A 113,204-nucleotide genomic window follows, 5' to 3' on the forward strand; every position below is an offset into this window, starting at 1 on the left:
CTTCCACCGACTTCTCGGTCGAGTGGATGAGGCTTTCGGCCTGGTTTTTGGCTTCGATCAGCTCGCGGCGTTCCTTGTCCGCCTCGGCGTTCTCTTCCGCGTCCTTGACCATCTTTTCGATGTCATCATCCGACAGACCGCCCGAAGCTTGGATCGTGATCTTCTGCTCTTTACCCGTGCCTTTGTCCGAAGCGCCAACCGACACGATGCCGTTGGCGTCGATGTCAAAGGTCACTTCGATTTGCGGCATGCCGCGCGGTGCGGGCGGGATATCTTCGAGGTTGAACTGGCCGAGGATCTTGTTGTCGGCCGCCATTTCACGCTCACCCTGGAACACGCGGATGGTTACGGCGTTCTGGTTGTCTTCGGCGGTCGAGAAGATCTGGCTCTTCTTCGTCGGGATGGTGGTGTTGCGGTCGATCAGACGGGTGAACACGCCACCCAGGGTTTCGATGCCCAGCGACAGCGGGGTCACGTCCAGCAGAACCACGTCTTTGACGTCGCCCTGCAGAACACCGGCCTGAATGGCGGCGCCCATGGCAACAACCTCATCAGGGTTCACACCCTTGTGCGGCTCTTTACCGAAGAACTTGGTGACCTCTTCGATCACCTTCGGCATCCGGGTCATACCACCGACCAGAACAACCTCGTCCACGTCACCAGCCGACAGACCTGCGTCTTTCAGAGCGGCCTGGCACGGCTTGATCGACGCCTTGATCAGATCGCCAACCAGTTGTTCAAGCTTGGCGCGGGTCAGTTTGATGACCATGTGCAGCGGCGTTCCCGAGGACGGGTCCATCGAGATGAACGGCTGGTTGATTTCGGTCTGGTTGGCCGAGGACAGCTCGATCTTGGCTTTTTCAGCAGCTTCTTTCAGACGCTGCAGGGCCATCTTGTCTTTGGTCAGATCAACGTTGTGCTCTTTCTTGAACTCGCCCGCCAGGTAGTTGACGATGCGCATGTCAAAGTCTTCACCACCCAAGAAAGTGTCACCGTTGGTCGATTTCACTTCGAACAGACCATCGTCGATTTCCAGGATGGTAACGTCGAAGGTACCGCCACCAAGGTCATAGACCGCGATGGTTTGGGTTTCTTCCTTGTCCAGACCATAGGCCAGAGCAGCCGCGGTTGGTTCGTTGATGATACGCAGCACTTCGAGACCGGCGATCTTGCCTGCATCTTTGGTGGCCTGACGCTGAGCGTCATTAAAATACGCGGGAACGGTGATGACGGCCTGCGTGACCTCTTCGCCCAGATAGCTCTCGGCGGTTTCTTTCATCTTGCCCAGCGTGAAGGCCGAGATTTGCGACGGTGAATATTTCTCGCCCTTGGCTTCAACCCATGCGTCACCGTTGCCACCGTTCACCACGTTGAACGGCAGGTTCTTCTTGTCCTTTGCCAGATGCTCGTCGTCGAACCGACGGCCGATCAGGCGCTTGACGCCGAAGACGGTGTTGTCAGGGTTGGTGACCGCCTGGCGTTTCGCCGGCTGACCGACCAGACGCTCTTCATCAGTGAAGGCGACGATCGAGGGCGTGGTCCGCGCCCCTTCTGCGTTTTCGATAACCCGGGGTTGCGAACCATCCATGATGGCAACGCAGCTGTTTGTGGTACCCAGGTCGATCCCAATAACTTTACTCATGTTCGATCCCTTTTCTCTTCAAGGCGATTACCCGAGGCTTGAACCCGTAACGGCATCCCGGCCTCGATCCGTTTGCGCGAATGGCCCTACACCATCGCGCGTCCCGGCGTATATAAGGTCGCGTGAACGGGCCTGCAAGCACTGTGAATTGCAGGTTTTCTGGATTCTTGGACCTTTTTTGAAAAGGTTTCGCTAACGAATGGGGAACGACGGGTGGCACGGCTTTTGATACGGGGGTTCGAGGTATGGAAATCCCATCTGGATTCCAAGGCCCAAACTGCACTGATCGATGATTTGCGCCCGATCCTAAAGTCGGTCCCGTTGTTCAATCCGACCACTGCGTCCGGCAAAAAAATGTCGGTACGTATGACATCGGCAGGGTCCTGTGGCTGGATTTCTGACACATCTGGCTATCGCTATGAATCCAATCATCCGGACGGTCGCCCTTGGCCCGCCATACCGGATTCGATTCTGTCGATCTGGCGCGACACTACGAAACTCGACCGTCTGCCTGACAGCTGCCTGATAAATTACTACAGCGAGGGCTCAAAGATGGGGCTTCATCAAGACAAGGACGAGTCCGATTTCTCGTGGCCGGTTGTTTCAGTGTCATTGGGTGACGACGCGCTGTTTCGAATGGGCAATCCCATCCGAGGTGGCAAAACTGAATCCACATGGCTGAGTTCAGGCGATGTTGTTGTGATGGGTGGCGAAGCCCGGCTCAACTATCACGGCGTCGACCGCATCCGGTTCAAATCCTCGCGCTTGCTGCCAAAAGGCGGTCGGATCAACTTGACGCTGCGGGTTGTGACTTGAACTCAAATGTCGACCAATTCAGCACGGCAATGCGCGATAAAAGCCGCGCAAGTGCTGCTGACTGCGGAGCCCGGCGGCCCAAGCACCCCCATCGTGATCGGAGTCACGTCGCCCACGAGTGGAATGAACTTCAATCGACGCCCATCCGGCGCCAAGTCATTCAGCGGTCGGAAATTGGCAATTGAATAGCCGTAACCGTTGGCAACAAGGCTGCGCATCACCGCCATGTCCCGGGTTCTCTCACTTATCACCGGACGCAAGCCGTTCTGTGTAAAGAACGACATAAAATACTCCGAACTGATCGGCAGATCGAGCAGCACCATTGGATAATCCGCCAGCTCTGGGATCGTAAGCACCTCATAATCTGCAAGCGGGTGATCGGGTGCCACAAATACATAGGGCGGCAGGTCTTTGATCGCCTGAAACTCCAGATCCCGAGGCACGTTCATGTCATACGTTAATGCCAGATCAATCTCGGCGCGGCGGAGGGCGGCAAAAATCTCGACCTGGGTCATCTCAAACTGCGCGGTCTGTACGTCCTGATACTGCGCCTCAAAACTGCGGCGTAACCCAGACACGACAATCTGAGCAAAGGAAACCAGGCAGCCAAGCCTCAAAGGCCCCTGGACAGTCGTCGAAGCGGCACCTGCCAAACGCGTAATTTCGGTCGCTTCATCCAGCACCTTGAGTGCCTGCAGTGAAAGATTGCGCCCCACCTCGGTGAACTTCAGACCATGCGCTCTTTGCCGTACAAACAACTGCACCCCAAGTTCGGTTTCCAGCTGAGTGATCGCAGTGGAAATCGAAGGAGAAGACACGTTGAGTCGTTTGCTGGCAGCAGCAATGCTTCCACACTCTCCGGCGGCGACGAAGTACTCCAGCTGGCGCAAGGTGAATCGGGTGGGCATTTTTTGGCCTTCAATAGACCTTCACATCGTGAAGCATGCGCGCTGCGTCGTCCAGATTACTTTCCTTGTCTTCAATCGTCGCCTGGGACGCCGTAGGAGGGTGCTTCGCGTGGGTCCAAAGCGCGTTGGATGTAGGCGTCGAGTTGCGGTTTGTAGATGTCCCAGGCCGTCGCAATGTTCTCGATGGGGCAGTCCTCGGTCCAGTCACAGCGCAGATCCGCGACCGGCCAGCTGACCTGGTCCACGATCTTCATCCCCGCCGAATGGATCGGACCTGCCTCGCCGCCCGCAGCCAGGCCTGCGCGCATGGCTGCAATCAACCTGTCGCCCAGATGACCCGTGGTGCCTTCGAACCCGTCGACGATGGCCTGGCAGATGCCGTCATTGGCCAAAAGGTTGCCGCCCGAAGCCACGTCGCGCCCCCGCGCCTGCGTCCAGATGCCCAGAGAATTCGGCCCCGAATGGATTGCCGTGTTGCCCGCCTTGTCGACGGCAAGCACCTGGCGGTATTCGATGAACCGGCCCTGCTGCTGAACGCTCGCGATGGCCTCGGCCGCAGTAGCGCCGCCCTCCATCAGGTCCAAGGCCAATGGGCCAAGCGCCGGGTCAGTCACATTCTGTGAGGCAACTGCTCCGACCCCGGCGCGCGCAAACGCACAGCGTGCCGCAACCGCCGGAGACGAAGACGAGATTGCAATGCCAAACATGCCCGCATCCGCGCAGCGCGCCACCAGAGAAAAGGTCATGAATATCTCCTATCAAGGGAAGTCTTGGGCCGGACCCCGACAAAGGGGAGAGGAGCGCGACGCCCGGCCCAAGTGATCGGCCGTGCCGATCAATCGGGAATCACTGCAGTTCCGTCGATCTCGACCAGCCAATCAGGGCGCGCCAGGGCCTGCACCACCAGACCCGTGGACACCGGGTGCACGCCTTTGATGTATTCGCCCATGGTCCGGTACACCGCCTCGCGGTGGCGCACGTCGGTGATGTAGACGACGACCTTGACCAGATGGCTCATGTCGCCGCCGCACTCTTCAATCAGTTGGCGGATATTCTGCATCACCTTGTGGGTCTGCTCGACAGGGTCATGGCTGTCGATGTTGACCGCATCGTCCAGGTTCTGCGGGCACTGACCCCGCAGATAAACGGTCTTGCCGCCCTGGATGACAACGGCCTGACACAGGTCGTTGTCCAGGTTCTGCTCGGGGTACGTGTCCGACGTGTTGAACTTGCGGATGCGCGTGTGAGACATCTGTTTTCCTTGTTAGGCGACGCATTGCGCGCGATCTTGTTTGGCTAACCACAATTGAAAATCGCGGATTGTGCCTTCGTAATTATCTTCGGCCAATGGTCCAGCCAACGCATGAGCTGAGTTTAGGGCAATCTGCATCCGCTCAAGCTTTTCGCGGTCTTCGCGATTCACGTTTTCCCAAAGAGCGATGCGGTTGGTGATGGTTTCTTCGTCCAGATCATCCCCATAGGCCGACATCGTCCACTTCACCCGGATCTGACCCGCATTGAGGGGAAAGATACTGATCGACACAAGTAAGCTTGCGGCCTGACTGGCCACTTGGGTCGGGAAAATCGAGAACAGTGTTGAGCGCAGGCGTTCATCCTCGGACAGGCCAGGCGCACCATATCCGCGAGACGGGACATCCTTGGGATAATTGGCTGCGTAAGAGGTGAATCCATCCCCCCTAGCAGCTTGCGCGCCAAACCAGTAGGCGTATAGCCGTGAAGGGTTTCGGGGTGAACGACCGATAGGTGGTACCCCTCCATGAAATTTTCAACGAGACACTTCCAGTTGGTATTCCAGACCTCTTCAGCGACGTGCACCAAACGGAAACTTTCGCTGTCATATGGGTCTAGCAATGCATCAAGTTCGGGGTACTCAAAAGGCGCCGCATCAGCGTCCAGATTGACGTAAACAAAGCCATTCCAGACATGAACATTGTGCCGGTGCAAACCACATTTCTTGGCATCGAATCCCGCGTTCTTCATCCGCGCGGCGCGCATCAGAGCACCATCCAGATCGTAAGCCCAGGCATGATAAGAACAGACGAAGCGCTTGGTTTGTCCGCGCCCTTCGGCCAAGGGCATGCCGCGATGACGGCAGACGTTGGCCAGCACTGCGACCTCGTTGTTGGATTGACGCACTACTATCAGCGGTTCGTTGAGCAATTGGGTGGCAAAGTAATCGCCGGGTTCCGGCACTTCGTCCACTCGGCCCAGGCAATGCCAGCCACGACGCAAGACTGTCGCGGCCTCATGTTGAAATTGTGCAGGATCACTATAAAAGGCGCCAGGCATACACATTGGGCGGTCTGCTGGCAGGGCCGCAAGTTCCTGCAACTGTTTGCTTAGTTCGCTGTACATCTTCAGGCCCCCTCCTTGGCATCTGAATTTGCGATCTTTGGTTCAAAACTTGGATCGACTCGGCTCATCAGGTATTGCGCAAAGTCGAAATTCGGACGCTCCAGATGCGACAGATGACCGGGTTCGGCACCATCCGCACACAAACCGCGATAAACCTTTTCGGTGCAGCCGCGATCCTCGACATTCACCTCGTCCAAAAGCGTCTTCAATTCGATCAGGTTCTGCTGTGCTTCTGCATCATCGGCATAGTCGTCCGACATGCCGCCGCCAAATCGGATCTGAACTTGTGACGGTCCTTTTGGATGCAGGCTCAGGTACCAGAAGTATCCCGGTGTGAGAGTGATCAGCAGACTAGGATAGATCGCAAGCAGAAAAGTCGTGCGTCGCTCATCCCCCTTAAGACGGTCGTTGCTGGGATGCGCCATGGCGATGCGCAGCGTCTCATCCTTTAGAATGGTATGATAGTTGAACGCGCGGCGACCCGGCGGGCAAATCATCTCATCCAACCGCGACAACCCACCGATGGTGCCCGCGTGACAAACCGGCAGATGGTAGCTTTCCATGAAGTTCTCGGCCAACACCTTCCAATTGGTGTCCCACAGATGCTCTTCAAAAAAGGTCTCGGTGTAGTTGGTCATGTCATAGCCTTTGACCAACTCCTCAACTTCGCTGAGCTGCTCGGCCACCGGCTGCGCATCAGGGTTCAGAGTGACAAAAACCCAACCCAGCCATTCCTGACAGGCGATGTTTGGCAATGAATAATCGTCCTTGCAGAACGCCTTGTTCCCATTCATCGCGGGCGCACCGCGTAGCGAACCATCCAGGTTGTAAGTCCAAGCGTGATAGGGACAGACGATCGACTTGGTTTTGCCGCGCCCGTGCAGAAGTGTCGACATCCGATGACGGCAGACATTGGAATAGGCGCGCAGTTCGCCATCCTTGTCCCGCAATACGATGATGGGCTGATCGGCAAGTTCACAGGTGACGTAGTCCCCAACCTCGGCTAGCGAGCTGGCGCGTCCAACGCAGAACCAGTCTTTCTTAAAGATGTGCTCCATCTCTTCGGCCAGGAATTCGTCAGTATAGTAGACCGATGGGGGCATGGCCCGGGCTTGATCAAAAGGCGCTGACACATTCTTTCGCAACGCGTCGACGGGGTTTTCGATTGGGTCAAAGACAGTCATCTCAATTCTCCTCTCGTGGCGCGTCATTCGGCGGCAGCTGCGGGGGCGGTTTCAGGGGAATAATCGCGATAGTTTTTCTGGATGGCTATCTGATCTGCGACATAGGCGGCGTCGTGCCAGACACCCCAAATGAACGTCGATCCGCGCCGCGACTGCCACGGAAGGCCAAGAAAATAGATGCCTGGCTCTGAAGAGACGCCACGCTGATGAACGGGTGCACCTGTGTCGTCAAAAGCGTCAACCTTCATCCAGCTGAAATCCTGGCGAAAACCTGTGGCCCAGATGATCGTAGTGATTCCCGCGGCCTCCAGGTCCAGTGTACGAAGCGGATTGGAAAGGCATTCAGGGTCGGGCAGCATGATACGAGCCTCAGGTTCTAGCGGCAGATCCAGGCCCATCTTTTCGGCATAGGCATCAGCCTGATCCAACATGTCGATGTAGTTGGCATCGCCTGCTGCAATGTTGTCCTGCAGATCCGCATCGATCAGCAACTTGCCGTCAGCAAACCCGCTCGCGCGTCCAAGCAATGTCATGCCATCATGCGCCAACCGGCGGAAGTCGACCGTCTTGCCACCCTGCGCGCCGCTCACGGATATGGTGACATGCTCGGTACCCGGCTCTTTGGCGGGAATGTCCCACAGCCCCAAAACGCCCAGCCACCAGCAATAGTCGCGATCGCGGTATGCCCGTGGAGGGCGGTCGTGGGGACCAACACACAGATAGGTTTTGCGCCCTGCGCGCTGCAATTCATCCGCGATCTGACCGCCAGAAGACCCCGCCCCCACAACCAGAACCGCGCCTTCGGGCAAATCGTTTGGGTTGCGATAATTCGAGGAGTGCATCTGCGTTAGGCCTGCGCCTTCCGGCACCAGTGGGGGGATTACCGCGTGCTGGAAAGCACCAGTTGCCGCGATGACCGAATTTGCCTCGATCTCTCCGTCCGAGGTTTCAACGATAAATCCCGCGCGCCCCTCGTTACGCTTCATCGAGATGACCTCCACCCCGGTCCGAATTGGAGCCTCAATCATTTTCGCATACGTGTTTAAGTAGTCTGCGACCTCTTCCTTCGGGGGAAAGGCTTCTGGACCGGAGGTGGTAAAGTGGAGATTCGGGAACCGGTCGTGCCAAGCCGGCCCGTTGGCAACCAGCGAATCCCATCTGCGCGAACGCCATGCTTCTGCTACACGGTGTTTTTCCAGTACCAAATGCGAGATGGAGTTACGCTTTAAGTGCTCACTCATCGCGATCCCGGCCTGCCCGGCGCCCACAACGAGGGTATCGACATACTCTACCATTTGTCCGTGCCTTTCTTGGTGTGACAAGCGATCCCTGCCACGCCGAGAGAGGTCGAAAAAGAAGAGTCTCTCTTGGTTCCAATTAGAGAAACCTTAACTGCCTTAATTGCACTGGGTCGGCTCCCGGGGCCAGAAGCGAATTTCTTATGGAAATACAATGTTCTGACACCACGGCTCTCTGGTTCAAGAATTCAAAAGAAGAACACCCGCAACCACCAAAACTTGGTGTCAACTGTTTGGCATGTGTCAGTTAATCCGACAGCAAACTGCAACAACCCGAAAAGAGCGTGCTGTCCGTGCGAAGGAAATCTATGTCCAAACCAAACACTCTGTCAGACATTCCATCCGAGCAAATTTGATTCCGTATAGCCGCAACACCGTTCGAACCAAAGTCAATCATGTGACGGTCCAATCGCCCTCTTCCGCGAAAAATTCTCCGGCCGGGAAAACTTCTGGCTGGATGTCTTGCCCTGAAAACTCGGCGTGGGCACCTTCGCTGATCTTCAATGTCCAGAAAGGTTCAGTTCCAAAACATGTCATTTCTCGAGTAAACGCATAGTTGGAATCGAGGTCTTGCGGCGTCAGAAACTTCATTGAAACCCAACCCGCAGTTTCACCCACGTTTACTTGCCCCCATCTGCCGTCTGGGGACATCACAACTACTTCGACATCGTGCGCATTTGGCGAAAGAGTTGATACAATTGACGCCTCAGAGTTCGCCTCCGATCGCACGTTCAGGACATCGTCAGCCGCAACTCCTGAAACTTGAAACAAGGCGGGGAATGTATCCGCCAAACCCACTGTCGGAATGAACGCAAACAGAAAAGCGATCAACCGTATCATCGCTTCGCGTACCAGCTGCTCGAAACATGTCGACGCGTATAGAACTCACCCATGAGACCGAGCATGATCAACACAATCCCGACCCACAAAGCATAGTGCCAATCACTATTGTGAGGATTGTAGTTCCTGAAGACAAATCCTCGGCACTGGTCGATGCAATGAAACAAGGGGTTCCAGTCAAACATACTCAGCATGAAAGCAGGTAGCGCATTCCCAACAAACATTTTGCCTGAAGCGATCATGTTCGCGCGCTGCCAGACCGTGCTGAGAATCCCAACCAGGGTCGGAAACCAGGGTTTCATCGAATAGAGCAAAATTCCAACTGCTGCGCCCGTAAACCAAGCCAGCATGAGCATTCCAAATGCGCCACCGGGATCATCAATCACAACAGGCTTGAAAGCAGCATGGTATCCGAACAGGATCACGAACAGTGACAACAGCTGCGTATACAATGACCCTATCGCTGCTGCCAAAATGGCGATGATCGTGTTCATTGGCGCATGTTTCATCATCGGGCTATTGGCGCCGTCAGCACCAACTACGGCACCAACCGTTTTGATGTGAACCATGAACAGGAAAATGCCGGACATCAGGTAGAGCAAAAAGTCGCCCCTTAGACCCGCTGTACGTGTGCCAAGCAAAGCGAAGAAGAGATAGAACGCGAAAACGAACATGAGGACCTGCAACATGTTCTTGCCCAGTGCAACAAACGCGTTGGCATGGCCAGATCGGACATTACGCACCACAGCATGATAAATAATCTCAGCCATGGTGAACGCGCCGCTCAGCATGCTTCTGTGCTGTCTGAATTTATACACTTGTTCGCTTTCCTATGGCGCTGCTCAACAATTTTTCACGGAATTCTTGCCGTTCCGTTACCCGCGAAGCATAAGAACTGCAGGCCCTATTAGCAACAAAACACAAAATCGGAGCATTTTTGTGACTTACGACGAACTTATTCCTGTGATCCGCACACTGGCCCTCGAGGTCGAGCGACAAGATCATGGAAATCTATAACTCGGATGATTTCGATGTGAAGGTAAAATCCGATGACAGCCCGGTGACCGAAGCCGACGAAGCCGCAGATGCTCTTATTTCCGCTGGGTTGCGAGCAGCATTTCCGGATGTGCTGCTGGTGACCGAAGAACAGGCTGCCTCTCATTCAACCAAAGGCGATACGTTTTTGATTGTGGACCCATTGGATGGCACCAAAGAGTTCATTCATCGACGCGGAGACTTTACCGTGAATATTGCCCTTGTCGAAAACGGTGTGCCAACCCGAGGCGTCGTTTATGCGCCAGCCAAAGGCCGCATGTTTTACACTCTGGCAGACGGCCAATCGATCGAAGAAACTGGTGAATTCAACAAGGACGCGGCTGGAAACGTGTCTGCGATCACAGTATCGCAAGCCGACAACGATGCCCTGATGGTCGTTGCATCGAAATCCCATCGTGATCAAGCGACTGACGATTACATCAACAAATACAGTGTCAAAGACAGCAAGAGCGCAGGTTCTTCACTAAAGTTTTGCCTTGTTGCCACCGGAGAAGCCGACATTTACCCCCGAGTAGGTCGCACGATGGAGTGGGACACTGCAGCAGGCCATGCTGTTCTGGCAGGTGCAGGTGGAAAAGTAGTGCGTTTTGATGATCACACCCCTCTGCAGTACGGAAAAGACGGATATGCCAATCCATTCTTTATCGCCTACGCTCCCGGCGTAGAATTGAAAGAAGCCTGATGTCAGTATTGATCGCCATTCCTGCACGCTATGCGTCGACCAGATACCCTGGAAAACCGCTTGTCCCCCTTACTGGCGCCACAGGGGAAAGCCTGACCTTGATTGAACGATCCTGGCGGGCAGCGATGGCAGTCAAAGGCGCAGACCGGGTCGTTGTTGCCACTGACGACGAACGCATCCGACAGGCCGCCGAAGCATTCGGGGCCGACGTCGTTATGACCTCGGAAACATGCGCCAACGGCACGGAAAGATGCGCTGAAACGCATGAGGAATTGGGCGGCGCCTTTGACATCGTTGTCAATTTGCAAGGTGACGCGCCGCTGACGCCGCATTGGTTTGTCGAGGACCTCATAACTGGCCTCAAGAACGCGCCAAATGCTGGGATCGCAACACCTGTCCTGCGGTGCGATGGCGCCGCGTTGAACAGTCTGCTCAATGACCGAAAACATGGTCGCGTTGGCGGAACGACCGCTGTCTTTGCCCGTGACAACAGCGCGTTGTATTTTTCCAAAGAAGTCGTCCCTTTCACTTCGGTCACCTATGAATCCGAAGATCCAACTCCGGTGTTTCATCACGTGGGAGTCTATGCCTATCGCAAGGACGTTCTTGCCGCTTACCCCAAATGGCAAAGTGGACCGCTTGAAACGCTTGAAGGGCTAGAGCAACTTCGCTTCATGGAAAATGGGCACAAAGTCCTTTGTGTCGAGGTCGAAGCACGCGGTCGGCAGTTCTGGGAACTTAACAACCCATCGGACGTCCCTAAACTTGAGGAAATGATGGCCGCAATGGGTCTGGAATAATCCGGACCCAGAACATCGAAAGTACCTGATGTCCACTCCTGTCACCGCAAAGATGCACAAGCTATCCATAGCCGAGGCATATCGCTTGAGGTGGAAGCGGCGCCGGTTGCTCTGGTCATCGTTTCGAAGCCGACATGGCCTGAAAGCGTTGGCTGATCGCACGGCGGGAATTGGCCCCGACGATATTCTTGTGGTCATGACGGTCAGAAACGAGATTTCTCGCCTACCCTATTTCCTGTCCTATTATCGTGATCTCGGCGTTGGGCATTTTCTGGTCATCGACAACTCCAGTACGGATGGAACAGACCAATTCCTTATGGGTCAGCAGGACGTATCCCTATGGCGCACTGAACAAAGCTATCGTGAAGCCAGATTTGGCCTGAATTGGATGACATGGCTACAGAGTAAATACGCGCACAATCATTGGACGCTGATGGTCGATGCCGACGAATTGCTAGTCTATGCACATCACGACAAGCGACCCTTGTCTGAACTGACTTCTTGGCTTGAACAACAAGGTCGGACGACCTTTGGCACCTTGATGCTGGACCTGTATCCAAAGGGGGCATTGGACCAGCAGGACTACCGTCCAGGAACCAACCCGTTGAACGTGACAGATTGGTTTGACCCCGGGCCTTATCGCTCGCAGAGACAACGCCCCCTTGGCAACTTGTGGACCCAGGGTGGTATGCGTGAACGCGTGTTCTTTGCTGACACGCCAAGCCAATCCCCCACGTTGAACAAGATTCCACTGGTCAAGTGGAACCGAAGATATGCCTACGTGAATTCATGTCATTCCATACTGCCACCAAAGTTGAACTTTACCTATGATGGGCCAGGAGATGACCGCCCTTGCGGTGTATTGCTTCACACAAAATTCCTGCCCGAGATTGTTTCCAAATCAGCAATCGAGAAATCCCGGGCTCAGCACTTTCATACGCCGAATAAATTCGATGCTTACTATGACAGTATTTCTTCAGCTCCTGAATTATGGTCTCGAAAGATCGCTGCGCCTAAAGGGTTGGAGGCAACTTGAGCAGCTCGGCCTGATGAACTCTGGCGGCTGGTAGAAAAGTTTCGGTAGCAGAGGCCGTAGATTTTGAGAGACACAATCCGCGATTCCGTCCGTAACTGTTTCTAAATGCATTGATTCATAGAAAGAACTGGTGACATAAGACTACAGTTGGTCCGGTTCCAACAAGAAGTGTTCTTTGCGGCAACCGGGCTATGCTCGCGTCTTTGAATGGAATGGTTGACACGTGAGCCTATGGGATTCTTATCGAATGCGAGTGCGGCGTCGGCGCCGTCTTTTGCGCTGCATGTGGAAGTCCAACGAGCTCAAAACCGTACAGGACAACACCGGTGCTATCCGTTCTGGCGACGTTTTACTGATCAGTACGTTTCGAAACGAAAAGATCCGTCTGCCATATTTTCTTAGATACTACCGAGAATTAGGTGTGAATCATTTCCTGTTCGTGGACAATGACAGTACCGACGGAACACTGGATTACCTAAGCGGCCAGCATGACGTTTCAGTCTGGCACACGCAGTCCAGCTACAAACGCGCAACGTTTGGTGTGGACTGGATGAATTGGCTTGCTCGGTCCTATGCCCACAATCACTGGACCCTCACTGTCGATCCGGACGAGTTCTTTGTATACCCGTTCTGCGACACTCGACCCATCCAGGCTTTGACGGATTGGTTGGACAATTCGCTAATCCGCAGCTTCAGTGCCATGTTGATAGACGTCTATCCAAAGGGCAAACTCACAGATATCCCTTATCAAGAAGGGCAGAACCCACTAGAAATCGCTAATTGGTTCGACAGCGGCAACTACACTATCAAAAAGAACCCTTTGTACGGAAATCTTTGGATACAAGGCGGCCCCCGGGCGCGGATGTTCTTTGCCGACACACCCAAGAAGTCCCCCGCCTTGAACAAGACGCCTTTAGTCAAATGGAACCGACGCTATGCTTATGTCAGCTCCACCCATGCCTTGCTGCCACGAGGGCTGAACCAAGTTTATGACGAGTGGGGCGGTGAAAAGGCCAGCGGTGTTTTGCTGCATACCAAGTTTCTAGATACTTTCACGGCCAAAGCTGAAGAGGAACTAACACGCCGCCAGCACTATGCGGGGTCCGCGGAATACAAGGCCTATGCTGACAAATTGAGCAGCCAACCCGAGCTTTGGTGCAAATGGTCTGAGAAATACATAAACTGGCGCCAACTTGAAATTTTGGGCCTGATGTCAAAAGGAAACTGGGCATGACGGTGGGTGTTGTCATGCTTGTTCATACGGCGCTCGACAGGGCTGAACAGGTGGCTCGCCACTGGACGGCCTCGGGCTGTCCTGTTGTTTTGCACGTGGACAAGAATGTCCCACGCAAGGCCCACAACGCCTTTGTGGCGGCCTGTTCTGACAACCCGCTTATCTTGTTTTCCAAACGGCATAGATGCGAATGGGGTACATGGGGGATTGTTGCAGCCTCTCAATCCGCATCGGAATTGATGTTGAGTGAATTCCCCGATGTTCGGCATGTCTATCTGGCGTCGGGATCTTGCTTGCCCTTGCGACCCGTGCAGGAATTGATCGACTACTTGGCCGCTCGGCCACGTACCGACTTCATTGAAAGCGCAACAACAGCAGATGTTCCCTGGACAGTTGGTGGCCTGGATCACGAACGCTTTACGTTGCGGTTTCCATTCTCGTGGAAAAAACACCGAATCCTGTTTGACCGATACGTCGCGATTCAGCGCGCGTTGAGAGTGAGGCGCAAAATACCATCAGGGCTCGTGCCACATATGGGCAGCCAATGGTGGTGCCTGACCAGACAGACCCTGTCTGCAATTCTCGATGACCCTGAACGCGTGGCCTATGATCGCTATTTCCGGCGTGTCTGGATACCAGACGAAAGTTATTATCAGACCCTTGCACGTATATACTCTTCGAATATCGAGAGCCGCTCTTTGACTCTGTCCAAATTCGATTTTCAGGGTAAGCCACACATCTTCTACGATGACCACCTGCAACTGCTCCGCCGATCCGACTGTTTTGTTGCACGTAAAATCTGGCCTAGGGCAGAGCGTTTGTATCAATCATTTTTGACCGACTCTGCCGGAGCAATGAAGAAGACCGAACCGAACCCTGGTAAAATCGACCGCATCTTTGCCAAGGCCGTTGAGCGCCGTACCAGGGGAAGGGACGGCCTGTATATGCAAAGTCGCTTTCCGCGGCACGGCAATGAAAACGGGCTGACGTCGAACCCTTACTCCATGTTCCAGGGTTTTACAGAACTGTTCGAGAATTTTGAGCCGTGGTTGTCAAAAGCCACCGGCGCACGCGTTCATGGACATTTGTTTGGTCCCGAACGCGCAGAGTTTTCCGGGGGTCAGACCCAGATCAACGGGGCGCTCAGTGATACCGCTGCATTGCGGGACTATGACGCGAACCGGTTTTTGACCAGCCTGATCTGGAATACAAGGGGCGAGCGTCAGTGTTTTCAGTTTGGTCCAGCTGACAACCAGGACATCAACTGGATGGTGGCACGTGATCCAAACGCCCAAATTTCGGTTATCACTGGATCTTGGGCAGTTCCTCTTTTCAAATCAAATCGGAACTTTGCTGATCTCCGAAAGGAAGCGGCCTTGTTGCAGAAGGTCGAAAGTGACCACTTGGAAATCTTGCGTTCAGTATGGACAAAGGCCCGCGTAAGAATTTGGACCATGGCCGAGTTCGTCGAAGCCCCGATGGAGCCAATTCAGACCATCATCGATGAGATCGGGCCGTCAAACCCACGACGCTTGAGCGAAGCGCCGAAAATGGTTGATCTGACTGGCTTTGGTCAGTTTCTTCAAAACCTGAAAAACCAGGGAATGCATCCGTATCTAATGGGTGACTTTCCAGTCGAGCAAGGACCAAACAACATGCCAAAACCCAACCGCAAACCCTATTTGGTACGGTAGAACGGCATGTCATCCAAGTTTGACTATTTCATTGTGTTTGCTGAAATGCGGACCGGGTCCAATTTTCTTGAAACGAACCTCAACGCCCTGTCAGACGTCACATGTTTTGGTGAAGCCTTCAACCCGCACTTCATCGGGTATCCCAATAAAACCGAGATCCTCGAAGTTTCACAGGCTATGCGGGACAGCGACCCAAAATGCCTGATAGACGCCATTCGCGAGGCTTCCGGCTGTTTGGGGGGTTCCGGTTCTTTCATGATCATGATCAGCGTATTCTGGACTTGGCCTTACCTGATCCTCGATGCGCGAAAATCATCCTGACACGAAATCCTCTCGACAGTTATGTATCTTGGAAAATTGCTCAAGAGACCGGTCAGTGGAAACTGACCAACGTCAAAAAACGCAGGGAGGCTCAAGCCAGGTTTGAGCCGGAAGAGTTCTTGCGCCACGTCGAAGCTTTGCAGGACTTTCAAGTTTTTCTTCTTAACAGTCTGCAATCATTGGGCCAGGCGCCTTTCTATGTTGCGTATGAAGACCTTCAGTCCGTCGACGTCATGAACGGCCTCGCGGCATGGTTGGGCGTTCAAGGGCGTTTGGATGGATTGGACAAAAGCCTCAAACGTCAAAACCCAAGCCCCGTCACGTCAAAAGTAAGTAATGTTGAGGAAATGACTGAAGCGCTCGGTGGTCTGGATCGATTCAATCTGACCAGAACACCAAATTTCGAACCCCGGCGGGGACCAGCTGTGCCCAGCTACATTGCCGGTGTCGTGACCCCGCTATTGTATCTGCCAATCCGGGGCGGGCCCGAAGAGGAAGTGCAATCCTGGATGGCCGCATTGGATGGCGTCCCGGTCAGCTCCCTAAATACTGGAATGAACCAAAAGCAGATGCGGCAATGGATGCGCAGCACCAACGGACATCGGCGGTTTACTGTGCTCCGTCATCCTTTGGCGCGCTTGCATCAAGTGTTCTGCCGTCGAATTCTGAATACTGGGCCGGGTTGCTACAGAAAAATTCGCGATACTCTTCGCAGGCAATACAAGTTGCCCATACCGCCAGAAGCCCCCGATGCACGCTATTCGCGGTCCGACCACCGATCCGCGTTTGAGGCCTTCATGGGGTTTGTACGCATGAACTTGGCAGGTCAAACCGCAATCCGCGTGGACGGAGGTTGGTGTACGCAGGCTCAGGCTCTGTCCAGCATGTCGGACTTTGCAGTCCCTGATCACGTTTTTCGCGAAGACGAGATAGCTGAGCTGCTACCGGATTTGGCAAAACGGTATGGACACCAAGACGTAGCAGAACTTGCGATTGCCCCAGCAGACACACCGTACTCGTTGGACGACATCTATGATGCAGAACTTGAGAAAGAAGCTGCCAGCATCTACCAGCGAGATTATGTCATGTTTGGTTTTGGCCCCTGGCGAAATCCCTAACGGTTAAGCACGCAGGGAAATGACCGTCCCGTCGCGCACCATCGAGTAGATTTCTTCGATTTCATCGTTCTTCACGGCAATGCAGCCTGCGGTCCAGTCTTTGGTTTTCCGGGCGCGCTTGAGTTCCTTGAGCAGGTTCGGCTGACCATGAATAAAAATCTCGCCACCTGGTCTGCGACCAAGGGCTTTGGCTTCAGCAACATCATTTGCGTTCGGGTACGAAATACCAATCGACAAGTGGTACCGACTATTTGGATTACGCCGGTCGATCAAATAGGTACCTTCGGGCGTCTTGCCGTCACCTTCGACCTTTTTGTCGCCTGATGGGGCAAACCCCAGATCAACCTTGTATTCCTTCAGGATGTCCTGATGGTGCAGCAGGTACATGCGACGCACACCTTTGTTGACCACGATCGACGTGACCTCGGGCCCGTAATACGAGCGGAATCTGCTGTCCCTGCGGCTGCCGCATGCGGTCAATCCAACCGCCGCCACTGCACCCAGTCCGAAAACTCGACGTTTCATCTGCTCACGTTGCCTCGTTTCTTTGAATTCCGCATACGACAAATTCGATGATTTTCAAAATCACATTTTTGTCCCACTGTTTTCGGTCAATCTTTTCTCGATGGCTTCCAGCCTTGTAATGACCTCATCCCGGTAGGCATCGGTACGCTCATGATCCTCTTCCTGATGTGCATCCTGCATCGAGTTCACAATGAGACCGACCAAAAGGTTCACGACCGCAAATGTCGTGATCATTATGAAAGGAACAAAGAACGCCCAAGCATAAGGATAGACCTCCATCACCGGGCGAACGATGCCCATCGACCAGCTTTCCAGCGTCATGATCTGGAACAGCGTATAGGCCGATAGACCCAAATCACCGAACCACGCTGGGAAGGATTGTGAGAAGAGTTTCGTGGCAATCACAGCGCCGATGTAAAAAATGATGGTCATCAACAAGAACACGCTCGCCATGCCGGGCAGCGCGGTGATGAACCCCTCGACCACACGGCGCAGGCGGGGCGCCACCGAGATTACCCGCAACACGCGCAGGATACGCAATGCCCGCAGAACCGACAGACCCTGGCCACCGGGCACCAGCGCGATGCCGACAATGATGAAATCAAACAGGTTCCATCCGTTGGTAAAGAACCGCCGCCCTTGCGCCACGAGTTTCAGAGCAATTTCGACGATGAAGATGCCCAAACAGAGGGTATCCAGAGTTTTGATCACCCCGCCAAAGTCGGCCATGACATCGGGCGAGGTTTCCAACCCCAACAGCACGGCGTTGATCATGATCACACCCGTGATGAACTGACCAAAGTAAGGATGGTCAATAAAGCTGCTCAAACGCTGCCTGAAATTCATTGCTGTCGGTCTCCGTGAACTTTAGCCGCTGATATGGGACAGGGTGAACGAACCTGCAAGTTCCGCGTGCGAAGACCAACGGAACTGATCTACCACTTGCACCCAGTTCAGTGTGTAACCGGCCGCCACAAGCGCCTTGGCATCACGCGCAAACGTAACCGGGTTACACGAGACATAGGCGATCACGGGAACCTGCGCTTCAGACAGCTCGGCTACCTGCGCTTCGGCTCCTGCTCGGGGCGGGTCCAGAACCACGGCATCCGCCTTGCGCAGCTCATCCGGCATCAGCGGGCGGCGGTACAGATCACGCGCCTCGGTTGTCACGCGCTTCAGGCCTTGCGCCATACGCCAGCCCTGGTCCAGTGCTTGGGTCATCCCCTTTTCGCCCTCGACTGCGTGTACCTCTGCGTCGGCGGCCAATGGCAAGCTGAAGGTGCCGCACCCCGCAAACAGATCGACGATCCTCTTGGACCCACCGACAACCTCTTGCACGGCGCTCAGCAGCGCGGCCTCGCCATCTTGCGTGGCCTGTAAAAAGGCTCCGGGCGGAGGGGCGACCTTTGCCGCGCCGAATTGCTGGTACGGCGGATTGCGCATCACCAGAACTTCGCCGTCCCAGGCCAGTCGCGCCAATCCCTGTTGTTCCGCAGCCTGCGCAAGTGACGCCTCAAGCGGGCCATCCAGCGGTTTGCCACCCTGGACCGAAACATCCAAGCCCGCCGAGGACAGAGTCAGCGTCACCGCCAGCACACCTTTGCGGCTGCCGCCCAAACGCGCCAGAGCCTCAGCCACCGGGATGGCGGCTAGCAGTTCCGGGGCCAGCAAATGGCACTCTGGGATCTCGGTGATCACGTCTGATGCGCGCCCATGGAAGCCCGCGAGCGCCCCTTTTTGGTGCGCCGCACCGCAATCGTTGCCCGACGGCGCGAGTTTGGCGGGGACGTGTGAATCGGCCGCATCTCGGCCTCAATCCCTTGCGCAGCCAATGCAGCGCGGACGACGTCAATCTTCCACCCGGCGACAAATGAGTCCGAGGCATGTTGCAACTGACATCCTCCACAAGCCTTGTAGTGGCGGCACGGAGGTTTCACACGTTCATCAGATGGCGTTTCGATCCGAATGTCAGACAGCTTCTGGCCGTCGACAGTGCCGGTGACAATCTCACCCGGAAGAGTCCGCGGAGCAAAAATCGGGCCATCGGCGATCCCGTCGCCCTGATGGCCAAGCCTGGCTATGGTGTACTGCTGGGTCATGCCGCCTGATAGCGGGGGATTGGCTTTATAGAAAGGGCTTATTCCGCCGCTTCGGTCTGAATGAACCCTCCGGACTGGCGCTGCCAGAACTGAGCATAAAGGCCGCCTTGCGTCAGCAACACCTCATGCGTTCCGCTTTCCACGATCCGGCCCTCGTCCAACACGATGATCCTGTCCATCTCGCTCAACGTCGACAGGCGGTGCGCGATGGCCAGCACGGTCTTGCCCTCCATCACGCGATGCAGCGCGGCTTGGATCGATGCCTCAACCTCGGAATCGAGTGCTGATGTTGCTTCGTCCAACACCAAAATGGGCGCGTCTTTCAGGATAGAACGCGCCAAAGCGATGCGCTGGCGTTGACCGCCCGACAGCTTGACGCCCCGCTCGCCTAGATGAGCGTCATACCCTTTGCGCCCACTGCCATCTTGCAGGCTTAGGATAAATTCATGCGCTTCGGCCTTTTGTGCCGCAGCAACCAGCTCCTCCTCGGATGCATCGGGTCGACCGTACAAGATGTTCTCGCGGGCTGAGCGATTGAACATCGCGGTTTCCTGCGTGACCATGCCGATGTTCTGGCGCAGGCTGTTCTGCGTGACCTTTGCCACATCCTGCCCATCAATCGTGATCTGCCCCGCCTCCCCGTCATAGAGCCGCAACAGCAGCGACACGAGCGTGGATTTTCCCGCGCCCGAGGCCCCAACGATGCCCAGCTTTTCGCCCCCGGCGATCTGCAGGTCGATCCCCTTCACACCGCCCACATCGCGGCCATAGGCAAAGCCCACATCCGAAAATGAGATCTCTCCGCGCGGGACGGTCAGATCCGTGGCGTCCGGTGCATCCTCGACCCGGATCCGTTGGGTCAGGGTTTTCATTCCGTTTTCAATCTCGCCAATGCTGGCATACATCGACATCAGCGTGAAACTGACCCAACCGGTCATCTGCGCGATCCGAATGGCCATGGCCCCGGCGGCCGCTACATCCCCGGTGGTCGCGTTCCCACCTTTCCACAGCAGCAGGGTCGAACCCATCAGAAGCACCGGCAACACGCCTGCCAAGGCCACCAGAAAGAACCGGAACGTGGCCGATAACCGTCCAAATTCCAACGCCCGCTCGCGCAATTCGACCATCGCCTCACGCGCGGCCAGATCTTCTTGTGTAGCATGCGCAAACAGCTTGACCGTCTTGATGTTGGTGATGGCATCCACCACCTGCCCCGACACCATCGCCCGTGCGCCAGCACGTGCCGCCGACCGCTTGCGAATGCGCGGCAGGTACCAGCGGATCAGCGCGAAATAGGCGACCATCCAGACCAGAAACGGCAGCACGACCAGCGGATGGATTGCTCCAAGTAGCGCCAGCGTGCCCAAAAGCGTGGACAGTGCAAAGACCACGGCGTTGACCACATCCGTCACAACAGAAGCCAGAGAGCTCGACGTCTGCATCTGCTTTTGAGCGATACGCCCGGCGAAATCGTCGTCGAAATATGTGACCGACTGCCCCAACGTCCAACGGTTCAACTTTGCCAGAACCAAGGGTGGTATGTTGGGCAGCACCACATAGTTGTTCGCAAAGGACGCAAGCCCCGCCACAAACGGGCGCAACACCATGAAGAACACCACCGCGCTCAGAATCAGACCCAGATTTTTGGCATCAAAAAACCCGTCGGGCCCGCTGGCCGTTGCCTGATCAATCACCTCGCCCAGAATCCAGGCCGTCGCGACCTCTAACGCGCCACCCATCGCCGAAAAGCTGGCAGCAAGGAACAACATCGGCCAAGCGCCGGACAACGCCCAGCGCACAAACGCCCCCAAAGTCTGTGGGGGCGGTGTGTCCGTATCGCGGAACGGCTTGATCAGGTCAGCAACCCTCATTCCGCAGCCTCCGGGTTCATAAAGCCGCCAGATTGCCGGGTCCAGAACTGGGCATAAAGCCCGTTCTGAGCGAGCAATTTAGAATGGCTGCCCTGTTCGACGATCCGACCCTGATCCATCACCAAGATGCGATCCATCTGCGCAATGGTGGACAGACGATGCGCAATCGCGATCACCGTCTTGCCCTGCATCATGCCATAAAGCGTATCCTGAATGGCGGCCTCAACCTCGGAATCCAGGGCCGAAGTCGCCTCGTCCAGCAGCAAGATCGGCGCATCCTTCAGGATTACCCGCGCCAGCGTAATCCGCTGCCGTTGACCACCTGACAGTTTCACACCCCGCTCACCCACATGCGCGTCATAGCTAAGCGCGCCCTTGTGGGTCTTCGAGATCAAGAATGAATTCATGCGCCTCTGCCTGTTTGGCTGCGGCGATGACCTGTGCCTCGGTCGCGTCGGGACGGCCATACAGGATGTTGTCGCGCACCGAACGGTGCAGCAAAGAACTGTCCTGCTGCACCATACCGATATTGGAGCGCAGACTGTCCTGCGTCACGGTGGCGATGTCTTGTCCGTCGATCAGAATGCGGCCATTGTCGGCGTCATAAAACCGCAAGAGCAGTTTGACCAACGTGGATTTACCCGCACCTGAGCGACCGATCAGACCAACTTTTTCGCCTGCACCGATACGCAAATCCAGCGCGTCCAGACCACCGCTCTCGCGCCCGTAGTGGTGCGACAGACCATCCAGCTCAATCATTCCATGGGACAACACCAATGGCTTCGCCTCGGCGGTATCGACCAGGTCAATGGGTTGGGCAATCGTCTCCATCCCTTCGGCGACAACCCCGAGTTCCCGAAAAAACGAAGTCAGCGCCCACATGATCCAGCCGGTCATCGCACTCAACCGCAGTGTCAGGGCCGAGGCCGCAGCGACCACCCCGACCGAGGCCTGCCCCTGCATCCACAATGCCATGGCCCAACCAACGACACCCACAACCAACAAACCATTCAAACTCACCAGAACCACATCCATAATCGTAAAAATCCGCATTTCGACTTGGAACGTCTTGCGGGTCTGTTCAATCGCGTCCTTGGCATAGGCCAGTTCGTGATCGTTGTGGGCAAACATCTTGACCGAGTGAATGTTGGTGTAACTGTCCACCACCCGACCCGTCACGGTCGAGCGCGCATCGGATGCCGCCTGCGACGCGGGGCCGACGCGTTTTACAGTCCAACGCACGAGCAGTGCATAGAACGCAAACCAGATCAGCAGCGGGATCAGCAATCGTATATCCGCCGCCATCAACAGGATCGCAGCCCCGAGCAGGTAGGCCAGAGAGTAAGAGATCGCGTCGAAGACCTGAAACACCACCTCCCCGGCGGCTGGTGGCGTCTGCATGATCCGGTTGGCAATCCGACCTGCAAAATCGTTTTCAAACCAGCCCACGGATTGCCGCAGCACATGTTTGTGCGCCCGCCAACGGATCAGCGTGCCAAAATTTGGCAGGATCGTGTTGTTAAGCAACATCACGTCCAGCACATGCAGGATGGGGCGCAAAAACAGGATGAAAAGCGCCACCAAAATGAGCTCTTCCCCATATGTGGCCCAGACATCTTCGGGCGGATAGCCCAACATGTCGACCAACCGACCCATGTAATAGATCAGCCCCAGTTCAACGCTTACCACAATGATCGATAGAAAGGCGGTCCAGGCAAAAACCTTCATGAAGGGACGGGAATATTCCAACATGAACGGCCACAACCGTGTGGGCGGTTTGTTTACTTCGTCGTAGGCGGTATAGGGGTCAACAAGGTTTTCGAAAAAACGAAACATAACGGATGCTCCACATGAGCGTAATTTTGGACTTGCGAAATTAGGCGTGCCAAGGCATCACCCAAACGGGGGCAAAACCTCAGCCGATGCTGAACCAGATCCCGTAATACATTCGCATTCCTCCGTTAGTTGATGCGGCAAACCTAAACGGAAAGGTTTGCGTTTGTCACCCCGGAAAATAAGGTATCATATTGACGCTACGTCAGCAGCAGCTGTTTTCGTGTCAGAGCAAAGCCGGAAGCGATCCAGGCGCGTTCGAGTTGGGATAGCTTTTCACCCAACTCGCGCCCTTTGAATTTGGGCATCAGATCTTTGGCAGTTACTGGGAAAACGGCCTGCGACCCCTTTTTGCATCACTGCAGACGTCGGACGCAATTGGCATCTCCAGCAAAGCAGATCGCAAGATCATCGCCTTGATGGCCAATTGTTCGCCCAAACGATACCCCAATTCTGCCGCGCCTGCGGTTCCAATCGCTGCCTCGCGCAGCGCCTCGACCGCCTTTAACTGGACTTTGCTCAACCGCAGGGTTGCAACCACATCGGTGCCCCCAAAGATGCCAATCTCAACACGGCATCCACGCTCAAACCCAGTTCACTTTCGAAATGAACAACAGGTGCCAGCGCCTTGTCATCTGCTCCCGGTAAAGCCGCGCCCAGCACTCCGGTTGTTCGCATGGCCGCGACCGAGGGCGCAGGATCTGGGGCACCCAACAGTTTTAATATCTCGGCTCCAACCCGCTCACGCGACAAGCGCTCCAGACCATCCAGATTGGCGGCAATGGCGGCAAGCGCATCTGCGTCAAAACCTGCTAAAGCGTCTCCATACCAGGCGTGGAAGCGGAAGAAGCGAAGAGAGCGTAAGAAATCTTCGCGAATGCGGTGCTCTGCCGTACCTATGAAACGCACGCGACGCGATGTTAGATCCGGCAGCCCGTTCAAGGGGTCAATCACGGTCCCGTCCGGTCGGGCGTAAATGGCGTTCATGGTAAAATCGCGGCGTGCGGCGTCTTCTTCAATGGTGTCAGCAAAGGCCACGACAGCGCGTCGGCCATCGGTTTTCACATCGCGACGAAAAGTTGTGATTTCAAACGGTTCGCCATGCTGAACCAGAGTAACGGTACCATGGTCGATGCCGGTGGGCACCGCTTTGATTCCCGCCGCATGCGCCAGTTCCATAACCTGCTTTGGATGGGCGTCTGTTGAAATGTCGATGTCAGACACCGGGGCACCAAGCAAAGCGTTTCGAACGCAGCCACCCACGAACAATGCCTGAGCCCCGCCATCAGTCAACGCCTTACACACTGTTTGTGTCGCGCGCGATGTCAGCCAATCCTCTGCGATCCGGGTCATGCCGACATCCGTGCAGCCAGCCCACGCAGCATCCGTGCCGTGGCGCCCCAAATATAGTATGGACCGAATGGCACAGTATAATAGTACCGCTGTTGCCCTTGCCACCGACGAGATTCCACCACGTAATTTTCCAGTCGCGCCAAGTGTTCGAGCGGTACTGAAAACACCTCGTCAACTTCGCCCGGCTCAGCGATTACATCAAAGGGATCATCCAAGATTGCAATCACTGGCGTCACAGAAAAGGACGTAACCGTCTCGTGCGACGGCAAGTGTCCCAAAATACGCGGCATGTCTTGTGGAAGTCCGATCTCCTCTTGCGCCTCTCTCAGCGCGGTGGCCGTCACGTCTGCATCGCCTTCATCCTGTTTGCCGCCAGGAAAGGCGATCTGACCGGGATGATGTTTCAATGCTGATGACCGCTTTGTCAGGATGACCCGGGGTTCGGGTTGCGCCAGTGAAATCGGCACCAATACCCCGGCGGGACGGAGTTTTCGACCGCTCGGTAAGACAGTGTCGGGATTGAGGTCAAAGTCACTTGACCCTTCTCCCGACCTGGCCATTGCAGCCCTAAGATTTGTTTCGGCTTCATGCACCGTCTTGCTGTTCCGCCTCGAACCCCAATGTCCTTGGGTCCAGATCATAATGCGCGCCACAGAACTGGCAATCAGCCGTGACGCGGCCATCTTCGGTCGTCATCTTTTCGATGTCTCGTGCCGAATAAATTGACAGGCTTTGGCGCACACGCTCTTCGGAACAGGTACATCCAAAGCGGACCGATTGCGCATCGTATACACGCGGTTGCTCTTCATGAAACAAGCGGATCAGCAGATCCGTTGGCGGCACGCTGGGCCCGATCAGCTCCAAATCCTCGACCGTGTCGAGCAGGATGTTCACCCGGTTCCAGTTGTCTCCGTCTTCGCCATCGACCAGATCAGCGGCCGTGAGAATGTCACCCTCACCGTCTCTATTTGCGGCAAAAGGCGACGCCTTGGGCATGCTTTGCAGCATGATACCCCCCGCACGCCAGTGTTCATCAACACCCGGCTCGGATGATTTACCAAAACTGAGCGCAAATCGTGTTGGCAACTGCTCCGACTGAGCAAAATAGGCCTCGGCGCAGGCGCTGAGCGATCCGTCGGACAACGGGGTGATCCCCTGGTATGGCTGGGTACCGTCACCTTGGTCGATCATGATCGCAAAATAGCCCTCGCCGACCTGATCAAACGGGGTGCCGTCCGTCAAACGCTCGGCGTCAAAGCTGGAATACGCACGAATTTGCGCTGCGCGGCCGCCCTCTTGTGGCGCATAGTAGTCGGTCGCAATCATTCGAACCGCGCCTTTGGACTGCACCTGCAGCGACAGCTTCCAACGAAGGTCGATGGTCTGACCGATCAACGCCGTCAGCAACGCCATTTCCGCCACTAACGCCTCGACCTGTACGGGATAGTCATGCTGTTTCAAGATGCCATCCAATACGCCGTCCAGACGGGCCACGCGTCCGCGCATGTCCGATGCATCAAGTTGAAAGGGCAGAACTGTATCGTCCCACGCGATTTTGGATCCGAGGTTCATGGGGTTTCCTTACACGCCACGGGTTGGCATACCGCGTCCATATAGGTGGACCACGCCGCAATGAAAGGGGTGCATACATGATCCGACGCTTTGGGGAAACCCCGGAACACGGGCGAAGCTACACGCGACGACCCGGTGCATATGTCTTGCTGCCGCGTGGGCGTCAGGTTTTGGTGACTCGGTACGACGACGGGAAAAATCCCGAACTGCAACTGCCCGGCGGTGGAATTGACTTCGGAGAATCGCCCATCACAGCCCTGCACCGCGAGGTTTTTGAAGAAACCGGGTGGTCGATCACCACCCCACGACGCCTGGGCGCCTTTCGTCTGTTCACCTACATGCCCGAATACGAATTGTGGGCCGAAAAAATCTGCACCGTTTTTTGCGCCCGACCCGTACAACGCAAAGGCCCGCCAACTGAAGAATTTCACGAGGCCATTTGGATGGACATCGATGTAGCGGCCCGGGCCTTGGGAAACCCCGGAGACAAACACTTTGCAACGCAACTTGCTCGAGTGCTGTAACCCGATATGCCTTTAGCGAATGGGCAATCGCCCAGCGCCTCTATTGCTTAATTATGGTCCATTGTATTCGAAGAATGTGGCGGACACATCGTCCTCCATACCGTGTTCGTCTGACATGACTTGGGTTAGCCGCCAGAATAGATCGTCCAGAAACTCCTGCCCGCCTTGCTTCGGATCGCATTCTCGGACCAATTGCAACAGACCTTCGGGTTCCAGCATATCACCATTCGACAAACGGCACTCTGTAAAGCCGTCTGAATATAGCAAAAGCCGGTCGCCCGGACTCAGTTGGGTTTCAAACTGTGTATAAGGAATGTCTGGTAGGAGCCCAATGGGCACGCCCCCATCGCCGAGGAACTCAGCTCGACCATCCCGACGAAGTACCAGAGGATGTGGATGGCTAGCCTGAACCATTTTTAGTAACCCGCTACGCAGATCGACGATAGCGTAGACCATTGTAAAATACTCTTCGATCCCGGTGTCAGCAATCAGGCGAGAGTTTAGCGACGCGGCTACCGCTTCAGGTTTACGCAGGGCATAAAAACGATTGAACCGCTTTTCCATCGCCACGTTCTGCTCAAAGTAGTTGCTGGAAAGGTAACTGCCCAAACGCGCTGTCATCATGGCCGAAGTGATGCCGTGACCTGAAACATCGATACTGTAGAATCCAAGGCGATTAACCCCCGGAGAAAACATGCCCACCAAATCTCCCCCGATGTGACCGCAGGGTTTCAACAACAGGCTGACTCGTGAGGATCCGAATTCCCGGGTCAATTCCGGGACCAGCGACTCCTGAATTTTGCGAGCTTGCATCAGGTCCTTGTCGATGGCGTCATGGGCTACCTTAAGTTCGTCCAGTGCCTCCTCGATCATCCGGTTCTTTTGAGACAATTCACGCTGCATCCCCAGAATGCGATCACCAGCTGAAATTCGGGCACGCAATTCGTCCGAACTAACAGGCTTGATCAAGAAATCATCAGCACCCGCATCCAGACCCTGTGCGATCTCGTTCTTTTCACTTTTGGATGTCAAAAGGATAAAATAGGAATAGGCGTCATTGGGAAGTTTTCGAACAGACTTGCAGAACTCCAATCCACTCATTCCAGGCATAACCCAATCGCTGAGTATCAAGTCCGGCGGTGAGGTTTGACAAATCACCAGCGCCGCCTCACCACAGTCTGCCTCGATTACTTCGAAGCCCCACTTTTTAATGAACTCACGAGAATACGGCGCTGCAACCGACTGTCATCGACCACCAAAACCTGCTGAATCGCACCGGATTCCTTTTCGGTTTCCGTTTGCACTTCGCTACCCTGCAACACCGAAATTCCTCACATTCAGTCCCGAAACTGATGACCGGAGCCTAAAGCCGAGCATCTTAACATCGTGTGAAGTCTGGAACTGAAAATCCTCACCCCGTCTTAACGCGGTGTTTACGTCCAAAGAGCTACCAAAGGGTAAAGTGCGGGGCGAAAACGCTCAAAGGATGAAACATGATACAATGGTCACGCGTTAACCAGCTGCGAGATGAGGTTGGTGCCGAGGATTTTCGCGAAGTCGTGGATCTGTTCCTGGAAGAAGTGGAAGAGGTGATTGACCGGCTGCGTGCAAACAGCTCACGCGATGCGCTGGAACAAGACCTGCACTTTTTGAAAGGCAGTGCGCTAAGTTTGGGTTTTGAAAGCTTTTCAACGTTATGCCAGGACGGCGAACGACAGTCAGCGTCAGGTGCCGCCGAAACAGTAAACGTCGACGCAATCATCAACAATTATGAGCAATCTAAGACCGTATTCCTGAACGATCTGCCGCAACATAGTTGATCAGATCACAAACTGCGCCAACGTTTCGTCGTTGGTGATGTCCGTGTAGGTAAAGCCCGCATCAACGAGATGCGCAAACAAACGTACAAAGTTTTCGGGCTTGCTGGTTTCAATCCCGATCAGGACCGAGCCAAAGTTGCGCGCGGATTTTTTCATATATTCGAACCGGGCAATATCGTCGTCAGGTCCCAGAATGCCCAAAAACTCTTTCAGCGCACCGGGGCGCTGCGGCAGACGCAGGATGAAGTACTTTTTCACACCGGAATAGCGCTGCGCGCGTTCCTTGACCTCGGGTAGGCGTTCGAAATCAAAGTTTCCACCCGATGTCAGACACACGACAGTTTTGCCGCGCACAAAGCTCTGGATGTCTTCGACGGCTTCGATCGCCAATGCGCCAGCAGGTTCCAAAACAATGCCTTCGATGTTGAGCATTTCGATAATCGTCGTACAGATTCGATCTTCGGACAGAACATGCACGTCAGACAGATGCACATTGCGCAGCAGCTCAAATGTCTTTTCTCCGATTCGACCCACGGCCGCCCCATCTACAAAGGTATCGACATGATCCAACGTTACTGGGTGCCCTGCCGCCAAAGCCGCGCGCAGACACGCACCTCCTGACGGCTCCACAAACAGGCAGTGGGTGCGATCCCCGAACCAGGTGGACACGCCCGATGACATGCCGCCGCCACCCACTGGCAACACGACATGATCCGGAACCCGGCCCAGCTGTTGTTCAATCTCTACCGCTAGCGAGGCTTGGCCTTCGATCACATCTTCATCGTCAAACGGCGACAGAAAATGCCCACCTTTATCAGCACACCAGGCTTTGGCCGCAGCCAAACAATCGTCAAAATAGTCACCGATCAGATGGATTTCGACCTGATCACCACCAAAGGTCCGGGTCTTGTGGATCTTTTGCTGCGGCGTGGTCACCGGCATGAATATTACACCTTTGACCCCCAGGTGCTTGCACATGAACGCGACGCCCTGCGCATGATTTCCGGCGCTGGCGCAGACAAACAAATCCTGATCCGGTTTCTTGCGCATGGCGTTGAACGCGCCCCGGATCTTGTAGGATCGCACGGGACTCAGATCCTCGCGTTTAAGCCAGATGTCAGCCCCAAAGCGTTCGGACAAATGAACGTTCCGCTGCAACGGGGTGGCGGGAAACACTTGGCGCATCGCCTCTTCGGCGGCGCGGGCACGGGTCATGAAATCAGTCATGTTCGTTCACTGCCGCAAGGTCAATCAGATGGCAAGGAATACATCAGTATTCAGTCGATGGATCGCCCTTCGACATAGACGCCATACATCGTGGTTAGGATACTCACGTTAATCAGCGGCAAAATCAGGATCGACGGGATCAGCACAAGCGCGAAACCGATGACCGGAATGGCCAAAAGCAAGCTGAAAAGCGTCTGAACGAGAATCTGAAAGACAAAGCTAACCACAAGCAGAACAATCAATGTACCAAAGATGCCTTCGGTTTTGCTCCATGCAGCACCTAACGTAATAGGCTGCCCAATTGCCGAGGCCGGCAGCATGATGCTCAGCCGATAGATGCACAGGACAACGGCCAAAAAGTAAAACACCCCAATTGTCACCGAGAGATTCGCACTAGAGTCACCCAGTACAGCGAAGATGACGAAAAGCGGGACAAGGGCGATCAGGGCGACCAAACCCAACATCAAAAGCAGCCCGAAATAGGCCAGGATACGGTCCGCTCGAAATGGTGGCAGCCATCCCTGCGGCGTTTCCTCGAGCAGGACATAGCGATGCCATGACACAACAATCCAAAACGCGATCGCCCAGATGATAGGCAAGGACAAGAGCCCAAAAGCCCCAAGATCGTCCAATTCAGATACCGTGGGATCTTCGTTTGGATTAGATGCCAGACCTTGAAATCCATCCCAAGCGCCAGTCACCATAGCCAGCCCAACAAGCAGCGCCATCCCGATCAGACCCGGAACCAATGCAATCTGCAAAGCCTGTTGAAAATTGCGCAGTACCATCTGCACCGAATGTTTGAAAATGCGCCAGCCCATCATGGTGTGCCCTGCTCCCCAATCGATACTTGTATCACTTGCCTGTTGCTCGTCTTTCTACACGCCTGCGACACCGCACACAACTTGCCCCCAGCTGCAAAAACCGCTAGGGGCCAGACGTCATACGTTTAAGGGGAAATGCTGATGTCCGCGCCCAAGAAAGTTGTCCTGGCCTATTCTGGTGGCCTTGATACCTCGATCATCCTGAAATGGCTGCAGACCGAGTACGGATGTGAGGTCGTCACCTTCACCGCCGATCTGGGTCAGGGTGAAGAGCTGGAGCCCGCCCGCCAAAAGGCCGAGCTGTTGGGCATCGCGCCCGAGAACATCTTTATCGAAGATGTCCGCGAAGAATTCGTGCGCGACTTTGTCTTCCCGATGTTCCGCGCCAATGCGGTATACGAGGGTTTGTATTTGCTGGGCACGTCGATTGCGCGCCCGCTGATTTCCAAACGTCTGGTTGAGATCGCCGAAGCAACCGGCGCTGATGCCGTAGCCCACGGCGCGACCGGCAAGGGCAACGACCAGGTTCGGTTCGAACTGGCGGCCTATGCCCTGAACCCCGACATCAAGGTGATCGCGCCTTGGCGTGAGTGGGACCTGACTTCTCGCACGCGCCTGTTGGAATTCGCCGAGCAACACCAGATCCCCGTTGCCAAGGACAAACGCGGCGAAGCTCCGTTTTCGGTCGACGCCAACCTGCTGCACACCTCGTCCGAGGGTAAGGTTCTGGAAGACCCGGCCGTTGCTGCACCCGATTATGTCTATCAGCGCACCGTCCACCCTGAGGACGCGCCAAACGAACCCGAATTCATCGAGATTGGTTTCGAAAAAGGTGACGCGGTCAGCATCAATGGCGAGGCGATGAGCCCCGCGACCATCCTGACCAAGCTGAACGAATACGGCGGCAAGCACGGCATTGGCCGTCTTGACCTGGTCGAGGGCCGCTTCGTCGGCATGAAATCGCGCGGCATCTACGAAACCCCCGGCGGCACCGTCTTGCTTGAGGCACACCGCGGCATCGAATCCATCACGATGGACCGCGGCGCCATGCATCTGAAAGACGAGCTGATGCCGAAGTATGCCGAGCTGATCTATAACGGCTTCTGGTACAGCCCTGAGCGTGAAATGCTGCAGGCCGCCATCGACGCGTCGCAGACCCACGTGACCGGCACCGTGCGCATCAAGCTGTACAAGGGTTCGGCCACTTGCGTGGGTCGCTGGTCCGAGCATTCTCTGTATTCCGAAGCGCATGTAACGTTCGAAGAAGACGCTAGCGCCTATGATCAGACAGACGCAGCCGGTTTCATCCAGTTGAACGCCCTGCGCCTGAAACTGCTGGCCGCACGTGACAAACGTGTGAAGTAAACTCCTGCAACGTCACCGTTGATGAATTCCAAATGCCCGCCTAGCCATAGGCGGGCATTTTCATTGGAGGGTACCAGATGCTGCAAGAGATCGCGGAAAAGATCCAGCAAGGCTTGGGCGACAAAAGCTTTGATGGCTCGTTGAAATTCGACTGCGGCGATGATGGGGTGATTGTTTTGGCCGACAGCACCGCCACAACACAAGACCGCGAAACCGACTGCACCATCCGCATCAGCCAGGACAACCTGGTCAAATTGCTAACCGGCAAGCTGAATCCAATGACGGGCGTTGCCATGGGCAAGCTCAAGATCTCGGGCAACATGGGCGTCGCGATGAAGCTGGGGTCGCTGTTGGGCTGACCTGCAAACGACAAACAGGGAGGGCTCCCGCCCTCGCATCGTGCCCTGACGGGCCCTTGCTCAGTTGGGCCGGGCGCCTCGCCTACGGCTCGGCGCGGAACCGCAGAGCGTCATGTCAGTGCACTGTTCCCGAGATAGTTGGCAATTCTTCCCAACCCCGTTGTGCGGGCTTCAAATCTTGGCTGCCTTCATCTGTTCATAAAACGGCAACGCTGCCTCTAGCACCGGTTGCAAATGTTCCGGCACCTCAGGCAGGTCATCTTCTGGCCCTGCAAATCCGGTGCTGCGCCAAACAGCGCCATACCAATGGGGCGCCCACACGCCGTCCTGAGGGTGACCCCCTTGTGGCCAGCTGAGCATGTTGGGGGAAAACGGCATCCCGATGACATCACACAACCGTTCCAGCATATCGGCAGGATTGTCGCGGATATCGTGGCTATCGATCACCACTGGATCACCGCCCCAGCCCTGCACTTCGTCAAACAGCTCTGCCTGCTGCCAAAACCCGATATCATCCAATGTCGGGTTCTCACGTTTGGCACCATAACTGGCGATCACCCGCGCCGGATGTCGGATCAGGAACACATTTCGCACCTTTCGCATCCAGTCGCGCGGCACGCCGGAGATCATATGCTGAGTCATGTGTTTCTGATACCAGAACGGCCGCGCGCCGGGGGTGGGGCCGGTCAGGGTCTCGGCCACTTTGATCGGGTCTTGCGATTGCGAGGACATAATTTCGGCGCGCATAGGATGATCCAACCCAGTCATCTGCAGATAGGCCGCATAAAACGGCTCATCCGTGACGGCGCAATCGGTGCGCGCACCAAAGCTGTACATCATGGCCGTCGAAAGATTCCGCGGCCCCGACCACATCGCAATATGCATTCTTCCCTCAAAAATCGATGGTTGTGTGACCCCGCACAAGACGCCGATTTCCCGCACAATGCAAACGGAATGGTAAGGCCCCTTGACGACGCGTGTCAGCACATCCCATCTGCATAAGGCGCGCATGAAAGGATGTCGAAATGAAGCCGGATTTCTGGATTAACCGCTGGGAAGAAAATCGCCTGGGATGGCATCAGGACAAGGCGCACAATCTTTTGGTGAAATTCATAGATGCTCACCCAATGCCAAAAGACAGTCGCATATTTGTCCCGCTCTGTGGAAAAACCCGCGATATTGGCTGGTTGTTGTCCAAAGGTTATCGGGTTGTTGCGGTCGAGCTAAGCCAGATCGCGATCAGGCAGTTGTTTGATGATTTGGGCGTCACACCGGATGTGCAGGAATTAGGCAATCTGAAACACTTCAGTGCACCCGATCTGGATGTCTACGTCGGCGACGTCTTTGATTTGACCGCAGAGCTGATCGGGCAAGTCGATTTGATACACGACCGGGCGGCCATGGTTGCCTTGCCCCGTGAGATGCGACCCAAATACGTCAAGCATCTTGCCGAGATTACCCATTTGGCGCGGCAATTCGTGATCTCTTTCGACTACGATCAAAGCCTGCTCTCTGGCCCGCCGTTTTCGGTGCCCGAACCCCAGATCGAGGCACTTTACGGCGCCCATTTCACGAAGAAGCTGTTCTACAGGCACGATATTCCTGGCGGCCTGAAAGGCCTCGCCCCTGCGCAAGAACAAGCGTGGCTGTTGGAGAAAATCTAGCCGATTTGGGTCTGGATCAGATCTTTGTATAGCTCGCGAATGCGCTTGGTCACCGGTCCCATCTGCCCGGCTCCGATCATCCGGCCATCAATCTCGCTCACTGGTGTCTGGGCACCGAATGTGCCGGTTAGAAACGCCTCGTCGGCGCCGTAAGTGTCAACCAAAGAATAGTTCCGCTCATAAACGGGAATGCCGTTGGCGCGGCACAGGTCGATCACCTTTTGGCGGGTGATGCCATTCATGCAGTAGTCCCCGGTCGAAGTCCAAACCTCGCCTTTGCGCACGATAAAGAAGTTGCAAGCGTTGGTCGTGTTCACGAAACCATTAATGTCCAGCATCAACCCTTCATCCGCTCCCGCTTTTTCGGCGGCGATGCAAGCCAGGATACAGTTCAGCTTAGAGTGTGAATTCAGCTTGGGATCCTGCGACATCGGCAGTCCGCGTAGGTGCGGCACCGTGGCCAGGCGGATCGGGCGCGGCAGTTTGGGCTTGGAATGTTCCATGATGATCACCATCGTCGGACCCGAACGGCTGAGTGATGGGTGCTGAAAAGGGCGATTCTTAACCCCACGTGTGACCATCAGTCGGGCGTGCGCGTCGGTGGTCATACCATTGGCCCGTTGTACTGCATGCAGGGCCGCAATCACCTCGGCTTTTGACAGGGTGATATCTAGATCGATGGCATTTGCGGCTTCGAAAAGGCGATCCATGTGTTCGTCCAGAAACGCCCAACATCCATCATACAAACGCAGGCCCTCCCACACGCCATCGCCCAACATGAACCCACTGTCATAAACGCTGACGGTGGCTTCGGCCTTGGGTACAATTTTGCCGTCGACGTAGATCAATATCTCTTCGTTACGCGCGTCTTCTTCGGCCTGATGGGTGCTCATCTTTTCGGTCATCGGGGTCCTCCTGCTCGCGTGACGCTAGACCGTGTAACAATTGGCGCCAAGAGGTAACTCAACCTCACCAGGTCGTGACATGACATGACAGTGACTTGCTGCGTGAGGGATCGCCTGTCAGCTTATATTCAAAGGAGATTTGCCATGACCCTGACTCAAGATCTCAAATCAGATTTCAAGATGATTGCACTGGTGATTTTGATTGCCGCCGCATCGTTAGTGCGTGTCGGCGCAGCCTCTGCGGCTGGAACTGAAACCCTAACGGTTGCGGGCGGTTGCTTCTGGTGCGTCGAATCCGACTTCGAATCCGTGCCAGGCGTAGTCGAAGCTGTATCAGGTTACACTGGCGGCAAGGCCAAAGATCCCACTTACAAACAGGTGACAGCGGGTGGAACCGGGCACTTTGAAGCGGTCCAGATCACATTTAACCCCGACAAAGTCTCGCGCGAGCAGCTTTTGGCCATGTTCTTCCGCTCGGTCGATCCCACCGACCCCGGCGGGCAATTCTGTGACCGAGGCGACAGCTATCGCACGGCAATTTTCGTCTCTAACACTGGCGAAAAGGCGCTTGCCGCTAAGGTCAAAGCCGAGGCTCAAGACGCCTTGGGGCAGAAAATCGTGACGCCTATCCTGTCGGAAAGCACGTTCTACCCCGCCGAGGCATATCATCAGGATTACTACAAAGGGTCGAAGTTGATCCTCACGCGCTTTGGCCCGAAACGTCAGGCATCCGCGTATAAAGCATATCGCAACGCCTGCGGCCGCGATCAGCGTGTAAAGGATCTATGGGGCAACGACGCGCCGTTTGTCGGAAGCTAAAGAATAGTGTCCTGGACGTCTTTTAAGTCCGGAATTACATCTGCTGTGCCGTGTCGCGTAACCATGATGGCCGCCGCACGCATGGCTTGACTGATGGCTTGGGGCATGGGCAGGCCACGGTTCATTCCGGCTAGAACGTAACCTGTAAAAGTATCACCTGCACCTGTAGTATCCACTGCCTTGACCTTGAAGGCCGAGAATTCCTGCTTTTTGCCCTTATTAGTATCGAAAAAGAGCGCTCCTTTGGAGCCCAAAGTAACGATAACCTGCGCCACAGGCAGGGCTTCAGGCGCCAAGCCGGTGGCCTCTTGCAACTGCGCAGCTTCAACTTCGTTCAAGATCAGAAAATCCAGAAAGGGCAACACGGCCTGAACTGCATCCGCGTCAAACGGCGCAGCGGCATAGCACACCTTCAACCCCAGATCGCGACCCATCTTCGCCGCATCGACCTGAGCGTTGGTTTCGTTCTGCAGAACCAGAATGTCTCCTGCTCCTGCTTGCGAAAGGGCCTGCCCCAGTTGATCCATCGTGATCGCATGGTTGGCCCCGGCAAAGAGCAAGATCTGGTTTTCGCCCGATGCTTCAACAGCGATGATTGCGTGGCCGGTGGGCGCTGACACTTCAGCAATTTGCCGGGTATCCACGCCGTATTCGGTCAGTCGTTCTACCGCCCAGCGCCCATCCGCACCCACGGCGCCAATATGGCAAACATGCGCCCCGGCTCGAGCCGCGGCAACCGACATATTGGCCCCCTTACCGCCCAGAAACTGCGAAAGCTCCATTGCGGCCAACGTTTCCCCCGGGCCAGGCAGATGCGGCACGGCATAGACCATGTCCGCATTGATCGAGCCCAAGTTCCAAATCGCCATGGCTTACCCGATATCGCAAGCGGCCAGGATGGCCATGTTCAGGATGTCATTGGCGGTCGAACCGGTCGAACAGATTTGAATCGGCTTGTCGACGCCCGACAGGATTGGGCCAATTACAGTTGCCCCACCCATTTCCTGCATCAACTTGGTCGAGATACTGGCCGAGTGCCGCGCTGGAACGATCAGGATGTTGGCGGGACCGGTCAAACGCGAGAAGGGATAGGCCTCTTGTTGCTGTGCATTCAGCGCGACGTCGACGGTCATCTCACCTTCGTATTCAAAATCAACGCCGCGTTGATCCAGGACCTCGGGCGCAATGTGCATTTTTTCGGCTCGCTCCGAGACCGGGTAACCAAAGGTCGAAAAACTGACAAAAGCCACACGCGGGTCAAGACCCATATGGCGAGCAACCTCGGCCGCGCGTTCCGCGATATCGGCCAGATTGTTCTCGTCCGGCCATTCATGCACCAGCGTGTCTCCAATCAGGACGATCCGACCCTTGTGCAGCAAAGCAGTTACACCTGCCGCCCCATGATCGGCATCAGCGTCAAACACGTGGTTGATGCGGTCCAAGCAATGCGCAGATTTACGCGTGGCCCCGGTCACCAGACCATCGCCATGTCCATGTGCCAACATCAGGGCAGAGAACACATGGCGATCCCGCGCAGCCAGGCGGTGAATATCCTTGCCGTCAAAACCCTTACGCTGCAGGCGCTTATAAAGAAAATCCTTATAGGTATCGAGGTGCATCGTGTTGGCGGCGTTCACAACCTCCAGCTCGCGCACTGCGTCGCCCAAGCCAGCCGCTTCAAGCTTTTCCTTCACGTCTTCCTGACGACCAACAACCAAAGCCTTACCAAAACCCGATCGCTGATACATCACCGCTGCACGCAACACGCGGGGGTCGTCACCTTCAGCAAAGATCATCCGGCTTTGCGCCTGGCGCGCGCGGGCGTTCAGGCCGCGTAGGATACTGGCCGTCGGATCCATCCGTGATTTCAGGCTCAGCTCGTAAGCATCCATGTCGATAATCGGCTTAGCGCGCGGCGCCCGTATCCATGCCAGCACGAGCAACCGCTGGCGGGATCCGGTGAATCAGGCGCGGATCAAAGGGTGTTGGGATGATGTAATCCCGACCAAAGGTCAGCGACTTGCCATAAGCCATCGCGACCTCATCCGGCACATCCTCGCGCGCAAGTTTAGCCAGCGCATGCGCGCAGGCAATCTTCATCTCGTCGTTGATGGCACGGGCGTGAATGTCCAGCGCGCCACGGAACAGATACGGAAAACCCAACACGTTGTTGACCTGGTTCGGGTAATCCGACCGGCCAGTCGCGACGATCGCATCGACACGCACTTCATGTGCCTCTTCCGGCGTAATCTCAGGATCAGGGTTCGCCATGGCAAAGATTACGGGATTGTCGGCCATGCTGGCCACCATTTCTGGCGTCACGGCCCCCTTGACCGACACCCCCAGGAACACGTCAGCGCCGTTCATCGCCTCTTCCAGGGTGCGCAGTTCAGTGGTGATGGCGTGGGCCGACTTCCACTGGTTCATCCCCTCGGTCCGACCCTGATAAATCACGCCCTTGGTGTCACAGACGATGCAGTTTTCATGCCGCGCGCCCATCGCTTTGAGCAGTTCGATACAGGCGATGCCAGCCGCACCCGCACCGTTCAAAACGATTTTGACGTCTTCAATTTTTTTGCCCGAGATGTGCAGTGCGTTTAGCAATCCCGCTGCGCAAATCACCGCCGTCCCGTGCTGGTCATCGTGGAAGACAGGAATATCCATCTCTTCCTTCAGACGCTGTTCGATGATGAAGCATTCGGGCGCTTTGATATCTTCAAGGTTGATGCCGCCAAACGTCGGCCCCATCAGCCTAACCGCGTTGATGAACGCATCGGTGTCTTCGGTGTCCAGCTCGATGTCGATCGAGTTCACATCCGCGAACCGTTTAAACAAGACTGCCTTGCCTTCCATCACTGGTTTCGAACCCAGCGCCCCCAAGTTCCCGAGGCCCAGAACAGCAGTACCATTCGAAATCACCGCCACAAGGTTGCCCTTGTTGGTGTAATCATAGGCGGTCTCGGGGTTGGCGGCGATTGCCTCACAGGGAACCGCAACACCGGGGCTGTATGCCAGCGATAGGTCCCGCTGAGTTGTCATAGGCACTGTGGCCTGAATCTCAAACTTGCCAGGGGTCGGTTCCAGGTGAAAGGCCAGCGCCTCTTGGTCGGTAATTTTCGCTTTAGGCATCAGATCGGTCGTTCTTTTCACTGTTCGGGCTTCTCGCCTCATAGCGCAGGCAGCACGCAGTCTCAACGACAATGCGTTTTCGGCTTTCACCGGACTGGACGGATTTGTAAGGTCTCGCTCGGTCCAGTCGGAGAATTCACCTTTGTCCACAGTCACGCCCATGATGGCCCAATACCTCGAAATCAAAGAGGCGCACGCAGATGCCCTGCTGTTTTATCGCATGGGCGACTTTTACGAGATGTTCTTTGACGACGCTGTCGACGCCGCTCAAGCCATGGACATCGCGCTGACCAAACGAGGCAAACACAATGGCAATGACATCCCTATGTGTGGCGTGCCCGTGCATGCAGCCGAGGGGTATCTACTGACTTTGATCCGCAAAGGGTTTCGCGTGGCTGTCTGTGAACAGATGGAAAGCCCGGCTGAGGCCAAAAAAGAGGCTCTAAATCGGTAGTTCGACGCGATGTTGTGCGTCTGGTGACCCCCGGCACCTTGACCGAAGACGCCCTGCTTGACGCACGGCGCCACAACTTTCTGGTGGCCTATGCCGAAGTGCGCGACAGCGCAGCGCTGGCCTGGGCAGACATTTCAACCGGTGCGTTTCACGTCATGACCGTTTCAAAGCAGCGGTTGGGGCCAGAGCTTGCTCGCCTTGCTCCGTCTGAGTTGCTGGTTGTAGACGATCCGGTGTTCCAAACCCTGCGTCCACTAGCAGATGATTTTAAAATCCCGCTGACGCCGCTGGGCAAAGCCAGCTTTGACAGCACCGGAGCCGAAAAACGCCTGCAAGAGCTGTTCAAGGTTAGCTCATTGGATGGTTTCGGAAAATTCTCGCGACCCGAATTGTCCGCGATGGGCGCGCTGGTCGATTATCTTGAGATCACGCAAAAGGGTAAACTGCCGCTGCTTTTGCCTCCCGAACAGGACAGCGAAGACCGCGTGATGCAAATCGACGCGGCCACACGCCGCAATCTAGAGCTGACCCGTTCTCTCAGCGGCGACAAATTCGGCTCGCTGCTGTCTGTCATAGACCGCACAGTGACACCCGGTGGCGGACGCCTACTGGAACAGCGCATTTCCAGCCCCTCGCGCAAGCTCGATACCATCCACGCGCGCCTGGCTGCGCTGGATTTCTGCGTCGAACAATCCTCGCTTAGGGAAGGGCTGCGCGACAGCCTGCGAAAGACTCCCGACCTTGATCGTGCGCTTTCACGCCTTGCGCTCGACCGAGGTGGCCCTCGAGATCTGGCTGCGATCCGGAACGGGTTAATCCAGGCCGAAGACATCGCCGCCTCAACCGACGGCATAGACCTGCCCGACTTGATGATTCAAGCCACTACCAACCTACGTGGATTTGACGATCTGCTCGGGTTGCTCGATGCCTCATTGGTGGCCGAGCCGCCACTGCTGGCCCGTGATGGCGGGTTCATTGCACCCGGCTATGACTCTGAGCTGGATGAGGCTCGCACCCTACGCGACGAAGGTCGCTCGGTCATCGCCGGCTTTCAGCAGAAATACGCCGAACATACAGGGATCACCTCGCTCAAGATTAAGCACAACAATGTGCTTGGCTATTTCATCGAAACTACGGCGACACATGCCGACAAGATGCTCAGTGCGCCATTCTCTGAGACTTATATCCACCGGCAGACCACGGCCAATCAGGTGCGGTTCACCACCGTCGAACTCAGCGAGATAGAAACCCGCATTCTGAACGCCGGAAATCTGGCGCTTGAGATTGAAAAGCGGCTCTATCAAAGGCTTTCTGACGAAGTTTTGGCCCAAGCCGCCCTACTCAACCAAGCGGCGCGCGGTCTGGCAGAACTCGACCTGGCTACATCACTTGCTGATTTGGCACGAGGAGAGAGTTGGTGCCGACCTCATGTCGACAACTCTCGTTCATTTAACATAACCGGGGGTCGCCATCCGGTCGTTGAACGGGCGCTGCAGAAACAATCAGGTGACGCTTTCATCGCAAACGACTGTGATCTAACAGCAAATGGTGGCGCCGCTGTCTGGCTTTTGACCGGTCCCAACATGGCCGGTAAATCGACTTTCCTGCGTCAGAACGCACTAATCGCTCTACTGGCGCAAATGGGCAGCTATGTTCCCGCTGAACGCGCCGAAATTGGACTGGTCAGTCAATTGTTCAGCCGCGTCGGAGCATCAGACGACTTGGCGCGCGGGCGTTCGACATTCATGGTTGAGATGGTGGAAACCGCTGCGATCCTTAATCAGGCCGACGAACGTGCGCTTGTCATCCTGGACGAAATAGGTCGCGGTACTGCCACCTATGACGGTCTATCCATTGCCTGGGCCACCTTGGAGCATCTGCACGCAACAAACAGCTGCCGCGCGCTATTTGCCACGCATTATCATGAGCTTACGGCCCTCGCCGGTAGTCTGGAGGGTGTTGATAACGCCACTGTCGCCGTCAAAGAATGGGAAGGCGAAGTCATCTTCCTGCACGAAGTACGCAAAGGCGCCGCGGACCGGTCATACGGTGTTCAGGTCGCCCAGCTTGCCAGCCTTCCCCCGTCTGTGGTCGAACGCGCCCGAGCGGTTCTGGAGCAGTTGGAACAGAACGAGCGTGAAGGCGGCAAGCAAAAAGCGCTGATCGACGATCTGCCTCTGTTTTCGGCTGCGCCACCGCCATCTCTGCCCGTTGCCAAAACTTCAGCGGTAAATGGGATGTTGGATGATATCCATCCGGATGAACTCAGTCCGCGCGAAGCGCTTGATCTGATCTACAAACTGAAAGAAGCGGCCAAATCCTGACCGCTTCTTCATCTTTTTCCAATTGATCGCCTCGAAGGCGATACATCAGCCTGCCGGCTGTCGAGCTTACGCCAACCTGCGCCGGACGCAGCAGACGGTCATGTAACATGAACCCTTCGGCGGACACCTGAATGATGTCGCCGGCTCGGGTACCGGGCACCGGAGCCTCAAACATCGCCTCGTGCATTTGCGGGTCAAAACGATCACCAACTTCGGGCGAAACAATGTGAACACCGTGCTTGCCAAATACATCCAACAGCGCACGCATGGTCAGTTCGACACCTTCGATCAGCGCTGCAGAAACTTCGCGCTGTTCGTCAGTTGCGGCTTCCAGCCCGCGTTTTAGGTTGTCGTAAACGGGCAGCATGTCACGCGCCAGTTTTGATCCACCATAGTTCTCGGCATCGCGACGGGCCTTGTCGCCCCGCTTGCGGGCGTTTTCCGCATCCGCCAGCGCGCGCATGAATTTGTCCTTCAGCGCGTCCCGTTCCGCACGCAGCTCGTCCAGTTCAAGCGCTTCGTCGCTGATCTCAGCAAATTCTTCGGCCAGCTCTTCGGCTTCTGCCGTTGCGATGTCATCCAGAAAATCTTCGTTCTTTGGCTCTGCCATCTTTCTACCTCTAACTCCGGTCCGATACGAGCTTGCCGACCAACTGCGCGGTATAGTCGACGATAGGCACGATCCGTCCGTAATTCAGGCGCGTCGGGCCAATCACCCCGACCGCACCAATGATCTTACGATCAGCGTTCATATAGGGAGACACCACCAAAGAGGAACCCGAAAGTGAGAAAAGTTTGTTCTCAGAGCCAATAAAAATGCGCACACCGTCGCCGTCTTCGGTCAGTTCCAGAAATTCTGCGATGTCTCGCTTGCGTTCCAGGTCGTCAAACAGCGATCTGATCCGCTCCAGCTCTTCCTCTTGGCCCGTGTCCGCCAAAAGATTCGCTCGTCCCCGCACTATCAGGCGGGCCGAATCCTGTCCCTCCCCATCCCATGCAGCCAAACCCCTTCGACCATCTCGCGGGCCAGCACGTCGATCTCTTGCTTGCGGGCGGCGATCTGTGACTGAATCACAGTGCTCACCTCGCTAAGCGTCCGCCCCTCGATCAAGGAATTCAGGAAATTTGCCGCTTCGCGCATCGAACTTGGTGTCTGTCCCGGCGGCGGTGTGAACAGGCGGTTTTCAACATGCCCGTCGGAAAAGACCAAAACCACCAGCGCCCGGTCATGGGCCAGCGAAACAAACTCGATATGTTTGATTTCGGCCTCGTGTTTCGGTGTCAGAACCAGGGACGCGCCTTGAGTCACCCCCGACAGAACCGACCCCACACGATCAAGCAAACCACTGACATCGGCCGAGTTGCTGTCTACCGTCGCGTCGATCTTTTTGCGATCCGCCACGTTCAGATCACCGACCTCTAGCAACCCATCGACAAACATTCGCAGCCCCATCTGCGTCGGCACCCGGCCAGCGCTGACATGGGGGCTGTCGAGCAGGCCTAGAAACTCCAGATCCTGCATCACATTGCGGATCGTCGCAGCGCTGACCTTTTCACTCAGCGTGCGGGTCAAGGTCCGGCTGCCTACCGGCTCGCCACTGTCCAGGTACCCTTCGACGATCAACCGAAACACCTCGCGCGAGCGATCGTTCATCTCGTCCAGAATTTTGCTCGCGTCTGTCATTAGGGTTCTCCGGCTTGGGTGTCATTAAATCCCACCAGAGCCAAAGGTCAATCGGGGTTGCTCCCTGCTCTCACCAGAGTTATCCCCAAGCCAGCAAACAAAGGATTTCCAATGCGACCCTCTGGACGTGAACTTGACCAAATGCGTTCGGTTTCCATCGAAACCGGTTTTACCAAACATGCCGAAGGCTCTTGCCTGATCAAGATGGGCGACACGCATGTGCTGTGCACCGCCACCATCGAAGACCGCGTTCCGCCCTTTATCAAAGGATCTGGCCTGGGTTGGGTTACGGCGGAATACGGCATGTTGCCCCGCGCAACCAACACCCGCATGCGTCGCGAGGCCGCCAGCGGTAAACAAGGTGGCCGCACGGTTGAGATCCAGCGTCTGATCGGCCGTGCCCTGCGCGCCGGCGTGGACCGCGTGGCCTTGGGCGAACGTCAGATCACCGTCGACTGTGACGTGATCCAGGCCGACGGTGGCACCCGTTGCGCGTCGATCACCGGCGGTTGGGTTGCCCTGCGTCTGGCGGTCAACAAGCTAATGAAAGCCGGCGATGTGATTTCCGATCCGTTGGTTGATCCGGTTGCTGCTGTGTCCTGCGGCATCTATGCCGGTCAGCCCGTACTGGATCTGGACTATCCCGAAGATTCCGAAGCCGGCGTTGACGGCAACTTCATCATGACCGGTTCGGGCAAACTGATCGAAGTGCAGATGAGCGCCGAAGGTTCGGTGTTCAGCCGTGCCCAAATGGATCAGCTGATGGATTTGGCGGAAAAAGGCGTGGGTGAACTGGCCGCGATGCAAAAGGCCGCCACCGCATGACCCGCACGTTCGATGGCGATACGCTGGTCTTTGCCACCCACAACAAGGGCAAGTTAGAGGAGATGGAACATCTCCTTTCGCCCTTTGGAGTCAAGGTGGTCGGCGCGGCAGACATGGATTTGCCTGAACCGGAAGAGACCGAAGACACATTCGTCGGCAACGCCCGGATCAAGGCCCACGCTGCAGCAAAGGCCACCGGCCTGCCATGTCTGTCTGATGACAGCGGTATCACCATCGACGCGCTGAACGGTGCTCCCGGTGTTTACACCGCCGATTGGGCCGAAACCGGAAATGGCCGTGACTTTGTTATGGCCATGACCCGCGCCCAGAACGAGCTTGAGGCGATCAACGCCCCCCACCCCCGTCTTGCCCAGTTTCGCAGCACCTTGGTTGTGGCCTGGCCTGATGGGCATGACGAAGTGTTCGAAGGCATTGCCCCCGGGCACCTAACCTGGCCCATGCGTGGCGATCAGGGCTTTGGCTATGATCCGATGTTTATCCCTGAGGGCCACGACATCACCTTTGCCGAGATGGATCGCTGGGAAAAGAACAAGATCAGCCACCGCGCGCTTGCGGTGCAAAAGTTCGTGCAGGGTTGCTTTGGCGGATGATTGGCAAAACGGGGGCTTTGGCCTGTATGTCCACTGGCCGTTTTGCGAGGCCAAATGCCCCTATTGCGACTTCAACAGCCATGTCAGCCGCCAAATAGACCAAGCCGCCTGGGTAGAAGCCTACCTACTCGAACTTGAACGTTACGCTGCTCAAACCCCCGGCCGCGTTCTGAACACGATCTTTTTTGGCGGCGGCACCCCGTCCTTAATGTCCCCCGATACGGTTGATGCCGTCATTCAGGCAGCCCGTGGGCATTGGCATCCGGCCAACAATATGGAGATCACCCTCGAGGCGAACCCTGGTTCAGTCGAGGCTGGTCGCTTTGCTGGCTATCGCGATGCCGGGGTCAACCGAATCTCGATGGGTATTCAGGCGCTGAACGACGAAGACCTGCGGCGCTTAGGTCGAATCCATACAGTTGCAGAAGCTCAAAAGGCGTTTGACGTCGCCCGAAATTGCTTTGACCGGGTCAGTTTTGACCTGATCTATGCTCGTCAGCATCAATCCCTCTCGGACTGGAAAGCTGAACTAAAGCAAGCTCTATCCATGGCGATAGATCACCTGTCGCTTTATCAACTGACAATCGAGCAAGGTACAGCTTTCGGTGATCGATATGCAGTTGGCAAACTGCGTGGCCTCCCCGAAGATGACACATCCGCCGATATGTACATGGCCACGCAAGAGATTTGCGAGGCCGCCAGCCTGCCAGCCTACGAGATTTCAAACCACGCCAAACCGGGTTCGGAATCGCAGCACAATCAAGTCTATTGGCGATATGGCGACTATGTTGGCATTGGTCCCGGTGCGCACGGACGCCTAACCCTGAATGGCCAAAAATTTGCAACTGAATCCTACTTGAACCCAAAAGAGTGGCTTGAGAAGGTTTCTCACAGAACTGGTGAATCTGTCCGAATGGAACTCACCACACAAGATCAGGCTAATGAATACCTTATGATGGGGCTTAGGTTAGTTGAGGGAATAGATATGGACAGATTCCAATCCCTATCCCCCTCATCCATTCCCAAGGACCGGGTGAACTATCTCTCAGATATCGGGATGGTCGAACAAATTGGATCAACCTTGAAAGCAACCAAGGGCGGGCGCGCTGTGTTGAACGCCGTTATTCGGGAATTGTTGGTGGTTTAGAATATGCGGGTGCTTTGGGTTGTTTTGGGGGTGTTATGCGTGGCTTGCGCCATGATCGGAGTTGTTCTTCCCCTTCTCCCAACTGTCCCGTTCCTGCTATTGGCCGCCTTCTGTTTTGCTCGCTCGTCTGAACGCCTGCACGACTGGCTACTGTCGCATTCCATTTTCGGCCCGATGATAGTTGATTGGAACACCAGTGGAGCCATTCGCCCTACCGCAAAAAAAGCCGCGACTCTTTCGATCGCGGCTGTATTTAGTCTGTCATTGGCGCTTGGGCTGGCCACTCACATTCTTATCATTCAGGGCATTACGCTGAGCGCTGTCCTGATTTTCATCTGGACCCGCCCTAACGGCTAAGTTTGGCGCACAAGTCGTCTAGTTGATCCAGGTTTTCGTATGTCAAAACCACCTGCCCGGTTTCCGTGCCCGCCTTGTGATTGATCGCGACCTTCATCGCCAAGATGGCAGACAGGTCTTTCTCCAACGCACGAGTATCGGCATCTTTCTCTGATCCCGAGCTCCGCGCTTTTGGGGCGGTTGATGGCTCTCCATTGTTCTGCTGACGTTTCACTAAAGCCTCGGTCGCGCGGACGGACAGACCGTCTCGCACAACAATTCTGGCCAGCTCTGACGGATTTTCCGATGTAATCAGGGCGCGCGCATGTCCCGCCGACAGTAACCCATCAATCACCATTTGCTGAACATCTTCGGGCAAAGCCAAAAGACGCAGAAGGTTAGCAATATAGCTGCGACTTTTACCCAGAGCCTCGGCTAGCTTTTCTTGTGTATGACCAAAACGATCCATCAGTTGACGAAAACCTGCAGCCTCTTCCACTGCATTCAGATCGGCACGTTGGATGTTCTCGATTATCGCAATTTCAAGAACTTCGGTGTCGTCAAACTCGCGGATCAAGACAGGAACGTCATGAAGTTGTGCCAACTGTGCCGCGCGCCACCGACGTTCACCCGCTACAATTTCGTATTCTCCACCGGATACCGATCTTACGATCAGCGGCTGAAGAATGCCCTTTTCTTTGATAGATGACGCCAAATCATCAAGATCTTCCTTACCAAACGTCCTACGTGGCTGATCTGGATTTGCGCGCAGCTTTTCAATCGGGATCTTCGTCTCAGCCCTACTTGCCTGCACAGAAACCGTTTCTTCAGGAGCTACATCCGCCATTAACGCAGACAGACCCCGCCCAAGACCGCGAGGCTTTCCTTTGCTATTTGCCATTGCTGCTTCTCCTGATTACGCAGTTATCTTATTGTTTTTATTCATCAATTCATTCGCCAATTCTCTATATGCCAATGCACCCAGAGAATTCGTGTCATAACTCAGAACCGGAAGCGCAAAGGAAGGTGCTTCGCTGACCCGAACATTTCGTGGTATTTTGGTTTCGAATACCAATTCTCCCAGGTTGTCACGAGCATCAGCTTCTACCTGCTGAGACAAATTGTTTCTTCGATCAAACATCGTAAGAACAACACCTTCAATCCGCAAATTTGGATTTGCTGTCTGTCGGACTTCTCTAACCGTCAGCATCAATTGCGACAAACCTTCGAGTGCAAAAAATTCACTTTGAAGCGGAACCAAAACGGAATCTGCCGCAACCATCGCATTAACAGTCAGCAGGTTCAGAGAGGGCGGACAGTCAATCAAGACATAATCCCAGCCAAAGCTGTCCATTGCTATCTGATGCAACGCATCGTGCAGTAGAAAGCTTCTTTTTCGTTGGAAACCAACTCAATATCCGCGGAACTTAGATCAACCGTCGCTGGGATAATGAACAATCCTTCAAACTCTGTTTTGTGCACGACTTCTTCAGGGCCAGCATCACCAGTTAGAAAGTCGTAGCTGGTATTCAAGCGCTCAGATCTCTCGATCCCCAATCCAGTCGACGCATTACCCTGCGGATCAAGATCTACGACAAGAACCTTCTGGTCTGATTCAGCCATTGCAGCCGCCAGGTTGATTGCGGTTGTCGTTTTGCCAACCCCTCCCTTTTGGTTTGCTACTGCGATTATTTTTGGTCCGGTGGGACGGGAAAGGTCATGCACGCGCGATTTCCCTGACTTTTAGGATTACTGCTTCGGGTTCTGTGATACTAGTAATGGCTTCATACTGAAAATTCCATTCTGTTTGCGCTTCTTGAAGCTCTTTTTTCCAAGATATGCCTTTTGGAAAAATCCCCGTCCCTTCGTTGTGCAAATGTCTGTCACAGTACTCAAGCAACCCAGACAGTGCAGTCAAGGCTCGGGCTGAAAGAACTTGAGCGTCTTGCCCTTCCACTTGCTCAATTCTCCTACTGACAACAGAAAAATCAGTAGATGTTTCACGTGAAACAGTACGAAGAAAGGCTGCCTTTCTTTGATCACTTTCTACAAGTGTAAAGGAAGAATAGGCCTTAACCTCCGAGTCAAGAATTGCAACTACAGCACCAGGAAACCCACCTCCACTACCCAGATCAACCCACTTTCCAGACTTCCGTGCGCAATAGTACACCTGTGCTGAGTCAATAAGATGCCGGGTCCAAACATCATCCAAGCTGCGCTTTGAAATGATATTAATTGTTGAATTCCACTTCCTTACCAACTCGGCGAACACTTCAAGACGTTCAAATGTTTCACGTGAAACATCATGACCGACGGTATCTTCAAAAACATCTTGCTTCATGCAGATCTCGTACGACGATTCTTGCGCACACGAGCGTATATCAATGCCATTGCCGCCGGAGTCATTCCATCCACACGACTGACTTGAGCCAAATTATCCGGTCGTATTTTGCTCAGCTTTTGTTTCAGCTCGTTTGAAAGCCCTTCAAACTCATCATATGAGATATCTGACGGTATCTTCAAATTCTCATCACGACGCATCGCATCCACATCACTTTGCTGTCTCGAAATGTAATTTACATAGAGAGCATCCCGCTCGATCTGTCTCTGGATATCAAGGGAAAACTCATCCAGTTCCGGTATCAGCGGGATAAGATCATCAAAACTAACATCCGGAAATGCCAAGACAGCCATACCTGACCTTCTATTGCCGTCTTGATTGACTTCGACTCCAGACGCTTTGAGTTGATTAGGCGTAAACTCTGCGTCGGTCAGCAACGTAGTGGCCCGCGTAAGCTTCTCATTTTTTTGATTAAACTCTTTTGTTCTCTCATCACCTACACAGCCTAGGTCTATGCCCTTCGGTGTCAGCCTTTGATCCGCATTATCAGCGCGAAGCGAAAGGCGGAATTCAGCTCGTGAAGTGAACATCCTATAGGGTTCTGTAACACCTCTGGTAATCAAATCGTCAACCATCACACCGATGTAACTCTCTGAACGGCTAAAGTGTACGGGATCTCTTTTTTGGGTGGTCAACGCTGCGTTCAAACCCGCTACCATCCCCTGAGCAGCAGCTTCCTCGTATCCGGTCGTTCCATTGATTTGCCCTGCCAAATACAGGTCTTGCGTTGATTTCAGCATGAGTTGCGAGTTCAACGATCTCGGATCGACATAATCATACTCAATTGCATACCCAAGTTGGAGAATTTTGGCATCTTCCAGTCCACGGATAGAACGCACATACTGTTCTTGAACATCCTGGGGCAATGATGTCGAAATCCCATTAGGATAGACCGTAAAATCATCTATCCCTTCTGGTTCCAAAAATATCTGATGTGAGTTCTTGTCCGCAAACCGGACAATTTTGTCTTCTATCGACGGGCAATACCGTGGACCCACGCCATCGATATGCCCACCGTACATGGCCGATCTAGCAATGTTCTGACGAATAATCTCGTGTGTTTTTTCGTTTGTATGGGTAATTGCACATGAAATTTGTGTTGCAGTTACCCCTTTGGACATAAAGGAAAACAGCGTTGGATCATCATCACCCCGCTGTAACTCCAAACCATCCCAAGCAATTGTTCTCCCATCCAGCCTGGGTGGCGTACCAGTTTTCAACCGCCCAATATTTAAGCCAAGATCGCGGATCCGGTCTGCTAGTCGGATAGAAGGCTTGTCGCCCATCCTCCCACCGGGATGAGATGCGTCTCCAATGTGAACAACACCTCGTAGAAATGTACCAGATGTCAGAATCACGGAATTGGCAGAGATTTGTGTACCATCGGCAAGCTCTACGCCCGTTGCCCTACCCTTCTCGATTAGAATATCAACCACTTCTCCGAACACTAACTCAAGGTCGGGTTGCAGTTTGGTAAGTGCCAGCATCTCTCGTCTGTATATTGATCGATCCGCTTGTGCCCGCGGGCCTTGGACAGCTGGACCCTTTCGGCGATTCAACAGCCGGAATTGGATGCCTGCGAGATCTGCTACGCGGGCCATCACGCCATCCAGGGCATCGATTTCTCGGACTAGATGTCCTTTTCCCAACCCGCCAATTGCCGGATTACACGACATTACGCCAATGTCTTTTTCAGACAAAGTAATCAAAGCAGTACGAGCGCCCATGCGAGCGGATGCATGCGCAGCCTCCGTGCCAGCATGCCCCGCGCCAACTACTACGACATCGAAATCCAAATGTTTCACGTGAAACACTCCTTACTTGCCCAGGCAAAAACTCGCAAAGATCTCATCCAGCAAGTTCTCCACATCGATACGACCTACCAGGGATTCGAGAGCTCGGATCGAAGTTCGAATTTCTTCTGCTGCAATATCGTACTGATCAGAACCAAATTCTAAGACACGCATAGCATCGGTCAACCCAACCTGAGCCCTTATCATGGCGTCCTTGTGCCGTTCTCGCGTTGCAACACCTGCACTCGCAGTCCGTTCCGACAAGTTCCGAGAGATCATCTCGACCAACTTGTCGACCCCTTTACCAGTTTGCCCGGAAACTGACGGCAATTCATCGTTCCTAAGGTCACCCTTTGACAATACCACGATGTCATGCGGTTCAGATGCAAACTCAGGGCAATCACCAGCAGTTTCCAACAGAAACACTCTAAGATCGGCTGCTGCAGCCCGCTTACGAGCCAACTCTATGCCAATGCTTTCTACGACGTCTTCTGTTTCCCGCAAACCAGCGGTGTCCAACAAAGTAACTGGTATTCCAGAAAGATCCATTCGAACTTCAATGATATCTCGCGTCGTTCCTGCGTACTCTGAAGTTATTGCTGCATCTCTACCCGCTAGGGCATTCAAAAGCGTAGATTTTCCTACGTTAGGGCGACCAACAATTGCGACTTCAAACCCCGAGCGAATACGCTCTGCAATTCTTACTCCTGAGATTTGCCGATCAAGATCTTTGGTGACTTTATTCAAAAGTAAATTCACTTCTGGTGTAACGTCGGTCGGTACTTCTTCATCAGCAAAATCTATGACTGCTTCCAGCAATGATGCTGCCCTGATCAAATCACGCCGCCACCGTTCTGCTAATACCCCAAGCGCTCCGCTCAAAACAGCTTGAGCTTGCCGTCGTTGAGCATCAGTCTCAGCATCAATAAGGTCTGCAAGCCCTTCAACTTGGGCAAGATCCATTTTCCCATTTTCAAGGGCTCGTCGGGTAAATTCACCAGGCTCTGCTAGGCGAAGGTCATCGATCTCTGAAAGAGCTCGCAACACAGAATCGACGACAGCGACACTTCCATGAACCTGGAGTTCCACAACATCCTCGCCTGTGAAACTCGCCGGAGCTTCAAAGGTCAAAACCAGAGCTTCATCCAACTGGTGTCCAGATATGTCCTTGATAACACACAGATTCATGCCACGTTTGGGAAAATGTCTGCCAGTCAATGCGCGAAGAGCATCATGTGCACCGCGACCCGATACTCGGATCACGGAAACACCTGCTTTGCCAGGAGCACTGGCCAAGGCAAAGATCGTATCCATTCCAGTGGCCTCGTGATTTGGACCTGGTTTAGGTATTCATCGAGTCGAAGAACTCGCCGTTTGTCTTGGTCTGCTTCAACTTCGACAACAGGAACTCGATCGCATCCGTGGTGCCCATCGGGTTTAGGATACGGCGCAGGACAAACGTCTTTTGCAGGTCCAGCTTGTCGACCAGCAGGTCCTCTTTCCGGGTGCCGGACTTGAGGATGTCGATCGCCGGGAACACACGTTTGTCGGCAATCTTGCGATCCAAAACGATTTCCGAGTTACCGGTACCTTTGAATTCTTCAAAGATAACTTCGTCCATACGACTGCCGGTATCGATCAGCGCGGTTGCGATGATAGTCAGCGAACCGCCCTCTTCGATGTTCCGCGCAGCACCAAAAAAGCGTTTCGGGCGCTGCAAGGCGTTTGCATCGACACCACCTGTAAGTACTTTACCCGACGAAGGCACAACAGTGTTGAATGCCCTACCAAGTCTTGTGATCGAATCGAGAAGGATAACAACATCTCGTTTATGTTCGACCAGACGCTTTGCTTTTTCGATTACCATCTCGGACACGGCAACGTGACGAGTTGCAGGTTCATCAAAGGTAGAAGATACAACCTCACCTTTCACCGAACGCTGCATGTCGGTGACCTCTTCGGGGCGTTCATCGATCAGCAGGACGATCAAGTAGCACTCGGGATGGTTTTTTTCGATCGAGTTGGCGATATTCTGCAGGATCACGGTTTTACCGGTCCGCGGCGGCGCCACGATGAGCGAACGCTGCCCTTTACCAATCGGCGCCACCAGGTCGATAACACGGGCCGAACGGTCTTTGATGGTCGGATCCTCGACTTCCATCTTCAGACGCTCATCCGGGTACAGAGGCGTCAGGTTGTCGAATGCGATCTTGTGCTTTGCCTTCTCGGGGTCTTCAAAGTTGATCTTGGTGACATTGGTCAGCGCAAAATAGCGCTCGTTGTCCAGCGGCGCCTTCATCACACCATCAATCGTATCACCGGTGCGCAGACTGTGCTGGCGGATCATCTCGGGCGAGACATAAATGTCGTCAGGACCCGGCAGATAGTTCGCCTCAGGCGAGCGCAAGAAGCCAAAACCGTCTTGTAACACCTCTAGTACGCCATCGCCCGAAATCTCCCATCCCTCGTCCGCGCGTTCACGCAGGATCTGGAACATCATTTCGCCTTTACGCATCGTTGATGCGTTTTCGATCTCAAGCTCTTCGGCCATCGACAGCAGGTCTTTGGGGCTCTTGGCCTTGAGATAGGCAAGCGACAGGGATTCAGCAGACATGATCAAACACCCTTTGACCGCAAGCGCGGCATGGATTGAATATGGATTCGGAAGACACGTAACCCGGACGGGTCAGTTGACCCCTACATAGGGGCGCAGGGCTGTGGAGTCAAACAGCCCTCAGAACTTCAAAATGACCGACAGGACGATGATCACCATCAAAACTGTCGGAACCTCATTCATGAGGCGGTACGTGCGCCCAGAGAGGGTATTGGTCCCCTCCTCTAAGCTGCGATGTTGCTTAAGCAGCCAGTGATGGAACCAGGTCATCGCCAGAACCGATGCTCCCTTGGTCCAGGGCCAGATCCACGACCAGTCGACGATACCTGGTGTAAAAACCATGATCAGCCCACAGACCCAGGTCACGATCATCGCTGGTCTCATGATGATCTTCAAAAGCTTCTCTTGCATCATCAGAAAGATTTCAGGTGCTCCCTGAACTTTCTTAGCCTGCTCGACATGATGCACAAACAAACGAGGAAGATAGAAGAGACCAGCCATCCACGAGATAACTGCCATGATGTGCAGGGATTTGACCCATGGGTAAATCGTGAACAGAAAATCGGTCATGTGTGTCTCGCGGATCGGGTTCGGGCTTACCTAATAAAAAAGAAAGAAAGAAAAAAGGATGATGATTTTTGTAGGGAGCTGGATTTTCGTGGATAACTCATCTGTCCTGCCAGTTTTCCCCATGTGGGGAACCTGATCGGGTTTCAAGCACTGTCTCTCCACATCTAAAATTTATTAATTAAAAACAATGCGGTAAACAAAACTCAACTTGAAGAGCTTGGGGATAATGTTGCGGGTAACTTTGGGTGGTCGGGTTATCCACGGGATTCAAGTTATCCTTGTCCAGAAAGGATACAACTCGAACGACTCAGAGATGTTTTTCGCGAAACCCCGGGGTTGCGTGACAAGCGGAAAGTCATACAAACCATCCGAAATCGCTCAAAGACTTGCCCAAGGGGTTATCCACATGACTGTCCCCATCGTTCTCGCCTCTGGCTCATCCATCCGGGCGCAACTGCTGCGCAACGCAGGTGTCCCGTTTGAGGTTAATGTGCCCCGTGTTGATGAAGATACTGTTAAAAATGCGCTGATTGCGGAAGAGGCCCCGCCCCGCGACATTGCCGACGCCCTGGCCGAGCTTAAGGCGCGCAAGATCAGCTTGAAAATGCCGGGCGCGATGGTGTTGGGCTGTGATCAGGTTCTGGACTTTCAGGGGCAGCTTCTGTCCAAACCTACCTCGTTGGAACAGGCCTTTGATCAGCTAAAGGCGATGCGGGGGCACCGGCATATGCTGCTGTCGGCTGCCGTCATCTATGAAAACGGAGAACCAATCTGGCGCCATGTTGGGCAAGTCCGCCTACGGATGCGGGCGAGTTCCGACACTTATCTGCGCTCATATGTTGAGCGGAATTGGGACAGCATTCGCCATGCGGTCGGGGCCTACAAACTTGAAGAAGAGGGTGTACGCTTGTTCACAACCATTGACGGGGACTATTTTAACGTTTTGGGTATGCCCCTGTTAGAGCTGCTCAATTTCCTGGCGTTGCGGGGGGTGATCGAACAATGACGAACACAACTATTCCATTGGCAGGTGTGATCGGGCACCCAATTGCACATTCCAAGTCCCCACGCTTGCACGGGCATTGGCTCAAGACCTATGGCATTGCAGGGCACTATATCCCGATGGACGTGGCGCCTCAGGATCTGGAAACGGTTCTACGTACATTACCCAAGGCCGGCTTTGTTGGGGTCAACGTGACTGTCCCGCATAAAGAGGCCGTGATGGCGATTGCGGATCAGATCACGGATCGTGCGACACTGATCGGCGCGGCGAACACCCTGATCTTCCGTGAGGACGGGAAGATCCATGCGGACAATACCGATGGCTATGGGTTTATGGAGAACTTGCGCAGCGGAGCCCCTGATTGGGAACCCAAGGCCAGACCGGCGCTTGTTCTGGGGGCTGGCGGGGCAGCACGCGCAGTGATCTCTGCACTGCTCGAGGCCGACGTGCCCGAGATCTTTCTGTCCAATCGCACCCGTGTACGCGCTGAAAAGCTGCGCGAAGATTTTGGTAAGCGACTGCAGGTGATTGACTGGGTGCAAGCAGGTAATGTGGTTGAAGACGCAGACCTGGTTGTGAACACAACTTCTCTGGGTATGGTTGGCAATTCCGAATTGCGCGTGCCGATGGACGGGCTGAAGCCGTCTGCGGTTGTGACGGATCTGGTTTATGCCCCGCTTAAAACCCGCTTGTTGCAAACCGCGGAAGAGGCGGGCTGCACCACCGTCGATGGCTTGGGTATGTTGTTGCATCAGGCGGTTCCCGGATTTGAGCGCTGGTTTGGCGAGCGGCCAAAGGTCGACAGTGCCACCCGTGCGGCGGCCTTGAGATGAGGTTTCTTCTGGGGCTCACAGGCTCTATCGGTATGGGAAAAAGCACAACCGCTAAGCTGTTTGCTGAAATGGGTTGCGCCGTTTGGGATGCGGATGCGGCGGTTCATCGGCTTTATGCGCTCGGCGGTTCTGCGGTTGCGCCGATGCAGGCTGCATTTCCCGATGCAATCGTTGACGGTGCCGTAAATCGTGATGCTTTGCGACATATCATTCAAGCTGACCCGACCGCGTTAAAGCAGATCGAACAGATCGTGCACCCGTTGGTTGGGCAAGACCGCGAACAGTTCAAAGTCGGAACAGACGCCGATATCCTGGTGTTTGATGTCCCATTGATGTTCGAAACTGGTGGCGATGCGGCTATGGATGCCGTGGCCTGTGTTTCGGTACCTGCTGATGTTCAGCAAGAGCGCGTGTTGGCCCGCGGAACGATGAGCCTGGAACAGTTTCAGCAGATCCGCGCCAAACAGATGCCGAATGACGAGAAATGTGAGCGATCCGATTTTGTGATTGTCACCGACACGCTAGACCACGCCCGCCAACAGGTGCAGGCTGTGGTGGAGCAGATCAGAGCAGGGTTAAACGATGCGTGAAATCGTTCTGGATACGGAAACCACCGGGTTTGATCCCGAAAGCGGCGACCGGATTGTTGAAATCGGCGCGGTCGAGCTGTGGAACCATGTGGCCACCGGCGAGACCTATCACCAGTACATCAACCCCGAACGCTCCATGCCGCTTGAGGCGTTTGGCGTTCACGGTATCGGTCCTGACCTGCTGGAATCCCCGCAACCGCCCGGCCCGGGTGCGGTGACGCTGCGGGACAAGCCGGTCTTTGCCAAGGTGGGTCAGGCCTTTCGGGATTTCGTCGGCGATTCCAAACTGGTGATCCACAATGCGGCCTTTGATATCAAATTCCTGAATGCCGAACTGCGCTGGATGGGCCTGCCCGAAATCCCGTGGGAGCAAGCGCTCGACACACTGGCCATCGCACGCAAGAAATTCCCTGGCTCGCCGGCCTCGCTTGATGCGTTGTGCCGCCGCTTTGGTATCGACAACACAAACCGGACGTTACACGGCGCTTTGCTCGATAGTGAAATCTTGGCCGAGGTTTATCTGGAGCTGATCGGCGGCAAGCAACCCGACTTTGGCCTGTCGACGGTCCAGGGCGGTTCCGGTGGATCTGCTGCAGACGACTGGCGCCCTAGTGCACGGCCAAATCCCCTGCCCGCGCGCATCTCGGCCGAGGAACAAGAGGCCCATCAGGCCTTTGTCGACAAATTGGGGGATGATGCGATGTGGAAACGCGCCTGAGAGTTGATCCCAAGCGCGTAATCCGAAATCAGGCGTCGGCCTGCTGTTCTTGCTGAGCGGCCTGTAGGCGCGCCAGTTCGTTGCGATAGAGCGCAACAAAGTCGATGTTGTCCAAGTTCAGCGGCGGGTAGCCACCGTCGCGGGTTACGTCGCTAACGATGCGGCGCAGGAACGGGAACAACATGCGCGGGCATTCGATCAACAGGAACGGGTGCAACTGATCCTCGGCCACGCCTTCGACGTGGAAGATACCGCAGTAGTCGATCTCGAAGACAAACAGGGTTTCACCCAGCTCTTTGGCCTTGGATTCGATGTTCAGCTTGATCGCAACTTCGTATTGGTGATCCGTTGAACGCTTTTTCGCATCAAGGTTCACCTGAACGTTGACGTCCGGCTGCACGTCACCCGATGCGCCCTTTTGGGCCATCACGTTTTCAAACGACAGGTCGCGGATGAACTGTCCCAGAACGCGCATCTGAACTTGTGGGGGTTGTTGCTGTTGGTTGCCTTCGGCGGCGCCGTTTTCGGCCATGGATTTGCTCCGTGAAAATCAAATTCGACACTGCTTAGCAGCTTGCCCGTATCACCTCAATGGCGGTCCGGTCCTTCGACCCAACCCGATGGCGGGGCGTTGGGGTCACGTGGCTTACCGACCTCTTCGTATTCGCCATCGATCACGTCGCCGAGCCCGCCGGGGTGACGCGCACCGTGTCGCGGATCAAGGCCCGAATGCATGTTCTGAAACCGGGGATCGCCGCCCATTTGAAAGCTCGATACCGTTACCTTGGACCGCAGATAGCGGAACACCGCCACCCGAACGCCAGGAACCAGCAGAGCAAAGCCAACCGCATCGGTAAAAAACCCAGGTGTCAGTAACAGAGCACCCGAAAATAGGATCATCGCACCATGGGCCAACGGCTCGGTCGGATCATCCAGAGTGGAAAAGGCCTGCTGCAGCTGCCCCATCGCCATGCGACCTTGTGTCCGCACCAACCAGGTGCCCAACACGGCTGTCAGCACAACAATTGCAAGGGTTAGCCACAGCCCGATCAGGCCGCCAACTTGGATGAACAAGGCAATTTCGATGATCGGAACCAGCAAAAAGGCCAGAAACAGGTACATTTAGGTTATCCTTTCCTAAGGGGTGAACGGTGGACTTGCACCGCCCCGTCCCCTACATAGTGCTCTGAGGCCTTGCTTACAAAGCCTCTTGCCTGAAACGAGGAAGAAATGAACTCACCCTTGATCCAGCTTTTGGTATTGGTAAGCATCGCCATTTTTCTCATTCTGCGTTTGCGCAGTGTTCTGGGTACGCGTGAAGGTTTCGAAAAACCGCCCGTGCCACAACAATCCAATGCGCGCACGGCGCGCGACTTTGAAGTGATCGAAGGCGGCCCCGATCGGGACATCACCGATCACGTTGGCGAAGACAGCCCGCAGGCGCAGGAATTGACCGCGATGAAGCGGATCGAGCCCGGCTTTTCGGTCACCGATTTCGTCCAAGGCTCGCGCGGGGCTTACGAGATGATCGTCATGGGGTTCGAGCGCGGTGACCTGAACGACATCCAGCCGTTCCTGGCCGAAGATGTATTTGATACCTTTGTCAGCGTCGTGTCTGATCGCGAGGATCAAGGCCTCAAGATCGAGGCAGAGTTCATCGGCGTGCGCGAAACCACACTGGTTGACGCCAAGTTCGACAAAGACACCCAACTGGCCGAAATCACCATGCGCTTTGTGGCTGAGCTGACGTCCGTTGTGCGTGACCGCGGCGGCGACATCATCGAAGGCAACGCAAACACTGTCAAGCGCCAGAAAGATACCTGGACCTTTGCCCGCACCATGGGCACTGATGATCCGAATTGGCTGCTTGTCGCAACGGACGCATGATTGCAGCGCTTCGGTCGCTTCTTCTGGCAGGTGCCGTAATGTCCGCAGCAGGTTCTGCTTCGGGCAACGGAACCGATGTTACCTATACCGTTGCTTCGTTCGATGACCTGGATGGATGGGCCGCAGATGATCACGCTGCGGCCTTTGACACGTTCCTGAACACCTGCGCTGATTTTGATGATCCCGATTGGACGTCTTTGTGTGCAGTGGCGCAAAACCATACACCTGAAACGGCGCGCTCGTTTTTTGAGCTGTTCTTTCGCCCTGTTCTAATTCAAGACGGCAAGGATGGGCTGTTTACTGGTTATTTCGAACCCGAGCTTGATGGTTCACGCGTGCCCACCAGCCAGTTCCGATATCCCGTCTACAAAATGCCGCCCGAGGCCAAGGCGTCGAACCCCTGGCTAAGCCGACGCGAGATTCTGACCAGTGGGGTGATGGAAAACCGCGGACTTGAAATCGCTTGGGTTGATGATCCTGTTGAGTTGTTCTTTTTGCAGATCCAAGGCTCCGGGCGTATCCGCTTATCCAACGGATCGACGATCCGGGTGGGTTATGGAGGGGCCAATGGTCATTCTTATCGATCGATTGGGGTCGAACTGGTGCGACGTGGTATCTACAACGCCCATCAAGTGAGCGCACAGGTGATCAAGAACTGGGTGCGCCGTAATCCGGCGGCAGGCGTCGAACTGCTTCTGCACAACCCCAGCTATGTGTTTTTCCGCGAGGTGCGGCGCGTTTCATCCGCCGATGGTCCACTGGGCGCGATGAATCGGTCCGTGACGGCGATGCGCTCGATCGCGGTGGACCCGGCCTTCACACCGCTTGGTGCTCCGGTTTGGGTAGAAAAGAACGGCGCGGGTAAATTGCGTCGCCTGATGATTGCTCAAGACACGGGTTCAGCTATCAAAGGGGCGCAGCGAGCGGACATTTTCTTTGGGACCGGGGACGCGGCTGGCCAAGCAGCCGGTCGGCTGCGTGATCCAGGCCGAATGCTGGTATTGTTACCAATCCAACGGGCCTATGCTTTGCTGCCGGATGGGTTCTGATGGCCCGTCGTAAATTGTCGCAAGAGGAAATGGACCTGTGGCAAAAGGTCGTGCGGAAGGCGGATCGCCTGAACCCGGAACATATCGAAGAAAATCACGCTACAACACTTCCAAAGCCGAAGCCCGCAGTAGAACGATCTCTTCTTTTGAGTGAGTTCAAAGTTGGTCAAAAGGCTGGTTCGAAACCAACGCGCAACAGTCTAAAGCCGACGGTAACCGAACACCTTTCGAAAATGCCAGTTCAGATGGACACCAAAGCGTATGGTCGCATGAAGCGGGGTAAGCTTAGACCAGAGGCAAGAATTGATCTGCACGGGATGCGTGTCGATACCGCGCACCCCGCCCTGACCCGGTTCATTCTATCGTCGCAGGCATCCGGCAAGCGCTTGGTTCTAGTGATCACCGGCAAAGGCAAGGACCGGGACGAGCCAGGACCCATTCCAACTCCCCGCGGTGTATTGCGAAACCAAGTACCGCAGTGGTTATCCTTGCCGCCACTTTCCAAAGTTGTGATCCAAGTCACACCTGCCCATTTGTCTCATGGGGGCGATGGCGCATATTATGTCTATCTTCGCCGCTTGCGTTAGAGATCGCGGCTAGCCCGCGACACACCCCAGGTCGTGAGGCCGCTGACCAAAACAAAATAGGCGGCAATACCCACAAATTGCGTTTCCAGCCCGGTACCAAAGTCTATCAACGCACCGGTGATGGCAGGACCAATCGCTGATCCAAGAACCATGACAGCGGTTGCCAAGGCCTTGATCGAACCGATGTGGGCGGTCCCATAGTACTCGGCCCAGAACGCGGGAATTAGGGTTGAGTTCGCGCCGCTGGTTATCGCGACAAAGGCAAAACCTGCCACAGCTAGAAGTGGTGAATTGCCTGCCGCAAAACAAAGAAACCCCGCAACAATTGGGAGCAAGTAAAAAGGCATCAAGCGCTTGGTGCCATATTTGTCCAACGCCCAGCCGACTGTTATCATCGCGATGATACCCACCACCGTGTAGACCGGAAACAAAGACACCAACTCAATGTGCGACCACCCCTTGATTTCTGCCAGATGGACCTGGTGAAAAAATAGTGCGGTGACGAAAGCGGATGGGCCAAGGATGGCTGGCACGACCGTCCAAAACAGCGGGTGCCGCAAGGCTTGGCGGCGTGTCCACTGTCGGCCATTCATCCCGGTACTTGATTCACTTTTGGCCAGACTTTGTGGTGTGCGTTCGTTGCGTAGCAAGCGAATTAGAACCGGTATTCCAAGCAGGCAGACACCAGCGCAGATGAGCCAAAGAGTTTGCCAGTGGACAAATCCCAGAGCTGCAACAAATGCTATTGGTAGCAGGGCCTCACCGACCGCGTATCCCAAGGTTGCGATTGAAAGGGCTTTTCCTCGCGTGGCCGTAAACCAACGCGCCATTGCGACCATTGCCAAATGGCTGCTCATGCCTTGCCCAAAGAACCGAAGTAAAAAGATGCTGATCGGTAAAACAGCAGCCCATGAGTTTAGGCCCATCGCCACGCAGGCAATTGCCAGTCCGGCTAAAATGACGGGGCCGAGTAACCGAACTCTGAAAACATCTGTGAAAGATCCAGCCCACACCATAACCACCGCGGATGCCATGGTTCCAAGAGAATACAGCCCACCCCACTCTCCATGGCTCAGCGCAAAGGTTTCGCGAATTTCTCCTGCAAAAACTGAGATAAAGAAGGTTTGTCCAAAGCTGGACAAAAACGTCAGAAGTCCACCCGCCGCCAGCCATCTGGAGTTTGTGGCAAGGTAGTCAAGAATGGCTTGGGTTTTCACCGGTCGCCTTCCTGAATGAATCCCCCTTGATCCAAAACAATTTCACGAGCGCCATCAGGTGTTGATTCGGATCCTTCCGGAAGAAGGAAACCCAACCCATTCGGGTCGCCATCGAATGTGCTGTTCATGGCGTGAACCGATTGCAGCATCGCAATCAACGTTGGCGACGTACCGGCCACCAAATGTGACGACTCGGCGTCCCCGGCAAAGGCTGTGGTATCAACGACGCTTATTGGAAGTTCGGAGACGGACTCAATTGAAGAAATATTGCCCAATCGCTCTGCGTCTGAATTACCGCGCAATCGCCCAGATACATTGAGCGCTTTATCCTTCTCGGACACGACGACCAAAAATGGCTGTGGGATTACGGACAGGCTGCGCATCTGAGACTTGAACAGGTCCACGTCCAGATCGGGTGACAGCAGCACCACACCGCCAAGTGAGCGATTGGCCCAGCCGGGTTGACGGATTTCCGACTGGCGCAACATCTCCATTGTCAGCACCGACCCAATCGAATGGGCGACGAGAAAGATGTTGTTCACCCCCGCTGCCTTTATGTTGCGGATCAGGTCTTCCAACCCGTCGCGCGCAAAAAGAACGCTGTCGTAATCATATGCGTAGCCAAAGGGTTTTCCACGGCTTGGCCATGAATAGATGACCATCGCGCCCGGCAATTGAATGTCATATGCGAGCTGCGCAGCCCGAAATGCGGTTTCCGTCTGGGTGGAGTTGTACCCATGAACAAAAATCGTCACGTCCCGCGTCGGGTTCTTTTGACTTCTGATGTCTTCTTCGATTCGATCCACAAATGACTGCATGTCTGCAAAATCCTGTCGACCGGCGAGCGTAAACTCTTTGCTTGGTTTGGGATTGGAGTATGCAAATTTCAATTCACCAGGGTTTCGGTTCGGCGGAATGGATACTGTCAATTCCAGAAGGCTGAGGTTTTCAGATCGGCGATGAGCAAAGCTGCCGTCTTGTTCCTTGACGCGAGTGGTTGCCGCGAAAACCGTTTTTGGTGTTCCAACCTCCAAGGCGCTGGGCACGATTGGCGAATAGTTGCGATCAGCGCAGGAGGTCAGAACCAACCCAAAAAAAGAAAACAAGGACCCGCACGCCAAATGCTCCCATTGCGAACGGAACCAAGCTAGCGGTTTTTGAAGCGGCGTCTAGAGAACGTAGCGGCTGACATCAGTTGATTGTGCCAACGCCCCCACATTTTCTTGCACAAAACCTGCATCCACTGTCACGACATCACCCGATCTGTCAGGCGCTGAAAAGGAGAGTTCTTCGAACACACGTTCCATGATGGTATAAAGGCGGCGCGCGCCAATGTTTTCGACAGATTGATTGACGTCTGCTGCAATCTTCGCAAGCGCTGCAATTCCGTCCTCTGTAAACGAAACAGCGACCTCTTCGGTTCCCATCAAAGCTGTGTATTGCCGCGTAAGCGCGTTTTCTGTTTCGGTCAGGATGCGCACAAAGTCCTCTTCGGTCAGCGCGCGCAGCTCTACGCGGATCGGCAAGCGGCCCTGAAGTTCTGGCAGCAGATCCGACGGCTTGGCGATGTGGAACGCACCGGACGCGATGAACAGGATGTGGTCCGTTTTGACGGGGCCATGTTTGGTCGACACGGTGGTGCCCTCGATCAGCGGCAGTAGATCGCGCTGCACGCCTTCACGGCTGACATCACCGCCACGCGCGTCGGTGCGGGCACAGACTTTGTCGATTTCGTCCAGGAAGACGATGCCGTTCTGTTCGACCGCCTCCAGAGCGATGCGTGTTACCGTTTCATCGTCTAGCAATTTGTCGGCCTCTTCTCCGATCAGCACCTCATAGCTTTCGGAAACCGTCACCTTCTTGCGGGTTGTGCGCCCGCCGAAGGCTTTGCCAAACATGTCGCCCAGGTTCATCATGCCCATGTTACCACCAGGCTGACCTGGGATTTCGAACATCGACATCGGGTTCGAGGTGTCGGCCAACTCCAACTCGATCTCGGTGTCGTCCAATTCGCCCGATTTCAACTTTTTGCGGAACATCTCGCGCGTGGCTTCACGGGCATCGGTGCCGGCAATCGCTTCGATCACACGATCTTCGGCGGCTGTGTGGGCGCGCGCCTTGACGTCTTCACGCATGTACTCACGGGTTTGTGCGATGGCCGCATCGACCAGATCACGCACGATCTGTTCTACATCCCGGCCGACATAGCCGACCTCGGTGAATTTTGTCGCTTCGACCTTGATAAAGGGCGCGCGGGCCAGCTTCGCCAGGCGGCGGCTGATCTCGGTCTTGCCGACGCCGGTGGGGCCAATCATCAGGATATTCTTGGGATAGACCTCATCCCGCAGATCGTCAGACAACTGTTTACGTCGCCAACGGTTGCGCAGCGCCACGGCGACCGCCCGTTTGGCGTCTTTCTGACCGATGATGAAACGGTCTAGTTCAGAAACAATTTCGCGCGGGGTCAGGTCGGTCATGGTCACTCTATCCATTGGGTCACCGGGGAACCTAAGCATGGGCGCGGAAAACACAAGCCGATCACGCGCCGATCACGCCGAAACACGGGTGAAACACGCCTGATCAGGGGCGCGTGAGACCCCCTTACAAACGAGTACAGATTGCTCAAATGTCAGCCCAAGGCAATCAAGCCTATGAATTCCAAGGGAGGTCCCCACTCATGATGAACCGTCGTTCTTTGTTCTTGGCCGCAGCCGCATCTGGCATGGCATTGACCGTTGCAAGCACCGGAGCCGCACTGGCCGGTGGCGCCAAGGGCACGTTTACCGGTCTCAGCAATCACGTGACATCGGGCGCGGTCAAAGTGGTCAAGGATGGTGATCGTTACATCGTCGAGCTGGGTGATGATTTCTCGCTGGACGGCGGCCCTGATCCGCGCGTTGCATTCGGCAAGGATGGTAAATACGACCCCGACACCAAACTGGGCGCGCTGCTGAACCTGGCTGGCAAACAGCAGTACGCTGTACCGCCCACAATGGACGTATCTAAGTACAACGAAGTTTACATTTGGTGTGAGGTTGCAGGTGTGCCTTTGGGTGTTGCAAAGATCAACTAATCTGAATCGCCGAAACCTGATGTTTGAACAAGAAAAGCCGCTGAATGTCAGCGGCTTTTTTAGTTTTCGCAATTACGATGCCTTAGAAACCAAAGACGTCGATTTCGGTTTCGATGGTGATATCGGCCACTCCATCATTATCATCGTCCAAACCGATTGCAATTCGGACAAGACTTTGTTCACCAAGATCGTCCGCCAACCCGGTTACGTTGTTGATGTCGAATTCAAATCCCAGAAGAGTTTCGTTGAAGTCCGCTGGGTCCAAAGCCACAGAGTTCTGAAGAACACCCATATCGTCAAACACAAACAGGTCGGCATCCACGATACTTCCTTCTGGGATTGGGGATCCCAGCAATGCGGCGGAAAGATCCGAAGGATCTGAAACTTGGGTTGTCCCACCTGTGTTATCGATCGCATCAAGGAAATTGATGGCATCAACGTTGCCAATTTCGAATGTCGAGATCTGAGCCATCGCCTGGAGGGGAGCTGCTGCAGCACCGATTTCAGCTTCTGTCTGCGTTACAATCTGGCCAGTGCTGTCACGGACAGTTGGTTGTCCGTCGGACAAGAAGTAAACAACATTGGTTCCTGCACCATTCGTCGTTTCCAGATCATTAAGTGTTTGCGTGGCCTCATTCAGCGCCGCGACATAGTTTGTAAAACCGCCACCACTCAGGTTGTTCAAGGCGAGGTTAATCGCGTCCACGTCTGTACTGCCCACGTCATCTTGCGTGTCCAGCGTGAAAGTTGACGTAGCATCGCCAGTTGCGTCAGGATCAGCTATTGTCGAAAATGGTACAATCGAGATCGTGACACTGCCATCTGCAAACCCGGCAGCGGCGATCTGGGATGTTAGACCCTCTAGCGCATCGATTTCCTGTGCCAAAACGCTGGCGATTGTGCTGCCAGAGGTGTCGACGACATAGACAACGTTGATGTTTGGTTGAATGACGGCTGACAGACCAATGTTCAGTGAGAAGTCACCGCTTCCGTCTTCGGAACCACCCGGACCACTGAGGGTCACCGATACTTCCTGGCCATTTTCAAGTGAGTCTGTTTCGACGCTTTCGGTTTCGGCTGATCCTTCACCTTCAATGGTGAAGGTTACTGTGGCGCTGTCCTCACCACCGTTTCCGTCGCTGATGGTATAGCCAAAGGACTGTTCGACAAACTGACCGTCCGCCAAGAAGTCTAAATAGCCAAAGTCATCGTAAACGATCTGATTTGTTGTTGCATCCACCGCAAGCGATCCGATCACACCGCTGTCGTCGATAGATGTAATCGTTAAATCGTCATCTTCTGGGTCAGAGTCGTTGAAAAGGACATCCAGTGAAACCGGTATAGTGCTTTCCGCTGTGACAAAGTCGTCATCAACTGCTTCTGGCGGGGTGTTTGTTCCCTCAACCGTAATGGTCACAGTGGCTGTGTCGCTATCGCCATTGGCGTCTACAACCGTGTAGATAAATTCGACATCCCGAGATTCACCAAACGACAAGTCGTCAAAATCACTGCCGGGATCGAATTGGAACGTGCCATCAGGGTTGAATGTCAAAGCTCCTTCACCCGGACCGGAAATTACTTCGACCGAGGCAACCAGGTCGGGCACGGAGTCATTATCAAGTACATTTCCGTCAAGAACGGTCCGGTTGTCAGTCGTATCGCTGTCATCCTGAGCATCAACCGGATCATCTCCGGGGGAAGTGATTTCAACCCCGTCGATCACAAGCCGGAAGTGTTCAAACTGTTTGACATTCAGTCCTAAACTATCGAACGAAAACTGGTTGCCATTGGCTTGGCCACTTGGGTTGGTGACGGCAGTAAGATGAGCCAAAAAGGAATCGATTTCGCCTTGTAAAGTGGGCGCAAGCAAAAGCCATTCTTCGGACGTCAGGTTGAGTTCGAGTGTATCGATCCCAGACCCACCTTTGTAGACACCGCCCGCGGAACCTTGGCTAGGGCTGAAAATGACAGTATCGTCTCCGGCTTTTGCGTCGACAAACAGATCAGTCGTTGGGGTAATAATGTCGTCTGAGCGACCAGGCGCACCCTTTGTTTTATTTTTCATCTTAACCTCCTGAAGAAATTTACATTTCACTAGCTACAAAGACCTTTCAAAGCATCAGTTTCCAACGGTCCGGCTTAGAAAAGTACATGAAAACAAGGAATTATGCCGATAGTATCGTAGGGCCGAATCAAAAAACCCGAGCACATCGGCAGGAACAAATCGCGCCCAGTCTACGGAGTAGGCGCAATTTTTCAAGATTCGTAAGTGTTCCTATCAACCCGGGATCACTGTTCAGCGCAGTCGATTCCACGCTGCATCTATCGGAGGTGAGCAGCCGACACGGGATCACAAAGGCCGCATTCGCAGCCAATTCTGCGTCAGATCACGGAGTCCTAGCCTTTCAGAAAGTCAGGAAGAAATTGTTTCAACGGTCAGTTTGCCATTAGTGTAAACGCAGATGTCTGCGGCGATCGCCATGGAATCGCGAGCCACCGCCTCAGCGTCCCTGTCGCTGTCCATCATGCCGCGTGCGGCGGCTAGGGCAAAATTGCCACCTGATCCGATGGCGGCCACATTGTGCTCGGGTTCCAGTACGTCCCCCGCTCCGGTGATAACAAACATATCCTTGCCGTCGGTTACGATTAGCATCGCCTCAAGCTTTTGCAGGTATTTGTCGGTGCGCCAGTCTTTGGCCAATTCGACGCTAGCCCGCGCCAACTGCCCCGGAGTCGCTTCTAGCTTGGTTTCCAAACGCTCCAGCAGGGTAAAGGCATCGGCCGTTGAGCTAAGCGAAACCACAGACCACATCGAACCCGCCCGGCGACAGACGGCGTACCTTGCGCGCGGTGCCCTTGATCACGGTCTGACCCAGGCTCACCTGCCCGTCGCCTGCGATCACGACCTCACCGCCCTTTTTCACGCCGATGATGGTTGTGCCGTGCCAACCGGGGAATTGATCGTCTGCCATGGGTGCCTCCAGCTTGTGAGTTCCGATCTATATGGGCCGCGCAGTCGGCAGAGGCAACGGGGCATCGCACCGGCTGCGGTTTCCATTCCGCACAAAAATGCGGTTCTCGTCTCGATTACTTGCCGCTTTGCTATGCATTGGACGCAAATCGGGGCTGTTGACTCAACAATTGTAGGACTCAGTGGACGGTACTACATGAGGCTCACAACCGACGCAGGGTCGGCTGGTTTCAAACAAAGGAAGCGCATCATGGCAAACGTAGCCACCAACACCGTGCCTTTCGGAGCAGTCGCAACTCTCCGTGTGGTCAACGCATTCGTCTCTGTCAAAGAATCCATCACCGAATGGAACGAGGCCCGCATCACTCGCAAAGCTCTGTCCAACCTGTCGGACGACATGCTGAATGACATCGGCCTGGATCGCTCCGAGATCGCCAAATTCTGATCTCACGCTGTCTTTGACGAAAAAGAGCCGCCCCATCCCTCGGGGGCGGCTTTTTTGTGTCTTACGTTTAGCTTTGTACCCATTTCCCGGCCATATCGGGTACCCAAGCCTCGACTGCCGCGGTGGCAACGATATGTCGCGTTCCGGCTTCGGCGTCTGCAACATCCAAGCCACCCTTGATTGCGCGCACTTCGGCCCGGCCGCGCGGCAAATCCGCCGCCACCAGTTCACAATCGACCGCATCCGGGTCCTGAACCCCGATCGTCACCTGCACCCGCATTTCGGTGTGATCTACACCCAGTTTTGAAAACAGCGTAATCGACGAATGATGCAGTGCGTCTTGAACCGCGCGCCGAGCAGCTTTGGTATAGTCCTGACCATAAAGGTCATTGCCCATACCCATTTCCAGAATGATACGTTTTTCGGTCATTGCGCGGGTTCCATATCAAAGGACACGACAATCGCTGCATTGGCGATGACCGTAGATCCGTCAGCGTGAGGTTTCTCGATGTCCAAACCGCCCTCAACCACCGTTATGCTAGGCTGGCCATAGGGAAAGATGCTCAGCAGCGCGTCCACATCGACTTGATCAGGCTTTTGCACTCCAATCTCGGCGTCAATGATCATCGCCTCTTTTGGAAAATCAAAAAGCTCGGCCATATTGACCGAATTGTGCCACAGCGCGTCTTTCAGCGCACGCAGTGCCGCCTCGGTGTAGTCCTCGCGCCTGAGCGATGTGCCCATGCCGAATTCCACCAGAACCCGTGTTTTGGCCATGTTGTCTCCTGTCTACTGTCTGGCGCCACTTTGCCCGATTTCTAGCGGGGCGAAAGGTCCAAATGGTGCCTCGTGGTGACACCAGAACACCACCCAAGGACCCGCCAAAGAAAAAGGCGCCCCAACAATGGGAGCGCCTTGATCTGGTAAGTCTGACGAACGGGCTTAGATCGAGTCGTTGATCCAGCTTTCCAGGGCCGCTTTGGGGGCAGCGCCAGCGCGGTTTGATACAACCTGACCGTCTTTGAAGATGAACAGCGCGGGAATGCCACGCACGCCCATTGCGGCGGCCGCGTTTGGGTTATTGTCGACGTCGACTTTGGCGATTTTCACCTTGCCGTCGTATTGCGCGGCCAGCTCTTCCAGAGCGGGGCCGATTTGTTTGCACGGACCACACCATTCGGCCCAGAAATCGACCACTACGGGGATGTCCGAGTTTTTGACTTCGGCGTCGAAGGTTGCGTCGGTGACGGCTACGGTGGACATATTCTGTCTCCTGAATGGAATGCGCTTGGGTTCAGAACGTAAGTGCGCTCATAGGGGGCGTCAAGATATCTGGGTGGTTCGCAATGCATCTGTCACAATATCGTGTGGCAGCGGCATCAGCGCCCCGGTTCGTGTCCACAAGATCGCAGTGCGGATTTCATGGGTAGGATAGATCTGCTCCAACGCCTGAGAATAGGCTCCCATCTGCCGCAGCAATCCGCTGGGGCAGCCCTCGGCGATCTCGGGCACAGTGGCATTTGTTTTGAAATCAATGGCCTGAATGTAGGTGTCGGTGATGATCAATCGATCTATGATCCCATGCATCCGCGCCTCGCCCAGCCGGGCGGTGATCGGAACCTCTGCCAGGGTGTCAGGTGCAAAGACATGCGCCAGATGATCCGCGCCTAGAACGCGCTGGGCTTCGGTGAACACGTCTTCGAACTCTGCGCTCGTCAGATCGGGCAGCATTTGCGCGCCAACCTGACGCCAGGCGCTGGAATCGATTCCCGGTAGGTGCTCGAGCAGCGTATGGATTCTGCTGCCTCGCTCCTTGGCGGCCTCCTCATCCAGACCCATGTCGCCAGCCAAGGCCTTGGCCCCGCCAAGATCGGATGGGCTGAGTGTGGCGCGTGCCGGAGTGGGTGTGGGCGCGCGTGTTCGGAACAAATCGGGCAGGGTAACAGGCTCGCGTTTGGCTGCCGGTTCTTCCTGCAAAGGCAGACCGGACCAATCACCGTGCTGCAGCCGCTGGATCGCAGTGCCGGGGATCGCCTCGGCACCTGAGGTTCGCATAGCGCCCTCGACCATCTGGTACCAGCTGTCGCCACTTTTGCCCAAGTCACCAGCTGCAGCCACGATCAGCCACTTCTCGGCCCGCGTCAGCGCCACGTAAAGCAAACGAAGGCGCTCGTTCATCTGCCGGGCCTGTGCCTCGGCACGGGCCTGTGCGATTGCACCAGGCGAAACATCGCGCGAAACTTTCCACAACGGCATGTCGCCCGCCAACATGATCTCGTCATCGGTCGGGGCCCTCCGCGCACCGGTGTCGGGCAGGATCACGATAGGCGATTCCAAACCCTTGGAACCGTGCACCGTCATCACCCGGATCATGTCGCCGACGCCGCCCATCTGACGCTTGATCTCCAGGTCATCGGTTTGCATCCAGACCAAAAAACCGGTGAGGCTGGGAATATCCGTCCGTTCATAGGCCAGCGCCTGACTGAGCAGGGCATTGATCCCATCCTCGGCCTCAGCCCCCAGACGACCCAGCAGTTTCTGACGCCCGCCATGCCGGGTCAGGATGCGTTCGATCAGGTCATAGGGGCGCAGGAAATCGGTCATGCTGCGCAGGTCATTCAGCACTGCCATGGTGCCGGGGAAGTCTTCGGCGCGGGTGCGGAGAGCAGGCCACAGGAATTTGTCTGTCCGCCGATGCGCCAAGTCAAAGAGTTGTTGCTCACTCCACCCAAAGAGCGGGGATTTCAGCACGGTGGCTAGTGACAGGTCATCCTCGGGCGTGGCGAGAAAGCTGAGCAGGGCCGCTAGGTCCTTGACCGCCAGCTCGGCACCCACCTTAAGCCGGTCGGCCCCGGCAATCGGCAATCCGGCCGCTTTGCACGCGCGAATGATTTCGGCAAAGAGGTCGGATCGACGCTGAACCAGGATCATGAAATCTCCTGGCCGGACCCGACGACTTACGAATTCGCCTGATTCAAAACCGTCTTCAGGGATCGTCTCGCCCTCATCAATCATCCGTTTGATGGCGCGGGCGATCTGTTCCGCCAGGATTACGGTATGGTGCTGTGCGCTGGGCCGGTCGACGGGGTCGGTCCAGGGGCGGTCATCCTCGTCATCGACCTTTTCGACCACGGGCCACAGATCGACACGGCCGGGCAGAGAGGCCTTGAACGCCTTATGCTTGGCCTCGACGTGAAAACCTGCCTCAGTTTTGCCGTCGAACACCAGATCGACCAATCCGAGCACGGCTGCAGACGAGCGAAACGAGTATTCCAGCGTCAAAGCTACCAAGTTAGAGCCGCTTTCTGATAGTCTGTGACCAAAATCCTGTTGCATCCGGTCGAATGCCTCGGGGTCTGCGCCCTGGAAAGAATAGATCGACTGTTTCTTGTCACCGACTACAAAGATCGTGCGTTCGACATCGGACCGAGCGCCTTCGCCACTGGTGAACTCCTGCGCCAGTTTTTCGATCACGTCCCATTGCGCGGGGCTGGTGTCTTGGGCCTCATCCACCAGAATGTGATCGATCCCGCCGTCCAGCCGATAGAGCACCCAAGCTGCCACTGATGGATCATTCAGCAACTGCCGGGCTTTCAGGATCAGATCGTCAAAGTCGAGCCAGCCCCGCAATTGCTTGCGACGCTCGTATTCCGGTAGGAACACACGGGCAAAGCAGTGCAGCGCTAGAGATTTGCGGGCAGCGATCAAAGCCAGCCGTTGTTCGCGCGCATCCTCGACCCGACGCATCAACGCATCTAGTTGGGGCATGTATCCGGCCATCGCACCCTCGCGCAGAGCTTTGGTTGGGAAGCCATTTACTTTGGCGCTGAACGGTTCCTTGGCCGATGCGCCGGTCAGCAGCACGCTTTCAAGAATGGATAAAGAGTTGAGAGTTCGTTCGGTGAACCCGGCCAGTTTGGTGGCGGCTTTGGCGTTATTCCCGCCACTATCTGCCAGAAGGGGGCGGATGGCCGCGATCAATTCCAGCTCACCACCCAGATAAACCCGATCCAGTAGTGTCTGTTCGTCGAAATCGGCGGGTAGGTCAAAACAGGCCATCAATTCGGGCCAATCAACGGTTCCGGCAAAGGCGTCACGTTTCCCGGTGATTGCCTGGGTCAGGCTGTCAAAGCCGGTGTCGGTGACGAAACGTGCGATTTCATCGACCAGATTCGCCTGATCACCTTCAGCCAGAGCCTCGACAATCTCTTCGCGCAGCAGGGCGGCGGCGCGGTCTTCCATCTCGGAAAACTGCGGGCTAACCCGGGCCTCGAGCGGGAAGCGTCGCAAAAGCGAGGCACAGAACGAGTGGATCGTCTGGATCTTGAGGCCACCGGGGGTTTCGATCGCGCGAGCAAAGAGTGTTCGCGCATGAGCCAGGCGAGCGGGGTCGATCGTTCCATCAACACCCAGGTCATTCAGCTGATTGTACAGTTGGTCATCCGGGAGCATCGCCCATTCGCCCAAGCGTTTGAAAAGACGGTTCTGCATCTCGGACGCTGCGGCCTTGGTATAGGTCAGACACAGGATATGCTGTGGCTGCACATCGCTGAGCAACAAACGTGCCACTCGGTCGGTCAGAACGCGGGTTTTTCCGGACCCTGCGTTGGCCGACAGCCAGGTGGACGCATCGGGACGGGCTGCTATAACCTGCTTTTCAGTGGCCTCATTGCGCGCGTTCATGTCAAATCCTCGGGCGTGGCTTCGGTCGTGCGATCCCATTCGCCAAAGCGGGCCAGATGGTCATAATCGCCGACATCCGCGTCACGGTGCAGCATCCGGCGGGCAGTATAGCCTTGCTTAGGGTCGAAATACGCCTCGATCAACTCGCGCAGTTCAGCCCAGACTTTGGCGGGCGGTTCCTTGTCTAGCGGGGCCGACACCTCTTTGAACGAGCCTCCAACACCAATGAAAACGGCGCCCGCGACCTGCATCGGGTCCATCCCTTCAAACCCGCCTTCCTCGGCCATCGCGGCCTCGATCAGCAGCTGTTTGTCGAACTTCGATTGTTGCGCCGGGGTGGGCGGTGCGCCGGTTTTGTAGTCATAGATGTAAAGATCGCCGCTTTCGTTCTGATCAATCCGGTCGGCACGGCCGTTCAATTCGAAATCCAGCGGATCAAGGCGCTGTTTCAGCTTTGCCTCAAAGGCAATCGGGCTTGCCAGCGTGCGCCTTTGCTGTTCGCTGATCAGGAACGCATCGGCAATGCGATCGATCCGGGCCAGCCAGAGTTTGCGCGCAGTCGGCCAAGCCACAAGCTCGTCCAGCAGGTTACTGGCCTGATGCAAGAACGCTTCGCGCGTCAGGGTATCGGGATTTTCCATCGTGCCAGCAATGAATTTCTCAAGCACCTCGTGCACCACGACCCCTCGCAGCAGTGCATCGGGTGCCTGCACCAGCGGGTCGAGCCGCTTCAGGCGCAGCACATGCTTGGCATAAATCGCGTAAGGATCGCGGATCAGGCGTTTGATTTCGGTCACCGACATGCGGCGGGGACGTGCGGCGACGGGGGGACGGGGTGAGGGACGTGTGGCTGCGGGGATTGTGGGTGCGTCTTCCAGCGCGTCGCTCCGATCCAGCCAGAGCTGTCCCCGCGCCTTCATCTCTTTCAGCACTTCGGGTCCGCCTTGTTCCGGCAGGCCGCTGAGCAGGTTGGTCAGGCGATTCACCCAGCGTGACGCAACGGTTTCGGCGTCATCCGAACGTGTGGCGCGGGTCAGCCATACTTCTTGGGCGCAGACCGCTTGTTGGAAATCATGCGCAGACAGGCCGATCCGTCGTTCCGGTAGTAACAGTCCGGCGGCGTCTCGCATTTGACGGTTGAGCCAAGGGTCGGGCTTGGCGGCCTCGGGCCAGCTACCCTCGTTGAGGCCGCCCAAGATTAACAGATCAGCGCCATGAACGCGCGCCTCGAGCGTGCCCCAGATCATGATGTGATCGTGCGGGACATCGCGGTCGCGGATTTCTTCGTCTGCAAGAAGGGCACCGATCAGATCGGCAAAATCGCGGGCGGTCATGCGGCCGCCATGCTCAACCTCGGCTTCGAGCTTGCGGAACATGTCATGCGCCTTTTGGCCGTTGTTCTTGTCCCACAGGTTGCTGTCATTGTCCTGCGCGCTGCCGACCGAGATCGCTTCGGCCAAGGTGCGCAGCCGTCCCACCCATTGGGTAAGCGACAATTCTCCGCCGACTTGCTGGTCGACGAAACAGTTGCCTAGCCAATTCAACCACTCGGCCGGAATCTCGGTTTTTGCATTCAGACGACGCGCGGCAAACGCCTCAAACCCTTCGATATCAGGGAATGGCGGGCCATGGCGGCGCAAATCCAGTTCCAGATCGCGGGTCTGGCGCAGATGTTCACCACGCGCACCGCCCATGTGGCAGAGCGGGTGTTTCAGAAGCGTCAACAGCGCCTCGCCGTCCAAACGATGCACAAACAGCCCCGCGACATGACGCAGGAAGCGGCCCGGAGGCGACAGTTGCAGTGGCAGACCGGCGCTGTCGTCCGGGATGATCGACCAGCGGTCAAGCGCGGCGCTGACCTGACGGGTCAGCATCCGGTCGGGTGTGATCAGGGCGGCGGTCTGCCCGTCTTCGGCGGCTTGTCGCAGGCGTAAAGCAATGGCCAAAGCCTCGGATCGGGGCGAGGGGGCCTCGACCAATGTGATGCCCTTTGTGGCCTCGGGCAGGTCGGTCAATTGGGCGCCTTCGGACATCCAAGCGTCAGTGACGGGGGCAGGGCGCAACGCGAGTGAAACAAGCTGGTTGCGCGCGGGTGATGGGGCTTTGGAGTCGGTCCAGGGTTGGATGTCGCCGGATGAGAGGTCCATCGAACGCATCAATTTGCGGAACCGATATTGCGGGTGATCCTCGGACAGCAGCGCATCGTCAAGGCCAGACCAGACAGACGCGGGCTGCGCAAAATCGTAACCGGGTAGGATCAGCGCGCCTTGGGGCAGGCGGGCGATTGCCTCCATCAGCATCAACGTGGTTCCTCGTGATCCAGTCGAACCCGCCAGGATGATAGGGTGTTGGGGTGGCTTGGCTTCCCATCGCGCGATCAAGTTTTCTACGACTTTGCGTTGACGAGCCTGCACATCCAATTCGTCCGCGCCGATAAACTGATCGGCGATGGCAATGAATTTTTGGGTTCGGTGCCAATGGCCTGATTGGTCGCTGACATCCAGATCGTGGATGGCCTTTGGTGACACGCCCTCGCCCTGCATCTCGTCGATCAGATCGGCCAGGCTATCGGATAAATCATAAAGCGAGGATCGAGCCGCCAGATCCGGTTGCTGATCCAACAGGCGTGACACCAGCTGCGTCAGCTGAAGCCGCCGACGCAGTGGTGGAATAGCGGGGGGCAAGCGTGACAAATCCTGCGTCTCGCCCAGATCCGTGATCAGCGAGATTTGCGGCAACAAACACGGCGGTCCTGCGTCAAACAGCTCGCGAACACGGCGTGCCATACGGCGGGTGTTGACCACCAGTTGCACCCGCGCCAACGCTTCGGGTGGATGGGCCTTGGCGCGCGCGTGCAATCCTTGGACCAGAGCCTCGGGGAAATCGACGCCCGGAGCTTCGGCGAAGACGCGTGGCTGTGCGCTGGGCTCAAACATCGTGGATCAGGCTTTCGGCTAGGGCGATGCCGCCCGGATGCCCCACATCACACCAGCGGCCCGGATAGCTTAGTCCGAACAGGCGGCCTTGTTCGTGCATCTTGTCCCACAGCACGTTCAGGGAAAAGACACGCTGATCGATGCCCTCCAACAGGTCCGTTTTCAGGATCTGGATGCCGCCATAAGTGAGCGTGCCTCCACGGGACAACTTGCCTTGCGCATTGAGCGCAAAGTCGCCGCCTCCGGAATGACCCAGGGTTTGGGACACAGGCACGCACATCAGCAGCGCATCCATGGCGTCGGGGTCCCAGGCCTGTAGCAACTGTTTGACCGGATTTGGGCCGCTCCAGATCGCATCCGTGTTCATGGTGATGACCGGCCCTTTGCCCAACAAAGGCAAGGCCGCTTTTAAACCGCCGCCCGTTTCCAGGATATCAGGCAATTCCCATGACAATAGTATTCCGCTGGGAGTCAAATGATCCGCCAACATCTGAGGTTTGTAGTGAAGGTTGGCAACCAGATGCTCGATTCCTGCGTCCCGAGCCAGCTCAATCGTGTGATCAATCAGTGGTTTTCCCGCCACGGAAATCAACGGCTTTGGCCGATCTCTTGTCAGTTCCTTCATGCGGGTACCGAAACCAGCAGCGAACAGCATTGCGGCATTTGGATCTTGGCTCATTGATGTTTCAGCTTTAGCAAATTAGCGGGCGTCGGTTCAGGAAGAGAACCGAGTATCAGCTCGGAAATCGAAGCAAGCGCCGGATGATTCAAGCCACGAACAAGATGCTCCCACGTCGGAGGCATCAAATCCACATAGTGTGGCTTACCTCGCTCAATGGCCAATCGTGCAAAGACGCCAAGGATGCGTAGGTTTCTCTGAACACTCAAAACAGCGTAAGCTGTGCGAAAGGCGTGTTCGTCAATACTCGTGGCTTTGAGATAGCGGTTGATCATTGTGAGTTCGATTCCTGCTGGGACCGTGCGCCTGATATCTTGAAGCAATGACATCAAATCATAGGCTGGGTGACCCAACATGGCGTCCTGAAAATCCAGCAACCCCACCCGGGCCAGGCCTGAACGCTGTTCGAGCCACAATAGGTTCTCTGCATGATAGTCCCGCAAGACTACTACCTTGGGCCCGCCTGTTGTTCGAACCAGGATATCCTCAAAAAGTTCAATGAAACGCTGATGAGCCCCGGGTTTATTTTCACCAGTAATACCAGAAGCGTAAAAGGAAAAAGCCAAAGCAGAGCGTTCTGCCATCATACTGGGACTGTAACTATCCACGTCCAGAACAGGGGATTGGTGCAAATGAACCAAAACGTCTGTTGCAGCTTCGTAGAGGGGCCGTTCTAGGTCTGGTTGACTTGGGATAACCCGGGCAAAAAGACCATCTCCCAGATCTTCAAGTAACAAGAATCCAAAATCTTCATCACAGGACAGAATTTTCGGCGCGCTCAGGCCAATACCGTGCAAATATTCGGCGACGCGAACAAACGGACGTACATCTTCCCCGGTTTCAGGGTCAGCATCCATCAGCACGGCTTGCTCTCCTGTCGCCGAACTGGTCAACCGGAAATAAGTTCGATTGGAGGCATCGCCAGCAAGCGGCGTCAGCTTCGCGCCCGCCCAATTTGTTCTCGCAATCATCGCTTCACAGACGACGGTTCGGTTGGTCATTTAAATACCTCCTGAAACTTGTCCCACTTGGGATCGTCCCACTGGACAGTCAGGGTTCTACTGTCCTCATTTTTGGGTTCTGTCTCGAATAACAAACTCAGGGCATTGGATGGTTTCAGGTCACCAAGGTTGTCTGGCCACTCTACAAGGCAGATCGATGTCTCGAACGCCTCCAGTAGCCCCAGTTCCTCTATTTCGTTGACCGATGTCACGCGGTAAAGATCTGAGTGCCAGATTTCACCCAGTTTGGTGTCATAGATCTGGACGAGTGTGAAAGTCGGTGAGGGGATATCCTCAGGGGTATTCAACACCGATTGTATGAGATTTCGAGCAAAGAATGTCTTGCCGCTGCCGATTGTGCCAGACAGCAAAATGCAGTCGCCCGGGACAAGCTTGGGCGCCAGAATCTGCGCCAGAACGGCGGTCTTTTCTGGTGATGGTAGGACAATGGATTGAGGTGGCTGGATCATGTCGCCACAATGGCGGTGGCGGCGACGACCTGCAAGAATGTTCAGTCGTGTGCGTCAATCATTTCCTCGGCCTGTTTATTAGAATGCACTACCGAAAACCGGATCATCGTGCCGCCATTCAAAATTGGGCTGATCACGCATTTCAAATCAGGACCTGAACGCATCTGAACTGTCTCGTTCCACTCGGATCGATGATCGCGGTTGCTGACAAAATCCCGGATCTCGCCCCAGGTTGGAGTGGCTGTGCAATTGTCCTGCCAGACTCGTGTGGCATCCAAAATGGTCACCATCGCAAAACTTGCCTCTGGGTCAACGTCCCAAAGTTTGCGATAGGCAACATTGGAGAATGACATTGCTCCGTCCGAGGAAAAAACAGCAATTGCTTCTGAGAGTTGATCCAGAATTGATTGCCCCAGTTCCAACTCGGACCGAAATCGCCGCGTCAGTGTGATTTCTGCAGTGATGTCTTCAAACAGGAAAGCAACTGCTCCGTCGGGGTGAGGGCGCCCGCTCACTGAATAAACCGACCCGGATGGGAGTGTCCACGTTTCCTGATACCGACCGTCGGCGGCAGCTTCGACAAGGTCATTCATCTGTTGTCGCCAGCTGCGATAGTTTTTGGGTTCTGGCATCATGGTTTGATTTCGCAATCGATCAAAGAAATTCATAATGCTGGGTCGCCCGCTCAGAAAATCGGCTGGCAGGGCAGTAAGATCTATCAGCGCTGGGTTAAACAGTGCCAATTGCCGGTTGCGGTCAAAAATTGCCAGACCAATCGACAGTTGCGCGAACGTCTTGGCCAAAGTCTGGACAAAGTTGCGCTGGGCGATTTCGGCGTCAACAACCGCGTTGATATCGGTAGCGAAGCAAAGCCTGCTTTCACCTTGGTCAACGACCGTTAAATCAAACCAGAGCTTCTGCTGGCTCGTGTCGTGTGTAACTGAAATACGGCTTTTGTTTCCCTTTGGACCAAGAGTGCTCGGGATGTCGAACAGTGGCGAGTGGTCAGCCGACCCCTTGCCACGAATTTTGTGCAGTACTTTAGCGTAGGCTTCATTGTACCAACAAATTGAACCGCTGCTGTTCAAGCACCAAACTGGGTAAGGGGCGTTGTCGGTGGCCGCCCGAACAGGGTCCGTTGAAGTCAAGTTAGCCTCTGAACACTCCTTCTGCCGAAGTTGCACACGAGTGATGCCGTCAATCCACTCGCAGTGGACATCTGTTTGTGCACCAGAATGCACAGGGGGAATCAATATCTGTCCCGTCTCTTTGATCACATCAGGTGAATCCGGGAAAGTCGGGTACCGGTCAGCCAGATACCGCTTTAACCCTCCCCAGTCAGAGATACCGTCGACAGCTTCGCTAGGAGAAGTCGACATGCCCATCAATTCGTTTCCATCAAACAGAAAAACAGGGTCGTTTCTTAACTGTGGCAAGGGTCGCTTTTGGCTGGTTTGCTTCGGCAGCAACCAGATCAGCGTCATGGCAGCAGTTACCAGGCAAACTGCAGTGACCATAAGCAATTCGGACATAAACCATCGTCCCCGTATTGTCCCAAAGTGTTTAGGACAGGGTGATGCAAAAAGGTTAACGGTGGTTTAAGCAATTTGCAGTTGCCTAAATTCGAAACCGCTCGTTAAAGCCCATGGGGATGGCGTTTTCTCCTGTTTGGGCATCGATCTGAATACGTGGCCAACTGACCTGAACAATCGCGCCACGTTGCTCAGGCAAACTGGTTAGCGTCTGATACGGGTCAGAACCGTTGGCGAAGCTCAACGAGGCACCGCTGCGTTCCAGCAGGGTCTTTGCGATGAACAGTCCGAGGCCCATCCCTTCGTATTCCGGTCGCGATTTCTTTTCCGTTTCCGAACGTCGCCTGCGTACAAAGGGATCACCGATCCGGCCGATCATCTGCGGTGAGTATCCACGACCATCGTCGGCAATCCGTACAATAATGGTTTCCTGCGTCCATTCGGATTCAACCCAAACGTTGGACCGTGAGAAATCAACCGCGTTCTGAATCAAGTTGCGGAGACCGTGAATGATCTCGGGTTTGCGCAAAATGGCTAAACTGTTGAAAATCGCCGCCCTCGCCAGGGCCTTCTTGGAAATGAACCGCTTTGCCGCGCTCCATATGGGGTTCTGCCGCCTCGTGTAGTACCGTGCTGAGCGGAGCTTGTCGCAAATGCAGGTCATCTTTGCCTGCGCGCCCCATATCGCGCAGAATATCTCGACATCGGTCTGCCTGCTCGCGAATTAGGGCGGCGTCTTCGCGCAAGTCCTGGCGATCATCGAGTTCCTCGATCAATTCGGCGCTGGCAAGTTTGATCGTTGCAAGTGGCGTGCCCAACTCATGAGCCGCCGCGGCAACAACCCCGCCCAGGTCGGTTAGTTTCTGCTCGCGAGCCAAGGCCATTTGTGTGGCAGACAGGGCCTCGGACATCGAAACAACCTCGTCGCTGATGCGATAGGAATAAGCACCCAAAAAGACGATGGCGATAATTATGGCGATCCAATTACCAAACACAAAAATGTCAGGAACCCGCATAACAAACCCCATGTCCGTGCGGAGAGGCAGATGAAACTGTGCGAGTAGCGTCACCAATACAATAGCTGTGCTTCCGATGATCAGAGTGGACCGTAGTCCCATTACATTGGCTGAGATCGTTACTGGTCCCAACAAGAGCAGCGCAAAGGGGTTATGCAGTCCGCCAGTCAGGTACAACAGAAATGCCAGTTGCAATAGATCGAACAAAACCATCAGGAAATTTTCAAACTCTGACAGTCGCTTATTCTCGGGGAAGACAAAGATTGCCGCCAGATTGCCCACGACCGAGACACCGATGGCCAGATAGCACAGGCCCAGTTCCAGCTGCAGATCATACATCCGTTGGGCCACGGTGATCGCAGCAATCTGGCCGACGATGGCCACCCATCGCAGAACGATCAGTGTCCGCAGGCGGATCCAGCTACTGCGCTGTTGCCCGCGCCAAAGGCCCATGTTGGATTCCGTCATCGGTCGATTATGTCCTGTTGCAACGGCTGGATATCTTGATAGGTGTCCGCGCCGAAACGATCAATATCTCCTGTGTCACAAGGTTTTCTGCCATGACCCGTATGTATGCCATTCTTGCCGCCGTTGTTCTTGCCGTCATCCTTGGGGGTGTCTGGCTGTTGACCTTGGGTGGTCGGTCCGGTGATCAGTTTGCGCAATGCCGCTCGACTCAGATTGCAGGTGGAGCAGGGGCGATCGGCGGCCCGTTCGAGTTAGTGAACTCCAAAGGAGAGACCGTTAGCGACAAGGAGGTCATCACCGAGCCGACGCTGGTTTACTTCGGCTATACCTTTTGCCCGGACGTTTGCCCGTTGGACGTAACGCGCAACGCCGAAGCTGTGGATGTTCTGGCAGAGCGTGGGCAGAGCGTGACACCTGTCTTTATTTCAATTGATCCCGACCGCGACACGCCTGAAGTTGTGGGTGATTATGCATTTAACCTGCATGAAAAGATGATCGGTCTTACGGGTTCCGCGGAGCAGGTCAAGGTGGCGAGCCAAGCCTACAAGACCTACTACAAAGCCCACGACAAAAGCGACGAATACTACCTCGTCGATCATTCAACCTTTACCTATCTGGTGCTACCCGAGGTAGGATTTGTCGAGTTTTTTAAGCGAGACGAGACCCCTGAGAGCATGGCCGACAAGGTGGGCTGTTTCCTGGATGCGGTTTAATCAGGCATGTGTGTTTGACCTTTCCACAGGTCAGGGTCATATTCAGCCTAGGCAAGACATAACAAGACCAACGGAAAGTTCAGAGCATGGCAGATACCCAGCAGCTTGAAATCGGACCGGACAAATCACTGTTGTTGGTGGACGATGACGAACCGTTTCTGCGCCGCCTTGCCAAAGCCATGGAAAAACGCGGGTTCGAGATTGAAACCGCTTCGTCCGTTGCAGCTGGCAGTGCCATTGCAACCGCGCGCCCGCCAGCCTACGCAGTGGTTGACCTGAGGCTCGAGGATGGCAATGGCCTGGATGTTGTAGAAGTCCTGCGTGAGAAACGCCCCGATAGCCGAGTGGTCGTTCTGACCGGCTATGGCGCGATTGCGACCGCAGTGGCCGCCGTAAAAATTGGCGCAACGGACTACCTTTCAAAGCCAGCAGACGCCACTGACATTACCAATGCCCTGTTGGCGCAGCCGGACGAACTACCACCTCCGCCTGAGAACCCGATGAGCGCAGACCGTGTTCGTTGGGAGCATATCCAGCGGGTTTATGAGTTGTGCGACCGCAATGTCAGTGAAACGGCCCGTCGTCTAAATATGCACCGCCGCACGCTACAACGCATTCTGGCAAAACGCAGCCCACGGTAACTTTTTCTATGCCCGTTGAAGAGCTGGATCCAAATGACCCAAACGTCCAGCCTTTGCCCGAAGGTGGATGGTCTGAAAGGATCGTGACGCTGACGGGGTGTGTTGTCGTTCCTCCTGAAGAGAGCGCTTTTGTTCAATCGGCGGGCATTCTGACCAACGATGGGGAGTATTGCCCAGAAGGCGCGCTTTGGCGAAAGTTCCGGCCGTTAACCACCAAGCCCGATACGCCAAAAGAAGTTGCGTCAAGTTTATCGGGTCGTTGGCTTTGGGGCGGAGTTTTGTGGGCCCATTTTGGTCATTTTCTGGTGGAAAGCTCATCAAGACTCTGGGCGCTCGACGTTATCCGGGAACAGCTGGATGGCGTGCTTTTCATTCCGAAACGTCCAGCTGTTGGTGATGCAGTACGTGGTTTTCAGCGTGACTTTATTGATTTGATCGCACCCGACATTCCGATCAAGGTCGTCACAGAGCCTAGCCAAATTGAACAGCTTGTCGTCCCCGGACAGGGTTTTGGATTGGGAAAAATTACCCAAGGTACACCAAAGTTTCGAGACGCCATTCACAATCGTTTTGCGAAAGATGTTAAAGCGGAAGGTCCGGATAAAATCTATATCTCTCGCTCGGCCCTTGGAATTAGCAAAGGTGGTTTGCTTGGCGAAGAGCGGCTGGAAGAGTTGTTGGAGGAAGAAGGGTACGAGATTTTTCATCCGCAACAACATGACCTCAAAACTCAGTTGGCCCGATACAAGGCGGCCAGCCACGTCGTGGCCGCGGACGGGTCGGCTTTGCATCTGTATGCCATGGTTGGAAAGCCGCATCAAAAAGTGGCGATGATCCTTCGTCGAAAAGCAGGTGCAAACAATCTGCTTGCGTCCAATGTTGCACATTTTACAGAGTCAACCCCGTTAATCATCGACGCACTTCACACCGAATGGGTGCTGTCCCAAAAGGGTAAATCCAATCGCCAGTCGTTCGGAGAACTCAATCACAAGCTCATTGGGCGTGGATTGGCGCAAGGTGGTTTTGTCCGAGCTGACTTGGAATGGGAACCCATGACAGGTCGGCAACGCCAGATGTTATTCAAACAAAAAGGTTTGGGAGACTCGGGAGACTTCGTCGAATCCCCTGAATACGCAAAACGCCGAATACGCCGTGCACGGCAGGAACGACGCTTGCGGCGGGCTGCACGAGATGCGGCTCAATCCAGTTGAGACATCAGCTTGGTGTGACGGTTCGTGAAATCCACGCGTACCTCAACAGGTGGGCGAAGCTGAATTCTAAGACCTTCAGTCAAGGTGCGATCAGGACGTCCAAAAAATTTGCTGGCTTCAGCTTCTGAAAACCCCGCGATTTGCGTGGCTTCCATCCAGGCGCTGATCCGATCGGCTTTTTTGATTTGACGCTTCACAGTTGCGGGAATTGTTGCTGGCAGGCCGAAACGAATGTGAATGGCTGCTGTCAACCGATCATCCAACTCACCATAGCCAGGGCCTACAGCTGCCTTAACCGGAGAGATCATATCTCCGATTACATATTCTGGAGCATCGTGAAGCAGCGCCGCAAGTTGCCATTTGATCGGCGCCTTGGGGAAATTCGCCTAAAAAGCTCTTCAACCAATAAGGAGTGCTCGGCGACGGAATATGCAAATTTTCCAATTGTTTGACCATTCCAACGCGCAACAAACGCCAGCCCGTGGGCAATATCTTCGATTTCGATATCAACCGGGGTTGGATCGAGAAGATCCAGCCTGCGACCCGATAACATTCGTTGCCATGCTCTTGGTTGTGTTGCCATTGCGCCACGCCCCCGCTTCACTGCCTTTTTTTGCCACAATTCAGGCGCAGCCTGATCTTGTCTGATCACATGCTGCCAACTTTTAGTTGAGGTCCCGTGTTTTGTAATGGGACGGCATGATCACGATATCAAGTGCTGAGGGGGTGGGCAATCTCCTCCCGGCGCGCCCCCTCGGACTGAAACCTTTATCGAAAGGAGCTTGCTATGTTCAAGCGTCTGTTGGGATTTGCCCTTACTTTTGGCATGGCCGCTACGGCCCCACCTGCTTTTGCCGCGACATGCGGAGTGCGAGATACCGTTGTTGAGCAACTGGCTGACAAGTATTCGGAATCACTTACGGTTGGTGGATTGCAGAAGGTGAACGGCGCACAATCCGTCATGGAAATCTGGTCATCCAGCGAAACAGGTACCTATACCGTGCTGTTGACCCATGCCAACGGAACCAGCTGCATTATCGCTGCAGGAACCGATTTTTTTCAGGCTGTGCCCAAAGTCACGGTCGATGGTACGAGCAGTTGAGCTGAATTCAGCCAGATTGCAGGTATTCCAACCTGAAATGGAGTTCTCTGGTCCCGGCCTTTCCGGCTTGATGGGTCATACACGTTGCCACTTTGACAGATGAATGTTAGTGGCAGGCAAAATGATCTAACCGGAATGGAGCATCTGATGGCCGGGGACTATATTGTCAAAGACCTTTCGCTGGCCGAGTTCGGCCGCAAGGAACTGAATATTGCCGAAACCGAAATGCCGGGACTGATGTCCCTGCGTGAGGAATACGGCGAAAGCAAACCTTTGTCTGGCGCGCGGATTGTTGGTTCGCTGCACATGACCATCCAGACCGCGGTTTTGATCGAAACGCTGGTTGCCTTGGGCGCTGACGTACGTTGGGCTTCGTGCAACATTTTCTCGACTCAAGACCATGCCGCTGCCGCGATTGCCGCCGCTGACATTCCGGTCTTTGCGATCAAGGGCCAGACCCTGGAAGAGCACTGGGATTACCTCGACAAATCCTTCCTGTTCGAAGACGGTCCCAACATGATCCTGGACGATGGCGGCGACGCGACGCTGTACATCCTGCTGGGCGCACGTGCCGAAGCTGGCGAAGACGTCATTGCCGTCCCGACCTCGGAAGAGGAAGTGGCGATCAAAGCGCAGATCAAGAAGCGCATGGCAGCAAGCCCCGGCTGGTTCACCAAGATGCGCGACCAGATCCAGTGGCGTGTCCGAGGAAACCACCACCGGCGTCAATCGCCTGTATCAACTGGTCAAAGAAGGCCAGCTGCCGTTCCCCGCGATCAACGTGAACGACAGCGTCACCAAGTCGAAGTTCGACAACAAATACGGCTGCAAAGAGTCGCTGGTCGACGGCATCCGCCGTGCCACTGACACCATGCTGGCCGGTAAGGTTGCGGTGGTCTGTGGTTATGGCGACGTGGGCAAAGGCTCGGCCGCATCGCTTGCAGGTGCTGGCGCACGTGTGAAAGTCACCGAAGTTGACCCGATCTGTGCCCTGCAGGCCGCTATGGATGGCTTTGAAGTCACCTTGCTGGAAGACGAAGTTGCCTCTGCTGACGTGTTCATCACGACCACCGGCAACAAGGACGTGATCCGCATCGAGCACATGCGCGAGATGAAGGACATGGCCATCGTCGGCAACATCGGCCACTTCGACAACGAAATTCAGGTTGCCGCGCTGAAGAACCACAAGTGGACCAACATCAAGGAACAGGTGGATATGATCGAGATGCCTTCGGGCAACCGTCTGATCCTGCTGTCCGAGGGACGCCTGTTGAACCTGGGTAACGCAACCGGCCATCCGTCGTTTGTGATGTCGGCCTCGTTCACCAACCAGGTGCTGGCTCAGATCGAGCTGTTCACCAAGGGCGACGAATACAGCAACGACGTCTACATCCTGCCCAAGCACTTGGACGAGAAGGTGGCGCGTCTGCACCTGGATCGCATCGGAGTGAAGCTGACCAAGATGGACAACGAGCAGGCCGCTTACATCGGCGTGAAGCCCGAAGGCCCCTACAAGCCCGAGCACTATCGCTACTAAGCGCTGCTCAAGTTACCGAAATGCCGTCAGAGAAATCTGGCGGCATTTTTTGTTGGATGGATGTTACGGGCCCGGGGATGCTCCCGCGCGGATGGGCACTGCCTTTGGCAGTACCAATCCCCTTGGGCCTGGCGCCGTGCCCCTCCGGATCACGGCGCGGTTACGCAGACAAGCTGGGCATGTGGTCGCCGCGCCCTGATGGGGTCAGGTCCAGCAAGTTCCAAAGTGGCCAGAGTGTGTCGACGTGGCGGGGATGCCAATCGCTGGGTGCATAAAACATTTCGGACCCCCAGAAGTGTCGGATGTCGTTACCATCCCTGACAAAGATATTCATCATCGGCAGCTGATCCCCATCCGCGCTTTGGGCGAGGTAATCAGTTTGATAGCTGGTGCCGTCCGCTGATAACAGAGGAAGGTCATGCCATGCCATCTGACTTTGCAACACGGACAAGCGATCGGGGCTGCTTTCGGCGACCACGGCCAGCGCCATCCGTTTTTTGATATGGCTGACCTGCCCAGTCATCCCATCAAGAAAAGCGGAACACATCGGGCATGGCCCGACTGCTTTCGGTCCGTACATCAGTGAATAGATCGCAAGGGTGTCGTGGTTGCCGAACAGTGACGAGAGCGGGTGTGCCGTACCATCCAAACCGGTGAAGGCATAGTCAGTGGGGATCTCTCCACCCTTCGGCAGCGCGCGGCGCTTGGCGGCGACGGCTTCGATCTGGCCTCTAAGTTCGATCTCTGCTTGTAGCAACGACTCGCGCGCGGAGCGATAGTCGGGACTTTCATTCGGGAATTGAATGGTCATGGAATCTCTCCCTTTGTTTAACTTAATTGTTAAATAACAGGGAGAAAATTGCAAGCTTCTGACGATTTACACTTATTAGGGGGAAGAAACTGGTCAAATTTTCCCTTTGTGACACCAAAAACACCGTCTAGGCTCTCACTCGGTGATCACATCACCGTTTGGCACTCACACACCTGGGAGAACACACATGGGCAAACGCGACGATCTGATCGCTCAATACGCCGACGATCTGAAAAACAAATGCGGCATGGATGCTGACATGGACCTGTTAACCAAAGTCACCATCGGCTGTGGTCCGGCGATTTACGATGCAGACGCGTCGACGGTTGCAGCCACGCAGGAAAGCGAGCTGGAAACTGTTAAGAACAACTTCCTGATCAAGAAGCTGGGCCTGGCGGATGGGCCCGAGTTAATGGAAGCGATCAACAAAGCGGTCGAAACCTATGGCAAGTCCGAGCGCAACAAGTATCGCGCCGTAGTCTACTACATGCTGACCAAGCATTTCGGCAAAGAGGCTGTGTACGGCTGACTCAACCAAGTTTTTGGTTTTTTGAGCGCCCGCAGATTGCGGGCGTTTCGCATTTTAGACGTATCTTCAGGGCTTTGCGTTTGTGCGATACCGCGGCTTGGGCCATAAAGAACTTATCCAGACCAGGACGGTCAGGACCTCAGATTTCATACGCGTGTGGTGAGTAGGGAGCACGCGGGGTGGGGGAGGGTTCTGTATCGTCGGAACTCTCCCCGTTTTTCTAAAGCAACGTCAAAATCAAGCCCATCACAGTACAGGCCAGCGTGGCATACCCGCCATCGATCAGAGTCAGAACTGGGGAACGCAGTGCATACAAGTTGTTGATCCCAATCCAGGGGGTAATGAACAAAAGGCCCACGGCACCCCCAGCAAGTAAGCCGTGACCGATCGAGGTGACGCCAGACAGGGCAAACAAAAAACTCATGGATGCCGCCACGACAAGTTGCAGGAGAAAGCTGAGCGCAAAGATCTTGATGGGCATCCCGCCCTGCGGATTTCCCTCTTCATCAAGGGGTACTCGTGCCGCAAGCTTCCAATGATCTGCAAGTGCCATATACCACACAGACCCCAGAACGAATGCACCAAGGGCCGCAGAAAATATGACAAGGGGTTCCATTGGTTTCTCCTGATCCTGTTTAGAAGAAGAATGGCTGATCAATCCGGTTTTGTCTGGCCTAGGCCGCAGATCACCTGCCATTCGCTTTCGGTGACGGGTTGCACCGAAAGGCGTGAGTTCTTGACCAGAACCATGTCATCCAGTCGTCCGTCAGCCTTAATCTGATCCAGTGAAACAGGCGATTCAAAGGGGCATACCGCCTTGATGTCCACACATTCCCACCGGTTGTCATCGGTGGTGGAATCAGGATGCGCTTCGGCACAGACCTCGACAACGCCAACCACCGACTTCTCTTTCTGCGAATGGTAGAAAAACCCGCGATCGCCAACCTTCATCTCGCGCATAAAGTTCCGCGCCTGATAATTACGCACACCGTCCCATTCTTCGCCCGCGTCACCCTTGGCGACTTGATCAGCCCAGCTCCAGGTCGAGGGTTCGGATTTGAACAGCCAGAACCTCATCAGATCACCTTTTTCCACGGGATCAGTTCGACGGATTCGAACAGGCCAGCCTTGGCGTAGGGGTCATTGTCGGCCCAATCCTGTGCGGCGGCCATGTCCTCGACATCCAAAATCACCAGCGAGCCGATCATGTTCTCGCCGTTCAGCAACGGCCCCGCCTGGGAAACTACGCCGGTGGATTTGAGGTAATCCACATGTGCCGGACGATTGTCCAGCCGCGTTTGCAGGGCTCCGGCCTTGTCTTTAGCAATCAGGGCAATCAGCATGTCATTCCTCTTTCAATGGTCTGGCGAGCAGTTGAGCGGTGGCTTGAGCAATCGTCAAGCTGTGATCAAGCAAGCCCACAACAGTGTGCGTGATCGGCATGTCCAAATTCATGTCACGTGCCTTGGTGTCAACGGCGCGAGCGGTTGCCGCGCCTTCCACCGTGACCGAAGGATCAAAGCCTTCTCCTCGACCAATGGACAGACCAAGACGATAGTTGCGGGATAATTCGGATGAGCAGGTCAGCGTCAGATCGCCAAAGCCGGACAATCCGGCAAGCGTTTCTGGCTTCGCGCCACAAGCCAAAGCCATTCGTTGCATCTCGGCATAGCCTCGAGTCATCAGGGCGGCGCGGGCACTGTCACCCATTCCGGCGCCGATCACGGCCCCACAGGCGATGGCCATGACGTTTTTTAATGCACCACCCAACTCGGCTCCGTTGGTGTCGGAGGTTCGATAGAGCCGAAGATTTGCAGTTGTCAGTTGTTCTTGCAGATCCGCGCATAGTTCGGAATCTCCACAAGCCAATGTCAGCGCGGTGGGTAGACCGGCGGCGATGTCCTGGGCAAAGCTTGGTCCCGTCAACAGAGCGCCCTTAGCTGTGGGTATAGTCTCATTTATTACCTGCACGGGACCAAGACCGGTGCTCAACTCGATCCCCTTGCAGCAAGCAACCAGAACGTGACCGTCGAACAATGTGCTGTGCTCTGACAGGACAGAGCGCAATTTCTGCATTGGCACGGCCAATAAAAGTGTGTCGGCTTGCGTAGCTTGTTCCAAGTCCGAGGTAACCCGGAGTGCGTCGGGTAGGGGAAAACCGGGCAGACGCGCGGTGTTTTCCTGTGTCTCGGTCATGGCTTTCGCGTGATCCGGGTTGCGGGACCAAAGGGTGACGGGTTGCGTTCCGGCCAGAGAAACGGCCAAGGCTGTGCCAAACGCGCCTGCTCCCAGAACCGCAACGCTCATGCCTTGGCTCCCTTTTTGCCGCTGCCCAGCATTGCAGGCGCGGATTGGTCCAGAGGCCAGCGAGGTCGGGCCATCAGGTCCATTCCGTCGGTCTTGCCCAGTTTGAACCGCTCCAGCCCCGCATAGGCGATCATCGCCGCATTGTCGGTGCAAAGCGCGAGTGGCGGGGCAAGAAATGCAGCGCCCGTTTCGGCGCAGATCTTTTTCAGTGCAGTACGGATCGCGGAGTTGGCGGCGACACCACCGGCAACAGCCATGGTGGGTTGCCCCGGGTTGTTTTCCAGATAGATCTTGAGTGCGCGGCGGGTTTTCTCGGCCAATGTATCGACCACTGCCTGTTGGAACCCGGCGCAGAGATCGGCGCGGTCTCGACGGGTCAGGCCGCCCTTTTCGTCAACTATCTGATCGCGCATCCGCATCAGGGCTGTTTTGAGTCCCGAAAAAGACAGGTCGCAATCTGGCCGATCCAGCAGGGGTCGCGGAAAACGGAACCGTTTGGGATCGCCACTTTTTGCTTCTGTTTCGACTGAGGGGCCGCCGGGCTGAGGCAGACCCAGCAAGCGGGCGGTTTTGTCAAAGGCTTCGCCTGGTGCGTCGTCGATGGTGCCACCAAGGCGGGTGAACTCTTCTGGTCCGTGGGCCACCAGGTATTGGCAATGACCGCCTGACACCAGAAGCATCAGGTAGGGGAAGGTTACCCCATCCGTCAGACGCGGTGTCAAAGCGTGCCCCGCTAAATGGTTCACCCCGATCAGGGGCTTGCTCGTTGCCGCGCTCAACCCTTTGGCGCACATTACGCCGGACATAACGCCGCCGATCAACCCAGGTCCGGCGGTCACGGCGATGGCATCCATTTCCGACAGGGAAAGCCCCGATTGTTCTAGCGCCTGCATCACGCACACATCCAATTTTTCGGCATGAGCGCGGGCCGCGATTTCGGGCACGACACCGCCGAAAGCGCTGTGAAGCTCGGTCTGCCCGTGCACGACGGATGACAGGATTTCCGCATTGCCGTCGTCCGTTTGCCGGACAACCGCAGCGGCCGTGTCGTCACAGCTGCTTTCCAACCCCAAAATAGTAAGTGTTTGCCCCATCGGCCCCAACCGTTGCATCATAACCTGATCGCGAGGTATCACCCCGTAGCCGTGCAAACAATCCCGAGGCAGGAGACGTAGAAGCCAGTGTATCTTTTGATGACACGTCCTCGGGCAGCGTCCGAGCGGTTTGTGGCGCAACTGCCTCTTGGTACTCGGCAGGTTTTAAAGACCATCTACTCGCCTCTTTTGGACATCCGACCCGTGTCCGAGGATATTGATCTGACCGGAACAAGTGGCCTGATTTTCACGTCGTCCAATGGGGTTGCCGTGGCGGCCCGGGCTACGAGCAGGCGTGACGTTCCATGTTTTTGCGTTGGACAAGCCACCACGTCAGCAGCGCAACGCCAAGGATGGGCTGCAACGATGGCGGGTGAGAGCGCTGAGGCATTGATAGCCGGTTTGTTGCAGATGCGCCCAAAGGGTCCGCTTCTACACTTGCGAGGTGAAAGTAGCATTGGCGACGTGGCGAAAACGCTGACCCATTTGGGACTAACAACGCGCGAGCAGGTTATCTATCGGCAGGATCTATTGCCACTCACGGACTGTGCGAAAGTGGTCATTGAAGGTTCGGCGCCTGTCATTGTTCCTCTTTTTTCACCGCGAACCGCGCGACATTTTGCCAACCTCGCCCCCCAAAGTCACTGTTTGTGGCTTGGAGCTATGAGCGACGCGGTTACAAAATCCCTTGTTTCCTTGGCTCCAGAAAGGATCATAGTTGCAAGGCGCCCCGATTCTGATGCTATGGCTGAGGTGATTGAAAAGCTTGTGAAGCTAGCGATGCGGGTTGAGGGCAACACAGACGCGCATTAGTGTTTAAGCGCGTCTCGCGTTTAAGCAATTTTGAGAATCAAAAGGGGAATGAGGGTGGCTGACAAGAAAGTTTCAGATCTGGAAACAGGCACCAACCCCAAATCGGATGAGTTGGAAACGGAAAGTCTGGCAGCTTCTGACACTGAGGCGAAAGACGTCACTGAAGCCAACGACCTGAACGAGCCAGCCGAAGAGTCGAACGAAAGTGCGCCGCGTGACTCGTCCGAAGATATTGACAGCGCCGACGTAGAGCAAACCACTTCTACCGAGACCGAGACCGAGACCGAGACCGAGACCGAGACCGAGACCGAGACCGAGACCGAGACCGAGACCGAGACCGAGACCGAGACCGAGACCGAGACCGAGACCGCGGTTGCTACGCCTTCCGAGCCGGAACGTGTGATCGAGCGTACAGTAGAAACACGAGGAGGTTTCGGCCCTGCACTGATTGGTGGAATTCTGGCGGCTGTACTCGGCTTCGTTGCAGCTAAAACTCAGATTGTTGACCCTTTGTTGCCGCCGAGTTTACGTGCGGCAGACAACAGCGAAGTGATTGACAAGTTAACGTCACAGATCGAAGCGCAATCAAAATCTTTGTCAGACCTAACGGCTAGCGTGGCCGCGATTGAGGTGCCAGATGTGTCTGACCTGGCTTCGCAAGTTGAGGCTGTTTCAGCGTCTGTCGATCCCCTGAGTGGCGAACTAGGGACGCTTAGGGGTCAAGTGACGTCGCTCTCTGATCAAATTGGCCCTATCGACACACGTTTGACCGAAGTTGAAAAACGCCCAATTTCAGAGGGCGCATCTACCGAAGCTGTCGCAGCATACGAGCGGGAACTGGCCAAACTGCAGGAAGCCGTTGTCACACAACGATCGGAAGTCGAAGCATTGATCGAACAGGCTCGCGCAATCGAAGCCGAAGCGCGCGCCCTGGAAGAAAAGTCTTCGAGTGACGCGCAATTGGCGGCTAATCGCGCTGCTGCGGCCCGATTGCGCAGTCAGTTGGATACCGGTGCGCCGTTTGATGGGCTTGTGGCTGAATTGACCTCTGGTGGCGTCGATGTTCCTGATACGCTGACCGCACCCGCGACAGAGGGTGTCGTAACAATTGCGACGCTGCGCGAAGGGTTCCCGCCGTCCGCGCGTGAAGCACTGGCAGCGGCCCGTAAGACCGATGGCGGTGGCCAAGAAGGCATCGCTGCGTTCTTTCAAAGACAGTTGGGTGCTCGATCGGTCGAGCCACGAGAGGGCGATGATCCGGATGCCGTTCTCTCTCGTGCCGAAGCGGCCCTGGTGTCCGGCGATCTGAACAGCGCGCTCGAAGAAGTCATGGTCTTGCCCGATTCTGCGCAGGCCGCGCTGGCAGATTGGGTCAGCGTTGCGCGAACCCGTCAAGCCGCCATTGCAGCCGCAGATGCGCTTGCGCAAAGCCTAAACTCGAACTGAAGGATCTGCCATGCTCTGGTCTCTGCTCAAGATACTTGTTTTTGTTGCGATCATTGCCTTGCTGGCACTGGGCGCTGGGTTCCTCATGGAAACCACCGGAGGTGTGCAGATCACCGTTGCCGGAACAGAATACACGTTGGGTCCACTACAATCAGTCATCGGCTTCGGTGTGATGGTTCTTGCAGTGTGGTTGTTCTTCAAGCTTCTGACGCTACTGATCGCGACGCTCAAGTTCCTTAATGGTGATGAAACCGCACTGTCTCGTTATTTTGATCGTGGTCGGGAAAAGCGCGGGTATCAAGCATTGGCCGATGGACTTATGGCGCTTGCATCCGGCGAAGGCAGAGTGGCCATGAGCAAGGCCACTAAGGCCGAAAAGCTTTTGCAAAAACCAGAACTCACCAACCTTCTGGTCGCTCAGGCGGCAGAGATGTCAGGTGACACCAACAAGGCGTCTGAAACGTACAAAAAACTGATCACTGACAACAGTACCCGTTTTGTGGGTGTTCGTGGAATCATGAAGCAGAAGTTGTCGGAAGGGGATGACGAGACCGCAAAGAAGTTGGCGGAAAAAGCCCTGGCAATAAAACCTCGCCATGAAGAAACTCAAGATATCCTATTGGGTTTGCAGACCAAGTCACACGACTGGACCGGAGCGCGCAGCACACTGACGTCCAAGCTCAAGTCCGGGAGTTTGCCGCGTGATGTTTATAAGCGCCGCGATGCAGTGCTCGCGCTTTCGGAAGCAAAGGATATCCTGTCCGATAACAACTCTGTCGAAGCCCAAGAGCGGGCGATTGAGGCAAACAAGCTGTCTCCAGACTTGGTTCCGGCGGCTGCAATGGCAGCGCGTGCGCATATTGCCAAGGGTAAACCCCGCAACGCAGCTCGGTTGCTGAAAAAGGCTTGGGATGCCCAGCCTCACCCGGATTTGGCGCATGCATTTGCCGAAATTGCACCGGATGAGAGTGCCGCGGATCGGGTTAAGCGGTTTGCCGTTTTGGCCAAAACACATCCTCAACACGCAGAAACCCGTTTAGTGATGGCTGAACTGCATATTGTGGCAGAAGATTTTCCCGAGGCACGCCGCGCATTGGGGGATTTGGTTGAACAGGATACAGACGCCCGGACATACACACTCATGGCGGCGATTGAACGCGGTGAAGGGGCGTCAGACGCAATCGTTCAGGGGTGGTTGGCAAAGGCGCTTGCTGCACCACGCGGACCGCAGTGGGTCTGCGACAATTGTCACGATATTCACGCTGAGTGGAAGCCGGTTTGCGGCAACTGCGGAAGTTTCGACACCCTAACGTGGAAGGCGAGCCAAAAAGCTGAAGTTTCTACAGCGACCGGCGCGCATATGCTGCCCCTCATCGTGGGTTCAATCGAGGATCAGACGTCGAAAGCTGACGAACCGGTCGACGCCGAAGTTGTCAGCGAGGCAGAGGTTGAAATCGAAGCGACTACGACCCCAACAGAAGATCAGGACCAACCGCGCCCCTGACGAATGTGACGCTTCTATTTCCCTGTGTGGCGCGCCGTTAACGTAATATCGGCTTGGGTGGATTGCTCAAGCTCTTGGTGAAACGTGGCAAAGCGCCTACGTTGACTTGGATTTGAACGGCGGCAGGCAATCATGCAGACAATCGCGGACACAAAGGCCCTGGTGCAGGACGGCGTTCTGACCCCGGATCAGGCCCGTATCATCGAATCCCGATCTCGCGAAGTTATGATACGCTTGGCGGTTAACACCATCCTGTGCTTTGGCATCATCGCGGCCACGGCCGGTTTCATTTTTTGGCTGGCCAGTGCTGTATCTGTCGCCATAACCGGGTTCTTGATGCTTGCCGCCGGGCTTTTGGTTTTGGCCCGCAAAAGCGAAACGCTCCGAATGTTTGGAAACTCGGCAATCCTGATCGGAGCAGGGATGCTGATGGGTGGCGCCGCGCTTGAATTGGTCGACAAGTACGAAGACATAGCGGGATGGGTGATGGTCCCAGTTGGCGCGCTGGTCACTTTGGTAAGCATTTGGCGTTGGCGTACCGGATCACTTTCGGCTAAGCTTTGTTCTGGGTGCCGTCATTTTGATGGGGCTGTCTATGCATTTGGCTGGAATCGAATTGATGGTTCATCAAAACCAAATCGGCTCGCCACTGAGAAATCTAATCCTGATCTACTATGCTGTGAGCATCGGTTTGGTTGGATGGTTTATCGACGTACGGGTGGTGACCGCCTTATCAATCGTTCCTTTTGCCCAGGTATTGGAAACTGGGACGGCCTATTTTCACGCCGCATATGTGTTCTATTCACCCGAGCCAACATTGACGATCTTGCAGATGATCATGTTGATCGGCGTTTGTTTGTGGTTTGCGGCTCGTCTACCTGATCGAGATGGTCGGCATTTGCGCGTGCTAGCGGTTTTAGGATTTATAACTGCGAATTTGTGCGCCCTTGTGGCGTCGCTTTGGGGAGATGTTGTTGGAGAGACAATCTGGGGCCCTGGTCGCTATAGCGATGGATTCGCCAATTGGGAGGAATTCAAAGCCGCTCGCGAGGCGTTCCGCGAAAGCGCAATAGTCATATCTGACGGCGTTTATGCTGTGCTTTGGGCCATTGCCCTGATTGTTGTGATTGTTTGGGCCTCTCGATCTCACCAGCGGGGATTGTTCAATACAGGCCTGACTTTTGCTGCAATCCACGGATACACGCAGATGTTCGAGAGCTTTCAGGACGAACCGCTTGCATATCTTTTGGGGGGATTGGCCGCCATTCCGTTGGCCTGGGGTGTCTGGCGTTTGAATCAGCGAATGACTGATACAGTATCGTAGGGTCTAGTTGCCTTTAGTTGCAACAAGCTGCCAAAGACGTGCATTGACCCCACTGTGACTGTGTACAGGTTTTACCTTCGTCGGAAAGTGTTCAGGCGCTTGTGCGTGCTTGAACGTTCGCGTTAACATCGCCAAGAACGCGAACGCATAAAAAGGTAACGTTGTTGACACCTGATACCAAACGCCCGCTCACTCTCCGCGATGTTTCCGAGGCGTCCGGCGTGTCTGAAATGACTGTTAGCAGAGTTCTTCGAAATAGGGGCGACGTTTCTGATGCTACGCGAGCCAGGGTTTTGGCAGCTGCCAAGGAGCTTGGATACGTCCCCAACAAGATCGCTGGCGCTTTGGCCTCGAACCGGGTCAACTTGGTCGCCGTCATTATTCCATCCCTGTCCAACATGGTGTTTCCTGAAGTTTTGACAGGCATTAATCAGGTGCTTGAAGACACAGAGCTTCAACCTGTTGTCGGTGTGACCGACTACTTGCCTGAAAAAGAGGAAAAGGTGCTCTATGAAATGCTTTCGTGGCGCCCCTCAGGGGTGATCATTGCAGGGCTTGAGCATTCTGAGGCAGCCAGAACTATGCTGGATGCTGCTGGTATCCCGGTGGTCGAGATCATGGACACTGATGGCAAGCCAGTGGATGCCATGGTCGGGATTTCACATCGGCGCGCGGGGCGAGAGATGGCACAAGCCATCTTGAAAGCAGGTTACCGGCACATAGGGTTCATGGGGACCAAAATGCCGCTGGACCACCGCGCGCGCAAACGGTTCGAAGGGTTTACCGAGGTTCTTGGAAAGAATGGGGTCGAGATTGAAGACCGTGAGTTTTACTCCGGCGGTTCTGCTTTGGCCAAGGGGCGCGAAATGACCAAGGCCATGCTGGACAGATCACCCGAGTTGGATTTCCTTTATTACTCGAACGACATGATTGGTGCGGGTGGGCTTTTGTATCTCATGGACCAGGGGATTGATGTTCCGGGACAGATAGGTTTGGCGGGTTTCAATGGGGTTGAGCTGTTGCAGGGTTTACCGCGTCAACTGGCGACGATGGATGCCTGCAGGTTGGAAATTGGCCGCAAGGCAGCGGAGATCATTGCGGCTCGACTGGACGACCCAGAGCAGGACGTCGACGGTCGAGTGACGTTGAGCCCAAAGATCAGTTATGGCGACACTCTAAAACGGCGTTGATCTCATGGCTGTCGAGGTGTTGGATAACAGAACTGCCCGCGCGATGTTTCTGGACCGTCACGCGTTGGCCGAGCCGCCTGCTGGTTCAGCTAAAGGTCAATCACTTCTCGACTTGATCAAGCGGTTGGGATTTGTCCAACTCGACAGCATAAACACTGTTGCGCGTGCGCACGACATGATCCTGTATTCGCGCCGACCGACGTATCGGCCGAATAACCTCAAGCGGCTCTATGAAACCGACCGAGGCCTGTTTGAACACTGGACTCATGACGCCGCCGTAGTGCCTATGGCGTTCTACCCACACTGGCATCTACGGTTTCAGCGTGATGCCGAGTTGCTGCGATCTCGATACAAAAACTGGCGCCGAGGCGGGTATGAGCAGCAGTTTGAAACGGTGCTTAATCACATTCGCGATCACGGTCCGGTTTGTTCGTCGGACGTTGGCAAGGATGAGAAAAAGGGCTCGGGTGGATGGTGGGACTGGCACCCGTCAAAAACCGCACTGGAGTACCTGTGGCGCAGTGGAGCATTGTCCGTTGTGGGGCGGGAAGGTTTCCAGAAACGATATGACCTGACTGAACGCGTAATTGAAGAGCATCTTTGCCCCGGTTCGATGCCTTGTGACGCCGAACAGACAATCGACTGGCTTTGCAATGCGGCTGTTGATCGGCTTGGGTTTGCGACTTCCGGCGAAGTTGCCGCGTTTTGGGACACTGTTTCGTCCTCCGAAGCCAAGACTTGGTGTGCGAAAGCTTTTGAACGAGGAGATTTGGTCGAAATCGAGGTCGAAAACTCGGACGGCTCCCGTCGGAAGCACTTTGCCAGGCCTAATGTTATCGCCGACGCACGCGATGCCCCAGTGCCGACATCCCGGGTGCGGGTACTATCCCCGTTTGATCCAGCCTTGCGGGATCGCAAACGCGCCGAGCGACTATTTGGTTTTCACTACCGAATCGAAGTTTTTGTCCCGGCAGCAAAACGGACCTATGGGTATTATGTCTTTCCATTGCTTGAAGGTGATCGTTTGGTTGGACGTATCGACATGAAGGCGCACCGCGACTGTGGGGAGTTAAGAGTGAGGGCTCTGTGGCCTGAGCGCGGAGTTCGCTGGACGAAGTCACGTCTTCAGAAAATGGAATCTGAACTGGATCGTGTGCGCCGGTTTACCGGAATGGAAAAAGTCGTGTTTTCGACCGATTGGTTGCGACATCCATCGTGACCCAGCCTTTCTCAGCAATCTCACCTACGAGAGATCAAATTGAGCCAGCCGCGCCGGATGGCTTGCTTCAAACCTGAGTCAAGGAACCAGGAACCCGCGTTCGCCTACCAAATCGCGCAATCGCACAAATGCCTCTTCTTCGTTCAGCGCAGATGTATCGAATTGAACGAGAGCCTTGTTATAGAGCGCTTCGCGGCTGGTCAGAATGGATTTGAGTTGTTCCATTGCTTCGGGGTTGCCTGCCATCGGGCGTTCATCTCCCTGTGCCCGAACCCGGTCCATGTGTTCTGTTGGCGACGCTCTCAGCCAAATCGTATGAAAATGACTTAACAGCGTGTTGTACGTTTCGGGTTCCGCCACAATTCCGCCCGCGACGGCCAAGATCATGGTTTCATGTGTAGCAATGACACGTGATACAGCCTGTGCTTCCAGCTTTCGGTACCCTTCTTGCCCGTAAAGGGCCATGACTTCGCTGACAGGCATTCCACTTTGTTCTTCGATCTCGGCATTCAACTCGACAAAGGGCACGTTCGTTGCGGCGCCGAGGCGGGCACCTAGTGTTGATTTTCCAGCCCCGCGCAGACCTACGAGGCAGATCCTCTTAGCTCGCAAGGCTTCAACCGGTTCCGGATTTAGAATGCGCAATGCAGCCTGCTGAACGTCCGCATTTGCAACACGATACAGATCAGCCACGCGCAATACGTCCGACGTCCAGGGATCGTCCTCACCAACTAACCATTCAATGCGGTGATCCAGCGCCACAGCAATCCGTTGCAGTAAACCGATTGAGATGTTTCCTTCGCCTGCTTCGAGCTGCGCAAGATAGCGCGGCGAAACTCCCGACATCTCGGACAAAACCCGTCGAGGAATGCCGCGACGCTGGCGCGCTTCTCGAACGCGCTCGCCCACACGTTCAATCAGCGCCTCAACCGAGGCTTCGGCGTGGTCTTGCACGTTTTGGGGGCTGCTCTCGCCACGAAAGTTGGTCATTTCGGTCATTGGGCTCGGCCATTGTGCAAAATAGTGCGTAATTCTACGACAGCACTGCCAAATTAGCAATGCGGCACAGCATTATCTTGCATTAGGCTGGAGTGAGAAGATCAGTAGGTTTCCACGTGATACCTACCATCTTCGCGCATTTTATCGCGGATCTCGGCCCAATTCAAACCGATACCGCGTGCAACGTCCTTGAGCGCTTCCTCGACGCCTTGTTCCATCGCCTTGAGCCCGCAGATATAGATGTGACCCTTGGGATCCTGCAACAGTTTACTCACCTTCTCGGCCTCATCCCTCAGCTTGTCCTGGACATAGTGCTTGGTCTCACCCTCCATCCGCGAGAACGCGAAATGCTTGGCCATGAAGTCATTGGGAACTTTCCCGAGGGGGCCAAAATACGGCAGCTCTTCGGGGCGTCTGGCACCAAAGACCAGGGTCAGTGTGTCCTTGAGCTTTGGGTTCTCACGCTGCCTGCGCATGGTGAAGGCACGGAACGGAGCTGACCCGGTGCCCGTGCAGATCATCAACAGGTGCGTCTCGTGGTCAGTGGGCAGCAAGAAGGTCGCGCCAAAGGGGCCAGTCAGTTGAACCGTGTCACCTGCTTTCAAGTCACACACGTAGTTTGAGCAGACGCCGTGTTCTTCGCGTTTGACGGTCAGGGACAGGTTATTGAAATTCGGACGCTCGCCGTCACGTGGGCTGGACACCGAATACAGACGCGGCAAATGCGGTTTGCCCTCGGCATCGGTGCCGGGTGGGATGATCCCAACGCTTTGCCCTTCGAGCACGGGAAATGGCAGCGCACCCAGGTCCAGGATGAGGTGACGGACGTCACTGTCGCTGTCCTGGTCCGTCAACCGATAGTTCCCCTGCACCTTCGCCTCGGCCGGTTTGCCGATGGTGTAGAGGTTGATCGTGGGTTTCGAGGCTGATGCCGGTGCCTTGGCTTTGCCGCCAGCCCCCTTGTGTGCCTCGGCCAAAAGGGCCGCCATCGCATCATCCAGCGCCTCGAGGCCAGTGTCGTCCTCGGGCAGGTCCTCTTGTGGGGGCAGTTCCATCCACTCGAACTGTTCGTCGACCGAATAGGGCTCGGCCACCACCCGCCACTCGTCGATAGACCCCGTTGGGCAGACCGGGATGCAATCCATGCAAAAGTTGCATTTCGAGGCATCGACAACGACGTTCATGTCGTCATGTTCGATGGCCTCTTCGGGGCAGGTCATCTCGCAGGTGTAGCAACGAATGCAGATTTCCGGGTCGATCAGATGTTGTTTCAGGGGTTGGTTCATGGGGTCGACCCCCGCCGTAATACAACTTCGGGCAAAGTTGCCACCTCGGCCAGGGCGAAACAGACGCCCCGGCATGTGGTGCAGCCCAAACAGGGGGCATTCTGGTCGATCACGATCTGACCGACTTCGACCAAGCGCCGGGTTTTCGGCGCGCTCTGTTCGATCTCCATGGCCTTCTCCTGTCTTGGACGATTACGCCATGTGCAATTGCACGTATTCGAAATCGCCCGGCTTGTTGTCGATGCCGACCTTGGGCGGAGAAATCCAGCTCGCGAATTTGCCGGGCTCAAAGCAGGGTTTCATCAGCGACTGGATGAAATCACCGTCCGCCTTGGTTGGCAGCCAATCCTTGACCTTGGCGTCCCAGTCTTCTTTCGGAATGATGTTCCCATCCGGATCGACACTAACACTGGAAAAAACGCCGATCTTGCGGTGGAACCCTTCATGTGGCAGTGCCATCGCAAACTCGATCCCGTGCTTTTCGATGATCTTGTTCCAACGACCCACACCACCGGCGGCGTCTTTTACATAGTCATCGCGCAGGCGCATGTTGATCGCGGTCAGAGCGGGAACTTCCTCGGCGAGGATCGCGCCATCCTTGACCGTGCGCACGACGTAGGTGTCGTCACTCAGTTTGTGGTCGTCCTTGATCCGCATTTCCATGAAGCGGCCCTTGATACCTGCGTTGAACGCGTTGGCGGCGTTGGTCGACACTTCGTTACCGAACAGGTCCAGCGACAGCGTGTAGTGCAAGTTCAGTTTTTTCTGGATCGTGGGCAGGTCGATCACACCCAGATCGCGGATCTTGTCGATGTCATAAGGATCGGTGATGCCCGCCTTGTTCATCGCCTCACACGTCGCCTGGATGGTACGACCGACACCGGTTTCACCAACGAACATGTGGTGTGCCTCTTCGGTCAGCATGAAGCGGCACGTGCGGCTGAGCGGATCAAACCCGGATTGTGCCAGGCTTTCCAGCTGCATCTTGCCGTCGCGGTCGGTGAAGTAGGTGAACATGAAGAACGACAACCAATCCGGCGTCTCTTCGTTGAAGGCACCCAGCATCCGTGGTGCCTCATCAGAACCTGACGAGCGGACCAGCATGTCATTGGCCTCTTCCCGACCATCGCGGCCAAAGTACTTCTGAAGCAGATAGACCATCGCCCACAAGTGTCGCCCTTCTTCGACGTTCACCTGGAACAGATTGCGCATGTCATACAGCGACGGGGCTGTAAGGCCCAAGAACCGCTGCTGCTCCACCGAGCCTGGCTCGGTGTCGCCCTGAATAACGATCAGACGTTTGAGCATATTGCGGTACTCACCGGGCACCTCTTGCCAAGCAGGTTCACCAAAGTGCTCGCCACAAGGGATGCGGCGATCTTCCACCTGTGGCGCCAACAGAACGCCCCAGCGGTATTCCGGCATCTTCACATAGTCGAACTTGGCCCACCCTTTGGGATCCACGGACACGGCGGTGCGCAGATAGACCATGCTTTCCTGAAAGTTCTGCGGGATTAGGTCGTTCCACCAGTTGATGTAACCGGGATGCCATTTCTCCAGCGCTTTCAGGACCTTCTTGTCCTGACTCAGACCCACATTGTTTGGGATTTGGGTATCATAACTGACGTTGATCAGATCGAGCATTTCATTCCTCCCCAGTCGATGGCCCTGCCACCGCCGTTACACACGTTCCATGTTGTAATTGCCGCGCACACCAGTGCCATAGCGTTGCAATGCGCCGTCTTCACCCACCGCATTAGGGCGCTGGAAAATCCAGTTCTGCCATGCGGTCAGGCGTCCAAAGATGCGGGTTTCCATCGTCTCGGGTCCAGCAAAGCGCAGGTTCGCCTCCATCCCGGTCATCGCATCGGGCGAGAAGCTGGCGCGCTCTTCCATGAAGATGCGCACCTCATCTTCCCAGTCGATGTCGTCAAAGGCGTAGGTGATCAGGCCCAACTCCTCGGCCTCGTCAGCTTCGATCGGCTCACCGATCCGTGCCTTGGCTGCAACGACGGCTTCGGGCGACCCAAGAAAGCGGGTTTCCAACCGCGTCAGATCGTTCGACATCGGATAGCGCCCGAAGTTACCGTCTGTCAGCGTGATCGCCGCCAAGGGTCGATTGTCGCCTTCGAACTCTTCAAGCATCATGTAGGTCCGATCCACGGACCACAATAGTTCCGCCAGAACCCCGGCAAAGCAGGACCCATGTTCGACCAAGGCCACCAGTGAGCGCGAGGTCATGTCGACCCGTTTCAGCACCCGCTTCCAATACGTCAGGATTTCGTTCGCCAGCCAGTGGTCTGCGTTTTCAAGTAGCAGCCTTTCATGCGCGACAAGCCCGTCTGAATCTCCTTGCGTGGTGAAGGCCACTAGCCCAAGCTCACGCTCGTTCAGGCGCAGATGCAGGATCGCGTCATCCAGTTCGCGTGCAAGACGCAGCATGTACGCCTCTGCTCCTTGGTCAACCAAAGCATCGGTCGATGCCGGGGCTGTGTCTTCGGGTCCCTTGATAAGGATCGTCGCGCGGCCTGCATCCCGCTCTACAGAGACTTCGACCGTGGAATAGGTTACCGATCCGTCTTCGGCAAAATTGCGGGTCAGGGGCGTCAGGGTGATACCACTTGCAACATCTGGCTTGTCCGAAGCCCCGGCAAACTCGCGTGCACGTTCTTGCACTGTGTCATCGAATTTCGAGTTTGCGATGACTTCGTCCACAAGTTTCCAATCGACCGCGCGTTGACCTTTGACACCTTCTTCGACCGAACAGAACACATCAGCCAGATCTCGGCGTACCTTGCGTTTGTCGGTCACGCGAGTCAGACCGCCGGTGCCGGGCAGAACGGCCAGCAGAGGGACCTCGGGCAAAGCAACGGACGAAGAGGAATCATTTGTGAGCATGATGTGGTTGCAGGCCAATGCAAGCTCATACCCACCACCTGCGCATGCACCTTTTACGGCAGCGATATATTTCTGACCTGAATCCGCCTCTGCGGCCTCAAAGGTGTTGCGGGTTTCGTTGGTGAATTTGCAAAAGTTCACCTTGTGGGCGTGACTGGCACCGCCCAGCATCCGGATATTTGCCCCGGCGCAAAAAACCTTGTCCTTGGCCGATTGCATCACCACGACCTTCACCTCGGGGTGTTCGAATCGCATCCGCTGCACCACATCGGCCAGCTCGATATCAACGCCCAGATCATATGAATTGAGCTTCAGCTCGTAGCCGGGAAATAGCCCCGCCGTTTCGTCCACATCCATGAACAAATTGGCAACCGGCCCATCATATTCGATGCGCCAATGACGATAGTTTGAGGGATCGGTCTGAAAGTCGATACGTTCGGCCATGCCGGTCTCCGCCTTTGTTGGTTGGTGTGCAACATAGTACGCCAAATGATGTGCGGCAAGCTCATATTGGCATGATAATGCATAAATAGACCTCAGATTCTTTCAAGATAGGACGATGTTTTGGGGATTTCTAAAGACTTCGAAGTCAATAACTGCACTATATTGCATCACTCCCCACGATTCGCTTCTCCAATGCATCCAAGCGTTCCAACACGTTCGCAACCCGGATTCCCATAACTTCGGTCGACGCACCGTTCAGCCCTGCTCGACAGTCAACGCACAAACGGCGCACAGCCCGCGGTCGGTTCATTTTTTCTTTCAGCTGGGCATTGGCCAATTGGATGACGGCCTGCACAAACCGCCGCTCTGCCGAATTCGGCGGCAAGACCAGCCACACCGCTTCCCACACCTCATGTGCCTCCCAAAAGCATCCTGCCTCAAGAAACGCCCAACCCGCAGTCCAGGCGTCGCAAGCTGCAAGATCGCAAACGGACATTCCTGACCGTGCTGTCAACCTCAGCGCGTCATATGTTCCCTCTTCGGGGCGCAGGGTCGCGCCGGGAACATATGGAACCGCAGGCAGTTTCACCGATCACGCGGTTTCGACTTGCGCCGCTTCGATCCGTTCCAACCTGGCGCAGAATTCCGCCGCGGCGGCGAGCGTTTCCTCGGAAGCCTCCAGATGGGGCGAATGTTTACAATCCAGCTCGACTCGATCAACGGGGCAATAGGCGCGGTCGGTAATTTCGTCCAACTGCGCCATGGTGCCATATTGGTCGCCATGCCCTTGGATCGCCAGGATGGGCACCCGGATATAGTCGATCACCTCGGCCACATTCCAATCGGCAAATCCCGGATCAAGCCAAACATCTGCCCAACCCCGAAACGCACCTTCGGGATCTCGGTGATATTTGCTCATCCGCGTTGAAAGGTCGGTGGTGTTGAACGTGTCGCGCGCCCGCTCGATCTCGGCCAGCCCCATGGGTTCGGCAAAAAAATGCGGGGCCATCAAAATCACCCCTCGCACCCGATGATCTTCGACACTGCCCGCATAGGCCGCGGCCATCGTGGCACCGTCTGAATGACCGAACAGGATACACCGTTGAATATTCGCCTGCTCCATGATGTGCGGCAGCACCTCAAGCGGCTCTTTTGACTGGTAATCCAACCTGCGCGGCAGCTGGATCGGGTCCGAGTTGCCATAGCCCTGTCGCGAAAACACCAGCACACCGAAACCGGTGCGTGCTGACAGCTTCTCAGGGAAATCCCGCCACAGAGCGACACAGCCCAACCCCTCGTGCAGCAGGATGATCGTCGGGGCCTGATCCGGGGCGGGGCCGTGACAGGCATATTCCAAGGCAACGCCATTCACCTTCAATGGAAAGCTTGGGGACATGCTCCATTCCAACATAATTTACCCTTCGCGCAATTTGAAACGCTGGATCTTGCCCGTTGCGGTCTTGGGTAAGTCCTCCACAAACTCAATCCACCTTGGATACTTCCATTTGCCGACTTTTTCTTTGACGAACTCCTTGAGTTCGTCTGCCAGCCCATCGCTCTGATCCAGTTTGAGGACAATATAGGCCTTGGGTTTTTCCAAGTCCTGTTCGTCCCGCATAGGGACAACGGCAGCCTCTAGAACCGCAGGATGGCCCACCAGGGCTTGCTCTACCTCAAATGGAGAGACCCAAATTCCTGAGACCTTGAACATGTCGTCGGTGCGACCACAGTACACATAGCGCCCGTCTTCGATCAGTTCGTATTTGTCCCCTGTGCGCGTCCATTCACCCTCGAATGTTGCACGGCTTTTTTCCCGCTTGTTCCAATACCCATCAGCCGCAGAGGCGCCCCGCACAAGGAGCTCTCCAAGACCTCCAACTGGCACATCCAAGCCTTCCTCGTCCACCAAACGCACGTCATAACCAGGGACCGGACGCCCAGAAGTTCCATAAGCCACGTCGTCGGGACCATTGGATAAAAAGATGTGCAGCATTTCCGTAGAGCCAACACCATCCAGGATGTCCGTGCCCAACAGGCGCTGCCAAGACTTTCCTATTTCTTCGGGAAGCGCTTCGCCTGCCGAGATGCATCGGCGAAGCATGGTTTCAGGAACTTCGCTCTGTTCCAGTAACGCAACCGTGGCCGCATAAAGTGTCGGGACGCCACAGAACACCGTGGGTTTTTCGTCACGGAGTATTTGGACAGTCATATCTGGTGTTGGCCGACCATTGAACAGAACAGTTTCCGCGCCGACGGACATTGGAAATGTCATCGCATTGCCAAGCCCATAGGCAAAAAACAGCTTGGCAGCAGAATATACAAGATCATCAGGCTGGATCTGAAGAACTTGGGAACCATAAGTATCGGCAGTGGCTTTCAGGCTTCCGTGTACATGTCGTACACCTTTGGGTTGCCCTGTTGACCCCGACGAATACAGCCAGAATGCAACGTCATCCCCGGATGCGTGGACGGTTTCAGACAACTCGCAATCTTTGATGAACTCTTCGTAGCTGACCATTCCTTCGGGCGCGTCGCCAACCACGACGACGTGAGACAAATGCTCTGAGGCTTGGGCAACGGATTGAATCACTGGCCAAAGTTCTCTGGATACAAACAGAACATTTGCGCGGCTATCTTGCAGGATCGCGTCGTAAACCGGGGTTGCCAACAAGGTATTCAGTGGAACAGGAATAACTCCTGCCTTAACACAACCCCAGAAGATCTGTGGAAATTCGATCTGGTCAAGGACCAGCATAATCGCGCGGGCTTCGCGCGGTACGTTTGCGCGTTTCAGGGCGGTGGCAAGCATGCCCGCTCCAGTTGCCAATTCACCATAAGTTAGTGTTCGCTTGTCGCCGGTGGCTTCCCGAAAGGCGGCGCGACTCTCGTGCCCCTGATCAATGTGGCGGTCCACAAAGTACAACGCTGCGTTTCCGCTCATCGGCCCCTCCTTGACGCGATTGGCTGGCGCAGCACGCGGTTGGCTCCACTGATCCGACCCACGCGCGCCTCTCCCTCGAGCGCCATAATGCACCCGTAGGTGAATTATGCAAGATATTGCTCATCACGAAAATGCATTGTTGCACTTTATCGCACAAATTAATTGCGCACAGGCATCTCAAGCCATTTCAACCCAAAGAGCCGGACGCGCTATAGGTCCGCTCTTCGGGTCTTTTTTGTTAGCCGTTTTGAGGCTCAGTAGGGTGCTTCCACATCGTTCATCGAGACGTATACGGTTTTCATCTCGCTGAAGTGATTGATCGCAAGCTTCGAGTTTTCGCGACCTACACCGGACGATTTTGAGCCACCAAAGGGCGCCTCGACTGGGGCCAGGTTGTAGGTATTGATGTAGCAGGTGCCAGCCTCGAACCTAGCCACGACGCGGTGTGCGCGGGTCAGGTCATTGGTAAAGACGCCAGCCGCCAGGCCAAACTCGGTGTCGTTGGCGCGGGCCATGACCTCTTCTTCAGTGTCGAATTCCAGTACCGACATGACCGGCCCAAAGATTTCCTCGCGCGCGATGGTCATGTCATCGGTGACATCGGCAAAGACGGTGGGTTGCAGATAGAAACCGTTACCATCGATGCGGTGACCGCCGTGAACCAGACGAGCGCCTTCATCCTTGCCCTTGGCGATGTAGCCCAGCACGATATTCATCTGGTTTTCACTGACCATCGGTCCAAAGTTCACGTCTTCGTCTAGCGGATCGCCGATTTTGGCGGTGGCGAGACGTTCTGACAGGCGCTTCAGGAATGCCTCCTTGATACCCTTTTGAACAAATACGCGGGTGCCGTTTGAACAGACTTGGCCTGACGAATAAAAGTTGCCCAAGATCGCCCCCGATACGGCGTTTTCGATGTCGGCGTCGTCAAACACGATCATCGGGGACTTGCCGCCCAGTTCCATGGTCACGTGTTTGATGCCTTCAGCGGCTGCGGCATAGACCTTGCGGCCCGTGGGTACCGACCCGGTTAGCGACACCTTGGCAACGCGCTCGTCGGTGATCAAGGAGGCGCCAACGTTACCGTAGCCCTGAACCACGTTGTAGACACCTTTGGGTGCGCCTGCCTCAATCAAGATCTCGGCGACCTTCAAGGCAGACAGCGGGGTAGTTTCTGAAGGTTTGAACACCATGGTGTTGCCACAGGTAAGCGCGGGAGCACCTTTCCAGCAGGCGATCTGAGTAGGGTAGTTCCAGGCGCCAATACCCACACAGACGCCCAATGCCTCGCGGATGGTATAGACAAAGTCACCGCCACCCAGCGGGATGTGCTCGCCCGTCAACGAGGCGGCTAACCCTCCAAAGAACTCCAACGCATCTGCGCCGGACGTGGCATCGGCCACTAGGGTCTCCTGCAACGGTTTGCCAGTGTCGTGGGTTTCCAGGATCGAGAGCTCGCGGTTACGGTCGCGCATAATGTCGGCAGCCCGGCGTAGGACGCGGCCCCGTTCCGTGCCCGACATTGCAGCCCATTCGGCCTGCGCGGTTTTGGCGGCATTCAACGCCTGATCAATGATCGCGGGTGTTGCGGAATGCAGGCGCGCAATCACCTCGCCCGTTGCTGGGTAGATCACGTAGATTTGTTCGCCTTTGGGGTCCTCGACATAGGTTCCATTGATGAAGTGGCTGCCCTCGGGTTGAAATTTCATGCCAGGATTCCTTGATTCATAGTAAGCGTGAAAAACGCAGGTCGGTTACGCCCGACTTATGGTCGCATGACGACGGGACAGGCTGCTTCAGAAACGGCGCTCAACGCGCCTTGAACGGCGCACATCTTGAAAAAGTTCCATGAATGTTCTATATTTGTTCCATCTGGAGCGGAGGATCATAATCATGGCCCACCTGCCTAAGGCCACAACGCTGGACAACCCCAGCAACGACTATCACATTCTGCCGGTGACGCAGAAACAGTTACAGTATGCTCTTGCAATTGCACAGAAATCTTCGGTCGATGTACCGCCCGAGGCACGTGCTGACCGGCGCGCCATGTCTGCCTGGATCGACGCGCATCGCCCGCGTAGGGCTCCGTCTCGGTTCGACAATTACCCTTCGTCCAAGCAGGTTGCATTTGCCGAAAGGATCGCGCGCAAGAAACGCCGCGAAGTGCCGCGAGAGTGTTTCCGCGACCGAATGATGATGTCGCGCTGGATCGACAGCAACCTGTAGTTTCAGTTTTCCTGTAGTGGCGGATTGAAATAGCCCAGAAACGTCGTCAGCCCTGCGATGCTGCCGGTGACTTGCATTTCCCCTGCAACAAGCACCTTGGCGGGGTTGCGACGTTGGACGGCAATGGCCCGAAACACATCCGTTGTGGTGGTCAGGCGTCCAACATTGTCGTCGGCTAGGCCATCCTCCAGATAAGCCACGCCGCGGTGAATGCGGATGGTATAACTCTGCGCGTCGGTGAATTCGAACCCGTAAGACAGGCTTTTGTCTACTACGGCTGATACGTCGACATTCGTGGTCAGGATGCCCAGAAAGCGATCAATTGGGATGCCGTTCAGCATTCGGTCCGGCGAGGCCGAGATAGAGGCCAATGGCAGGGTAAACCCATCGGCTTCGGCCGCGCTTGTCAAAAAGTAGTTGCGCACCGAGGATGCCGTTTCTCGTGCCGCAAGTTCCCGCATGGCCGCTGCACGTAACGCGGCGGCTCGGTCGTCGCCAAGACGTTGCAACTGGTTTCCCAGAATGAGCGCCCATGCAGCGTCCCCGCTGGCAAGCGAAGCTTCGCCTGCCGCGAACAACGCGTCGTTGCCACCTGCTAAATCTGCCATCAGTTGGGCGCGTCGGTCGGGAGTTGGGGGCCGCAAGTCGGCCGGATCGCCCGAGAACCACCCTAATGTGCCCGAGAATACGGCCTTTGCGGCAAAATCGACCCGTCCATAAAGCTCCTTTAGATAAGGCGCATTGGCCAGATGCGGTGGCAATTTGATCTGTTCCGCAATTTCATCCGGGGTGAGGCCTTCATTGATCATCCGAATGGTTTCGTCATAGACGAATTGGATTGCATCCCGGTAATCGGTTAGGCGCGTGTAAATCTCTTCGGCTCCCAGCACCGGTTGCGAGTGATGTGGGATCATTGTTTCCGCACCCAACCGGGACATCATATCCAAGCTATGCGCCCATTTTCGCGGGTCGCGATAGGGCGTGCCCCGCACCGTGTAGAGGTTCGGGAAGGCATGATAGTAGTTGTCCGCAGGAAGAAGCAGAGCTCGATCTGGCAGGTAGATCGCGAGTTGATCACCGGTTTCACCGGGTGCATGCATCATGATCAGGTTTTCACCAGCCATCGTGACTTCGGCATAGTCACCGATCACATCAGTCGGTGGGATAAAGTCAAAACCGTCCGAATGATTGCTGAGCAGTCGCGGACCTATCCCGTTGTTTTCGAAATTCTCGTCGGGCAGATAGGTGCCAAACATCCGCATGGCGCGTTTGAAGGTGATAGGAGACAGTATGCCCACAACTTCATTCACGCGCGCCTCGGTCTCGGTTTGCGCCCAGATACGGGGGACATGGTCTTGCCCCTCAAGCAGATTGCCTGCGCCAAACACATGGTCGGCATGGTTGTGGGTATAGATCACATCCGTTACCGGCTTTCCGGTATCTTCGCGCATCTTGTCCAGCCAGGGTGCCAACCCCTCGGCCGCGCGGATCGACTCCAAAGTATCGACCAGGATCAACCCCTCGGGCGCGTCGATGACAATGACGTTGGCCAGACCATAGCCGATGGCCACGTGAACACCGGGAATTGGCTCCTCGATGCGCTTTTCAAAGATCTTGTTGTGCGTTTTGACGTCGGGCAGCGCGTCCGATCGTGCGACAGCGGCAAAGGTGGTTTCAGTCGCGGTGTCTGACCCTCCTTCATCGGCAGTAAGCCAGATGTACCCACCAATTCCGGTCACGATTGCGATCATCGCTGTGGCCGTGGCTGCGCCTGCAAGAAAAGCTTTCATGTTTGGGGTCCTGTTATCAGGTGAGGGGGCTGCAGCCTCCCAGTGGATTGAGCGCATCAGAGTGCGCACGGCTGTCTGCGTCCGGGGCCAGCCTGCGGATCAGGGCGATGCCTGTTTCATCGCTCAAGCGAACGACCGGCAAATCGGTGTTCGGCGGCGTTTGTTGGTCCTGGGTAGCGACGATGACGCCGCTCAGGGAACCATCGCCGCGCAGCGAGGATGCATGCACGTTGCGGGTGTCGTGGTCAAAGATCGACAGTGACCCGTAGCCAGGCCAGGTCGCGGCGGTCACTTTGACCGGTCCACTTGACAAGTCCAGCAGGCAAACGGTGTAGGCCAGATCAGGAGAGGCGCGCACAACGGGCTGGTTTTCTGGTGTGATGGGTGCGGACGGCAGCCATTGGTTGAAGGCGTTGTCTTCGCCCTTCAGCAAGTCGATGGCCCTGTCCATGACAAATGTCGGGATGTTGAGCAATACGAACAGATGCACCGCCGCAGCAGTCACAAGCGTTGTGATCAAGAAGAGTACGCGCCCGGACATCAAGCGTCCCCCCTGCAGGTCAGGCGTTGCACCATTGGTGGCGTCAAACGCTCGGTCGGAGCGCCCAGAAAGTCATCATGCGGTTCATAGATTCGCAGGGTCAGGTCGAATGTTCCAGCGTTCTCGTTCGAGATCCAGCTTTGTTCGGGATCAGAGGGTTTGGTCGTGGCGACATCAAAGCTCCAGCTTTTGCCATCCGTTACATCAGTTGAATCAAACGACAGATGTCCGCCTTGGTTTGATGGCAGATATCCGTCGGCATCATAGAGCGTCACCGACCACCAGAACCCCGGTAGTTCGCCACCGCTGACCCGGTATGTGCAGCCATCCGACAGCGGTTTACCATCACTGTCGGTGTCGGCAATGAAATAGACGGCTTCGGATTTTCGGAGTGCCAGCAACCCAAAGCGGGCGACCCATGCGCGCAGATATGGTCCCGATGCCTCGGACCCGATGGTCCAATCGCTTTCCCATCCGTCGATCTGAACAGGCTTTGCGCGCGACACTGGCCCTGGCAATAATCCGGCACCCATCAAGGCGCTCACGCTGCCGACAATGGCTCCGACAAAAAGGCCAGCCACGATAGTTAGAACTCTCCCCATGGAAACAGGGAACCCGAGAAGGGGGGTCTGTAAATCCTGCCGTGGCGGAAAGCGATGGCGTGCATTTGCTGACCAAAAAACTCAGGATTGACTTAACTGAGTGATTTTGTCAGTTAACTGGCAACCACCCCGCCCGACCAAAAACACTGCAAAGGGCGTCAGGTTACAATTCAACCAAGGACCCAATCCGATGAAATCCCTTTTCTTCGCGGCTACTGCGCTCAGCCTGCCCATAGGAACCGCAGCCCTGGCCGCTGACAAAGCAGACGTTCTGACCAATTATGCCAATATCGCCGAAGCCAAATATCAAGATAGCCTGATTACTGCGCAGCGATTGCAGACAGCCGTCGACGCGTTGGTCGCGAACCCCTCTGCCGAAAACCTGCAAGCCGCCAAAGACGCATGGCTGGCATCGCGCGTTCCCTACCAGCAGACCGAAGTCTACCGCTTTGGCAACGCCATCGTCGACGAGTGGGAAGGCAAAGTGAATGCCTGGCCATTGGACGAAGGCCTGATTGACTATGTTGACGCCAGCTATGGTGGCCCGTCGGACGAAAATGAATACGCTGCGCTTAGTGTCGTGGCGAACTCGTCCTTCACACTCTCAGGTGAAACCGTTGATGCGGCAAACATCACGCCTGAACTGCTGTCCGAGACCTTGCACGAAGCAGACGGGATCGAGGCGAACGTGGCGACAGGCTATCACGCCATCGAGTTTTTGCTCTGGGGTCAGGACCTGAATGGTCACGGAATTGGCGCTGGCAACCGTCCTTGGACCGACTATGCCTCGAGCGACGATTGCACCGGCGGCAATTGTGACCGCCGAGGTGAATACCTCAAGGCGGCGACCGACCTGCTGGTCAGCGATCTGGAATGGATGGCCGCGCAATGGGCCGATGGCGGAGACGCGCGAAATGCGGTTCTGGAAGACGACAACGCGGGCATCGTGACAATCCTGACCGGCATGGGTAGCCTGTCCTATGGCGAGCAGGCCGGTGAGCGGATGCGCCTTGGCCTGATGCTGAACGACCCCGAAGAAGAGCACGATTGTTTTTCGGACAACACCCACAACAGCCACTACTACGATGGTCTGGGTGTGCAGAACGTGTACTTGGGTGAGTATGTCCGTGTGAACGGCGAGTTGGTTTCGGGTCCTGCGCTGGCGGATCTGGTTGCTGCGGCGGACGCCGATCTGGACGCCGAAATGCGCGTCAAGCTGGCCACT

General features: G+C 55.4%; 96 protein-coding genes and 16 pseudogenes (2 of these 112 only partly in view). 43 read left to right on the forward strand and 69 right to left on the reverse strand.

Features of this window, described 5'->3' with window-relative positions; all coding sequences use genetic code 11:
* On the reverse strand, nucleotides 1-1,642 hold the 5' portion of the coding sequence (gene dnaK / locus ACZ1HE_RS00610; protein ID WP_472619124.1) for a molecular chaperone DnaK. 269 nt of this gene lie to the left of the window's left edge; the window shows 1,642 of its 1,911 coding nt (coding positions 1-1,642); its start codon is at nucleotides 1,640-1,642; its stop codon lies beyond the left edge, outside the window.
* Nucleotides 1,643-1,855: 213 nt separating this feature from the next.
* Between dnaK and ACZ1HE_RS00615 the strand changes: the two genes are divergently transcribed.
* On the forward strand, nucleotides 1,856-2,458 hold the full coding sequence (locus ACZ1HE_RS00615) for an alpha-ketoglutarate-dependent dioxygenase AlkB family protein (protein WP_472619125.1): 603 nt from the start codon (nucleotides 1,856-1,858) through the stop codon (nucleotides 2,456-2,458).
* Nucleotides 2,459-2,460: 2 nt separating this feature from the next.
* Here ACZ1HE_RS00615 and ACZ1HE_RS00620 read toward each other — a convergent pair whose 3' ends face one another.
* From ACZ1HE_RS00620 to ACZ1HE_RS00655, 8 genes and pseudogenes are all read right to left on the reverse strand, one after another.
* Entirely contained in the window at nucleotides 2,461-3,366 is a 906-nt protein-coding gene (locus ACZ1HE_RS00620; RefSeq protein ID WP_472619126.1) for a LysR family transcriptional regulator, read from the reverse strand.
* 71 nt (nucleotides 3,367-3,437) lie between these two features.
* Entirely contained in the window at nucleotides 3,438-4,112 is a 675-nt protein-coding gene (locus tag ACZ1HE_RS00625; RefSeq protein WP_472619127.1) for a DUF1028 domain-containing protein, read from the reverse strand.
* An 89-nt stretch (nucleotides 4,113-4,201) separates the two neighbouring features.
* Complete coding sequence (locus tag ACZ1HE_RS00630; RefSeq protein WP_472619128.1) at nucleotides 4,202-4,618, reverse strand: RidA family protein; 417 nt, start codon at nucleotides 4,616-4,618, stop codon at nucleotides 4,202-4,204.
* Nucleotides 4,619-4,630: 12 nt separating this feature from the next.
* Nucleotides 4,631-5,742, reverse strand: a pseudogene (locus ACZ1HE_RS00635) (aromatic ring-hydroxylating oxygenase subunit alpha).
* Nucleotides 5,743-5,744: 2 nt separating this feature from the next.
* A complete protein-coding gene (locus ACZ1HE_RS00640) occupies nucleotides 5,745-6,926 on the reverse strand; it encodes an aromatic ring-hydroxylating oxygenase subunit alpha (protein ID WP_472619129.1) in 1,182 nt (393 codons plus the stop codon).
* 23 nt (nucleotides 6,927-6,949) lie between these two features.
* Nucleotides 6,950-8,221, reverse strand: coding sequence for a flavin-containing monooxygenase (locus tag ACZ1HE_RS00645; RefSeq protein WP_472619130.1), 1,272 nt, complete (start codon nucleotides 8,219-8,221; stop codon nucleotides 6,950-6,952).
* A gap of 396 nt (nucleotides 8,222-8,617) precedes the next feature.
* The gene (locus ACZ1HE_RS00650) at nucleotides 8,618-9,064 is read right to left on the reverse strand and encodes an SH3 domain-containing protein (protein WP_472619131.1); all 447 of its coding nucleotides are present in this window, start codon (nucleotides 9,062-9,064) and stop codon (nucleotides 8,618-8,620) included.
* Nucleotides 9,061-9,882, reverse strand: a complete 822-nt coding sequence (locus ACZ1HE_RS00655; RefSeq protein WP_472619132.1) for an ABC transporter permease — start codon at nucleotides 9,880-9,882, stop codon at nucleotides 9,061-9,063. The genes ACZ1HE_RS00650 and ACZ1HE_RS00655 overlap by 4 nt, the downstream gene beginning before the upstream one ends.
* Nucleotides 9,883-10,003: 121 nt before the next feature.
* Here ACZ1HE_RS00655 and cysQ point away from each other — a divergent pair.
* The 6 genes and pseudogenes from cysQ (at nucleotide 10,004) to ACZ1HE_RS00685 (ending at nucleotide 17,005) form a co-directional block, all read left to right on the forward strand.
* Nucleotides 10,004-10,802: pseudogene (gene cysQ, locus ACZ1HE_RS00660) on the forward strand (3'(2'),5'-bisphosphate nucleotidase CysQ).
* Complete coding sequence (locus ACZ1HE_RS00665; RefSeq protein ID WP_472619133.1) at nucleotides 10,802-11,602, forward strand: 3-deoxy-manno-octulosonate cytidylyltransferase family protein; 801 nt, start codon at nucleotides 10,802-10,804, stop codon at nucleotides 11,600-11,602. The pseudogene cysQ and the gene ACZ1HE_RS00665 overlap by 1 nt, the downstream one beginning before the upstream one ends.
* Nucleotides 11,603-11,630: 28 nt before the next feature.
* A complete protein-coding gene (locus ACZ1HE_RS00670; protein WP_472619134.1) occupies nucleotides 11,631-12,638 on the forward strand; it encodes a glycosyltransferase family 2 protein in 1,008 nt (335 codons plus the stop codon).
* Between the two features lie 247 nt (nucleotides 12,639-12,885).
* The gene (locus ACZ1HE_RS00675; RefSeq protein WP_472619135.1) at nucleotides 12,886-13,872 is read left to right on the forward strand and encodes a glycosyltransferase family 2 protein; all 987 of its coding nucleotides are present in this window, start codon (nucleotides 12,886-12,888) and stop codon (nucleotides 13,870-13,872) included.
* Nucleotides 13,869-15,566 carry a DUF5927 domain-containing protein gene (locus ACZ1HE_RS00680; RefSeq protein WP_472619136.1) on the forward strand — a complete coding sequence of 566 codons (1,698 nt, stop codon included), beginning with the start codon at nucleotides 13,869-13,871 and terminating at the stop codon, nucleotides 15,564-15,566. The genes ACZ1HE_RS00675 and ACZ1HE_RS00680 overlap by 4 nt, the downstream gene beginning before the upstream one ends.
* Nucleotides 15,567-15,572: 6 nt before the next feature.
* Nucleotides 15,573-17,005 (forward strand): annotated as a pseudogene (locus ACZ1HE_RS00685) (nodulation protein NodH).
* 3 nt (nucleotides 17,006-17,008) lie between these two features.
* On the opposite strand, the gene ACZ1HE_RS00690 reads toward ACZ1HE_RS00685, so the two are convergent.
* The 8 genes and pseudogenes from ACZ1HE_RS00690 to hslO all read right to left on the reverse strand — a co-directional run bounded on the left by ACZ1HE_RS00690 (nucleotide 17,009) and on the right by hslO (nucleotide 26,258).
* A complete protein-coding gene (locus ACZ1HE_RS00690; protein ID WP_472619137.1) occupies nucleotides 17,009-17,530 on the reverse strand; it encodes a L,D-transpeptidase family protein in 522 nt (173 codons plus the stop codon).
* Nucleotides 17,531-17,590: 60 nt separating this feature from the next.
* Nucleotides 17,591-18,376 carry an ion transporter gene (locus ACZ1HE_RS00695; RefSeq protein WP_472619138.1) on the reverse strand — a complete coding sequence of 262 codons (786 nt, stop codon included), beginning with the start codon at nucleotides 18,374-18,376 and terminating at the stop codon, nucleotides 17,591-17,593.
* Nucleotides 18,377-18,397: 21 nt separating this feature from the next.
* Nucleotides 18,398-19,629, reverse strand: a pseudogene (locus tag ACZ1HE_RS00700) (class I SAM-dependent RNA methyltransferase).
* A 38-nt stretch (nucleotides 19,630-19,667) separates the two neighbouring features.
* Nucleotides 19,668-21,500 (reverse strand): ABC transporter ATP-binding protein, encoded by a 1,833-nt coding sequence (locus ACZ1HE_RS00705; RefSeq protein WP_472619139.1) that lies wholly within the window; start codon nucleotides 21,498-21,500, stop codon nucleotides 19,668-19,670.
* Nucleotides 21,497-23,336 (reverse strand): annotated as a pseudogene (locus tag ACZ1HE_RS00710) (ABC transporter ATP-binding protein). Before ACZ1HE_RS00710 ends, ACZ1HE_RS00705 begins: the two are co-directional and overlap by 4 nt.
* 197 nt (nucleotides 23,337-23,533) lie before the next feature.
* Nucleotides 23,534-24,686: pseudogene (locus ACZ1HE_RS00715) on the reverse strand (CCA tRNA nucleotidyltransferase).
* Nucleotides 24,683-25,246, reverse strand: coding sequence for a CoA pyrophosphatase (locus ACZ1HE_RS00720; RefSeq protein ID WP_472619140.1), 564 nt, complete (start codon nucleotides 25,244-25,246; stop codon nucleotides 24,683-24,685). The pseudogene ACZ1HE_RS00715 and the gene ACZ1HE_RS00720 overlap by 4 nt, the downstream one beginning before the upstream one ends.
* Nucleotides 25,247-25,271: 25 nt before the next feature.
* Nucleotides 25,272-26,258: an Hsp33 family molecular chaperone HslO gene (gene hslO / locus ACZ1HE_RS00725; RefSeq protein ID WP_472619141.1), complete on the reverse strand. Its 987-nt coding sequence runs from the start codon at nucleotides 26,256-26,258 to the stop codon at nucleotides 25,272-25,274.
* Nucleotides 26,259-26,335: 77 nt separating this feature from the next.
* Here hslO and ACZ1HE_RS00730 point away from each other — a divergent pair, with 77 nt between their 5' ends.
* Nucleotides 26,336-26,782 (forward strand): NUDIX domain-containing protein, encoded by a 447-nt coding sequence (locus tag ACZ1HE_RS00730; protein WP_472619142.1) that lies wholly within the window; start codon nucleotides 26,336-26,338, stop codon nucleotides 26,780-26,782.
* Between the two features lie 51 nt (nucleotides 26,783-26,833).
* On the opposite strand, the pseudogene ACZ1HE_RS00735 reads toward ACZ1HE_RS00730, so the two are convergent.
* Nucleotides 26,834-28,110 (reverse strand): annotated as a pseudogene (locus ACZ1HE_RS00735) (PP2C family protein-serine/threonine phosphatase).
* 165 nt (nucleotides 28,111-28,275) lie between these two features.
* Between ACZ1HE_RS00735 and ACZ1HE_RS00740 the strand changes: the two are divergent.
* Nucleotides 28,276-28,602: an Hpt domain-containing protein gene (locus ACZ1HE_RS00740; RefSeq protein WP_472619143.1), complete on the forward strand. Its 327-nt coding sequence runs from the start codon at nucleotides 28,276-28,278 to the stop codon at nucleotides 28,600-28,602.
* On the opposite strand, the gene ilvA is transcribed toward ACZ1HE_RS00740, so the two are convergent.
* Both ilvA and ACZ1HE_RS00750 read right to left on the reverse strand, forming a co-directional pair.
* Nucleotides 28,603-29,829 (reverse strand): threonine ammonia-lyase IlvA, encoded by a 1,227-nt coding sequence (ilvA, locus tag ACZ1HE_RS00745; RefSeq protein ID WP_472619144.1) that lies wholly within the window; start codon nucleotides 29,827-29,829, stop codon nucleotides 28,603-28,605.
* A 50-nt stretch (nucleotides 29,830-29,879) separates the two neighbouring features.
* A complete protein-coding gene (locus ACZ1HE_RS00750; RefSeq protein ID WP_472619145.1) occupies nucleotides 29,880-30,650 on the reverse strand; it encodes a hypothetical protein in 771 nt (256 codons plus the stop codon).
* Nucleotides 30,651-30,794: 144 nt separating this feature from the next.
* On the opposite strand from ACZ1HE_RS00750, the gene ACZ1HE_RS00755 reads away from it, so the two are divergent.
* On the forward strand, nucleotides 30,795-32,018 hold the full coding sequence (locus ACZ1HE_RS00755) for an argininosuccinate synthase (protein ID WP_472619146.1): 1,224 nt from the start codon (nucleotides 30,795-30,797) through the stop codon (nucleotides 32,016-32,018).
* Nucleotides 32,019-32,095: 77 nt separating this feature from the next.
* On the forward strand, nucleotides 32,096-32,377 hold the full coding sequence (locus ACZ1HE_RS00760) for an SCP2 sterol-binding domain-containing protein (protein ID WP_472619147.1): 282 nt from the start codon (nucleotides 32,096-32,098) through the stop codon (nucleotides 32,375-32,377).
* A gap of 171 nt (nucleotides 32,378-32,548) precedes the next feature.
* Here the strand turns inward: ACZ1HE_RS00760 and ACZ1HE_RS00765 are convergent, their stop codons facing one another.
* Nucleotides 32,549-33,262 (reverse strand): sulfotransferase-like domain-containing protein, encoded by a 714-nt coding sequence (locus ACZ1HE_RS00765; RefSeq protein ID WP_472619148.1) that lies wholly within the window; start codon nucleotides 33,260-33,262, stop codon nucleotides 32,549-32,551.
* A 140-nt stretch (nucleotides 33,263-33,402) separates the two neighbouring features.
* Here ACZ1HE_RS00765 and tmpT point away from each other — a divergent pair, with 140 nt between their 5' ends.
* Nucleotides 33,403-34,041, forward strand: a complete 639-nt coding sequence (gene tmpT, locus ACZ1HE_RS00770; protein ID WP_472619149.1) for a thiopurine S-methyltransferase — start codon at nucleotides 33,403-33,405, stop codon at nucleotides 34,039-34,041.
* On the opposite strand, the gene ACZ1HE_RS00775 is transcribed toward tmpT, so the two are convergent.
* The gene (locus ACZ1HE_RS00775) at nucleotides 34,038-34,946 is read right to left on the reverse strand and encodes a D-amino acid aminotransferase (protein ID WP_472619150.1); all 909 of its coding nucleotides are present in this window, start codon (nucleotides 34,944-34,946) and stop codon (nucleotides 34,038-34,040) included. The two genes, tmpT and ACZ1HE_RS00775, sit on opposite strands and share 4 nt — an antisense overlap.
* A 144-nt stretch (nucleotides 34,947-35,090) precedes the next feature.
* Here ACZ1HE_RS00775 and msrA point away from each other — a divergent pair, with 144 nt between their 5' ends.
* Nucleotides 35,091-35,765 carry a peptide-methionine (S)-S-oxide reductase MsrA gene (msrA, locus tag ACZ1HE_RS00780; protein ID WP_472619151.1) on the forward strand — a complete coding sequence of 225 codons (675 nt, stop codon included), beginning with the start codon at nucleotides 35,091-35,093 and terminating at the stop codon, nucleotides 35,763-35,765.
* On the opposite strand, the gene ACZ1HE_RS00785 is transcribed toward msrA, so the two are convergent.
* Both ACZ1HE_RS00785 and ACZ1HE_RS00790 read right to left on the reverse strand, forming a co-directional pair.
* Nucleotides 35,762-36,634 carry a ribokinase gene (locus ACZ1HE_RS00785; RefSeq protein ID WP_472619152.1) on the reverse strand — a complete coding sequence of 291 codons (873 nt, stop codon included), beginning with the start codon at nucleotides 36,632-36,634 and terminating at the stop codon, nucleotides 35,762-35,764. The genes msrA and ACZ1HE_RS00785 overlap by 4 nt on opposite strands.
* Nucleotides 36,635-36,637: 3 nt before the next feature.
* Nucleotides 36,638-38,894 (reverse strand): annotated as a pseudogene (locus ACZ1HE_RS00790) (NADP-dependent malic enzyme).
* Between the two features lie 160 nt (nucleotides 38,895-39,054).
* On the opposite strand from ACZ1HE_RS00790, the pseudogene mutS reads away from it, so the two are divergent.
* A pseudogene (gene mutS / locus ACZ1HE_RS00795) lies at nucleotides 39,055-41,672 on the forward strand (DNA mismatch repair protein MutS).
* Between the two features lie 58 nt (nucleotides 41,673-41,730).
* On the opposite strand, the pseudogene ACZ1HE_RS00800 reads toward mutS, so the two are convergent.
* Nucleotides 41,731-42,282: pseudogene (locus ACZ1HE_RS00800) on the reverse strand (nucleotide exchange factor GrpE); the annotation flags it as partial.
* Nucleotides 42,283-42,292: 10 nt separating this feature from the next.
* Nucleotides 42,293-43,356, reverse strand: a pseudogene (hrcA, locus tag ACZ1HE_RS00805) (heat-inducible transcriptional repressor HrcA).
* Between the two features lie 111 nt (nucleotides 43,357-43,467).
* Here hrcA and rph point away from each other — a divergent pair.
* Genes rph through ACZ1HE_RS00825 form a run of 4 tightly spaced genes read left to right on the forward strand, consistent with a single transcriptional unit; the run spans nucleotide 43,468 to nucleotide 46,296 of the window.
* Nucleotides 43,468-44,181 carry a ribonuclease PH gene (rph, locus tag ACZ1HE_RS00810; protein WP_472619153.1) on the forward strand — a complete coding sequence of 238 codons (714 nt, stop codon included), beginning with the start codon at nucleotides 43,468-43,470 and terminating at the stop codon, nucleotides 44,179-44,181.
* Nucleotides 44,178-44,792: an RdgB/HAM1 family non-canonical purine NTP pyrophosphatase gene (rdgB, locus tag ACZ1HE_RS00815; RefSeq protein WP_472619154.1), complete on the forward strand. Its 615-nt coding sequence runs from the start codon at nucleotides 44,178-44,180 to the stop codon at nucleotides 44,790-44,792. The genes rph and rdgB overlap by 4 nt, the downstream gene beginning before the upstream one ends.
* A complete protein-coding gene (gene hemW / locus ACZ1HE_RS00820; protein WP_472619155.1) occupies nucleotides 44,782-45,939 on the forward strand; it encodes a radical SAM family heme chaperone HemW in 1,158 nt (385 codons plus the stop codon). The genes rdgB and hemW overlap by 11 nt, the downstream gene beginning before the upstream one ends.
* 3 nt (nucleotides 45,940-45,942) lie before the next feature.
* Nucleotides 45,943-46,296 carry a YbaN family protein gene (locus tag ACZ1HE_RS00825; RefSeq protein WP_472619156.1) on the forward strand — a complete coding sequence of 118 codons (354 nt, stop codon included), beginning with the start codon at nucleotides 45,943-45,945 and terminating at the stop codon, nucleotides 46,294-46,296.
* Here the strand turns inward: ACZ1HE_RS00825 and ACZ1HE_RS00830 are convergent.
* The 7 genes and pseudogenes from ACZ1HE_RS00830 to ACZ1HE_RS00860 all read right to left on the reverse strand — a co-directional run bounded on the left by ACZ1HE_RS00830 (nucleotide 46,286) and on the right by ACZ1HE_RS00860 (nucleotide 53,653).
* Nucleotides 46,286-47,176, reverse strand: a complete 891-nt coding sequence (locus ACZ1HE_RS00830; RefSeq protein ID WP_472619157.1) for a ParB/RepB/Spo0J family partition protein — start codon at nucleotides 47,174-47,176, stop codon at nucleotides 46,286-46,288. The two genes, ACZ1HE_RS00825 and ACZ1HE_RS00830, sit on opposite strands and share 11 nt — an antisense overlap.
* A 15-nt stretch (nucleotides 47,177-47,191) precedes the next feature.
* Nucleotides 47,192-48,000 (reverse strand): annotated as a pseudogene (locus tag ACZ1HE_RS00835) (ParA family protein).
* The gene (gene rsmG, locus ACZ1HE_RS00840) at nucleotides 47,993-48,616 is read right to left on the reverse strand and encodes a 16S rRNA (guanine(527)-N(7))-methyltransferase RsmG (RefSeq protein ID WP_472619158.1); all 624 of its coding nucleotides are present in this window, start codon (nucleotides 48,614-48,616) and stop codon (nucleotides 47,993-47,995) included. The pseudogene ACZ1HE_RS00835 and the gene rsmG overlap by 8 nt, the downstream one beginning before the upstream one ends.
* Nucleotides 48,613-50,481 (reverse strand): tRNA uridine-5-carboxymethylaminomethyl(34) synthesis enzyme MnmG, encoded by a 1,869-nt coding sequence (mnmG, locus tag ACZ1HE_RS00845; protein ID WP_472619159.1) that lies wholly within the window; start codon nucleotides 50,479-50,481, stop codon nucleotides 48,613-48,615. The genes rsmG and mnmG overlap by 4 nt, the downstream gene beginning before the upstream one ends.
* 12 nt (nucleotides 50,482-50,493) lie before the next feature.
* Nucleotides 50,494-51,783 (reverse strand): tRNA uridine-5-carboxymethylaminomethyl(34) synthesis GTPase MnmE, encoded by a 1,290-nt coding sequence (mnmE, locus tag ACZ1HE_RS00850; RefSeq protein ID WP_472619160.1) that lies wholly within the window; start codon nucleotides 51,781-51,783, stop codon nucleotides 50,494-50,496.
* Between the two features lie 28 nt (nucleotides 51,784-51,811).
* The gene (gene rho, locus ACZ1HE_RS00855; RefSeq protein ID WP_108785299.1) at nucleotides 51,812-53,083 is read right to left on the reverse strand and encodes a transcription termination factor Rho; all 1,272 of its coding nucleotides are present in this window, start codon (nucleotides 53,081-53,083) and stop codon (nucleotides 51,812-51,814) included.
* A 120-nt stretch (nucleotides 53,084-53,203) separates the two neighbouring features.
* Nucleotides 53,204-53,653 (reverse strand): CopD family protein, encoded by a 450-nt coding sequence (locus ACZ1HE_RS00860; protein ID WP_472619161.1) that lies wholly within the window; start codon nucleotides 53,651-53,653, stop codon nucleotides 53,204-53,206.
* 406 nt (nucleotides 53,654-54,059) lie between these two features.
* Between ACZ1HE_RS00860 and ACZ1HE_RS00865 the strand changes: the two genes are divergently transcribed.
* The 4 genes from ACZ1HE_RS00865 to dnaQ are packed head-to-tail and all read left to right on the forward strand — an operon-like array spanning nucleotide 54,060 to nucleotide 56,797.
* Nucleotides 54,060-54,659 (forward strand): Maf family protein, encoded by a 600-nt coding sequence (locus ACZ1HE_RS00865; protein ID WP_472619162.1) that lies wholly within the window; start codon nucleotides 54,060-54,062, stop codon nucleotides 54,657-54,659.
* Nucleotides 54,656-55,489, forward strand: coding sequence for a shikimate dehydrogenase (locus ACZ1HE_RS00870; RefSeq protein WP_472619163.1), 834 nt, complete (start codon nucleotides 54,656-54,658; stop codon nucleotides 55,487-55,489). Before ACZ1HE_RS00865 ends, ACZ1HE_RS00870 begins: the two co-directional genes overlap by 4 nt.
* A complete protein-coding gene (coaE, locus tag ACZ1HE_RS00875) occupies nucleotides 55,486-56,079 on the forward strand; it encodes a dephospho-CoA kinase (protein WP_472619164.1) in 594 nt (197 codons plus the stop codon). The genes ACZ1HE_RS00870 and coaE overlap by 4 nt, the downstream gene beginning before the upstream one ends.
* Nucleotides 56,072-56,797 (forward strand): DNA polymerase III subunit epsilon, encoded by a 726-nt coding sequence (gene dnaQ, locus ACZ1HE_RS00880; protein WP_472619165.1) that lies wholly within the window; start codon nucleotides 56,072-56,074, stop codon nucleotides 56,795-56,797. The genes coaE and dnaQ overlap by 8 nt, the downstream gene beginning before the upstream one ends.
* 28 nt (nucleotides 56,798-56,825) lie before the next feature.
* On the opposite strand, the gene secB is transcribed toward dnaQ, so the two are convergent.
* Together secB and ACZ1HE_RS00890 are read right to left on the reverse strand one after the other, a co-directional pair.
* A complete protein-coding gene (gene secB, locus ACZ1HE_RS00885) occupies nucleotides 56,826-57,329 on the reverse strand; it encodes a protein-export chaperone SecB (protein ID WP_085797666.1) in 504 nt (167 codons plus the stop codon).
* 56 nt (nucleotides 57,330-57,385) lie between these two features.
* On the reverse strand, nucleotides 57,386-57,919 hold the full coding sequence (locus ACZ1HE_RS00890) for an FxsA family protein (protein WP_472619166.1): 534 nt from the start codon (nucleotides 57,917-57,919) through the stop codon (nucleotides 57,386-57,388).
* Nucleotides 57,920-58,027: 108 nt separating this feature from the next.
* Between ACZ1HE_RS00890 and ACZ1HE_RS00895 the strand changes: the two genes are divergently transcribed.
* Genes ACZ1HE_RS00895 through ACZ1HE_RS00905 form a run of 3 tightly spaced genes read left to right on the forward strand, consistent with a single transcriptional unit; the run spans nucleotide 58,028 to nucleotide 60,320 of the window.
* Nucleotides 58,028-58,684 (forward strand): Tim44/TimA family putative adaptor protein, encoded by a 657-nt coding sequence (locus ACZ1HE_RS00895; protein ID WP_472619167.1) that lies wholly within the window; start codon nucleotides 58,028-58,030, stop codon nucleotides 58,682-58,684.
* Nucleotides 58,681-59,733 (forward strand): murein transglycosylase A, encoded by a 1,053-nt coding sequence (gene mltA / locus ACZ1HE_RS00900; RefSeq protein ID WP_472619168.1) that lies wholly within the window; start codon nucleotides 58,681-58,683, stop codon nucleotides 59,731-59,733. The genes ACZ1HE_RS00895 and mltA overlap by 4 nt, the downstream gene beginning before the upstream one ends.
* Nucleotides 59,733-60,320, forward strand: a complete 588-nt coding sequence (locus ACZ1HE_RS00905; RefSeq protein ID WP_472619169.1) for a Smr/MutS family protein — start codon at nucleotides 59,733-59,735, stop codon at nucleotides 60,318-60,320. Before mltA ends, ACZ1HE_RS00905 begins: the two co-directional genes overlap by 1 nt.
* On the opposite strand, the gene ACZ1HE_RS00910 is transcribed toward ACZ1HE_RS00905, so the two are convergent.
* From ACZ1HE_RS00910 to hslU, 3 genes are all read right to left on the reverse strand, one after another.
* The gene (locus ACZ1HE_RS00910; protein WP_472619170.1) at nucleotides 60,317-61,537 is read right to left on the reverse strand and encodes an MFS transporter; all 1,221 of its coding nucleotides are present in this window, start codon (nucleotides 61,535-61,537) and stop codon (nucleotides 60,317-60,319) included. The two genes, ACZ1HE_RS00905 and ACZ1HE_RS00910, sit on opposite strands and share 4 nt — an antisense overlap.
* Nucleotides 61,534-62,355: an alpha/beta hydrolase gene (locus tag ACZ1HE_RS00915; protein WP_472619171.1), complete on the reverse strand. Its 822-nt coding sequence runs from the start codon at nucleotides 62,353-62,355 to the stop codon at nucleotides 61,534-61,536. The genes ACZ1HE_RS00910 and ACZ1HE_RS00915 overlap by 4 nt, the downstream gene beginning before the upstream one ends.
* Before the next feature lie 351 nt (nucleotides 62,356-62,706).
* The gene (gene hslU / locus ACZ1HE_RS00920; protein WP_472624289.1) at nucleotides 62,707-64,014 is read right to left on the reverse strand and encodes an ATP-dependent protease ATPase subunit HslU; all 1,308 of its coding nucleotides are present in this window, start codon (nucleotides 64,012-64,014) and stop codon (nucleotides 62,707-62,709) included.
* 203 nt (nucleotides 64,015-64,217) lie between these two features.
* On the opposite strand from hslU, the gene ACZ1HE_RS00925 reads away from it, so the two are divergent.
* Nucleotides 64,218-64,610: a DM13 domain-containing protein gene (locus tag ACZ1HE_RS00925; RefSeq protein WP_472619172.1), complete on the forward strand. Its 393-nt coding sequence runs from the start codon at nucleotides 64,218-64,220 to the stop codon at nucleotides 64,608-64,610.
* Between the two features lie 82 nt (nucleotides 64,611-64,692).
* On the opposite strand, the gene ACZ1HE_RS00930 is transcribed toward ACZ1HE_RS00925, so the two are convergent.
* Nucleotides 64,693-66,675 (reverse strand): Ig-like domain-containing protein, encoded by a 1,983-nt coding sequence (locus ACZ1HE_RS00930; protein WP_472619173.1) that lies wholly within the window; start codon nucleotides 66,673-66,675, stop codon nucleotides 64,693-64,695.
* A 348-nt stretch (nucleotides 66,676-67,023) separates the two neighbouring features.
* Nucleotides 67,024-67,582: pseudogene (gene hslV, locus ACZ1HE_RS00935) on the reverse strand (ATP-dependent protease subunit HslV).
* 249 nt (nucleotides 67,583-67,831) lie between these two features.
* On the opposite strand from hslV, the gene ACZ1HE_RS00940 reads away from it, so the two are divergent.
* Nucleotides 67,832-68,026, forward strand: a complete 195-nt coding sequence (locus ACZ1HE_RS00940; RefSeq protein ID WP_472619174.1) for a DUF1127 domain-containing protein — start codon at nucleotides 67,832-67,834, stop codon at nucleotides 68,024-68,026.
* 67 nt (nucleotides 68,027-68,093) lie between these two features.
* Here the strand turns inward: ACZ1HE_RS00940 and ACZ1HE_RS00945 are convergent, their stop codons facing one another.
* The 9 genes from ACZ1HE_RS00945 to ACZ1HE_RS00985 all read right to left on the reverse strand — a co-directional run bounded on the left by ACZ1HE_RS00945 (nucleotide 68,094) and on the right by ACZ1HE_RS00985 (nucleotide 78,538).
* Complete coding sequence (locus ACZ1HE_RS00945; protein WP_472619175.1) at nucleotides 68,094-68,456, reverse strand: Lin0512 family protein; 363 nt, start codon at nucleotides 68,454-68,456, stop codon at nucleotides 68,094-68,096.
* Nucleotides 68,453-68,803: a Lin0512 family protein gene (locus tag ACZ1HE_RS00950; RefSeq protein WP_472619176.1), complete on the reverse strand. Its 351-nt coding sequence runs from the start codon at nucleotides 68,801-68,803 to the stop codon at nucleotides 68,453-68,455. Before ACZ1HE_RS00950 ends, ACZ1HE_RS00945 begins: the two co-directional genes overlap by 4 nt.
* A 165-nt stretch (nucleotides 68,804-68,968) precedes the next feature.
* A complete protein-coding gene (gene trxA / locus ACZ1HE_RS00955; RefSeq protein ID WP_472619177.1) occupies nucleotides 68,969-69,289 on the reverse strand; it encodes a thioredoxin in 321 nt (106 codons plus the stop codon).
* 60 nt (nucleotides 69,290-69,349) lie between these two features.
* A complete protein-coding gene (gene addA / locus ACZ1HE_RS00960) occupies nucleotides 69,350-72,709 on the reverse strand; it encodes a double-strand break repair helicase AddA (protein ID WP_472619178.1) in 3,360 nt (1,119 codons plus the stop codon).
* Complete coding sequence (gene addB / locus ACZ1HE_RS00965) at nucleotides 72,706-75,645, reverse strand: double-strand break repair protein AddB (RefSeq protein WP_472619179.1); 2,940 nt, start codon at nucleotides 75,643-75,645, stop codon at nucleotides 72,706-72,708. Before addB ends, addA begins: the two co-directional genes overlap by 4 nt.
* Complete coding sequence (locus tag ACZ1HE_RS00970; protein WP_472619180.1) at nucleotides 75,638-76,324, reverse strand: nucleotidyltransferase family protein; 687 nt, start codon at nucleotides 76,322-76,324, stop codon at nucleotides 75,638-75,640. Before ACZ1HE_RS00970 ends, addB begins: the two co-directional genes overlap by 8 nt.
* A complete protein-coding gene (locus ACZ1HE_RS00975; RefSeq protein WP_472619181.1) occupies nucleotides 76,321-77,325 on the reverse strand; it encodes an aminoglycoside phosphotransferase family protein in 1,005 nt (334 codons plus the stop codon). The genes ACZ1HE_RS00970 and ACZ1HE_RS00975 overlap by 4 nt, the downstream gene beginning before the upstream one ends.
* Complete coding sequence (gene tsaE / locus ACZ1HE_RS00980; RefSeq protein ID WP_472619182.1) at nucleotides 77,322-77,795, reverse strand: tRNA (adenosine(37)-N6)-threonylcarbamoyltransferase complex ATPase subunit type 1 TsaE; 474 nt, start codon at nucleotides 77,793-77,795, stop codon at nucleotides 77,322-77,324. The genes ACZ1HE_RS00975 and tsaE overlap by 4 nt, the downstream gene beginning before the upstream one ends.
* A 41-nt stretch (nucleotides 77,796-77,836) precedes the next feature.
* Nucleotides 77,837-78,538 (reverse strand): hypothetical protein, encoded by a 702-nt coding sequence (locus ACZ1HE_RS00985; RefSeq protein WP_472624291.1) that lies wholly within the window; start codon nucleotides 78,536-78,538, stop codon nucleotides 77,837-77,839.
* On the opposite strand from ACZ1HE_RS00985, the gene ACZ1HE_RS00990 reads away from it, so the two are divergent.
* The gene (locus ACZ1HE_RS00990) at nucleotides 78,434-78,697 is read left to right on the forward strand and encodes a hypothetical protein (protein WP_472624603.1); all 264 of its coding nucleotides are present in this window, start codon (nucleotides 78,434-78,436) and stop codon (nucleotides 78,695-78,697) included. The genes ACZ1HE_RS00985 and ACZ1HE_RS00990 overlap by 105 nt on opposite strands.
* Nucleotides 78,698-79,412: 715 nt before the next feature.
* Here the strand turns inward: ACZ1HE_RS00990 and regB are convergent.
* A pseudogene (regB, locus tag ACZ1HE_RS00995) lies at nucleotides 79,413-80,811 on the reverse strand (sensor histidine kinase RegB).
* Nucleotides 80,812-80,903: 92 nt separating this feature from the next.
* On the opposite strand from regB, the gene ACZ1HE_RS01000 reads away from it, so the two are divergent.
* The 3 genes from ACZ1HE_RS01000 (at nucleotide 80,904) to ACZ1HE_RS01010 (ending at nucleotide 83,376) form a co-directional block, all read left to right on the forward strand.
* On the forward strand, nucleotides 80,904-81,524 hold the full coding sequence (locus tag ACZ1HE_RS01000; RefSeq protein WP_472619183.1) for an SCO family protein: 621 nt from the start codon (nucleotides 80,904-80,906) through the stop codon (nucleotides 81,522-81,524).
* Between the two features lie 86 nt (nucleotides 81,525-81,610).
* The gene (locus tag ACZ1HE_RS01005) at nucleotides 81,611-82,165 is read left to right on the forward strand and encodes an ActR/PrrA/RegA family redox response regulator transcription factor (protein WP_085797646.1); all 555 of its coding nucleotides are present in this window, start codon (nucleotides 81,611-81,613) and stop codon (nucleotides 82,163-82,165) included.
* An 8-nt stretch (nucleotides 82,166-82,173) separates the two neighbouring features.
* Entirely contained in the window at nucleotides 82,174-83,376 is a 1,203-nt protein-coding gene (locus tag ACZ1HE_RS01010) for a glycosyltransferase 61 family protein (protein WP_472619184.1), read from the forward strand.
* Here the strand turns inward: ACZ1HE_RS01010 and ACZ1HE_RS01015 are convergent.
* Nucleotides 83,364-83,959: pseudogene (locus ACZ1HE_RS01015) on the reverse strand (HD domain-containing protein). The gene ACZ1HE_RS01010 and the pseudogene ACZ1HE_RS01015 sit on opposite strands and share 13 nt — an antisense overlap.
* Before the next feature lie 204 nt (nucleotides 83,960-84,163).
* Here ACZ1HE_RS01015 and ACZ1HE_RS01020 point away from each other — a divergent pair.
* Together ACZ1HE_RS01020 and ahcY are read left to right on the forward strand one after the other, a co-directional pair.
* Entirely contained in the window at nucleotides 84,164-84,478 is a 315-nt protein-coding gene (locus tag ACZ1HE_RS01020) for a hypothetical protein (protein WP_472619185.1), read from the forward strand.
* 147 nt (nucleotides 84,479-84,625) lie between these two features.
* A pseudogene (gene ahcY, locus ACZ1HE_RS01025) lies at nucleotides 84,626-86,015 on the forward strand (adenosylhomocysteinase).
* 160 nt (nucleotides 86,016-86,175) lie between these two features.
* Here ahcY and ACZ1HE_RS01030 read toward each other — a convergent pair.
* Complete coding sequence (locus ACZ1HE_RS01030) at nucleotides 86,176-86,826, reverse strand: DUF899 family protein (RefSeq protein ID WP_472619186.1); 651 nt, start codon at nucleotides 86,824-86,826, stop codon at nucleotides 86,176-86,178.
* A gap of 187 nt (nucleotides 86,827-87,013) precedes the next feature.
* Here ACZ1HE_RS01030 and ACZ1HE_RS01035 point away from each other — a divergent pair, with 187 nt between their 5' ends.
* A complete protein-coding gene (locus ACZ1HE_RS01035; protein WP_472619187.1) occupies nucleotides 87,014-87,355 on the forward strand; it encodes a DUF2853 family protein in 342 nt (113 codons plus the stop codon).
* 220 nt (nucleotides 87,356-87,575) lie between these two features.
* Here the strand turns inward: ACZ1HE_RS01035 and ACZ1HE_RS01040 are convergent, their stop codons facing one another.
* The 5 genes from ACZ1HE_RS01040 to tsaD are packed head-to-tail and all read right to left on the reverse strand — an operon-like array spanning nucleotide 87,576 to nucleotide 90,756.
* Nucleotides 87,576-87,971 carry a DUF1761 domain-containing protein gene (locus ACZ1HE_RS01040; protein WP_472619188.1) on the reverse strand — a complete coding sequence of 132 codons (396 nt, stop codon included), beginning with the start codon at nucleotides 87,969-87,971 and terminating at the stop codon, nucleotides 87,576-87,578.
* A gap of 38 nt (nucleotides 87,972-88,009) precedes the next feature.
* Entirely contained in the window at nucleotides 88,010-88,432 is a 423-nt protein-coding gene (locus tag ACZ1HE_RS01045; protein WP_472619189.1) for an EVE domain-containing protein, read from the reverse strand.
* Nucleotides 88,432-88,698 (reverse strand): YciI family protein, encoded by a 267-nt coding sequence (locus ACZ1HE_RS01050; RefSeq protein ID WP_472619190.1) that lies wholly within the window; start codon nucleotides 88,696-88,698, stop codon nucleotides 88,432-88,434. Before ACZ1HE_RS01050 ends, ACZ1HE_RS01045 begins: the two co-directional genes overlap by 1 nt.
* A 1-nt stretch (nucleotide 88,699) precedes the next feature.
* A complete protein-coding gene (locus tag ACZ1HE_RS01055; protein WP_472619191.1) occupies nucleotides 88,700-89,662 on the reverse strand; it encodes an NAD(P)H-dependent glycerol-3-phosphate dehydrogenase in 963 nt (320 codons plus the stop codon).
* A complete protein-coding gene (gene tsaD / locus ACZ1HE_RS01060; RefSeq protein WP_472624293.1) occupies nucleotides 89,659-90,756 on the reverse strand; it encodes a tRNA (adenosine(37)-N6)-threonylcarbamoyltransferase complex transferase subunit TsaD in 1,098 nt (365 codons plus the stop codon). The genes ACZ1HE_RS01055 and tsaD overlap by 4 nt, the downstream gene beginning before the upstream one ends.
* A 99-nt stretch (nucleotides 90,757-90,855) precedes the next feature.
* Here tsaD and ACZ1HE_RS01065 point away from each other — a divergent pair, with 99 nt between their 5' ends.
* The 7 genes from ACZ1HE_RS01065 to ACZ1HE_RS01095 all read left to right on the forward strand — a co-directional run bounded on the left by ACZ1HE_RS01065 (nucleotide 90,856) and on the right by ACZ1HE_RS01095 (nucleotide 98,252).
* Complete coding sequence (locus ACZ1HE_RS01065) at nucleotides 90,856-91,569, forward strand: uroporphyrinogen-III synthase (protein ID WP_472619192.1); 714 nt, start codon at nucleotides 90,856-90,858, stop codon at nucleotides 91,567-91,569.
* 54 nt (nucleotides 91,570-91,623) lie between these two features.
* Nucleotides 91,624-93,015, forward strand: coding sequence for a COG4223 family protein (locus tag ACZ1HE_RS01070; RefSeq protein WP_472619193.1), 1,392 nt, complete (start codon nucleotides 91,624-91,626; stop codon nucleotides 93,013-93,015).
* A 10-nt stretch (nucleotides 93,016-93,025) separates the two neighbouring features.
* The gene (locus ACZ1HE_RS01075) at nucleotides 93,026-94,519 is read left to right on the forward strand and encodes a heme biosynthesis HemY N-terminal domain-containing protein (protein ID WP_472619194.1); all 1,494 of its coding nucleotides are present in this window, start codon (nucleotides 93,026-93,028) and stop codon (nucleotides 94,517-94,519) included.
* A 132-nt stretch (nucleotides 94,520-94,651) separates the two neighbouring features.
* Nucleotides 94,652-95,401 (forward strand): hypothetical protein, encoded by a 750-nt coding sequence (locus ACZ1HE_RS01080; protein ID WP_472619195.1) that lies wholly within the window; start codon nucleotides 94,652-94,654, stop codon nucleotides 95,399-95,401.
* A 67-nt stretch (nucleotides 95,402-95,468) separates the two neighbouring features.
* Nucleotides 95,469-95,843: a hypothetical protein gene (locus ACZ1HE_RS01085; protein WP_472619196.1), complete on the forward strand. Its 375-nt coding sequence runs from the start codon at nucleotides 95,469-95,471 to the stop codon at nucleotides 95,841-95,843.
* Nucleotides 95,844-96,007: 164 nt separating this feature from the next.
* The gene (locus ACZ1HE_RS01090; RefSeq protein WP_472619197.1) at nucleotides 96,008-97,033 is read left to right on the forward strand and encodes a LacI family DNA-binding transcriptional regulator; all 1,026 of its coding nucleotides are present in this window, start codon (nucleotides 96,008-96,010) and stop codon (nucleotides 97,031-97,033) included.
* A gap of 4 nt (nucleotides 97,034-97,037) precedes the next feature.
* Complete coding sequence (locus ACZ1HE_RS01095) at nucleotides 97,038-98,252, forward strand: winged helix-turn-helix domain-containing protein (RefSeq protein WP_472619198.1); 1,215 nt, start codon at nucleotides 97,038-97,040, stop codon at nucleotides 98,250-98,252.
* A 78-nt stretch (nucleotides 98,253-98,330) separates the two neighbouring features.
* Here ACZ1HE_RS01095 and ACZ1HE_RS01100 read toward each other — a convergent pair whose 3' ends face one another.
* The 9 genes from ACZ1HE_RS01100 to betB form a co-directional block, all read right to left on the reverse strand.
* Nucleotides 98,331-99,251, reverse strand: coding sequence for a helix-turn-helix transcriptional regulator (locus ACZ1HE_RS01100; RefSeq protein ID WP_472619199.1), 921 nt, complete (start codon nucleotides 99,249-99,251; stop codon nucleotides 98,331-98,333).
* Between the two features lie 101 nt (nucleotides 99,252-99,352).
* On the reverse strand, nucleotides 99,353-100,537 hold the full coding sequence (gene boxA, locus ACZ1HE_RS01105) for a benzoyl-CoA 2,3-epoxidase subunit BoxA (RefSeq protein ID WP_472619200.1): 1,185 nt from the start codon (nucleotides 100,535-100,537) through the stop codon (nucleotides 99,353-99,355).
* Nucleotides 100,534-100,707 (reverse strand): hypothetical protein, encoded by a 174-nt coding sequence (locus tag ACZ1HE_RS01110; RefSeq protein WP_165821351.1) that lies wholly within the window; start codon nucleotides 100,705-100,707, stop codon nucleotides 100,534-100,536. The genes boxA and ACZ1HE_RS01110 overlap by 4 nt, the downstream gene beginning before the upstream one ends.
* Before the next feature lie 22 nt (nucleotides 100,708-100,729).
* Entirely contained in the window at nucleotides 100,730-102,181 is a 1,452-nt protein-coding gene (gene boxB / locus ACZ1HE_RS01115; protein ID WP_472619201.1) for a benzoyl-CoA 2,3-epoxidase subunit BoxB, read from the reverse strand.
* 36 nt (nucleotides 102,182-102,217) lie between these two features.
* Nucleotides 102,218-103,879 carry a 2,3-epoxybenzoyl-CoA dihydrolase gene (boxC, locus tag ACZ1HE_RS01120; RefSeq protein WP_472619202.1) on the reverse strand — a complete coding sequence of 554 codons (1,662 nt, stop codon included), beginning with the start codon at nucleotides 103,877-103,879 and terminating at the stop codon, nucleotides 102,218-102,220.
* Nucleotides 103,880-104,036: 157 nt separating this feature from the next.
* Entirely contained in the window at nucleotides 104,037-104,468 is a 432-nt protein-coding gene (locus ACZ1HE_RS01125) for a DUF309 domain-containing protein (RefSeq protein ID WP_472619203.1), read from the reverse strand.
* 3 nt (nucleotides 104,469-104,471) lie between these two features.
* On the reverse strand, nucleotides 104,472-105,275 hold the full coding sequence (locus ACZ1HE_RS01130; protein ID WP_472619204.1) for an alpha/beta fold hydrolase: 804 nt from the start codon (nucleotides 105,273-105,275) through the stop codon (nucleotides 104,472-104,474).
* An 18-nt stretch (nucleotides 105,276-105,293) separates the two neighbouring features.
* A complete protein-coding gene (locus ACZ1HE_RS01135; RefSeq protein WP_472619205.1) occupies nucleotides 105,294-106,820 on the reverse strand; it encodes a benzoate-CoA ligase family protein in 1,527 nt (508 codons plus the stop codon).
* Between the two features lie 254 nt (nucleotides 106,821-107,074).
* Nucleotides 107,075-108,529, reverse strand: a complete 1,455-nt coding sequence (gene betB / locus ACZ1HE_RS01140) for a betaine-aldehyde dehydrogenase (RefSeq protein WP_472619206.1) — start codon at nucleotides 108,527-108,529, stop codon at nucleotides 107,075-107,077.
* A gap of 184 nt (nucleotides 108,530-108,713) precedes the next feature.
* Here betB and ACZ1HE_RS01145 point away from each other — a divergent pair, with 184 nt between their 5' ends.
* Nucleotides 108,714-109,046 (forward strand): hypothetical protein, encoded by a 333-nt coding sequence (locus tag ACZ1HE_RS01145; RefSeq protein WP_472619207.1) that lies wholly within the window; start codon nucleotides 108,714-108,716, stop codon nucleotides 109,044-109,046.
* Nucleotides 109,047-109,048: 2 nt separating this feature from the next.
* Here ACZ1HE_RS01145 and ACZ1HE_RS01150 read toward each other — a convergent pair whose 3' ends face one another.
* The 3 genes from ACZ1HE_RS01150 to ACZ1HE_RS01160 are packed head-to-tail and all read right to left on the reverse strand — an operon-like array spanning nucleotide 109,049 to nucleotide 111,979.
* The gene (locus ACZ1HE_RS01150) at nucleotides 109,049-110,836 is read right to left on the reverse strand and encodes an alkyl sulfatase dimerization domain-containing protein (protein ID WP_472619208.1); all 1,788 of its coding nucleotides are present in this window, start codon (nucleotides 110,834-110,836) and stop codon (nucleotides 109,049-109,051) included.
* Nucleotides 110,837-110,852: 16 nt separating this feature from the next.
* Nucleotides 110,853-111,377 carry a DUF1254 domain-containing protein gene (locus ACZ1HE_RS01155; protein ID WP_472619209.1) on the reverse strand — a complete coding sequence of 175 codons (525 nt, stop codon included), beginning with the start codon at nucleotides 111,375-111,377 and terminating at the stop codon, nucleotides 110,853-110,855.
* Nucleotides 111,377-111,979 (reverse strand): DUF1214 domain-containing protein, encoded by a 603-nt coding sequence (locus ACZ1HE_RS01160; RefSeq protein ID WP_472619210.1) that lies wholly within the window; start codon nucleotides 111,977-111,979, stop codon nucleotides 111,377-111,379. The genes ACZ1HE_RS01155 and ACZ1HE_RS01160 overlap by 1 nt, the downstream gene beginning before the upstream one ends.
* A gap of 190 nt (nucleotides 111,980-112,169) precedes the next feature.
* Here ACZ1HE_RS01160 and ACZ1HE_RS01165 point away from each other — a divergent pair, with 190 nt between their 5' ends.
* On the forward strand, nucleotides 112,170-113,204 hold the 5' portion of the coding sequence (locus tag ACZ1HE_RS01165; RefSeq protein ID WP_472619211.1) for an imelysin family protein. The gene runs 228 nt beyond the window's last position; only the first 1,035 of its 1,263 coding nucleotides appear in the window; it begins with the start codon at nucleotides 112,170-112,172; its stop codon lies off the right edge, out of view.

The organism is Falsiruegeria sp. JB4-1, assembly GCF_055693495.1.

What these genes read in the sequence shown, in the direction of transcription:
- ACZ1HE_RS01135 (WP_472619205.1), bottom strand. Translation starts at nt 106,820, where the DNA reads ATGAGCGGAAACGCAGCGTTGTACTTTGTGGACCGCCACATTGATCAG.
- ACZ1HE_RS00905 (WP_472619169.1), top strand. Translation starts at nt 59,733, where the DNA reads ATGGCCCGTCGTAAATTGTCGCAAGAGGAAATGGACCTGTGGCAAAAG.
- ACZ1HE_RS01080 (WP_472619195.1), top strand. Translation starts at nt 94,652, where the DNA reads ATGCAGACAATCGCGGACACAAAGGCCCTGGTGCAGGACGGCGTTCTG.
- ACZ1HE_RS00970 (WP_472619180.1), bottom strand. Translation starts at nt 76,324, where the DNA reads ATGAGCCAAGATCCAAATGCCGCAATGCTGTTCGCTGCTGGTTTCGGT.
- rph (WP_472619153.1), top strand. Translation starts at nt 43,468, where the DNA reads ATGCGACCCTCTGGACGTGAACTTGACCAAATGCGTTCGGTTTCCATC.
- ACZ1HE_RS00930 (WP_472619173.1), bottom strand. Translation starts at nt 66,675, where the DNA reads ATGAAAAATAAAACAAAGGGTGCGCCTGGTCGCTCAGACGACATTATT.
- tsaE (WP_472619182.1), bottom strand. Translation starts at nt 77,795, where the DNA reads ATGATCCAGCCACCTCAATCCATTGTCCTACCATCACCAGAAAAGACC.
- ACZ1HE_RS01160 (WP_472619210.1), bottom strand. Translation starts at nt 111,979, where the DNA reads ATGGGGAGAGTTCTAACTATCGTGGCTGGCCTTTTTGTCGGAGCCATT.
- ACZ1HE_RS00765 (WP_472619148.1), bottom strand. Translation starts at nt 33,262, where the DNA reads ATGCATATTGCGATGTGGTCGGGGCCGCGGAATCTTTCGACGGCCATG.
- ACZ1HE_RS01145 (WP_472619207.1), top strand. Translation starts at nt 108,714, where the DNA reads ATGGCCCACCTGCCTAAGGCCACAACGCTGGACAACCCCAGCAACGAC.
- ACZ1HE_RS00705 (WP_472619139.1), bottom strand. Translation starts at nt 21,500, where the DNA reads ATGAGGGTTGCTGACCTGATCAAGCCGTTCCGCGATACGGACACACCG.
- ACZ1HE_RS00665 (WP_472619133.1), top strand. Translation starts at nt 10,802, where the DNA reads ATGTCAGTATTGATCGCCATTCCTGCACGCTATGCGTCGACCAGATAC.
- ACZ1HE_RS00620 (WP_472619126.1), bottom strand. Translation starts at nt 3,366, where the DNA reads ATGCCCACCCGATTCACCTTGCGCCAGCTGGAGTACTTCGTCGCCGCC.
- tsaD (WP_472624293.1), bottom strand. Translation starts at nt 90,756, where the DNA reads ATGGGGCAAACACTTACTATTTTGGGGTTGGAAAGCAGCTGTGACGAC.
- hslU (WP_472624289.1), bottom strand. Translation starts at nt 64,014, where the DNA reads ATGACCGACCTGACCCCGCGCGAAATTGTTTCTGAACTAGACCGTTTC.
- ACZ1HE_RS01065 (WP_472619192.1), top strand. Translation starts at nt 90,856, where the DNA reads ATGACACGTCCTCGGGCAGCGTCCGAGCGGTTTGTGGCGCAACTGCCT.
- ACZ1HE_RS01055 (WP_472619191.1), bottom strand. Translation starts at nt 89,662, where the DNA reads ATGAGCGTTGCGGTTCTGGGAGCAGGCGCGTTTGGCACAGCCTTGGCC.
- ACZ1HE_RS01000 (WP_472619183.1), top strand. Translation starts at nt 80,904, where the DNA reads ATGACCCGTATGTATGCCATTCTTGCCGCCGTTGTTCTTGCCGTCATC.
- ACZ1HE_RS00680 (WP_472619136.1), top strand. Translation starts at nt 13,869, where the DNA reads ATGACGGTGGGTGTTGTCATGCTTGTTCATACGGCGCTCGACAGGGCT.
- ACZ1HE_RS00925 (WP_472619172.1), top strand. Translation starts at nt 64,218, where the DNA reads ATGAACCGTCGTTCTTTGTTCTTGGCCGCAGCCGCATCTGGCATGGCA.
- ACZ1HE_RS00775 (WP_472619150.1), bottom strand. Translation starts at nt 34,946, where the DNA reads ATGACCGAAAAGATGAGCACCCATCAGGCCGAAGAAGACGCGCGTAAC.
- secB (WP_085797666.1), bottom strand. Translation starts at nt 57,329, where the DNA reads ATGGCCGAAAACGGCGCCGCCGAAGGCAACCAACAGCAACAACCCCCA.
- ACZ1HE_RS01040 (WP_472619188.1), bottom strand. Translation starts at nt 87,971, where the DNA reads ATGGAACCCCTTGTCATATTTTCTGCGGCCCTTGGTGCATTCGTTCTG.
- ACZ1HE_RS00740 (WP_472619143.1), top strand. Translation starts at nt 28,276, where the DNA reads ATGATACAATGGTCACGCGTTAACCAGCTGCGAGATGAGGTTGGTGCC.
- ACZ1HE_RS01035 (WP_472619187.1), top strand. Translation starts at nt 87,014, where the DNA reads ATGGGCAAACGCGACGATCTGATCGCTCAATACGCCGACGATCTGAAA.
- ACZ1HE_RS00785 (WP_472619152.1), bottom strand. Translation starts at nt 36,634, where the DNA reads ATGGCGATTTGGAACTTGGGCTCGATCAATGCGGACATGGTCTATGCC.
- ACZ1HE_RS00625 (WP_472619127.1), bottom strand. Translation starts at nt 4,112, where the DNA reads ATGACCTTTTCTCTGGTGGCGCGCTGCGCGGATGCGGGCATGTTTGGC.
- ACZ1HE_RS01110 (WP_165821351.1), bottom strand. Translation starts at nt 100,707, where the DNA reads ATGGAGATCGAACAGAGCGCGCCGAAAACCCGGCGCTTGGTCGAAGTC.
- rsmG (WP_472619158.1), bottom strand. Translation starts at nt 48,616, where the DNA reads ATGAAGCAAGATGTTTTTGAAGATACCGTCGGTCATGATGTTTCACGT.
- ACZ1HE_RS00890 (WP_472619166.1), bottom strand. Translation starts at nt 57,919, where the DNA reads ATGTACCTGTTTCTGGCCTTTTTGCTGGTTCCGATCATCGAAATTGCC.
- addA (WP_472619178.1), bottom strand. Translation starts at nt 72,709, where the DNA reads ATGAACGCGCGCAATGAGGCCACTGAAAAGCAGGTTATAGCAGCCCGT.
- ACZ1HE_RS00865 (WP_472619162.1), top strand. Translation starts at nt 54,060, where the DNA reads ATGACTGTCCCCATCGTTCTCGCCTCTGGCTCATCCATCCGGGCGCAA.
- ACZ1HE_RS00650 (WP_472619131.1), bottom strand. Translation starts at nt 9,064, where the DNA reads ATGATACGGTTGATCGCTTTTCTGTTTGCGTTCATTCCGACAGTGGGT.
- dnaQ (WP_472619165.1), top strand. Translation starts at nt 56,072, where the DNA reads ATGCGTGAAATCGTTCTGGATACGGAAACCACCGGGTTTGATCCCGAA.
- ACZ1HE_RS01045 (WP_472619189.1), bottom strand. Translation starts at nt 88,432, where the DNA reads ATGAGGTTCTGGCTGTTCAAATCCGAACCCTCGACCTGGAGCTGGGCT.
- boxB (WP_472619201.1), bottom strand. Translation starts at nt 102,181, where the DNA reads ATGCTCGATCTGATCAACGTCAGTTATGATACCCAAATCCCAAACAAT.
- ACZ1HE_RS01050 (WP_472619190.1), bottom strand. Translation starts at nt 88,698, where the DNA reads ATGCTGATTGCCCTGATTGCTAAAGACAAGGCCGGAGCCCTGCAAACG.
- ACZ1HE_RS00670 (WP_472619134.1), top strand. Translation starts at nt 11,631, where the DNA reads ATGTCCACTCCTGTCACCGCAAAGATGCACAAGCTATCCATAGCCGAG.
- ACZ1HE_RS00720 (WP_472619140.1), bottom strand. Translation starts at nt 25,246, where the DNA reads ATGGCCAGGTCGGGAGAAGGGTCAAGTGACTTTGACCTCAATCCCGAC.
- ACZ1HE_RS00645 (WP_472619130.1), bottom strand. Translation starts at nt 8,221, where the DNA reads ATGGTAGAGTATGTCGATACCCTCGTTGTGGGCGCCGGGCAGGCCGGG.
- mnmE (WP_472619160.1), bottom strand. Translation starts at nt 51,783, where the DNA reads ATGGATACGATCTTTGCCTTGGCCAGTGCTCCTGGCAAAGCAGGTGTT.
- ACZ1HE_RS01030 (WP_472619186.1), bottom strand. Translation starts at nt 86,826, where the DNA reads ATGACCATTCAATTCCCGAATGAAAGTCCCGACTATCGCTCCGCGCGC.
- ACZ1HE_RS01005 (WP_085797646.1), top strand. Translation starts at nt 81,611, where the DNA reads ATGGCAGATACCCAGCAGCTTGAAATCGGACCGGACAAATCACTGTTG.
- ACZ1HE_RS00830 (WP_472619157.1), bottom strand. Translation starts at nt 47,176, where the DNA reads ATGGCAAATAGCAAAGGAAAGCCTCGCGGTCTTGGGCGGGGTCTGTCT.
- ACZ1HE_RS00945 (WP_472619175.1), bottom strand. Translation starts at nt 68,456, where the DNA reads ATGACCGAAAAACGTATCATTCTGGAAATGGGTATGGGCAATGACCTT.
- ACZ1HE_RS00825 (WP_472619156.1), top strand. Translation starts at nt 45,943, where the DNA reads ATGCGGGTGCTTTGGGTTGTTTTGGGGGTGTTATGCGTGGCTTGCGCC.
- addB (WP_472619179.1), bottom strand. Translation starts at nt 75,645, where the DNA reads ATGTTTGAGCCCAGCGCACAGCCACGCGTCTTCGCCGAAGCTCCGGGC.
- msrA (WP_472619151.1), top strand. Translation starts at nt 35,091, where the DNA reads ATGACCCTGACTCAAGATCTCAAATCAGATTTCAAGATGATTGCACTG.
- ACZ1HE_RS00675 (WP_472619135.1), top strand. Translation starts at nt 12,886, where the DNA reads ATGCGAGTGCGGCGTCGGCGCCGTCTTTTGCGCTGCATGTGGAAGTCC.
- ACZ1HE_RS00695 (WP_472619138.1), bottom strand. Translation starts at nt 18,376, where the DNA reads ATGAATTTCAGGCAGCGTTTGAGCAGCTTTATTGACCATCCTTACTTT.
- ACZ1HE_RS01150 (WP_472619208.1), bottom strand. Translation starts at nt 110,836, where the DNA reads ATGAAAGCTTTTCTTGCAGGCGCAGCCACGGCCACAGCGATGATCGCA.
- ACZ1HE_RS01100 (WP_472619199.1), bottom strand. Translation starts at nt 99,251, where the DNA reads ATGACCGAAATGACCAACTTTCGTGGCGAGAGCAGCCCCCAAAACGTG.
- tmpT (WP_472619149.1), top strand. Translation starts at nt 33,403, where the DNA reads ATGAAGCCGGATTTCTGGATTAACCGCTGGGAAGAAAATCGCCTGGGA.
- ACZ1HE_RS00975 (WP_472619181.1), bottom strand. Translation starts at nt 77,325, where the DNA reads ATGACCAACCGAACCGTCGTCTGTGAAGCGATGATTGCGAGAACAAAT.
- ACZ1HE_RS00640 (WP_472619129.1), bottom strand. Translation starts at nt 6,926, where the DNA reads ATGACTGTCTTTGACCCAATCGAAAACCCCGTCGACGCGTTGCGAAAG.
- ACZ1HE_RS01095 (WP_472619198.1), top strand. Translation starts at nt 97,038, where the DNA reads ATGGCTGTCGAGGTGTTGGATAACAGAACTGCCCGCGCGATGTTTCTG.
- ACZ1HE_RS00690 (WP_472619137.1), bottom strand. Translation starts at nt 17,530, where the DNA reads ATGAAACGTCGAGTTTTCGGACTGGGTGCAGTGGCGGCGGTTGGATTG.
- hslO (WP_472619141.1), bottom strand. Translation starts at nt 26,258, where the DNA reads ATGAACCTCGGATCCAAAATCGCGTGGGACGATACAGTTCTGCCCTTT.
- trxA (WP_472619177.1), bottom strand. Translation starts at nt 69,289, where the DNA reads ATGTCCACCGTAGCCGTCACCGACGCAACCTTCGACGCCGAAGTCAAA.
- betB (WP_472619206.1), bottom strand. Translation starts at nt 108,529, where the DNA reads ATGAAATTTCAACCCGAGGGCAGCCACTTCATCAATGGAACCTATGTC.
- ACZ1HE_RS00730 (WP_472619142.1), top strand. Translation starts at nt 26,336, where the DNA reads ATGATCCGACGCTTTGGGGAAACCCCGGAACACGGGCGAAGCTACACG.
- ACZ1HE_RS00630 (WP_472619128.1), bottom strand. Translation starts at nt 4,618, where the DNA reads ATGTCTCACACGCGCATCCGCAAGTTCAACACGTCGGACACGTACCCC.
- ACZ1HE_RS01155 (WP_472619209.1), bottom strand. Translation starts at nt 111,377, where the DNA reads ATGTCCGGGCGCGTACTCTTCTTGATCACAACGCTTGTGACTGCTGCG.
- ACZ1HE_RS01010 (WP_472619184.1), top strand. Translation starts at nt 82,174, where the DNA reads ATGCCCGTTGAAGAGCTGGATCCAAATGACCCAAACGTCCAGCCTTTG.
- ACZ1HE_RS00755 (WP_472619146.1), top strand. Translation starts at nt 30,795, where the DNA reads ATGTCCGCGCCCAAGAAAGTTGTCCTGGCCTATTCTGGTGGCCTTGAT.
- ACZ1HE_RS00860 (WP_472619161.1), bottom strand. Translation starts at nt 53,653, where the DNA reads ATGACCGATTTTCTGTTCACGATTTACCCATGGGTCAAATCCCTGCAC.
- ACZ1HE_RS00750 (WP_472619145.1), bottom strand. Translation starts at nt 30,650, where the DNA reads ATGGGCTGGCGCATTTTCAAACATTCGGTGCAGATGGTACTGCGCAAT.
- rdgB (WP_472619154.1), top strand. Translation starts at nt 44,178, where the DNA reads ATGACCCGCACGTTCGATGGCGATACGCTGGTCTTTGCCACCCACAAC.
- boxA (WP_472619200.1), bottom strand. Translation starts at nt 100,537, where the DNA reads ATGAACCAACCCCTGAAACAACATCTGATCGACCCGGAAATCTGCATT.
- ACZ1HE_RS01130 (WP_472619204.1), bottom strand. Translation starts at nt 105,275, where the DNA reads ATGTCCCCAAGCTTTCCATTGAAGGTGAATGGCGTTGCCTTGGAATAT.
- ACZ1HE_RS01020 (WP_472619185.1), top strand. Translation starts at nt 84,164, where the DNA reads ATGTTCAAGCGTCTGTTGGGATTTGCCCTTACTTTTGGCATGGCCGCT.
- ACZ1HE_RS00760 (WP_472619147.1), top strand. Translation starts at nt 32,096, where the DNA reads ATGCTGCAAGAGATCGCGGAAAAGATCCAGCAAGGCTTGGGCGACAAA.
- mltA (WP_472619168.1), top strand. Translation starts at nt 58,681, where the DNA reads ATGATTGCAGCGCTTCGGTCGCTTCTTCTGGCAGGTGCCGTAATGTCC.
- boxC (WP_472619202.1), bottom strand. Translation starts at nt 103,879, where the DNA reads ATGGCCGAACGTATCGACTTTCAGACCGATCCCTCAAACTATCGTCAT.
- rho (WP_108785299.1), bottom strand. Translation starts at nt 53,083, where the DNA reads ATGTCTGCTGAATCCCTGTCGCTTGCCTATCTCAAGGCCAAGAGCCCC.
- ACZ1HE_RS01075 (WP_472619194.1), top strand. Translation starts at nt 93,026, where the DNA reads ATGCTCTGGTCTCTGCTCAAGATACTTGTTTTTGTTGCGATCATTGCC.
- ACZ1HE_RS00950 (WP_472619176.1), bottom strand. Translation starts at nt 68,803, where the DNA reads ATGGCCAAAACACGGGTTCTGGTGGAATTCGGCATGGGCACATCGCTC.
- ilvA (WP_472619144.1), bottom strand. Translation starts at nt 29,829, where the DNA reads ATGACTGATTTCATGACCCGTGCCCGCGCCGCCGAAGAGGCGATGCGC.
- ACZ1HE_RS00915 (WP_472619171.1), bottom strand. Translation starts at nt 62,355, where the DNA reads ATGCAGTCATTTGTGGATCGAATCGAAGAAGACATCAGAAGTCAAAAG.
- ACZ1HE_RS00940 (WP_472619174.1), top strand. Translation starts at nt 67,832, where the DNA reads ATGGCAAACGTAGCCACCAACACCGTGCCTTTCGGAGCAGTCGCAACT.
- coaE (WP_472619164.1), top strand. Translation starts at nt 55,486, where the DNA reads ATGAGGTTTCTTCTGGGGCTCACAGGCTCTATCGGTATGGGAAAAAGC.
- ACZ1HE_RS00895 (WP_472619167.1), top strand. Translation starts at nt 58,028, where the DNA reads ATGAACTCACCCTTGATCCAGCTTTTGGTATTGGTAAGCATCGCCATT.
- ACZ1HE_RS00870 (WP_472619163.1), top strand. Translation starts at nt 54,656, where the DNA reads ATGACGAACACAACTATTCCATTGGCAGGTGTGATCGGGCACCCAATT.